Genomic DNA, 99,355 nt, shown 5'->3' on the forward strand with positions numbered 1-99,355 from the left:
GAAAGCCTGGGCCCTGGTCGGCCGGGCCTTGATCAGCAACACGGCAACGATCGCGAGTCCGATGCCCCAGGCGCCGAGGCCGATCGCAAGCCTGCGCCTCGACCGCGGAGACCGCGCCCGCTCCGCGCGCAGCCACCGGACTCCGGCGATGAGAGCCGGCCAGACGCCGATTGCGAAGAAGGCCATCAGGGTGCTCGGGTGGGCGAGCGCGAGCGCGGGAATGGTCGCGAGCAGCACGATCCAGCCCACGAGCGGCGCCGGGCGGGGACCCGCGCCGGTTCGGGTCACCATGACCAGCAGCGCCAGCGCCGCCGGCAGCAACGACACCGACAGCTCGTTGGGATAGAGGACGCCGAAGTCGATCATGAGGATCGGGAAGGCGGCCAGTCCGACCGAGAGGGCCGCTGCGGTGAGGGTCGCAGGAACCGAGGATCCGATGATCTGGCGTGTGAGGAAGATCGCCGAGATCGGCCAGACCACGGCCGCGAGGACGATGCTCGTCGCGTTCACCACCGTCGGGATCGAGGCACCGCTCAGCTGCGCGACGGTCGCCGCATAGGCGTGCCACAGGCTCGGGTAGAAGCCGGGGATGATCTGCTTTGTCGGAGCGATGAGACCCGTGTCGAGCACGTAACGGACCGCGTTGAGGTGATAAATGTCATCGAAAGTCTGCGAGATGGTGTCCGGTGCGCCGAAAACGGCCAACAACCGCGGAGTCAGGACGGCTGCCGCCACGCCCACCGCCACGAAGGGCGCCAGCGAACGAGGGCGCCACCATCGGGGCTCGGCGATGTCTTCGCCGAACAGCCCCAGACGGCGGAGCACGAGACGGACGACGACCGCGGCGCCTACGAGCACGATGACCGAGACGAGCCATGTCCAGACGGCCCACCGGAAAGGCAGCACGATCTGGACCAGGCTGAAGAGACCGATGCCGGCGAAGCTCAGCGGCGCCGCGGCCCCGAGCGCCGCGAATCCGCGCAGGCGGAGGATCCTCGCCGCGATGACGCCGGGAACGATCGCGACGACGAATGCCATGAGCACGGGAACGGTGATGTCGCCCCAGTTCATCTGGATCCCTTCTCGCGCACGATCGCCCTGATCAGACCGACGAGGCGGTGCCGACGATGATGCGCGGCGTCCCCGCCCAGAGCGCGGCGTCCGTCGCGGCGCGTCCGTCGACGAGCAGCTTCACTCCTGGAAGATCCGCGGGGGTGAGCGCACGATAGTCGGCGTGATCGGTCTGCAGCACCGCGAGATCCGTCGCGGCGCCCATCTCGTACGGCTCGAGCCCCAGGGCCCGCAGCTCGTCATCGCTGTACAGCGGATCGTGGACCCGGACGTCCGCCCCGCGTGCACTCAGCGCGGCCACGGTCGGGAACACTCCGGAGAACGCGGTCTCCTTGACGCCCCCGCGGTAGGCGGCGCCGAGCACGACCGCGGTGAGGCCGGACAGCGATCCGAGGACGCTCTCCGCCTGGGCGACCAGACGCTCGGGCATCGACGCGTTCAGCTGACGGGCGGTCCGGACGATGTCGGCGTCCGGGTCGGTCGACAGGTAGAGGCGCGGATACACCGGGATGCAATGCCCGCCGACCGCGATGCCGGGGCGGTGGATATGACTGTAGGGCTGCGAGTTGCAGGCCTCGATGACCTTGTAGACGTCGATCCCGTGCGCGGCGGCGAAGAGGCCGAACTGGTTGGCCAGACCGATGTTCACGTCGCGGTAGGTGGTCTCGGCGAGCTTCGCCATCTCCGAGGCCTCGGTCGTACCCAGATCCCAGACGCCGTTCGGACGGGGGAGGTCGGGCCGCTCGTCGAACTGCAGCACGGCCTCGTAGAACTCGCGAGCCAGCCGGGTCCCCTCCGCCGAGAGCGCGCCGATGAGCTTCGGGTACTTGCGCAGATCCGCGAACACGCGCCCCGTGAGCACCCGCTCCGGGGAGTAGACGACGTGGAAGTCGACGCCCTCATTCAGCCCGGACCCTTCTTCCAGCATCGGCGCGAAGCGCGTCCGCGTGGTCCCGACCGGCAGGGTGGTCTCGTAGGACACCAGGGTCCCCGGGGTGAGGTGCTGCGCGAGCGAGGTCGTCGCTGAATCCATGTATCGGAAGTCGGGCTCCCATGTGACGTCGTCCACGAACACCGGGGCGACGAGCACCACGGCGTCGGCCCCGGGGATGGCGTCTGCGTAGTCGGTCGTCGCGCGGAGACGCCCGGAGAGGATCAGTTCGGCGAGCTTCTCCTGAAGGTGCGCCTCCCCAGGGAACGGCTCGAGACCCGCGTTGATGGTGTCGACAGCCTTCTGATTGACATCGACGCCAACCACTTCGTGTCCGGAATCGGCGAACTGGACGGCGAGGGGAAGCCCGATCTTTCCCAGGGCTACGACGGCGATGCGCATGGGTTCAATGCTATCGGCCCTCGGCCGCGTGTCGCCGCAGCGCGTCCCCGGGCTGCCCACGCCCGGTGTTCTCCGGTCTCTCGGGCGGCCGCTGATACGCTTTGCCGTCGTGACCACGTCCGCTCCGCATGCCCCCGTTCGCCTGGACGCGGTGACCTCGCTGCGCTGGTGGGCCGCGCTGGCCGTGTTCGGCCACCACATCCTCAATCTCGTCCATGTTCCCGCCCCGCTGGAAGCGGCGATGGGCTTCGGGTACCTCGGCGTCAATTTCTTCTTCGTCCTCTCGGGCTTCGTCCTGATGTGGTCGTTGCGCCCCGGCGTCGATCGGCGGACGTTCTACTGGCGCCGGTTCGCACGGATCTACCCGCTGCACCTGCTCACGCTGCTCCTTGCGGTGCCCGTCTTCTATCGCTTCCACCCGCCCGTCGACCAGCCGTGGATCAAGCCGTTCGACCTGGGCGTGCTCGTACTCTCGCTGCTGCTGCTGCAGGGCTGGTCCCAGCTGCCGACGATCCTGTTCGCCGGCAACCCCGCCTCCTGGACGCTGACCTCGGAGGCCTTCTTCTACGCGATCTTCCCGTTCGCCGCCCCGACCTCGGCCCGGCGCAGCGCCCGCTGGGGCATCGGGATCGCCGTCATGCTCGGCGTCCTCCTGATCGTCATCCGGATGCTGATGCAGCTTCCGGGCACCGCATGGCTGAGCCTTGTGCCACGACCTTTCCTGCACGTTCCCGAGTTCCTGATGGGCGTCGCGCTCGCCGGGGCGATGCGGGCCGGCTGGCGGCCGCGTCTGCACCCCCTCGTCCCCGCCACCGCGATCGCACTGTGGATCGCGATGGGCGTGGTCGCCAGCACGTCGGCACCGGGATTGCGAGCCCTGATGTGGCCGTACAACCCCGAGGCGATCACGATCCTGTGCGCGTGGCTCATCGTCGCGACGGCATCGGCGGAGCTGCGCGGCTCGGCGAGGATCATGCGCTGGCGCCCGTTCGTCGCCCTCGGAGAGTGGTCGTTCGCTTTCTATCTCATCCACGCCACGATCATGTACGCGGTGCTCGAAGCGATCGGATTCCAGCAGGGCGACGGATGGATCGCGATCCTGTGGGCCGGCCTCGTCCTCGGGGCTTCGGTCATCGCCTCCTGGCTGCTGCACGCCTATGTGGAGCGTCCGGTGGAGAAGCGCCTCCGCTCGTGGCAGCAGGACCGTCGCACCCGGCGGACAGCGGCACTCACCAGCGGAGAGGACCGGCTGCCACAACGGCGGGAGTCAATCGACGACAGGGTCTAAGAACGCCGTCAGCGCAGGGCGGGTGAACGATCCGTCATGGACGAGGCGCACGAAGCTGCGGCCGGCCGCACCGGCCTCCCGGCGCTCGTCGGGGCTCTCGGCCAGGCGTTCCAGCACCCCGCGGAGGGTGTCCGGGTCCGCCTGCACGATCGGGAGCTCAAGACCCGTGACACTGCGGACATGAGCCCGCACCTGCTCATCGACGTTGCCCACGACGACGCGCCCCGCCGCCATCGCTTCACAGGCAGCGACTCCGTAGCTGCCGATCAGGAGCTGGTCCACGACGATGTCTGCATCGGCGATCCGTCCCGGCATCTCAGCGGAGGGGATCCCCTGAAGAGTGCGGTACTCGATCACTCCGCCGGCCTGCAGCTCGCGGGCGGCGGCCTCCACGTGCCTCGTCCCCTTCACCGGACCGGCGCTCGGCACATGCAGCACCACGGGGACCGCCGCATCGACACCTCTGGCGCTGTGCCAGCGCTCCGGATCGATCACGACCGGGAGCCAGTCTGCGCCGGGGACATCGAGCAGCAGGTCGGGGGTCGACACGTAGACAGGACCGGCGAAGGACCGCGCAACCTCCAGGTTCTCCGCGACCAGCCGCTCGAGGTCCTCTCGCTCGCGCGTCGACATCTCCTCGAACGGGGAATGCCGATTCCGGCGGCGATGAGCGGAAGGAAGCCGCACGTCCGTACCGTGGCAGACGAGTGCGACCCTGATGCCTGCGCGTGTCATCTCCGCGACCTCGGCAGTGATGGCGCGACCGCTCCCCCGCCCGAGGACGGAGGTGAACGATTCGATCATCACGTGGGTGAAGCTCGCGAGCGCCTCACGTTGTGAACGCCTCCACGACGGGGAGCCCAGGAACGTGCGGGCTGGCACGTGCCGGGTCGCGGGGAACCGGAAGGACCCCGGGAACTCCACGGCCAGGTTCTGCGCCTCGACGTCCTCGGACTGTGCGCTCGCCGCCCACGCCGAGCCCTGACCCGCATAGTTCATGGGGGCGATTAGCAGGCGCGCACGGCGCGTCGGATCGGCAGAGAGCGGCGGTACGGCGTCGGCGCCGGGGACCGTGCGATCCATGATCCAGGCGAAGGGGCCGCGTTCCGCGGCGACCGCGGCGTCGACCGCTCTGCGCACCGGAGCGGGCAGGGCACGACGAGCACGCATCATCCAGCGGGAGAGGCTCCGAGACATCTGCTTCCTTCTGCGGCACACGCGCAACACCGTCTGCGACCCTAGCACCGGGACGTGGGACCGCCCCGTCTCCGTCGCCTGCATAGACTTGTCATCGTGAAGATCATGAGCGTCGTCGGCGCCCGCCCGCAGTTCGTCAAGCTCGCCCCCATCGCCCGCGCGGCCGCAGCCGCCGGCGAAGAGCACATCATCGTTCATACAGGACAGCATTACGACCCGATGCTGTCCGACGTCTTCTTCCGCGACCTTGAGATCCCTGCGCCGGACGCGCACCTCGGTGTCGGCTCCGGATCGCACGGCGTGCAGACCGGCGCGATCCTCAGCCAGATGGACGGGGTACTGGAGCGTTTCCAGCCGGACGCGGTTCTCGTCTACGGAGACACGAACTCGACGCTCGCCGCAGCGGTCAGCGCGGTCAAGCTGCACTTCCCGGTCGCGCACCTCGAAGCCGGCCTGCGCTCGTTCAATCGCGCGATGCCCGAGGAGCACAACAGGGTGCTCACCGACCACGCCGCCGACCTCTGCCTCGCCCCGACGGCCGTGGCCATGGGGCACCTCTCCGATGAGGGCCTCGCGGCGCGCTCCGTCCTCGTCGGCGACGTGATGACCGACGTGCTGTACCAGGTCAGGGACGCCGTCGCCGCGCAGCCGAGCGCGCAGCCGATCATCGAGGACGTCGAGCCGGGCGCGTACCGCTTGGCCACAATCCATCGCGCCGAGAACACCGATGACCCGTCGCGGCTTCGCGAGATCGTCGATGCGCTCGCCGCGTCGCCGCTGCCCGTGATCCTGCTCGCCCACCCGCGCGTCCGAGCCAAGGCGGCTGAGCACGGCATCGCACTCGATGCCGGCTCGCTGCGGACCAGGGATCCGCTGGCGTACCCCGAGCTGATCGCCGCCGCCAATGACAGCGCCGGCATCGTCACCGACTCAGGAGGCCTGCAGAAGGAGGCCTTCCTCCTGCGGGTGCCCTGCACAACGGTGCGGCGAGAGACCGAATGGGTCGAGACGGTCGAGCTCGGGTGGAACGTTCTGGCGAACACCGCGGACGAGATCGCCGCGGCGCTGGCTCGTTCGACACCGGCAGCCACAGACGCGCAGCCCTACGGCGACGGCCACGCCGCATCGCGCGCCGTGGCAGCGATCACGGCCGCGTTCGGCGGCTAGATCGCTGCCTGCGATCCCACCAGCTCGGCGGCGACCTGGGCGGCCCGTGCGCGCCAGGTGTGCTCCTCGCGCACCTCGCGCACCCGGTCGCGCACCCGTTCGACCTCTGCCGGATCGGCAGCGAGGCGACCGAGCAGTGCGGCGAGGGCGTCCGCCTCGTAGGGCACGACCCATCCGACGCCGTTCTCCCGGACGAAGTCCGCGACCAGCGATCCCTCCGCGCTGATGATCGGCTTGCCGTGGCCCAGGTACTCGTACATCTTCATCGGCGCGGCGAACTCGCGGTACGCGATCGGCTCGAGGAAGAGCGAACCGAACTGCGCCCGGTCATAGAGCTCCTCGAGTCCGGCGCCGGAGCGATGCACGACCTCGACTGTCCCGTCGAGCAGGTCGACGTACTCGGCGGAGACCACCTCCCACTGCGACTGCGGGGTGCACACGATCAGATGCGCATCCGCTGCCGCGACTCCGCGCAAGCACTCGTGCAGGCGGTAATAGGTGCCCAGTCCTCCGACGAACAGCAGAGTCAGCGGCGCGGCCGGGGGCTCGGCCGTGTCGACGATGTCCGATGCCGGAGGCAGCGCCGCGGAGCGCGCCCGCAGGGCCTCCGGGACGTGCGCCGCCATCCGCAACGACGGCAGGAACAGCCGATCGAGTGCGGCGCGATAGCGACGGAGGTCCCAGCGGTAGAAGCTCCTCATCCCGAACGTCACCCACGGGCGCAGCCCGGCCGCATAGTCCGGGAACTGCCAATAGATGTCGCGGTAGAAGAGGCCGGTAGGGATGCCCCTGCGGCGGCAGAACCGCAGGAAGCTCAGGTCGAGAAGCGGATGAACGGGGAGGTGGTGCGGATCGGTCAGCGCCGTGGGCATCGTCGCGGACTCCGAGTAGAGGAAGGCGACCTCGAGACCGCCGCGGATGCGGCGTGCGACGTCTGCGATCGCGGTGCGACGCTCGGACGAGGTGCCCGTGATCTCGATGACCTCGTAGCCGATCTGCTCAAAGGCCTCGCGCATCCGCACGGGACGGATCGCACTCGCACTCCTGCCGCTGCGGTCCAGCGGGTACGGGGTGTGGAAGATCATGACAGGCGCTGAACTGGTCACGGGCGAAGTGCCTTCCCATAGGCGTCGATGTAGTTCGCGACGAACACGGACTGCCCGCAGTGGTCCAGCGCCAGGCGCCGGACGCCTTCGGGGTCGTAATCCGCAAGCCGGTCGCGCAGCCGGATCATGGCGGCGGCGAGGGCCGCACGGTCATCGATCGGCACGACGACCCCGTTCTCCGGAGTGATCGCGTTGCGCCCGGCCCACGTCGCGGTCGAGATGAGCGGCAGCCCCGTGGCCATCGCCTCCCACAGGACCGTACCGAACGCCTCGGCCTCACTGGGCAGCGCGAAGCAGTGGTAGCGCGCGAACTCGGCGGCGATCTGATCTCGGGGAACCGCCCCGACGAAATCCACCCGGTCCTGCACACCCTGCGCGCGGGCGAGCCGCTCGAGACCGGGGCGATGCGCGGAATCGCCCGCGATCCGCAGCCGCTCGGGGCCGTCCGGGAAGGCGGATGCGAACGCCTCGATCAGCAGGGAGACCCGTTTGCCGGGGTCGAGGTGCGAGACGTGCCCGACGGTGAAGGGGCCGCCCGGCAGGGGCCGCGGCTCGATGTGCTCGAACTGGGGCGAGAGCAGTCCGGGGAGATAGCGCCACCCCGCGGGGGCGGACAGACGGTACGCGGCATTCAGCTGCGGCACGAATCCCTGGGAGACGGCGATCAGCCCCCCGCTGCCCGTCGCGGCGCGCTCGGCCAGCCGGCGCATGCCCGGCTCCTCGAGACGATCCATCGATGAGGGCCGATGCTCCGTGACGACGTAGGGGATTCCCAAGGAGCGCGAGAGCGCATGAGCGGCGAGCCCCGCAGGGAACATCGCGTGGGCGTGCAGAACATCCGGGCGGCCGTGCTCCGCGATGTAGTGCTCGACCGTACGCCTCCACGCCCGGTTCCATCCGCGCTGGTTGATGGCATGCAGTCGGGGAAGAGCGACGATGATGTCCTTCCGGATCACCCTCACGCCGTTCTCTTCGGCGATGCGAATCCCCCGGGGCCGGCCGCGCCACACACTGGGCTGGTAGAGCGGCGTACCCCGGACGGCGGCGACGCCGACCTGATGCCCCTCAGCGATCAGCGCCTCCGCCTGCTCCGCGAAGAAGCTGCCGTTGAAGTCGCCTGGCGCCTGCGGATACCAGGACGGAATCATCAGAACGTGCACGTGCTCTCCTCCATACAGTCAGGCTATCCGCGCACCGCGTCGGTCCGCCCCGCATCGTAGCGRCGCGCGACCAAGGCGGCCAGAACGATGAGGAGAACCAGCATCAGGGCCATCGCGGCACCGAGCAGGTAGACCGCCAGCGCAAGATCGGACGGCCCCACGACCAGCAGGATTGCGAGGGGGATCACGGTGTAGACGATCGAGAACATCAGACTGAAGTGCTGACGTTCTGTCACGACGAAGATCGTCGAGATCGGGGAGGTGATCAGGTTCATGAAGAGCCAGGGGGTGAGCGCCTGAGCGTAGAGCCCCGCATCGGCCCACCGAGGTCCGAGCACGAAGGGGAAGATCCACGGCGAAAGCACGAAGACGAGCGCAAAAGGCACGATGCCGAAGATCGCCGAGCGCCGAATACTCGCGAACACGGCGTGCACCATCTCTCCCCGGGGGACGMCGGAGAGCCTCTGGAAGAAGACCTGGGCGAGGGCGCTGCCGATCAGAGCCGCGGGGATCTCCACCATCCGCCACGCCATCGAGAACTGCCCGAGCGCAGAGATCGAGAGCCCGGCGATCACCAGATTGATGCCATTCAGACGCACCGCATCGATAAGAGCCGTCGGAGCGTTCCACAGCGGCATGCGGTGGTACCTCGCGACGAGCTCGCGTCGCTCTGCCATGCGAGGGGCGGCATGCTCCTTGAGATCACGGGCTCGTCGTCGCAGCCCGAAGATGGAAATGATCTGGCCCAGAATCGTGCCGAGGATGAGCCCACCCGCGCCGAGGGGCCGAACGAATGCCAGCAGGAGCTGCGCGACGGCAGTCGATCCGCTCTGAAGCACGCGGTTTCGCGCCATGTCGCCGTAGCGGCTGTGTCGGTTCAGCCAATACGTGAGCGCGCTGATCTCCGCCAGGGTGAACGCCGACAGCCCCGTGAGCAGCAGCCAGGGGGCGGCCTGCGGGGCGTTGATCGCGTTGGCCAGCGGATGGGCGAAGGCCACGCAGACGACCGTCGTGAGGATACCGACGAAGAACGCGATCCAGGTGGCGGTGCTCTTCAGGACAGCGGCGTCCCGGGTCTCGCTCGGCAGCATCACCGCCATGTCGTAACGAAGCGTCGCGACCGCGCTGACAAGCGCGACGACGGATGTGAAGGCCGCGAGGATGCCGAAGTCGGCGGTCGTGTACAAGCGCGAGAGAACAGGCATGAGTGCCATCACCACGAGCTGCGCGGCGACCGTGCCGCTCATGAGCTGGAGAACTTGCGCGACGAGCTGATTGCGGCCTGCGAGTGCGCGCAGACGGGCGCCGAAAGAGCGCGGCTGCTCGGCGTCCTCGTTCACGGTCCCCTTCCCGGCTCCGCGAACGCAGAGCCACACCAGTCTACTGGCGGAGCGAATACCGCCGCCGGGAGTGGCGCCGACCCATCCGGACAATCGGCAAGAATGGAGTGATGCGACTGCTGCTCACCCGCCCTGGCTGGACCTCGTCGACGGCGGACGGCCGCACCACGCACGTGCTGCGTGGTCCCGGCGCGGCTCGCGCGGCCGTCGTCGTGCACGATGACGGGGGCGTCGACCTTCGACAGGACGCATTGCGCAGCTTCCCGATCTTCTATGCCGCGGCCCCCGGCGACCTGGTCGTGAGCGACGACGCGCAGACGATCGCGCGGGTGCTCGACGAGCTCGGCCCTGCTCCGCAGGCCGCGAAGGAGTTCAGGCATCTCGGCTTCGTGACCGGCGCCGAGACACTGCATCCCGGCATCTCCCAGGTGCAGGCCGGTGAAGTCGTGACGATCGCGCAGGGCGGTGTGGTCTCCTCCGAGTTCGAACGGGTGCTCGGCGCCACGGGCGAGGACGTCGCCCGTGCCGAGGACGCGGACGAGCGCTTCCACCAGGCCCTGCTCGATGCGTTCCGTCCACTGCTCGCGCGGCTGGACGGACGCCAGGTCGCCGTGCCGCTGAGCGGAGGCCTCGACTCCCGGCTGATCGCCGTCGTCCTCAAGGAACTCGGCTACGACAACCTCGTTCACTTCACCTACGGCATCGGACAGACGGCGGAGTCGCGGATCAGCGCGGAAGTCGCATCCTCCCTCGGCCAGCGCTGGATCTTCGTCCCATATGACGTCGACAGCATGCGTCGCGCCTGGGCGGAGCAAGGCGCCGCCGACTTCATCGTGTCCGGATACTCCGGCAGCGCACTGCCGCATTTCCAGGACTGGTATGCGGTACGCCATCTCCGCCGGGGCGGTCACGTCGACGAGGACGCGGTCTTCCTGCCGGGCCACACCGTCGTGGGCAACATGCACGACGAGGAGATCCTGGATCGACCCGAGGACGTCTCTCGCGATGAGATCACGAAGATCGTCATCGATCATCACGCTGTCCTCCAGCCTGACAGCCGCCGCGTTCTCTCCCGCGATCCGGCGTTCCTCCGGAAGTTCGACGCGCACCTCGACCTGATCGGCTACGACGGTTCGCCGGCCTCTCGTCTGGTGGCCATCGAGTCCTGGAACCTGCACGAGCGGCAGGCGAAGTACATCAACAACTCGATGCGCACGTATGAGCATTTCGGGTATGAGTGGGCCCTTCCCATGCTGGACGAGCCCGTGATGCGGGCCTGGGAGTCTCTCTCCCCCGCACTCCGACGCAATCGTCAATGGTACGAACGTTTCGTGGCGAAGCGCTACGCGGCGGCTTCCGGCACCGCTCTGCAGACCTTCGCGCCCACCTCCATCGATCTCGGGACACGAGAGCGGATGAAAGCGGTTCTGCGCACGCTGGGCCTTCTGACGATGGCGCAGCGGGTAGCGAGCGCCCGCGCCTACGCGGCGCATCCGATGGCCTTCCAGGCCTTCATCCCCGCGGGACGCGAGCGAGCGCTGACGCGGACGCTGTTGCGCGGCGGTGATCCCGTCGGGCTGTTCGCCGACCTCTTCCTCGCCGATGACTGGGCTCCGGCGCAGAGGCTCTTCGACGGAGCGACGACTCAGGCGGTATAGCGCCCCGCTCGCGGGATCCGGTGCAGCAGCACCGCCATGATCAGGCTCGGCACGGTGGTGTTCCGTCCCCCGGCCGAGACCGGGAGACGGAACCCATGACGTTCAGTTCTCCTGCGGCAGCCGGATCGAGTCTCCGCCGCGGGCCGATTCGAGGGCGGCCTCGACGACGGCGAGGGTCCGCTGGCCCTGCGCCATCGTGACCACATCGGTCTCCTTGCCAAGGACCGCGTCCCGGAAGGCTTCGTGCTCGACCCGCAGCGGCTCGCGCTTGGCGAACGCGTAGCGCGTGACATCGCCTTCGGACACTCCCCGGAATGAGGAGACGGACTCCCACTCGAGGGGGATCGTCCCGTTCGCGTAGAAGGTCAGGTCGCCCGTGGAGGTGTCGGCGACGAAGGCGCCCTTCTCTCCCGTGACGACCGTGAGACGCTCCTTCATCGGGCTCAGCCAGTTCACGATGTTGTTCACGATCACGCCGCTCGCCGTGCGACCCGTGATGGTGATCATGTCCTCGTGCTCGCGACCGCTCTTGAACGCGGTCTGCGCGAACAGGCGCTCGTACGGGGACTGCACGACCCACGCCGTGAGATCGACGTCGTGGGAGGCCAGATCCTTCGCGACCCCGACGTCCGCGATGCGGGAGGGGAAAGGACCCTGACGACGGGTCACGACCTGGTAGACCGCGCCCAGCTCGCCCGCCTCGATGCGGCGGCGCAACTCCTGCAGAGCCGGGTTGAACCGCTCGATGTGGCCGACGGCTCCGACGAGCCCCGCCTCGGCGAAGGCCGCGACCATGCGCTGGCCCGCCTCGAGGCTGTGCGCGATCGGCTTCTCGACCAGCGTGTGCACACCCGCTGCCGCGAGCTTGAGCGCCGCGTCCTCGTGGAAGCGCGTAGGCACCGCCACCACGGCGATGTCGATTCCCGCAGCGATGAGCGCATCGATGTCCGGCAGCACCATCAGGTCCCCCGCGACGCCGTGCGGATCTCCGCCGGGGTCCGCGATCGCGACGAGCTCCACCCCGTCGATCTCGCGCAGCACCCTGGCGTGGTGCCGGCCCATCATCCCGACGCCGAGCAGTCCAGCCCGCAACGTCATCAGGCGCCCGCCCCTGCGACGGTGTTCACCGCGGCGACGATCCGCTCCAGGTCGCTCTGCGACAGCGACGGGTGCACCGGCAGGGAGACGACTTCCTTCGCCGCACGCTCGGTCTCGGGAAGATCCAGACCCGGTGCGAAGTGCGCCAGGGACGGGAGGCGGTGATTCGGGATCGGGTAGTAGACGCCCGCTCCGACCTTGTGCTCCTCCTTCAGCGCCGCGACGAAACCGTCGCGGTCCTCGGGGACCCGGACCGTGTACTGGTGGTACACGTGCACAGCGCCGTCCGCGACCGGCGGGACGATGACGCCCTGCAGATTCGCGTCGAGGAACGCCGCATTGTCCTGTCGCGTCTTCGTCCACGCGTCGACCTTGGTGAGCTGGACGCGGCCGATCGCGGCGTGGATGTCCGTCATGCGGGCGTTGAACCCGATGACCTCATTCTCGTACTGGCGCTCCATGCCCTGATTGCGGAGAAGCTTGACCATGCGCGCGGTCTCGGCGGTGGCGGTCGTGACCATGCCGCCCTCACCGCTGGTCATGTTCTTCGTCGGGTACAGGCTGAACATCGCGAACTCGCCGAACGTGCCCACCGGGCGTCCGTCCAGCGACGCGCCGTGCGCCTGCGCCGCGTCCTCGTAGAGTGCGATCCCCTTCGCCGCGGCGAGTACCTCCAGCTCGCGCATGCGTGCCGGGTGCCCATAGAGGTGTACCGGAAGCACGCCCTTCGTCTTCGGCGTGATCGCGGCGGCGACCGCCTCGGGATCGAGTGTGAACGCGTCCGGTTCGATGTCGACGAACACCGGCGTCGCACCCGTCAGCGCGACCGAGTTGCCGGTCGCGGCGAACGTGAACGAGGGCACGATGACCTCGTCGCCAGGACCGACTCCGGCTGCAAGCAGTCCCAGGTGCAGGCCTGCCGTACCGGAGTTCACGGCGACGGCCGGACGTCCCTGCACGAAATGCGCCGAGAACTCGGCCTCGAAAGCGGCAACCTCGGGTCCCTGAGCGACCATGCCGCTGCGCAGCACCCGGTCGACGGCCTCACGCTCGTCATCACCGATGATCGGCTTGGCGGGGGGAATGAACTCACTCACGCGTTCTCCTTCTTCAAAATGCCATCCTGCTCGACATAACGGGCACCGCTCTGCGGGCAGATCCAGATTCCCGGCTCCTCGCCGGCGGTCAGCGGCACACCGGCCTCGCCGACCCAGCCCAAGCGCTTCGCGGGAACGCCCGCGACCAGCGCGTATGCGGGGACGTCCTTGACGACCACGGCCCCTGCGGCCACCGTCGCCCAGGCGCCGATCGTGACCGGGGCGACGCACGTCGCGCGCGCGCCGATCGCTGCACCCTTCTCGATCGTCACGCCGACCGGCTCCCAGTCATGCGCGCTCTTGATCGATCCGTCCGGGTTGATCGCCCGCGGGTACGTGTCGTTCGTCAGCACGACGGCGGGGCCGATGAACACGCCATCGCCGAGGCGCGCCGGTTCGTAGACCAGCGCGTAGTTCTGCACCTTGCAGTTGTCGCCCAGCACGACTCCGGTGCCGATATAGGCACCGCGGCCCACGATGCAGTTCTCACCGAGGTGCGCATCCTCGCGCACCTGTGCGAGGTGCCAGATCGAGGATCCGGCACCGATGACGGCGTCCGGGGACACATCGGCGGAATCGACGATGCGTACTTTGTCAGCGGTCATGCTTCCTGCTTTCCTGGGCATCCACGGCTTCCGCGGAGTCGGCAGCCAGTTTAGTGTCCGTCCGACCCCGGACCTGAGCGACCACATCGGCGACCCGGTCCGCGACTGCGCGCAACGAGACGTGGGCGCGCGCCCACGCCGCCCGGCCCTGCCGAGCGGACTCGGTCGATCCCGTCGCGAATTCCTGGAGCAGCTCGCGCATCGCCATCGCCACGGCGCTCTCCTCGAACTCGACAGCGTGCCCCAGGCCGGCGTCGCGCACGAGCGTGCTGCCGACCTCCGGACCCGCGAACAGCACCGGCGTGCCCACCGCCGCCGCCGCATACGTCTTCGTCGGCTTGGCGAAGTCGTAGCCGATGCCCGGCACGATGCTGACCAGGGAGGCGACGGCGCCGCGGATCCACGATGCCGACTCGGAGGGGCTGATCACTCCGCCGAAATCGACCCGCCCCGGGACGAGTTCCTCGGCCACCGCGCGCAGCTCGGCTTCGACGGCGCCCTGGCCGAAGAACTTCAGCCGCACCGCGGGGTCCTCCGCGGCGATCCTCGCAAAGGCCCGCACGAACACGTCGGGCCGCTGCCATTCGGACATCGTGCCGGTGTAGACGAAGTACGGAGCATCGGCGCCAGCCGTGGCCACGTCGGGCGAGAAGATGTCGGTGTCGATGCCGTTGCCCACGGTGGTGATGCGCTCCTCGGATGCGCCGAGGAGCACAAGACGCTCCGTGACCTCGGCGGAGACCGAGATGATCGCGCGGGAGCGCCGCAACACCGCCCGCTCCATCGCGCGCATGATCGATACCACGGGCCCCGGCGCTCCCATGGAGATGACACCGTCGGTCCAGACGTCGGCAGCGTAGTAGACGACGGGGCGCCGCTTGAGCCATGCTGCGACGCAGACCACCAGGCCGGTCGTCGGCGGCGATTCCGCCACCGCGACGTCGAATCGGGTCGCGAGCAGCCGGAACGCGAGCGGGATGTCGAAGCTCATGTACTGCACATAGCCGCGGACGTTGCCTCCCGCGTCGCGCAGGACCGGCACGCGTCGAACGTCCACGCCCTCGGCATCGGCGATCGAGGGCGCATGAGACGGCGGAATCGTCGTCAGCACGCGGACGTCGTCACCGCGCGAGGCGAGCACCTTCGCCAGCGCCCCGAGACGGAAGGCTCCTGCGCTGACCTCCGGCGGGAACAGGCGGGAGGCGATGACGGAACGCGTTCGCACGGTCACTCTGCGTCGCCCTTCTCCTCTGCCGGGGATCCGTCGTCGGCCGCCTCGCGCGCACGCTCGAGTCGTTCGATGCGCAGCTCGTTGAAGGCGGTCCTTTCGGCGACGGCGCGCATCTTCGCTTCGATCCTGGTCAGCTCGGCGCCGTACTGCAGGCTCACGAGGAAGAGCAGCCCGATCGCGATGAAGAAGACCAGGTTCGTGGGGATGCTGACACCCAGCAGCTGCGCCGCCCCGGTGAGGATCCGCGGGAACACGGCCACGATCAGAGCGAGGATCGCACCGACGAACCACCACACGGCATGACGCTCGCGCAGCGTTCCCCTCCGCGTCAACTCGATGATCGCGATCAGCGTGAGGAGCGCCGCGACGATCCCGAACACATAGGTCACCACGTTCACCGGGCCTCCTCGATCCTGGTGCGCGGACGCAGCATCGCCAGCAGGAATGCGACCCCGGCACGAAGCAGGTAGACCGCAGCCTTGACCGGGCTGTGCGACGGCTCCCCCGCCTGACGGCGCCGCATCTCGACCGGCATCTGCCGGATCACCAGACCGGCCCGCGCAGCGATCACCATCGCCTCGATCGTGTCGCCCAGGTATTCCGCGGGGTACTCGTCGGCGAAGATCGCGATGGCCCGCGGTCCGGCCGCCTTGAAACCGCTGGTGACGTCCGTCAGGCGCGTCTTCGCGACCCGACTCATCACGATTCCCAGCACGACCATCGCCCATCGTCGCGGCCCGCGCACCTCGTAGGAACCCTCGCCCGCGAAGCGCGCCCCCACCATCACATCGCTGTCCGCGAGACCGTCGATCAGGCCTCCGATCGCGGCGGCATCGTGCTGGCCGTCCGCGTCGACCTGCACCACCACGGCATAGCCGTGGGTCCGTGCGAAGCGGAAGCCGGCGCGCATCGCGCCGCCGACGCCGAGGTTGTAGGGCAGCGACAGCACCTCGGCCCCCGCTTCCCTGGCCCTCTCGCCGGTTCGGTCGGTGGATCCGTCGTCGACGACGAGACAGGTCGCCGTGGGGACGGCCGAGCAGACGTCGCGAACCACGGTCGCAACGGAGTCTTGTTCGTTCAGCGCCGGTATGACGACGAGAACGGGCAGGTCCGGTCGCATCAACATCAATCCTATCCAGTGCTCGGCGAGGCTCAGGGCGCGCACGCGGTGACGCGCCACAGGGACGCATCACCCTTCTTCGCCACCATCTCGAAACCGGGGGCGTCCGCGAATCCGGTCAGCCCCGGCATCCACCATCTTCCGGGAGCGACCTCGCCCGGACCGAAGTCGAGGACGTAGTCCACGCCCATGTCGTTCAGCGCGGCACAGACATCCGCGTCCGCGGCGGCGTCCACGAGGTGCTCGCGCAGCTCCTGGAAGGCGGGGTCCATGGGCATCATCCACGTACGCGGAATCACCGTCCGCCCGCTCAACGCGTACCCGTATGCGGCGCCGGCGGAGGGGTTGCCGAGCACGACGTCGTCGGGACCGACGTACTTCGGCAGAGAGGTGAGCAGGGCGCGCCCGTCCGAGGAGAGGAAGGACGTGCCGTCGTCCGCATAGTCATCGGCGCCGTTCGTCCGCTGCGCCACCGTCCAGACCACGGTCTCGGAGAGCACGATCGCCACGAGGAGCACGGCGAGGAGACGCCCGGCGGACGGTGCGCCACGACGAGAGCGCGAAAGGGCGCCGATCAGGGCATCCGCCCCGATCGCGGCGAGGGGGATCACGACGATCGGCAGGAGGGAGACGAAGCGGTACGGATCGCCGTACCAGGCGCTGAGCAGCCACGTGCGCATCGACGGATTGTTCATCGCCAGGGCGACGAACGCCAGCGCGGCGAGCCCGAGTGCGAACACGACCATCCAGCGCAGCGACGCGCGCCGGACCGCGATGACCAGCCCCACCATCGTCAGCGCGCTCAACGCGAAGGCCGCGGGCCCACCGATGGGACTGTTGATGAGGAGCTGCCCCAACGCCTGGTAGTTCGGATACAGGGCGCCCCATTGAACGCCCGATGTCTGCCGTCCCAGCAGGATCCACGCTCCGGCGGACGCACCGAGGGCGACGAGGCCGAGCAGTGCGTTCACGACACGCCGGCCCGTCGAGGCGGTCGACCACAACCGGAAGATCCATGACCATCCGAGGATCAGCGCGCCCAGCACCCAGACGAGCAGCACGGCCGGCTGGGCGAGAGCAACAGCGATCAGGCCCACCAGAGTCGCCACCGTCATGAGCAGGGCGGTGCGGATCCGCGTCGCGTGGACAGCGCCCGCACGACGCTCGCCGGCCAGGAGCAGCGCGATCACTCCGGGGACGATAGCGACGGCGAGCGCGTACGGATACAGCACGCCGAAGTCGAGCACCAACGATGGGAACGCGAACAGGCCAGGCGAGAACAGCGCCGCCAGAACCGTCGCGCGCACGCTTCCTCGTGTGATGACCCAGACGAGCGCCGCGATCGACGCGGTCCACACCGGTCCCGCGATGGTCAGCGACATGGCGTTCGCCGCGTGGACCACGTCGACACCTGTGAGCTGCTGGGCGAGCGACGTGACGCCGTGCCACGCTGACGGGTAGAACGAATGGGCGCCGAGCACGCCCGAGACCGTGAGGGAGGACGCAGAACCGGTCTCCTCGATCCAGCGCAGCGCGTTGAGGTGGAAGACGGCGTCATTCGACTGCGAGAGATTCTGCGGATCGCCGATCATCGCGGCGACGCGGGAGGCACCGAGCACCGCACCGGCGAGCAGCGCGAGCGGGAGTCCCGCCCTCAGCACCGTCGGCGTGGCAGGCAGCGTCGCAGGGCGCAGCAGCAAGCCGATCGCCCAGGCGACCGCCGCCAGGAGCAGGCAGCCCAGCCCCGCCGTCAGCGGCGACCAGCGCAGCCCGACCAGCTGCGCGGCGATCGCCGAAACCGCGACCGCCGCGACGCCTGCTGCAGGCGCGAAGCCCCAGAGCAGAGGTCCGCGCAGCCGCAGGCCTGCGCCGATCGCGAGACCCGGCACGAAGATCACCAGGGTTGCGACGAGGACGACCGGGAAGAACCCGATCCAGGCCATCACACCGGCTCCAGGTAGGTGAGCGCCTCGCCGACAGGACCGTCGAAGAGCATGTCACCGCGGGAGAGGACGACGCCCCTCGTGCACAGCTCGCGCACCATCTCGGCGTCGTGGCTGACCACCACGAGCGTCTTGCCCGCCGCGATCAGCTCTTCGAACTTGAGCCGGCACTTCTCGCGGAACGGGGCATCGCCGACCGAGAGGATCTCGTCCACGAGCAGGACGTCGAGCTCGACGTGGATGGCCACGGAGAACGCCAGCCGCATGAACATCCCCGACGAATAGTGCTTGACCTCCTGGTCGATGAACTCCTCGATCTCGCTGAACGCCACGATCTCGTCGTAGCGGGCCTCGATCTCCTTGCGCTTCATCCCGAGAATGGCGGCATTGAGGAAGACATTCTCGCGACCCGAGAGCTCCGGATGGAATCCCGCTCCGACCTCGATCAGACCAGCGACCCGCCCTCGCGTGAGCACCTGGCCCTCGTCCGGCTCCATGACGCCCGACATCAATTTCAGCAACGTCGACTTCCCCGAGCCGTTGAGCCCGAGGATCGCGACCGATTCGCCTTCGTTGATCACGAGATCAAGGCCCTTGAGTGCTTCGAAGCTCGAACTCGTCTTCCGGCGGCGGATCCAGGACACCAGAGTGTCCTTGAAGGAGAACGCGTGGTTGAGCGTGAACTTCTTGTGTACGGCCTTGATGATGACGCTCGGCCGCGGTGCAGTGGTGACGCTCATAGATCCTGCGCGAACCTTCCTTCGAGGCGCCGGAACACCAGCTGTCCGATGAACAGGGTGACGATCGCGATGAGGAACGTCCACAGGGTGTTGATCCCCAGCCCCGGAGGAATCGGGATCATGGGTTCGGCGACCGTGGGGCGCCAGAATGCGTAGTGGAACAGCTCCACACCTTGGGTGATGGGATTCAGCATGTAGATCTCGAGGACCCAGCGCGGCCAGCCGATCTCTCGGAGCGCCGTCTCGACCATGGTCCACGCGTACAGGACCGGGGATGCCCAGGTGGCAAGAAGAAGAAGCAGCTCGACGATGTTCTCAGCATCGCGGAAACGGACGTTGAGGGCTCCGAAGAACAGCCCGAGCCCGAGTGCGAACAGACTCACCAGCACGACCGCTGCGAGCATGGCGCCGACGGCGAGGAGCGAGGCCTGCCCGATCCAGCCGATCATGAGCACGACCACCGCGAGCAGCGCGAGCTGCGGAAGGAAGTGGACAAGAGCGACGATCACCGCGGAAACAGCGAACAGCTGCCGGGGCAGGAACACCTTGCGGATCAGCGGCGCGTTCCCGACGATCGACGTCGTCGCGTTCTTGAACGCCTCGGAGAACAGATTGATCACGATGATGCCGGAGAACAGATAGACCGCGTAGTTCGGCGTGCCGCGCTGCAGCTGCAGGAAGAGGCCCATGACGACCCAGAACACGAGGAACTGGGCCGCCGGCCGGACGTAGGACCAGGTCCAGCCGAGGAGTGAGTTGCGGTACCGCGTCGTTACTCCGGTGCGCACCAACAGCTGGAGGAGGTACCGCCAGCGCACCACGTCGCGGAGACCGTGGCTGCGCCCTGGGGCGTCGAACTCCGCCCTGGGCACGGTGACGAAGAGATCGGGTGTGGTGTTCACGAGGTCTTTCTGGGTCTCGGCATCGACGGAACCTTCCCAGTCTAGGTGAGCAGTCCTGCGGAACCGCCGAGGGACGGGCCCTCGGCGATCAGCCGAGCTGTGCGAATATCTGCCAACCCCACCCGATCAGCCGGGGGCTCCTCCACGTCGAGCCTCCGTTGCCCGGGTAGAGCCAGAGCTGACCGGTGGCGTCCGCGGCGAGGAGATCCGGCACGCCGTCGCCGTCGAAGTCGCCGGGAGAAACCAGGGTCGTCATGCCGTTCCATCCCTGCCCGACCTTCCGAGGGCTCCCCCATCCGCCGGAGCCGTCGATCGGATACACCCAGAGACTGCCGTCGCTGCGGCGCATGAGGAGGTCGGAGAGACCATCGCCATCCAGGTCCCCCGCGTTCAGCAGAGCGGTGGCGATGCCCCAGCCGGTGCCGATGGTGCTGGATCCGAGCCAGCCGCCGCGCCCGTCACCGCGGTAGAGCAACAGCTGGCCATTGGACGTGCGGGTGATGATGTCCCGGTTGCGGTCGCCGTCGAAGTCGACGCCGCCGACGATCATGTCGAGCCCGCCCCACCCCTGCCCGATCTGCCGAGGCGCTCCGTAGGTGCCATCGCCCTTACCGGTGTACAGCCAGAACGTGCCGTCCGTCTTGATCCGGCCCAGGTCGGCCAGCCCGTCGCCGGTGAAATCGCCCATCGTGATCAACCGGTCGCCTTTGGTCCAGCCGCTGGAGGCCGCGACGGTGCCCCGCCAGCCGCCGGCTCCGTTGCCCCGGTAGAGCGTGACGGCGCCGGCGGGCGTCAGCCCGACCACATCCCGGTTGCCGTCGCGGTCGACGTCTCCTGCTCCGGAGGTGGGCGTGAGCTGCCGCGATCCGGAGACCGCCGGACCGGCGCCGCTGAGCGCCACCATGGCGCCCCAGCCGTTGCCGGAGGTCGGCCCGTTCACGATCGCACCCCCGCCGGTTCCGTTGAACTGCGCGACGGCACCCGCGGAGGTCACGCTCAGAAGATCGGTCTTGCCGTCCCCCGTGACATCCCCCGCCTGGAAGATCGTCTTCATGGTGCCGAAGCCGACGCCTACTCTGCTGGGCGCGAGCCAGGTGCCGCCCGAGGCGCCGTAGTAGACGTAGACGGCGCCTGTCGCGTCCGCGGCGTAGAGATCCGGGACCCCGTTGCCGTCGACATCGGCACCGCCGGAGAGGGCTCGCATCGAAGACCAGCCGCTGCCGACCTGACGGGGCTTGCCGAAGTCGCCGGACTCCGTACCGGACCAGAGCCAGAGCAGCCCAGCCTGATCGACGGTGAAGACATCAGGGATGCCGTCGCCGTCGAAGTCGCCGGCGGCGGAGATCTGCTTGGCCGTGGACCAGTCGACCCCCAGCTTCCGAGGCGCCGCGAACGCACCGGATCCGTTACCGCGCAGCAGGAATGCGCCCGTCGGTGCGACGGCGATCAGGTCCCGATGGCCGTCACCGTCGAGGTCCCCGACCGCGAGCACTCGTGTCGTGCCGGCCACGGTGGAGAGACCGATCCGGCTCCCCCACGTCCCGTTCTTGTACGGGTAGGCGTAGATGCCTCCCACCGAGTCGGACGCGACCACGAAGCTGTCCTTGTCGAACGACGCGATCGTCGGCAACGTGATGTGCGTCGGACCGAACCAGTCCGTGAAGTAGTTGTAGAAGTTGCGGTTGCCGTACGCCGAGCAGGAGTTGCCGTTGCCGTATCCCGCCGCCATCGCGGCCGCATTGGGCTGATACGGCGTGTAGTAGTAGAGCGCCGATGTCGCCTTGTTCGCGATGTAGACCGAAGAGCTTCCGCACGCCCGGTTCGGGTTGTAGAGGATGTCCCAGGTGTTCCCCGGCGCGTAGTAGGTGAACCAGCGGCCCTCCATGTAGATCTGCATCTGCCGCGCGGCGCCGTAGATCTGCTGGAAGAAGCCGACGTAGGACGGATCGCACGGGGCATCGTCCGGGCACCCCTGGCCGAGGGCCGCGTTGTAGCGCCAGGCGCTCGGCCACACGTGCGTGACGAGGCCCTGCTCCTTCTGAAGCATCACGATGAGCACTTGGGGGTTGATGTGGCAGGACTGAGACACGCGAGAGATGATGCGGGCCGCCGACTCGTTGGGCTGCCCGGTGTAGCCAGAACAGTAGGCGTCCGCGGGACGATCCGAACTCGTCATGCGGAAGTCCTTGATGCACACGATCGGCTTGCCGTCCTCGTCGATGCCGCCCAGACAGGTCGGCACCTTGGCGTTGAAGAAGGCCTGGATCTGCGCCTCGGTCATCGTGGAGTTGTCCGTGAAGACCGCGTCGCTGATGATGTCACCGGCCGAGAACCCCGCGAGCGTCGCTTTCACAGGTCCGGCTCCGACCGGCGCGGCGACCGCGGAGACAACGGACTGGGGTGCGACGATCAGTGCGGCAGCGATCAAGGCGCTGACGACGAACCGGCAGATCCGGGATGTGATCTTCGCAGGTTCGGGATCAGACGACATGTAACCAGTGTGCCGGAAGCGCACTATTGATGCCACTGACACCGGTGGGGCCGCTGTGACAGGAGCGAGTCACGGAGCGCGACGCTCCCGCCCCCCCTGCTCTCAGCGCAGCTCAGCCCCGCTGCTGGAGCAACCCGAGCAGATACCGTCCGTAACCGCTCTTGACGAGCGGCTCGGCGCGGGCGCGCAGGTCATCGTCGCTGAGGAAGCCCATCCGCCACGCGACCTCCTCGGGCGCGCCGATGGAGAGCCCTTGACGCTTCTGCACCGTGCGGATGAAATCCGTCGCCTCGGCGAGCGAATCGAACGTTCCGGTGTCGAGCCAGGCGGTGCCGCGCGTGAGCAGCTGGACGTGGAGCTTGTCCCGACGCAGGTACTCGAGGTTGACGTCGGTGATCTCGAGTTCTCCTCGAGCCGAGGGGCGGAGCTGCTTCGCGATCTCGATCACGTCGTTGTCGTAGAAGTAGAGACCGGGCACGGCGTAGTTGCTCTTCGGCCGGGCCGGCTTCTCCTCGAGCGACACCACGCGTCCCGCGTCGTCGAAATCCACCACGCCGTAGGCGCTCGCGTCGTCGACCCAGTACCCGAAGACGACAGCTCCGTCGACGTCGGCGTACTGCCGCAGCTGCGTGCCCATCCCCTGCCCGTAGAAGATGTTGTCGCCGAGAACCAGGGCTGACGTGTCGGAACCGATGTGCTCCTCACCGAGGATGAAGGCCTGGGCGAGACCGTCCGGCGACGGTTGGGTCCGGTAGGTGATCGACACACCGAACCGTGATCCATCACCCAGCAGCCGATGGAATGCGGGCGCGTCGTCACCGGTGGTGATCACCAGGATGTCGCGGATGCCGGCGAGAATGAGTGTCGAGAGCGGGTAGTAGATCATCGGCTTGTCGTAGACGGGAACGAGCTGCTTCGACGCGCCGAGGGTGATCGGATGCAATCGCGACCCCGTGCCGCCGGCCAGGATGATTCCACGCATGCGGCAAGTCTCCTGGATCCGCCCGTCACGGGCAACGGGCGCGGCTCGGATCCCGGTAGCACTAGCCTGAGTCCATGCAGAGGCTGCTCGTCACCGGCGGCGCCGGCTTCATCGGTTCGAACTTCGTCCACCACGTCGTGGAGAACACCGGTCACCACGTCACCGTGCTGGACGCGCTCACCTACGCCGGCAACCGCGCCTCCCTCGACGGTCTCCCCGCCGACCGGGTGACTTTCGTGCACGGCGACATCACTGACGCAGAGCTCGTCGACTCGTTGTTCGCCGACGCCGACGCCGTCGTGCACTACGCCGCCGAGTCGCACAACGACAACTCGTTGCACAGCCCTCGTCCGTTCCTGGATACCAACATCGTCGGCACTTACACGCTGCTCGAAGCCGCCCGCACGCACGACCGCCGCTTCCATCACATCTCCACGGACGAGGTCTACGGCGACCTCGAACTCGACGACCCGGAGCGCTTCACCGAGAGCAGCCCGTACAACCCGTCGTCGCCGTACTCCTCGACCAAGGCCGGATCCGACCTGCTCGTGCGCGCCTGGGTGCGCTCGTTCGGCGTGCGCGCAACGATCTCGAACTGCTCGAACAACTACGGCCCCTACCAGCACGTGGAGAAGTTCATCCCGCGTCAGATCACGAACGTGATCCGCGGCATCCGGCCCAAGCTCTACGGCGCCGGCGAGAACGTGCGCGATTGGATCCACGTCGATGATCACTCCTCCGCGGTGCTGACCATCCTGGACAGGGGCCGGATCGGCGACACCTATCTCATCGGCGCCGACGGCGAGCGCGACAACAAGGACGTCGTCGAGCTGATCCTCGAGCAGATGGGGCAGCACCGCGACGCGTACGACCACGTGACCGACCGCGCCGGCCACGATCTGCGCTATGCGATCGACTCCACCAAGCTGCGCACCGAGCTCGGCTGGACGCCGCAGTATGCGGACTTCGAGTCGGGCCTCGCCGCCACCATCCAGTGGTACAGGGCCAACGAGTCGTGGTGGGCGCCGTCCAAGGACGCGACCGAGGCGTTCTACGCCGCCAAGGGGCAGTGATGACGGTCGAGTTCGGCAAGCAGCTCGCGGTCGTCGAGACCCCGATCCCGGGGATGATCGTCCTCGAGCTGCCGGTGCACCTCGACGCACGCGGGTGGTTCAAGGAGAACTGGCAGCGCGAGAAGATGACCGCGCTCGGTCTCGCGGACTTCGGTCCCGTGCAGCACAACATCTCGTTCAACGACGCCGTCGGAACGACCCGGGGCATTCACGCGGAGCCGTGGGACAAATGGGTCTCGGTCGCCACAGGACGCATCTTCGGCGCCTGGGTGGATCTGCGCGAGGGCGAGAGCTTCGGCACCGTCTTCACGATCGAGCTGGATCCCTCCCGCGCGATCTTCGTGCCGCGCGGCGTCGGGAACTCGTACCAGACCCTCGAACCCGGCACGGCGTACACGTATCTCGTGAACGACCACTGGTCGCCGGACGCGAGCTACTCGTTCCTCAACCTCGCCGATGAGACGGTTGCGATCGACTGGCCGATCCCGCTCGCCGACGTGGAGATCTCAGCGAAGGACAAGAACCATCCGCGGCTGGCGGATGTCACCCCCATCGCGCCGCGCAAGACTCTCGTGGTCGGCGCGAACGGACAGCTCGGCCTCGCGCTGCGCGCCGCGCTCGGAGACGCCGCGCACATCGAGTACGCGACACGCGCCGACCTCGACCTGGCAGATGCGGGACTCCGCACCGCGCGCCGCTGGCGCGACTACAGCACGATCATCAATGTCGGCGCCTACACGGCCGTCGACCTCGCGGAGACCGCCGACGGCCGCCGCGACGCGTGGGTCGCGAACGCCGAGGGCCCGGCTCGCCTCGCGCGCATCGCCGCCGAGAACGGCATCACCCTCGTGCACGTCTCGAGCGACTACGTCTTCGACGGCACGGCCGATCGCCCCTATCGAGAGGACGACGCCCTGGCACCGCTGGGGGTCTACGGGCAGACCAAGGCCGCCGGCGACGTCGCCGTCACGACCGCCCCTCGGCACTACATCCTGCGCACGTCGTGGGTCATCGGCGAGGGCAAGAATTTCGTGCGGACCATGGCGTCGCTCGCTGAGCGCGGCATCGACCCGAAGGTCGTGGACGATCAGACCGGTCGCCTCACATTCACGGGCGACATCGCCCGCGCGATCGTGCACCTGCTGGCTTCGGAGGCGCCGTTCGGCGTCTACAACGTCACCGGATCCGGTGAGCCGGCTACCTGGGCGGACATCGCGCGCGCGGTCTTCTCGGCGACCGGGCACGACCCGGCCCGGATCACCGGTGTGAGCACCGCGGAGTACTCTGCATCCGCGTCCTCGCCGCTGGCTCCTCGGCCGAGGTGGAGCGTTCTCGAACTGACGCGCATTGAAGCTCTGGGCTTCGCCGTGGACGATCACCTCGAATCGCTCAGGCGCTTCGTGACCGCGCCCCCGCCCTAGGGCTCGTCACAGCTCCGCGTGCAGCGCCCAGGCCCGCTCAGCAGTGCCGTTCCACGAGTAGGCTCGCGAGCGATCCGCGGCGAGCACCGACAGTCGTCGTGCGCCCTCACCCGCCGCATCCCGCAGGGCGTCGGTGAATCCCTCCGCCCCCACGAGCAACCCGCCCTCGGCGAGAACGTCGTGGTGCACTCCGCTCTCCGCCGCGATCACGGGAACGCCGAGCACGAGCGCCTCGACGAGCCGCCACGGCCAGACGAGGGCGGGGTCCGCCGCAGCGAAGGCGAGCGCACCGGCGAGCAGCGCTGCGCGGTCCTCCGCGTCCAGCCGCCCGAGCACATGCACGCGCGGCGCGGCGAGCCCCTCCGCCACGGCGGCTTCCGCGATCCCGGGCGCGGACCCCGTCACGGCATCCACCACGAACACGTCGGCGCCCCGGTCGACCGCGGCGGCGAACACCGCAGAAAGGGTCTCGGCCGTGCCCGTGGCGACGACGTACCTGTCCGGGGCGCCGAGCGCGATGCGCCGGTCGGCCGCGTCGAGCGGGATCGCGAAACCCGCCGGCGCGGCCCCCGGGATCACCCGGATGCGGTCCCCGAACCGGGCGAGGTCCGCGATCTGCTCGGCCATCGCGTGCGTGGGAACGACCACGGCATCGGCGTGCTTGACGGCGCGCTTGAGCATGCTGCGCTGCCACAGGACGCTCGCGCGAGACAGCTGCTCCGGGGCGGTCCACGCCCGCAGATCCCAGACCGTGGCGACGGTCTGGTCGTAGTCATTGGCCCTGTCGTGCTTCGCGAGCGGGGCGAAGAGGCTGGGCGCGTGGATCATGCCGCCACCGACGCCGGCGACCACCCCGAGCTGCCAGGCGGCGCCGAGCTCGCGGCGTGCGAGCGACAGACGGTGCAGCGAGTCCGCACCGTCGACCACGGGGTCGCCCCCGCCACCGGGCACGATCACCTCGACCGTGCACTTCTGCGGTGCGGTCGCGGCGAGCCCGAGGACCAGGGAACGCGCAGCCTCGGCCTGATCGGCGTCGACGATGTCGTTCACCTGATCAAGCACAACCCGCAACACAGCCATACCTCGACTCTATCCAGGCCGGGGCGCTCCCCAGCCCAGGCGCTCCAGACGGGTGCGGGGCTGGGCGAGCTGATTCCACTGAGCGTGACGTCAGCATCGACCCGCAGACGGCCAGTAGCATCGAAGCACCGTCCATGCCCAAGGAGCACACATGCGCGTACTCGTCACCGGCGGAGCCGGCTACATCGGATCCCATACCGTCCTCGCACTCCTCGAGCGCGGGGACGACGTGATCGTGGTCGACAACTTCGCGAACAGCTCGCCGGTCTCGCTCGAACGCGTCACACGCATCGCGGGACGCGCGCCCCGCGTGCACGAGCTGGACGTCGCCGATGCGGCCGCCCTCGATGCGGTGTTCGCCGAGGAGAAGCCGGAGGCCGTGATCCACTTCGCCGGGCTCAAGGCGGTCGGCGAGAGCGTCGCCGAGCCGCTGCGCTACTACTCCGAGAATCTCGGAACCACGTTCGCACTGCTCGCCGCCATGCAGCGGCACGACGTGCACACGCTCGTCTTCTCCTCCTCCGCGACCGTCTACGGCGACCACCAGCCCGTGCCCTACCGCGAAGAGGGCGGACTCCTGGACGCATCCAACCCGTACGGCCAGACCAAAGTGATGATCGAGCGGATCCTCGCCGATGCGGCACAGGCGGATCCTCGGTGGCGCATCGCGCTGCTGCGCTACTTCAACCCCATCGGCGCGCACGAGAGCGGACTGATCGGCGAGGATCCGCGCGGCATTCCCAACAACCTCGCACCCTACGTGGCGCAGGTCGCGGTCGGCCGTCTCGCCGAAGTCGGCGTCTTCGGTGATGACTACCCGACCGCCGACGGCACGGGCGAACGCGACTACATCCACGTCGTGGACCTGGCCGCAGGCCACGTCGCGGCGCTGGAGCACCTGCGCACCCATGAGGGCGTGCGGGCGTGGAATCTCGGCACCGGCCAGGGGACCTCGGTGCTCCAGCTCATCGCCGCGTTCGAGAAGGCCTCGGGACGGCCCATTCCGCGCCGCATCCAGCCCCGACGGGGTGGCGACCTCGCGCAGACTTGGGCGGACACCACGCGGGCGGAGTCCGAGCTCGGCTGGCGTGCGCAGCGCGACATCGTCGACATGGCCGCGGACACCTGGCGCTGGCAGTCCGCGAACCCGCAGGGCTACGACTCCGAATAGTCCGGATCCGCCGGGGCGTGACCCGCGAGACGGCGGGCCTGCACGGACCGCCGGGTCAGCTCGTCGGCTTCGGCGACGGCTCCGGATGCAGAGCGGCCTTCACCATCCCGTGGATCGCATTCCAGTCCGGCTCGAACTCGTCCACGCCGTTGGCGGGCGTGAGATCGATCGTGGTGAGCTTCTGCTGCTTGGCCTTCATCATGAGATCGAAGAACTCCGGCAGCTTGTCCTGGGGCAGGTCCGTGTCGACCGCCGACGTGCCAGCGGCGGCGATCTCGCTGAAGTGCGCGGCCACGTTCTGCGGCGTGAACTGCTTCAACAGGGCGTCCTGCAGCTCGCGCTGACGGCGCATCCGGTCGAAGTCGCTCGTCGTGTAGCGCGAACGCGCGTACCACTGCGCGGTGTCGCCGTTCATGTGCTGCTGTCCGGCCTCGATCCAGCCGGTCGCCCACTCCTCGGCGTTGTCCGGACCGCCCCACTCCGGAACGTTGCCCTCCGGCAGCCGCTCCTTGACGTCGATGTCCACACCGCCCAGCGCGTCGATGAGCTTCGCGAAGTCGTTCATGTCCAGGAACACGTAGTACGGGATCTTGATGCCGAGCACGCCCTCGGCCGCGTCCTTGGTCGCCTCGACCGCCGGGCTGGATCCGTGCTTCTTCGCGTCGGGATAGAGCGAGGGCCCGGTGTGGCAGACCTGGACGACGTTCGTGAGCTGGTTGATGCCGCTCCCCCAGCCGCAGTCCGGGTCGTCATGGGCCTGCAGGCCGTCCGGGTACAGGTCGTGCATCGGTCCGGGAGCGAACGGCACGTGCGGCATGTCGCGCGGAATGCCGAAGATCGTGGTCTTGCCGGTCTCGGCGTTCACCGACACCACCGAGATGCTGTCGTAGCGCATCGAGTCGCGCCCCAGGCCGCTGTCCGCGCCGAGCAGCAGCACGTTGTAGTAGCCGTCGCTGGGCGGCAGACTCGGGCCGCCGGAGCCGAACAGGGTGCTGACCGCGCTGCGGCTGGAGCCGATGACGTTCGCGGCGTAGGCGGCGCCGGAGCCGCACAGAGCCAGCACCAGCACCGCGACGAGCGGGATCGCGATCCTGGCGTAGTTCTTGGTGCGCACGAGCCGCACGATGCGCAGCGTGTCGAAGGTGAGCACGACCCACAGCACGGCGTAGGCGATGCAGAGGAGCTGGATCACGCTCAGCACGATCCAGCTCACCCAGCCCCCGCCGACGGTGAGCCAGAGCAGCGCCTGGTGCCAGAGCAGCGCGCCGAGGACTCCGAGCACGACCAGCGCCCACATCGTGAGCGTGGCGCCGAGGCCGAACCGGCCCAGCCTGCGGTTGCCCGCCAGCACCTGGGCGGATCCGGGGATCAGCACGTTGAGCACGACCAACCACCAGCCGCGGCGGGTCATCACGTCCGGAGACCCGAAGTCGGGGTCGCGCATCGGCCTCGTGCGGATCAGTCCTGCGCTCTGCGCGGAGACTCCGCCGGGCCGGGACATGACCTGGGTCACAGGCTGTCCTTCAGCCGCCGGTTCTTCTCCTCGACCTGCGCTTCGAGGTCGCGGGCGTAGGACTCGATGCGGTCGGCGAGGGCCGGATCCGCGATACCGAGGATGCGGGCGGCGAGGATGCCCGCATTGCGCGCGCCCCCGATCGAGACGGTCGCGACGGGGATGCCCGCGGGCATCTGCACGATCGACAGCAGCGAGTCCATGCCGTCGAGATAGGCGAGCGGGACGGGGACGCCGACCACGGGCAGCGCCGTCACCGAGGCGAGCATGCCCGGGAGGTGGGCCGCGCCCCCGGCGCCGGCGATGATCACCTTGAGCCCGCGCTCGCGCGCCTCGGTGCCGTAGCGATGCAGCTTCTCGGGCGTGCGGTGCGCGGAGACGACCTCGACCTCGTGCGGGATGCCGAACTCGGTCAGCGCTTCGGAGGCGGCGCTCATCACGCGCCAGTCGGAGTCGGATCCCATCACGACGCCGACGAGGGGCGCGGCGGATGCGTGCAGTGTCCCAGTCACCCGTACAGGCTAAGGGCGACTGCTGGGAGAACCCCGCTGCGCCGCGCCCTCGCTCGCGAGAACCCTGGCCGGCGTCGGCTCAGGCGAACGCGTCCGCAGCAGCCCTGGCCTCGGCCAGCACGGCATCGAGGTCGGATCCGCTCGCGTTCACGTGCCCGACCTTGCGGCCGGGACGCGGCGCTTTGCCGTAGGTGTGCACCTTGGCCTGCGGGCTCGCGGCGAGTGCGGCGGGAACGCGATCCAGCATTCCGGCATCCGCGGGGCCGCCGAGGATGTTGATCATGACGGACCAGTCCGCGTGCGGGGTGGTCTCACCCAGCGGCAGGTCGGCGACGGCGCGCAGGTGTTGCTCGAACTGCCCTGTCACGGCGCCGTCCTGGCTCCAGTGTCCGCTGTTGTGCGGTCGCATCGCGAGCTCGTTCACGAGGATCCGGCCGTCCTCGGTCTGGAACAGCTCGACCGCGAGCATGCCGGTGACGCCGAGTCCCTCGGCGATCTCCCGACCGATCCGGGCGGCCTCCGCGAGGTGCTCCGCATCCACGCCGGGCGCGGGGGCGATCACCTCGGCGCACACCCCGCCCTTCTGCACGGTCTCCACGACGGGGTACGACACGGACTCGCCGTTCGGACGTCGCGCGACCTGCTGCGCGAGTTCGCGCACGAACGGCACGAGCTCCTCGACGAGCAGGGCRTCTCCGTCGGCGAGCGTTGAGAACCAGTCCGCCGCCTCCTCGGCCGCGGACACCACGCGCACGCCCTTGCCGTCGTAGCCGCCGCGGGGCGTCTTCACGACGCCGCGACCGCCGTGCGCGTCCAGGAAGGCCTGCAGCTCACCGGCGTCGGCGACGCGCGCCCAGTCCGGCTGAGGAGCGCCGAGATCCGCGAGGCGGGCGCGCATGTCGAGCTTGTCCTGAGCGAAGCGCAGCGCATCGGGACCGGGGTGCACGGCCACGCCGTCGGCGACGAGGGCGCGCAGCACCTCCTGCGGCACGTGCTCGTGGTCGAAGGTGATCACGTCCACGTCCGCCGCGAACCGGCGCACGGTGTCGAGGTCGCGGTAGTCGCCCACCGCGGTGGCCGCCAGCTGCGCCGACATGCCCTCGTCCTCCGCCAGCACCCGGATGTCGATGCCCAGCTCGACCGCCGGAGCGATCATCATCCGGGCCAGCTGTCCGCCGCCGATCACACCCACACGCAACGCCATCGGATCTCCGTTCCTCGAACCCATTCTCCCGCAAGATCCACCCCCCTCTCGCCGCCCCTGCTCTCCCCTCACCCCTCCACTTTCGAGTCGTCCCCACCAGCGCACGCCATAGCCTCCGCTGGCGGGGACGACTCGAAAGTGGTGCGGGCGCAGGAGGGGGCGCGGGCGGGGAGCGCGGGGCGAAGAGAGGGTCAGGCGGTGTAGGGGTTCTGGGCGGCCTGGGCGTCGCGATGGGCGAGGATCTGTCCCACCTCGACCTGGTCCGCGAGGGTCTCCTGCACGAGAGCGACGTTCGGCACGTCGCGGATCCGCAGCGGCGCATCCACGCCGTTCGACAACAGCACGGTTCCTGCGCCGACCATCCGTTGCAGCGGGCCGCGGCGCACCGAGATCGTGTAGCCGCGGGCGTGCGACATCTCGATGCTGTTGCGGGATCCGACGCCGTCGCGCACGATCACTCGGCGCGTCGTGATCGTGACCCGCCGCGACAGCCACACGATGAACGGCACCACCACGAGCAGCAGCACCAGCGCACCGGCCGCCGCCCACAGCATCCAGTCCTTTGCCCAGCCCGCGATCGGGGCGGGGAGGTTGCCCGTGAAGTATCCGGTGGCCCCTGCCACGACGATGAGCACGAGCGCCGACCAGAACAGGTGCCGCGCGTGCGGGTGGAACCGGGCGATGAGGCGCTCCTCCGCGGGCACGCCGGGCGGCGGCGTCATCGGCCGCCCGCCCAGACCCACCGGTTGCGTCACGCGTCCATTGTGACCCGTGACGCCGACATCCGCACGGCCCTGCGCGGGTGTGTCCGGATGCGGATCTGCTCGAACCGGATGAGGGGCTCGCACCGACGGCGTCACACCACCAGGGCGATCGCGACGCCGTCCCAGCCCTTCACGCCGACGGTCTGCAGCGCCGTCGCGTCGAAGCGGGGATCCCGGCCGAGCATCTCGAGCGCTTCGCGCGTACCCACCACCATGGAATCGGCCGAGGCCGGGTCGACGATGTCGCCGTCGCGGCCGATGTTGTCCAGCACGACCACGGCGCCAGGGCGTCCGAGCCGCGCGGCCCAGTCCAGGTAGATCGTGTTCGACTCCTTGTCGGCGTCGACGAAGATCAGATCGAACGGCTCGTCGTCCTCGAGCGCGGGCAGCACCTCCGCCGCGCGCCCCACGCGGATCTCGACCCGCTCCCCCACTCCCGCGGCATCGATGCTCGCGCGCGCGACCGCGGCGTTGTCCGGCTCCGCCTCGATCGTCACGACATGGCCGCCGGCGCCCACCGCCCGCGCCATCCAGATCGTGGAGTAGCCGCCGAGCGTGCCGATCTCGAGCACTCGGCGGGCACCGGCGATCCGGGCGAGCAGGTTCAACAGCTTCCCGCTGACCGGCGCGACCTCGATCGCGGGCATCCCCGCCGCCTGCTGCGCGGCCAGAGCGGCCTCGAGCGCGGGGTCGTGCCCGACCAGGGTCTCGGACAGGTAGTGGTCGGCGGCACGCCAGTTCGCGGGGTTCGATTGGGCCATGCGCCCAGCTTCGCGCCTCACGCGACGGCGATCAAGACCGCTCCACGTCCGATCCGGGCGCCCAGGACGGATCCGCCTCCGCGGCCTGCGGGATCGCGACGGGCGAATCAGGGAACGGCGCGGGAAGTGTCCGCGGCCGGTCGGCGGCGAGCGCCGGCTGCCGGCGGAACTGCCCGGTGAGGATCAGGACGAGGATCACCGCTGCGCCGACGATCCAGCCCGCCACACCCAGCGGCAGGACGAGAGCCGGATCCGCCTGCGTGCCCGCGGCGAAGAACCACAGGTACATCGCGGCCGAGGCGTTGAGCGCGCCGTGCGCGAAGACCGCGGGCCACATCGAGGCGGAGCGCAGCCGGAGCCAGCCGAGCAGGACGCCCCACACCACGCACCCCCCGGTCATGAAGAGCACTCCGCTGAGGTCGGTGCGCCCGAAGTTGTAGCCGAGCAGGATGATCGGCGCGTGCCACAGCCCCCAGACCACCCCGCTGATCAGCAGCGATGCCCCGGTGCCGTAGCGGCGCAGCGCGGGCACGAGGAACCCGCGCCAGCCGAGTTCCTCGCCGAACGCCGCGATGGCGTTGACCGTGGCCGCGGCGACCGGGATGCTCGCCGCCTGTGCCGCGATCAGCACGCCCGCCGGCGGAAGCGGCGTACCCGGCGGCACCTTCGCCGCGAGCAGCTCGGTGAAGCCGGAGAAGCCCGCGAGATCGACGGTCAGCCAGCCGCAGAGCGCCGCGACCGCGGTCGAGGCCAGCACGAGCAGCGGAGGGACCAGCAGCCCGATCACCATCAGCCACACGACGCGCTTCACGGGACGCAGGGGCCAGAGGCCCAGGAACCGCAGCCGCTGCCCTTTCGAGATCGGCCGGAGCACGAGGAGCACGAGCACGACCGCGACGGCCGGCATGTACATCATCACCGTCATCAGCGGGAGGGCGTACGGCTCCCGCAGCCCATCGCCGAACCACAGCGGCAGCGCCACCAGCCACGCCAGTCCGCAGGCCAGCACGATGTAGGCGATGATCGCGCCGAGACCGATGCGCACGGGCGCATCCTGCTGCTGCCCCTGGGCGCCCTTCACGCCCGCCGTCCTGCTGTCGCCCTCATCCATCATTCGCTCCGATCGCCGTCCCGGTCGTCCGTCCCGTGCGCCTCATCCTCTCGTGCGCCCGGGGTGGGGCCCACCGCCATCGAGCCCCCGACCCCGGACGACCCCGCGCTGTCCAGGTAGGCCTGCAGCACGCCGGCGCCGACCGCCGCGCCGTCGACCGTGACGACCAGAGGGCGCTTGTCCCTGCGCTCGATCTCGATCGCGGGCCCCCGGCGCAGCACGATCCCGGTACGTCCGTCGAGCCCGAGCCGCCAGCCGAAGCCGCCGAACTCGCCGAACGGATTGCACTCCACAGCGCGCACCGAGACGACCTCGTCGAGCAGGACGTGCACGCGGGGGAAGCCGATCTGGGACCGCACCGAGAGTCCGTCGGGGCCCACGCGCACCCGGAACGACGCGGACGAGGCGAGCGCGCCGCCGATGAGCACCAGCGTGAGCACCGGCACCCACAACCGGTCGGTGAACCGGATCGCCATGAACGCCGTGAGACCGACGACCACCACAACGACCAGGGAGAGAAGGATCAGGGCGCGGCGGGACAGCGACGCGGTCGCCAGCCAGACCAGCCGCTCCCCGTTCGTGATCGCGGCGATATGGGCCGGCTGCAGCGGCGCGGCCGGAGCAGGGCGGATGTGCGGCTGCAGCAGCCAGCCGATCCCGATCAGCACGACGAAGGCGCCGAACCCCACCAGCATGAGGCCGCCGAGATCATCCGCCTGCGTCGCGTCGGTGATCCCCCGCTGCGTGCCGACCGCACCCAGGTTGATGACGGCGCTGAGCCCGGAGATGCCCAGGGCCATCCCGACGAGGAGCCTGGCGCCACCGCCCCAGTGGTCGCGCACGCCGATGACGGTCGCGATCGTGAGCACGGCGGGCAGCGCGAATCCGAGCAGGAGCGTCAGCCAGACGAACGTGACCGGCGGCCCGAAGCCGTCGACGCCCGCGGGGCCCCAGTGCGTCGCGGCACGCGAGGGCAGCTCGGGCAGCCAGGCCAGGACGAGTCCGAACACGACGGCGGAGAGCACCAGTGGCACCACGACCCCGAGGGTCAGGGCGATCAGCCGCGCTCGACGCAGGTCGCGAGCCGGAATGGCGGTCATGTCCGTCACGGCGGGAGCCGAACGAGCGTTCATAAGGGGATCCTCCTCAGTCCTGTGCGGCGATCAGCGCGGCGAGGGTCGCGGCGCTGACGCCCAGAGCGACGCCCCGACGGACGAGCGCCCCGATGTCGTCGGCGAGTTCGGCGAGTGGTGCGGCGGAGGCCGAGAGCACGGCGCCGCGCCCTCGGCGCAGGTCCACGAGCCCCTCGTCGCGCAGCTCCTGATAGGCCCGCAGCACGGTGTGCACGTTCACGGCGATGGCGTCGGACAGCTCGCGAGCGGCGGGGAGCCTGTCGCCGGGACGCAGGCGCCCCGCGAGCACCTCGGCCCGCACGGAGGCCGCGATCTGCGCGAACAGCGGCTGTGCGCTGTCGGGGTCGATACGGATCAGCATCGGACTCACCTCCTGTGCGCTTATTCTATGTCAACTAGATCAATTGTGGAAGAGGTCCAGTCGATTCCTCCCGGATGGCGGGCGACGGGAAGACTGGCCGCATGCGCGTCACTCCCCGCCGTCTGGCCGTCGGCATGAGCCTGTGGGTCCCGAACCTGTTCAGCGGCATCAGGGTGCGCGGCTTCAGCACCGACTGGACGCACGCGACGGTCGAGCTGCACGTGAACGTCTTCACCCGCAACTACGTGAAGACCGCGTTCGGCGGATCCATGCAGGCGATGACGGATCCGTACTTCTTCATGCTCGTCATGCATCAGTTGGGTCGCGACTACGTGGTGTGGGACACCCGGGGCGAGATCGAGTTCCTCACACCGGGCCGCGGCGTGCTCACCGCGCGCTTCGACGTGCCGGCGGAGCGGGTCGCCGATCTCCGGGCGCGCGCCGCCGGCGGCGCGAAGGTGCTCGAGTGGTTCGAGACGGAGATCACCGACCGCGCAGGCGTCGTCGTCGCGCGTGTGCGTCGCGAGGTGTACGTGCGGGAGAAGAAGCGGGTCACGGCGGCGAAGGCCTGACGCCGCGCGAGCGCCGTCGAGAGATCAGCCCCGCCCGCACCCGCAGGAGCCGCGCAGCACGAGCTCGACCGGCAGCTCGACGCCCCGGGCCGGGAGCGCAGGATCGGCGATGCGCTCGGCGAGGAGCTGGACGGCGACCCGGCCCAGCATGCCCATCGGCTGACGGACCGTGGTCAGCGCCGGGACGACGAAGCGACCGGCGTCGATTCCATCGAACCCGGTGACGATGACGTCGCCCGGCACGGAGAACCCCGCATCGCGGAGCGCCTCCATCGTTCCGAGGGCGGTCTGATCGCTGGCGCAGACGATGGCACGGGGCGGACTCGCGTCGGCGAGCATGCGTCCGACGGCGGTCCTGGCCGCCTCCCGTGAGCCGGTCTCCACGATCGCCGGTCCGCTGGGCGGCACACCGAGGCGCCGAAGCGCCCCGTCCCAGCCCTTCCGACGCGCCTCGTGCTCCGCACCGTCCTCCGGTCCGGCGTACCAGAAGTCGGAGACGCCGTGGTCGAGCACGAGGTGCTCCGCAACGGCGGCCATGCCCCCCTCGTCGTCCACCGTGATCGCGTCCGCCGACGCGTCGGCGGGCGAAGGCCGTCCGAGCAGCACGACCGCCTTGGTCCGCATGAGCCTTCCGAGCTCATCGGTMGGGATCGTCGCAGGAAGCACCACCACGCCGTCCACACGCCGTGAGACCTCCTCGAGGGCGAGCCCCGCATCGTCTCCGCGCTGCCATCCGACGACCAGCGGAAGTCCCCGCAGGGTGCACTCCAGCTCGACGCCGTGCAGCACTTCATCGGCGAAGAGCGGGAACAGCCGCGGGTTCAGCGCGTCATCGCGCACGCGCGCGACGGACCTTGCGCGTGCGCCGGCCCGGCCGAACTCCGGCATCGCGAGCTCATCGGGTTCGTGCCCGCTGAAGGAGTACAGGCCGATCGCGCCGGTCTGGCGTTCGGCGAGCGCGCGGGCGCTGCCGCTGGGCACGTAGTCCAGCCGCCGCACCGCGTCGCCGACGGCCTCCCGTGCCGCGTCACTCAGCTTCTCCGGTGCGCGGAAGAACCGGGAGACGGTCGCGGTGGACACGCCGGCAGCCTCTGCGACGTCGTAGACGTTGGCTGATCTGCTCATGCCCTGGCCTCCTCTGGCTCCGCCCAGCCTAGCGACGCGGCCCGAGTCCGACCGCAGCGCTCCCTCCCCTTGACGAACAGAAATGTACGCGCATACACTCAAGCGACCCACCGACAGGAGACGATGATGTCCTCTTCCACGCTCGACCCCGCCGTCCCCGAGCCCGGCGCCACCCTGCCGCTCGCGAGCGACGATATCCCCGGCGAACGTCAGCGCTGGTGGTTCTGGGTCTCGTTCACCCTGACCTGGCTGGCGACAGGGATCGCACAGGGCATCGCGAGCGTGGCCGTTCCGCAGCTGCTGAAGCAATGGGATCCCGCTCAGGCGACCGGCAACCTCAGCCTGATCCTCACCGTCGGCGGCGCGGCGATCCTGGTGACCACCCCGGTGTTCGGCCGCCTCAGCGACCGCTCGATGTCACGGCTCGGCATCAGACGCCCCTGGATCCTGGTGGGATCCCTCCTCGCGCTGGCCGGGTTCGCCGTGCAGGCGTTCGCCACGAGCATGCTCGCTCTGGCCATCGGCGTCATCCTCGTGCTGATCGGCATGGGGGCGGTGTCCATGACGGTGCACACGCTCTTCGCCGACCAGATCCGGCGGCGGATCCGCGCCATCATGTCGGCCGTCACCGGCGCCGCATCCACCATCGGCGTGCTGATCGGAGTCTCCCTCACCGGAGCGGTCGCCGGACTCGGTCAGGCCGGAATGTTCCTGATTCCCGGCGGGGCCTCCGTCCTGCTCTCGCTGACGCTGTTCTTCAGCCTGCGCGACATCCGGCGCACCGCACCGGCCGCCCCACTGCGCTGGGTGGACGCGTTCGGCACCTTCTGGCTCAGCCCGCGTCGCTTTCCCGACTTCGCGTGGGCATGGGCCTGCCGGTTCTTCATGACCGCATCGATCATCACCGTGACGAGCTATCTCTACCTGACGATCTCGAGCCGATTCGGGCTCGATGATCCCGCACAGATCGCCGCCGTCCAGACCCAGGCCACCGGGCTCTTCACGCTGATGAACCTGCTCACGGCGTTCGTGTTCGGGGTGATCTCGGATCGCACGGGCAGGCGTAAGCCCACGGTGGTGATCGGAGCGCTCCTGAGCGCCGCGGGACTGGTGCTGGCCATCGCGTTCGGCGACATCGGGTTCTTCCTGATCGGGATCGCGATCGTGGGCGCGGGCCAAGGCGCGTACATCGCCGCCGACGTGGCCCTCATGACGGAGTGCCTGCCCTCGATGGACGACGCCGGCAAGGACCTCGGCATCGTCGCCCTCGCCTATCTCCTGCCCGGTATCGTCGTGCCCGTGTTCGGATACTTCCTCACGAAGATCGGTTCGCCGTCCGGGGAGAACTTCGTCGCGCTCTACGTCGCGGCAGTGGTCATGGCGATCTTCGCCGCCGTGTCCGTCACGCGTGTCAAGGGAGTGAGATGACGACGAGGATCCGCCTCAATCGAGCGGCACGCGCCGAGTACCGACAGCTCTCGCGGGGGGCCGATGTTCCGCCGATCACCCACCCGCGCGGGCGCGTCACCCGTGGCATCCGCGTACCCGCGGCCGACGGATCGGCTCTGCTCACCGACCACTGGTCCGCCGACGACGCGAAGGACACCACCCTCCTCGTGCGCACCCCCTATGGTCGCGAGAATATGGAGGGGGTCGCGAGGTTCTTCGCCGAGCGCGGCCACCACGTCGTGGTGCAGAGCTGCCGCGGGACGTTCGGCTCGGAGGGCGTGTTCGCCCCGTTGCACGATGAAGCCGCCGACGGTCAAGCGACGCTCGCGTGGCTGCGGGCGCAGCCGTGGGCGACCGGCCGCGTGCTGTCCTGGGGAGGCAGCTATGTCGGTGTGACGCAGTGGGCGCTCTGCGACGGCCCGCTGCAGCCCGACGCGATGGGCATCGCCGTGTCCGCACGCCGCTTCGACGAAGCGATCCTGTATCGCGGCGGCGGGTTCTCGATGGACACCGTGATGGCATGGGCCTATGCGCTCGACCTGCAGGAGCGCGGCGCGATGAGCCGGCTCTGGGCGATGCTGCGCGCGCGCCGGCGGTTGGGAGACGCCGCGAACGCCGTGCCGCCGACCTCGGCCCCCGCCGTCGCACACGCAGGTCCCGCGCCGTTCGTCACCGACTGGCTCACGCACAGCGACGCGGGTGATGGGTGGTGGCGTCCGCTGCATTTCGCCGACGACCCGGCAAGGATCCCGCCGACGGTGCTTCTGGCCGGCTGGCAGGACCTCTTCCTCGAGGGCCAGCTCGAGGATCACCGCGCGCTCGTCGACGCCGACGTCCCCGTCCGGCTCATCGTCGGCGACTGGGGCCACGGCGGTCCGGAGATCCTGCGTCGCGGAGCGCACCAGGCGATCCGCGACTTCCACACTTCTCCCGCCTCCGGCCCTGCCGTGACGATCGAGGTCAGCGGGGGCGGCGGATGGCGCGACCTCGACGCCTGGCCTCCGGCGAGCGCTCCTCAGGTCTGGGAGGGACTCCCCGACGGATCACTCGCCGCACCCGGCGCGGAGGCCGGCTCGGCGCACGGCGCTGAGTCGGGGCGCTCTGCAGCGACATCCACGACGCTCACGTTCCGCTACGACCCCGCCGACCCCACGCCGGCCGCCGGCGGGCGCACCCTGAACCCGTTCCTCACGGGCAGACGTCGCCAGGACGCCCGCGAGCGTCGCGACGACGTGCTGACGTTCACCAGCACGCCGCTGCCCGACGACCTCGTCGTCATGGGGACCGTCGAGGTCGAACTCACGATGACCTCGACCCTGCCCCGATCGGATGTGTTCGTCCGGCTCTGCGACGTCGACGGCCGCGGCAGGTCGGTGGGGCTGACGGACGGCTACCTGCGCCGGAGTCCCGAGCACCCCGACCGGATGACGATCGCCCTCGCACCGCTCGCACATCGTTTCGCCGCGCGCCACCGCCTGCGTCTCCAGGTCTCCTCCGGCGCGCATCCCCTGCATCTGCGCAATCCCGGAACGGCGGATCCGGTGCGGGACTTCGGCCGCCTTCGCGGCAGTGAGCAGACCCTCGTCCTGGGCGGGGACCGACCGCTGCTGCTCCGGCTCCCCGTCGTCGCAGAGTGACCGGTCGGAACATCTCCGCCGCGGACGCTCGCGGGCATCGACGATGATGGGGGCATGCCTCTTGCGCGCCGCCTGACGCTCGCCGATGCCGTCGCGATCGGCCTCGGATCCATGATCGGCGCGGGGGTCTTCACCGTCTGGGGCCCCGCCGTGGGCGCCGCGGGGTCCGCTCTCCTGATCGCGCTGGTGCTGGCGGGGGTCGTGGCGTTCTGCAACGCCACCTCGTCCGCGCAGCTCGCGGCCGTGCATCCGGTGTCGGGCGGCACGTATGCGTACGGACGCGCGGAGCTGGGACCGTGGTGGGGCTTCACCGCCGGCTGGTGCTTCGTGATCGGCAAGCTCGCGAGCTGCGCCGCCATGGCGATGACGGTCGCCGCCTACGTCGCCCCGGCGGAATGGCAGACGCCCGTCGCGATCCTCGCCGTCGCAGCCCTCACCGCCGTCACCTGTGCCGGAGTGACCCGCACCGCCAGGGTCACTCAGGCGCTCGTCGCCGTGACGCTGCTCGGACTGGTCGTGGTCCTCGCCGCGGCAGGGGCCGCGCTGCCGGAGGCTACGCCGGCACCGCTCTCGTCCGGGTCGCCCTACGGCGTGCTCCAGGCGGCAGGACTGCTGTTCTTCGCCTTCGCGGGCTATGCGCGCATCGCGACCATGGGCGAGGAGGTGCGGGATCCGTCGCGCATCATCCCGCGGGCGATCGGCATCGCGCTCGTCGCCGCGCTCGCGATCTACGTGCTCGTCGGCTGCGCGGTCGTGTTGACGCTCGGCGGCGGCGCTGAGCGCTCCTCCGCACCCCTCGCCGACATCGTCTCGGCCGCCGGCTGGAGCGTCGCAGGTCCCGCGGTGCGGATCGCCGCCGCGACGGCCGCGACCGGGGCGCTGCTCGCGCTGCTCTCCGGGATCGGGCGCACCTCCCTCGCGATGGCCCGCGAGCGCGACCTCCCGCGCTTCCTCGCCGCCGTGGATCCCCGGCACCAGGTGCCTCGGCGCGCGCAGCTGGCCGCGGGGGCCGTCGTGGTGGCCGTGGTGCTCGTCGCCGACCTGCGGGGAGTGATCGGGTTCTCCTCGTTCGGCGTCCTGCTGTACTACTTCGTCGCGAACGCCGCCGCACTCCGGCAGGGAGGCGCCGCCCGGCGGTACCCGAGATGGCTGCAGGTGCTCGGCGCCGTCGGCTGCGTCGTCCTGGCCGCGTCGTTGCCGCTGCCCTCGGTGCTGATCGGAGCGGCCGTGGTGCTCGTCGGCGTCGCCTTCCGCGCGATCAGGCTGCGCCGGGACCGGCGTCGGCGCGATACGCCGACGGCGTGAAGCCGAGCACCGCGCGGAAGTCGTTCGCGAGGTGCGACTGATCCGCATAGCCGAGGTCGGCGGCGACGGTCGCCAGATCCGTGCCGGGATCGGAACGGATCCGCTCCGCCGCCTCCTGCAGACGACGGCGGCGGATCATCGCGGCGGGAGACAGCCCCACATGGCGGTGCGCCATGCGCTGCAGGGTGCGCACCGAGACCGCGAGTCGAGCCGCCGCCTGCTCGGGTGTGCGGACGGCAGGATCCGACATGAGCAGCTCTGCCATCGCGTTCGCGTGCCGTGCGGGAGCCGTGACCTCGCCCACGCGCTCGCGCAGCCACTCGCACAGCACCGCGACGGCCCTTTCCCGATGGCCGTCCCCCGAGGACATCGCCCGCGTGACCGCCTCCGGCAGTCCGGGCGCCAAGTACGCCTCCACCCGGTCGAGCAGGGCGGAGGGCGCTTCGGTCAGCGCCGCCACGGCGGCCGGCCGCAGCAGGGCGCCGACGGCCCACCCCCTGCCCCTCAGGTCTCGTGCGCTGGCGCGCGTCGTCGCACCGGACAGCACCGTGCCCCCTTCCTCGACGACGAGGTTCAGAGCGGGGAACGACACGAGGTCCTGCCGTGAAGAACGGCCGGGCTCGATGTCCCATTCGGGAATCCAGCACCACTCCACGATCTCGGCGGCATCGGCGGGCGGCGGGAGCCGATGGAACTGCGGCAGGCGCGCCGGATACAGCACCCCGCGCGTCGGATCGACCATTCCTCGAGCGTAGAAGGCGCCGCTGACATCGGCGCGACGCCGGGCTGCGGCGGGTCGCCGGAAGGTGGCGCGAATCTCCAAGAACCGCCCGCTCTGCACGCCTAGCCTCGGGGTCATGAGCGAAGACACCTCCACGACAGCAACCACCGGCGTCACCGGCGCGTACACGACGAACGGCCGCCCGAACTCGGCGACGTCCCTCACCCCTTTTCTGGCCATTCCCGATTCCCGATCCGCGATCGAGTTCTACCGGGAGATCTTCGGCGCACGCGTCGTCGAGATCACCGAGTTCGGCGGCGTGGTCGCCCACGCCGACCTCGACTTCGGTCTGGGCGTGCTGCAGCTGGGCGACCCCAACCCCGAGTACGGACTCATCGCAGCCCCCGGCGGCGACGCCGACTGCTATTCGATGGGCCTCTACGTGCCCGATGTCGACACGGTCGTCGAGCGCGCCGTCGCCGCGGGCGCCACGATCCGCGAGGCGCCGTCGACGTTCGTCTCGGGCGACCGCTATGCGAGCATCCGCGACCCGTTCGGTGTGCGCTGGTCGATCATGACGCGGGTCGAGGATCTCTCGGAGTCCGAGAGCACCGCCCGCATCGCCGAATGGGCCGCATCGTTCAGCGCATCGGAGAGCTGAGCACTCCTCCGACCGCACCCGCCGAGGCTTCCTCGGCCGCCGCCGTCACCGCGGGCAGCAGCGCCTCCGCGGTACGCCGGTAGCCGAGGGCGCTCGGGTGGAACCGGTCGAGGCTGAACATCTCCTCGGGCTCGTCGAAGAACATCGGCCCGACCGCGCGGCGCAGGTCGACCGCGGTGGCCCCCTGCTCGATCGCGGCCTGCGCTTGCGCGGCCGCCAACCGCCGCGACAGTCGCGAGGCGATCGAGCGCAGCGGCTGCGGGACGGCCCGCAGCGCCCCGAGGTCAGGACACGTGCCGACCACGACGCCGGCGCCCAGCGCGTGCAGCCAGCCGATCGCGTCCTCGAGGTGCTGCACCGACAGGGAGACCGGGATCCGGTGGGTCACATCGTTGCCGCCGACGACGATGACCGCGACGTGCGGCAGATAATCCGTCTGCAAGGAGGCGAGCTGGGCGTCCAGATCCGGCGACTCGGATCCGACGATCGCGACGGTCCGCAGTCGCACCGGTCGTCGCGTCCGCCGGGCGAGCCCCTTGGCGAGCCGCCCGCCCAGCGTGTCCTTGCGCCGCTCGGCACCGAGACCGGCCGCGAGCGAGTCGCCCAGCAGGAGTAGGTCGATCGGCTCCCCCGGCAACCGCGGCCGCCACACGCGGTCGGCGTCGAGCGCGTCCTCGCCGAGCGGCTTGCCGATGCGGCGCCGGGCGATGCGCGCCTGACGCCGCAGCGCCAGCGGCACGGCGACGGCGGATCCGGCGATCGCGAGCCCGGCAGCCCCGAGAAGCCCCACCGGGACGCCCCGGGAGCCGGCCCGACGGCGATCAGCAGCGTCCATACGCCGATCAGACCGCATCGACATGAACGGCGCGTGACCGGCCGTGGACGATTCGGCGCTCGGGGCACGCCCTCCCCGCGTCGCGTTTCGACGCGCGACACCTGCACGACCTCGCGACGGACGCACGACGGATCCGCGACCCTGATCGTGCATCCGTCGCAGCGTCGTGCAGACGTCGCATCGCCCGTGGCGAGGCTTCAGGAGAGCGGCTTGACCTCGAGCGCGTCGGAGGTCGCACCCGCACGCACGCTCGCGAACGCGGTGTAGCCGTCGGCCGCGGCACGCTCGAGCAGCGCCTTGAGGTTCTTCGTGCGCCGTTCCAGGCGCACCCTGGCGCCGCCGGCGATGAGCGCGGCCTTGTGCGCGACGAGCTCGGAGACGGGCACGTCGCCGTCGTGCACGAGCACCACGGCCCGCGCTGACGCATCATCGGCGGACTCMAGCAGGTCCACGATCCGCTCGAAGCCGATCGAGAAGCCGACCGCCGGCACGTGCTGCCCGAGGAACCGCCCGATCATGCCGTCGTAGCGTCCTCCGCCGCCGAGCGAATAGGACACCGAGGGGTGCGCCAGCTCCATGATCGTGCCCGTGTAGTAGCCCATGCCGCGCACGAGGAACGGGTCGAACTGCAGAGGGATGGGATCGATCCCCTCGGCGGCGGGGCGGGCCGCCGCGACGGCCTCGCCGAGACCGGCCAGGTGCGCCACCAGCTCGTCCGGGGCGTTCTCCGGAAGGGCCTTGCGGATCTGCCGCTCACCGTAGGGGTGGTACTCGAGGGTCTGCGGACGGTGCAGGAACGCCGCGAAGGCGTCGACCGCAGCACCCGTGGCCCCGCGCTCGCGCAGCTCCGCGACGATCCCGTCCGCGCCGATCTTGTCGAGCTTGTCGATCGTGATGAGCACGCCCGGACGCTCATCCTCTGCGAAGCCGAACGAGTCGAGCATCCAGTCCAGGGCGCGGCGGTCGTTCACGCGCACCAGGCCGCCGGTGAGCCCGAGTGCGTCGATCGTGTCGAGCGAGGCGACGATGAGCTCGGCCTCGGCGCGCGCCGAGTCGTCGCCGATGATGTCGATGTCGCATTGCACGAACTGGCGGTAGCGACCCTTCTGCGGCCGCTCGGCGCGCCAGACCGGCCCGATCTGGATCGAGCGGAACACCCCGGGCAGCTGCCCGCGGTTGGTCGCGTAGAAGCGCGCGAGCGGGACGGTCAGGTCGTAGCGCAGGCCCAGGTCGCTGAGCGCGGCGGGATCCTCCGCGGCCGCGCGGATGCCGTCCGCGTCGAGCCCCCGGCGGAGGATGTTGAAGGACAGCTTCTCGTTGTCGCCGCCGATCCCGGCGTGCAGCCGGTCGTACTCCTCGACGACGGGCGTCTCGATCTCGTCGAAGCCGTGCGCGCGGTAGCGCTCGCGGATGACGGAGAGCACGCGCTCACGACGCGCCTTGTCGGCGGGGAGGAAGTCGCGCATCCCGCGCGGAGGATTGACCGTTGCCACGGATCCATTCTTCCAGGTCCGTCAGACCGGCTCGGATCCCTCCGCGGCCCGCACCTCGTCCTCGAGGATTCTGATGCGCTGGCGCAGGGCGCGCTCGGCGTCCCAGCCGTGGGTGCGAGCCGCCACGACGAGGGTCAGCAGCTGATCGCCGAGCTCCGCCTCGGTGGGCGGGACGGGCTCCGCGGGGGGCGCCGGGGTGGGTCCGACGGTCGCCGGAGGCGCTTCCTCTCGGTCCTCGACGGCGGGATCCTCTGAGACCTCGACGCCCGCCTTCGCGGCGCGGCCGAGGATCTTCTGCGCGCGGGCGAGCGCGGGCATGCCCGGCGGGATGCCGTCCAGCACGCTGCGGCGCTCGTGCTTCTCCGCCGCCTTCGCGGCGTTCCAGTGCACGAGCACCTCCTCGGGCGTGCGTGCGATCGCGTCGCCGAACACGTGCGGGTGGCGCCGGGTCATCTTCTCGGTCAGGGTGCGCGCGACGTCGTCGATGTCGAACGGATCCTGCGGATCCTGCGCCGCGATCGCCGCGTGGAACAGCACCTGCCAGAGCAGGTCGCCGAGCTCCTCGCGCAGCTCAGCGCGGTCGTTCCGCTCGACGGCGTCGATGAGCTCGGCGGACTCCTCGACGAGGTACGGCACGAGTTCGCGGTGGGTCATCGCCTGCGACCACACGCAGCGCTCCCGCACCTGCCGCATGACCTCCGCAGCGGCCCGGAGCGGGTCCTCAGTGCGTCCCTGGTCCGTCGTGCCGTTCATCGAACCGCTCCTCTCGATCCGCCTGGGTCCGCACCTCGTCCGTGTGCGCGACCCAGAGGTCGTCATCGTCGCCGAATTCCTCGTCGGAGGCGCCAGCGGCACGGTGCACCTTGGCCCGCCACGACACCAGGGCGGCGCCGAGGACGAGTGAGACGATCGAACCGAGCAGCACCGCCAGGACCGCCTCGTCGCGGACCTCCGCCTGCGTCGCGAAGGCGAGGTTGGCCAGCAGCAGCGACACGGTGAACCCGATGCCGCCGAGTGCGCCGGCCGCGAGCAGATCGGGGAACCGGATCGTCGGCGGCGTGCCTCGCGGACGGATCCGCTGCGCCACGAGCCCGAACAGCGAGATGCCGAGGAGCTTGCCGACCGGCAGAGCAATGAGGATGCCGAAGAAGGCGGGCGACAGGGCCGACAGCGGCACTTGCGGGATCACCACGAAAGCCGCGACGAATGCGAACAGCGGCAGGACCAGACCGTTCACCCACGGCTCCAGCGTGTGCCTGGTGCGCTCCGACGCGCGCGGTGCCATCACGAGCCCGAGCATGACCCCGGCGATCGTCGCATGCACGCCGGAGAGGGCGAAGAGGGCCCATGCGACGATGCCGACAATGATCATGAGCGTCACGATGAGCGGGTCCAGACGCCGGCGCCGCTGCAGCGTCCGGCTCAGCACCGCGAACACGATCACGGCCACGATCCCCAGGCCCAGCCGCACCAGATCAAGGCCGTCGGCGAACAGCACGGCGATGAAGACGATCCCGACGATGTCGTCGAGGATCGCGAGGGCGAGCAGGAAGACGCGCACCGCCGACGGCAGACCGCGCCCGAACACCGCGAGCACGCCGAGCGCGAAGGCGATATCGGTCGCGGTCGGGATGGGCCAGCCCGTGACGCTGGGTCCGCCGCCCGCGATCACCAGGTACACCGCGATCGGGACCAGGATGCCGCCGGCCGCGGCGATCGCGGGCTGGACAGCCGCACGCGGGCTGTTCAGTTCGCCGCGGGTGAGCTCGAACTGCAGTTCCAAGGCGACGACGAAGAAGAAGATCGCGAGGATCCCGTCGGAGATCCAGTGCTCGACCGAGAGGTCGAGTCCCGTGCCGGGCACGGCGAGGTGCGCGTCGAGGATCCCGGCGACCGCATCATGCGAAGGCAGGTTGGCCAGCAGGAGTCCGAGCCCTGCGGCCAGGAGCAGCAGGATCGCGGGGAACTGGGCGGATCGGAGAAGGCGAGTCGTGCGGCTCATCCCTCCCACCGTATCGCGCGGACAGGCGCTGCAACGAGGCGGAGCGCCCGAGATGGCCTGCCTCTCGCCGCGGAACGTCACGCGTTCGTCGCGCGCACAGCATCGGTTTACGCTCGAACCGTGACCCCCGACACAACCCATACTGAAGCCATCCGCATCGTCGGCCGGTTCGAGGCAGGGCGTGAGCTGCCCGAGGCGATGCGCGCCGACGTGCGCATGCTCGGCGCATTGCTCGGCCAGGTGCTGCGCGAATCCGGCGGCGACGACCTGTTCGACGACGTCGAACGCCTGCGCCAGGCCACGATCGAGGCCTACACCGACGAGTCCGCCGAGGCCTTCGACCGCGCGACCCGCATCGCCGAGGAGTTCACGGTGCAGCGCGCCGACGAGGTGGCCAGGGCCTTCACCGCCTACTTCCACCTCGTGAACCTCGCCGAGGAGCACCAGCGCGTGCGCGTGCTCCGCGAGCGCGGTGACGACCCCACCTCCACCGACACGGTCGCCGGCGCCTTCGCGCAGCTGAGCGCCGAGGTCGGCGAGGACGAGGCCCGCCGCCGGCTGGGCGCGCTGCGATTCCATCCCGTGTTCACGGCTCACCCCACCGAGGCCCGCCGTCGCGCTGTCTCCTCGAGCATCCGGCGCCTCGCCGAGCTGCTGAGCGCGCACGACGCCGCAGCCGAGGGCGGCCCGGAAGCGCACCGCGCTCGCCGGCGCATGCTGGAAGAGGTCGACACCCTCTGGCGCACCGCCCCGCTGCGCGCGCAGAAGCCGGCCCCGACCGACGAGGTGCGCACGGTCATGAGCGTCTTCGACGAGACGCTGTTCGCGACCGTCCCGCACGTGTACCGCCGCATCGACGATGTGCTGCGCGGCGAGGAGTCCGGATCCTCCGCCCCCATCGTGCCCGCCTTCGTGCGCATCGGCACCTGGGTCGGCGGCGACCGCGACGGCAACCCGTTCGTGACCGCCGCGGTGACCCGCGAGGCTGCGGCCATCGCGTCCGACCACGTCCTGCGCGGCCTCGAGCGCGCGCTGGAGCGGATCGGACGCACCCTGACGCTGGATGCCGAGGGCACGCCGCCCTCCGCCGAGGCGACCGCGCTGTGGGACGCGCTGCAGGCCTCCCACCCCGATGTCGCCGGCGAGGTCGCCACGCGCTCCCCTTCGGAGCCGCACCGGCGGATCCTGTTGCTGCTCGCCCATCGTGTCGCGACCACCCGCCGCGGCGACGACGGCGGATACACGGATCCCGAGCAGCTGCTCGCCGACCTGCGCACGGTGCAGTCGTCGCTCGAGGCCGCCGGCGCCCGCCGGCACGCGTTCGGCGGCGTGCAGCACCTCATCTGGCAGGTGCAGACCTACGGCTTCCACCTCGCCGAGCTGGAGGTGCGCCAGCACTCGCAGGTGCACGCCCGCGCGCTGGCCGAGCTCGATGAGGCTGCGCATCGGACGGACGCCGAGCCCGCCGACGCGCAGCGAGAGGGATCCGGATCCCTCAGCGCAGAGACCGAGGAGGTCCTGGCCGTCTTCCGCGCCGTCCGGGAGATCCAGCGCACCTACGGTCCCCGCGCCGCGGGTCGCTACGTCGTCTCGTTCACGCGCTCGGCCCAGGACCTCGCGAACGTGCACCGACTCGCGCAGTACGCGTGCGCCGGCGACGGGCCCGTGCTCGACGTGGTGCCCCTGTTCGAGACGTTCGCCGACCTGCAGGCGGCGCCGGCGATCCTCGCCGAGATCGTCACCCACCCGGCCTTCGCGGCCCGGCTGGCCGAGACGGGTCGGCGCCTCGAGGTCATGCTCGGCTACTCCGACTCCTCGAAGGACGTCGGCCCCGTCGCCGCGAACCTCGCCCTGTACGAGGCGCAGGCCGAGATCGCCGCCTGGGCGCAGCGCGAGGGCATCGAGCTCACCCTGTTCCATGGCCGCGGCGGCGCCCTCGGGCGCGGCGGCGGCCCTGCGAACTCGGCGATCCTCGCCCAGCCGCCGCACTCCGTGGACGGCCGGTTCAAGCTGACAGAGCAGGGCGAGGTCATCTTCGCGCGCTACGGCGAGCCCGCGATCGCGATGCGGCACATCGACCAGGTGACGGCGGCGACGCTGCTCGCCTCCTCTCCCGGGGTCGAGCAGCGCAACAGCGCCGCCGCGGAGCGGTTCGCGGAGGTCGCCGCGACCATGGATCGCGCCTCCCGCGATCGCTTCTTCTCGCTCGTGAAGGCGGAGGGCTTCGCGCCCTGGTTCGCCACCGTGACCCCAATGGAGGAGGTCGGGCTGCTCGCGCTCGGCTCGCGCCCGGCCCGCCGCGGGCTGTCGGTCGAATCCCTCGAGGACCTGAGGGCGATCCCGTGGGTGTTCGCCTGGACGCAGGCGCGGATCAACCTGGCCGGCTGGTTCGGCCTCGGCACGGCTCTCGAAGCCGTCGGCGACGAAGAGCTGCTGCGCACGGCGTACCGGGAGTGGCCGCTGCTGCGCACGATGGTCGACAACGTGGCGATGAGCCTCGCGAAGACGGATCCGCGCATCGCCCGCCGCTACCTCGGCCTCGGCGATCGCGACGACCTCGCCGGGCTCGTGCTCGAGGAGATGGACCTCACCCGCTCCTGGGTGATCCGGCTCACCGGAGGCGAGCGTCTGCTGGAGAACAAGCCGATCCTGCAGCGTGCGGTCGCGATGCGGAGCCCCTACGTGGACGCGCTCTCGCTGCTCCAGCTGCGGGCTCTGCGCGGCCTCCGCGATGCCGACGAGTCGGCTCCGGCGCCGGATCCCGAGCTGCAGCGCCTGCTGCTGCTCTCCGTCAGCGGGGTAGCCGCCGGTCTGCAGAACACGGGCTGATCAGCCATTCTCGCTGCCGCCGTCGCACGGCGCAGGGCGCGCCGTGGTGCGGGTTAGAGTGAGAGCTCTGCCGCATCCGGCACGTCGCGCACGACACGATCGACAGCGCTCGCCCTTGTCTCTTCGTCAGAAAGCATCCCCCGCGTGACCCAGACCACCACTGTCGACTTCCATCCGCTCTCCGACCTCGCCCAGCCCGTCTTCGACGGCGTCCGCGCGCTGAACCCGAACGAGCCGGAGTTCCACCAGGCCGTGCACGAAGTGCTGCATTCGATCGGCCCCGTCCTGGAGCGCCACCCCGAATACGTCGACGCGGGGGTGCTGGAGCGCCTCGTCGAGCCGGAGCGCCAGGTGATCTTCCGGGTGCCGTGGGTCGACGACAACGGCAAGCTGCAGGTGAACCGCGGCTACCGCGTGCAGTACTCCTCCGTGCTCGGTCCGTACAAGGGCGGTCTGCGCTTCCACCCCTCGGTGAACATCTCGATCATCAAGTTCCTCGGCTTCGAGCAGATCTTCAAGAACGCGCTCACCGGCCAGGGCATCGGCGGCGGCAAGGGCGGCTCGAACTTCGACCCGCACGGCCGCAGCGACGCCGAGATCATGCGGTTCTGCCAGTCCTTCATGAACGAGCTGTACCGCCATCTCGGCGAGCACACCGACGTCCCCGCGGGAGACATCGGTGTAGGCGGCCGCGAGATCGGCTACCTGTTCGGCCAGTACCGTAAGATCACCAACCGCCACGAGTCCGGCATGTTCACGGGCAAGGGCATCGGCTGGGGCGGGGCGCAGGTGCGCACAGAGGCCACCGGCTACGGCGCGGTGTTCTTCGCCCAGGAGATGCTGGCCGTGCACGGCGAGTCCCTCGATGGCAAGCGCGTGGGGGTCTCCGGATCCGGCAACGTCGCGATCTACGCGATCCAGAAGGCCACGCAGCTGGGCGCCGTGGCCGTGACCGCCTCGGACTCCTCCGGGTACGTCGTGGACGACGCCGGCATCGATGTGGACCTGCTGCGCCGGATCAAGGAGGTCGAGCGCGGCCGCATCGTCGAGTACGCGAAGCGCCGCCCCGGCGCGCGCTTCGTCGAGGGCGGATCCGTCTGGGAGGTCCCCGTGGACATCGCGGTTCCCTCCGCCACGCAGAACGAGCTGGACGGCGAGGGCGCTGCGGCCCTGATCGCGAACGACGTGCGCGCCGTCTCCGAGGGCGCCAACATGCCGAGCACCCCCGAGGCCGTCGCGGCCTTCCAGGACGCGGGCGTGCTGTTCGCCCCCGGCAAGGCCGCGAACGCCGGCGGCGTGGCCACCTCCGCGCTGGAGATGAGTCAGAACGCGGCGCGGCAGCGCTGGGGCTTCGACGACAGCGAGCAGAAGCTGCGCGACATCATGGCCGACATCCACCACGCGGCGTTCGAGGCCGCCGAGCGCTACGGCGTTCCGGGCGACTACGTCGCCGGGGCGAACATCGCCGGCTTCGAGCGGGTCGCGAACGCCATGCTCGCGCAGGGCGTCATCTGATCCCGCGCCCTGAACGTTGAAGCGCCGGTCCGCCCTCGAGCGGGCCGGCGCTTCGCGCGTCGGTGCGGTCAGTGCCCCGCCGTGGGGGCGCGATCGAGATCGTCGGCGAGGCGCGGGCGCTCGGCGGCGCCCACCCCCGTACCACTCGCCGCCCAGGATCCCAGCGTCCGCAGCGCGTCGGCCGTCCTCTCGTCGGCGGCCGTGTACGTCACGAGCATGAGCGCCTGCTCGTCGGGAAGGGCGAGCGTCTCGTAGTCGAGCGAGAGGCGCCCGACCTCGGGGTGATCGACGAGCTTGCTGCCGTGAGTCTTCACGACCACCTCCTGCCGCGCCCAGGCGCGCACGAACTCGTCGCTTCCGATCGTGAGTTCGCCGATCAGCGCGGCGATCTCCCTGGCATCCGGAAGCAGCCCCGCCATACGGCGCAGATGCGCCGCCGTCTCGCGGGCGACCTTGTCCCATTCGGGGTAATAGGCGCGGGAGGTCGGATCCAGGAAGACATGGCGGGCCATGTTGCGCGGCCCTTCGGGGAGCGCGATCAGCGCTTCGCCGAGCAGGTTCACGGCGAGCACGTCCATCGCGGGTCCCAGCACGAACGCCGGCACCTGCGGCATCGCGTCGAGCAGCGCCCGCACTCCGGGGCGGGCGGCGGGGGCGGCGGACGGTCGAGCCGCCCGGAGCGGGGCCGCGGGACGGGCGAGCACCCGGAGATGGTCGCTCTCGACATCGTCCAGGCTCAGCACACGGGAGATCGCGTCCAGCACCTGGTCGGATGCCGCCCGTGCCCTCCCCTGCTCCAGACGCACGTAGTAGTCGGGACTGATCCCCGCCAGCAGCGCGACCTCCTCGCGCCGCAGGCCCGGCACGCGTCGCTGGCCGCCGGCGGGCAGGCCGCGCTCCTCGGGCGCGACCCGTTCGCGCTTCGCGCGGAGGAACTCGCCGATCTCCGATGTCATGGTCTCAGTATCGCCGCTGCGCGCTCCCGGAAGGTGGCCCTGACAGACCCAGGTTCATCGGGACGTTCCCGCCGGCGGGCGCTCTGCGCAGGCTGGTGCTCATGAACACTTCTTCCACTCCCTCGCTCCCCCTTTCCGGACGCATCGCCCTCGTCACCGGAGCCGGCAGCGGCATGGGCGCGGCGATCGCCGCGCATCTCGCCGCTCTCGGCGCCTCGGTCGCGGCCCTCGGGCGCCGGGAGGACCGTCTCACAGCCCTCGCGGCCGCCTCCGCCGACTCCGCGTCTGCAGGGCGGATCCTGGCCGTCCCCGCGGACATCACCTCCGACTCGGAGGTCGCCGCCGCCGTCGAGCGGATCCATCGCGAGTTCGGTCCGATCGACGTCCTGGTCAACTCCGCCGGCGTGATGCTGCCCAATCCCCTCGCCGACGGGCGCACCGATGAGTGGGACCGCATGATCGACACGAACCTCAGCGGGCTGCTCCGCGTCACCCGGGCCGTGCTTCCCGACCTGCTGGAGGCGGAAGGGCGCGGATCGCGGGACATCGTCAACATCTCCTCGATCGCGGCTCACGTGACGTTCCCCGACTACGCGGTGTACGCCGCGACGAAGGCGGCGGTGACCGCTCTGTCCGCCATGCAGCGCACCGAGGTGGCGCGCCACGGCGTGCGCGTGACGAACATCGAACCGGGACTCACCCAGACCGAGCTCGGCACGCACATCGGCAACGAGCGCCTGAGCGCAGAGCTCGCCTCGATGTTCGACGCGATCGAGGCGATCTCGGCCGATGACATCGCCGACCTCGTGGACTTCGTGGTGACCCGCCCGGCCAACGTCAACCTGCGCCAGGTGGTGATCCTGCCCACCCAGCAGGCGTGACGCGGGGTCGGAGATCATCGGAGCGAGGTGAGGGGACGGCTTCCGCGTGGAGGCCGTCCCCTCACCAGCCCCCGGTGAGCGCTCGGTCCACCGCCGCGAGGACCAGGTCGGCGCTCTGCGCCGTCAGGCACAGCGGCGGCTTGATCTTCAGCACGTTGGAGCGTTCCGAGGTGGTCTGCACGATCACGCCCAGCTCGCGGAGCCGTTCGCAGATCGCCGCGGCCTCGGCGGCCGCCGGTTCCATGCTCTCCCGATCGCGGACCAGCTCCACGCCGAGGTACAGCCCCTCGCCGTGCACAGGACCGATCAGCGGATGACGTGCGGCGAGCGCGCGGAAGCCTTCGGCCAGACGCGCTCCTACGATCCTGGCGTTCTCCTGCAGGCCCTCCTCCGCCATCGCGTCGAGCACCGCGAGGCCGACCCGGCAGCTGAGCGGGTTCCCGCCTGCGGATGAGAAGAACTGCCCCTGCGCGGCGAGCGCGTCGGCCACGCGCTGCGATGTGATCACCCCGCCGATCGGGTATCCGTTTCCCATCGGCTTCGCGATCGTGATGATGTCCGGCACGACGCCGGACTGCTCGAAGCCCCAGAACGAGGAACCCATCCGTCCGAATCCGACCTGCACCTCGTCGGCGATGCACAGCCCGCCGGCGGCGCGCACGCGCGCATAGGCCTCCGCCAGGTACCCATCGGGCAGCATCACGCCACCGGCGTTCCCGAGCACCGACTCGCAGATGAAGCCCGCCACCGGACGCCCCTCGGCGGCGAGTCGGTCGAGATCGGCTCCCAGATCGGCGGCGTACCGCGGTCCCGTCCCCTCACCGCGATAGGTGCCGCGGAAGCGGTTGGGGACATCGGCCACGTGCACCCAGTCCGGGCGCGTGGCCAGGGCGTCGGGGTTGTCGTAGGCGCTCGTGGTGACGGCATCGCTCGCCATGGTCCAGCCGTGGTACGCCTCGCGCAGGGAGACGAGCGTCCTGCGCCCGGTGGCCGCCTGCGCGAGCCGGAGTGCGAGATCGACCGCCTCGGATCCGCTGTTCACGAGCAGCACCGTGTCCAGCCCGCTGCCCTCGGGCAGCAGCGCGAGAAGCCGCTCGCTGTACTCCGCGAGCTCGCGGTACAGGAACCGGGAATTGGTGTTCAGGATGCGGATCTGCCGGTTCACCGCGTCGGCGACGCGCGGGTGCCCGTGCCCGAGCCCTGTCACGTTGTTGACCATGTCGACGTACGCCCGGCCCGTGGTGTCCACCAGGTGGTGCCGCCAGCCCCGCTCGATCTGCGGAGGGCGTTCGTAGTAGCGTTCCTGGGCGCTCGCGAAGATGCGGGCCCGCCGTGCGAGCTCGTCCGCCGCATCGTCGGACTGGCTCAGCGCTGGCAGTCCGAGGATCCCTGCCGGATCGGTCGAGAGCCGGCGCCAGGTCGGGACGCGGTCGGACTCCACGAGGGGTGCGTCGTCGGCCTCGCCCACGAGCGCATCCGTGCCGTCCGCGATGACCGTGACGACCAGAGTGCGCCGCCCTGCGCTCTCCGGAACCCACCCGATGCGGTCCCCGTGCGCCACCTCGGCGCCGTTCTCCGACGACGACTGCGCGCCGCGGATCTCGCACCGCCAGCCGTCCGCCGTCGTGATCAGAGTGATCCCGTCCGGTGATGCCATGATCTCGCCGTCGACCGGGGCCGCGAGCGCCAGCCGGGGGCCGGCGGGCAGATGGATCGCAGTGCCGATCGGCCAGGTCGCGGCCGCATCCGTCGTGTCGAGCGTCGTCCGCGTGAGCCGGTACACGCCGTAGGGCATGACCGCGGCCGCGGCCCCCTCTGCGAGGGCGCCGCGGATGAGCGCATCCTCCGCGTCGGGCGCGAGCCAGGCGCCCGACGCGAGCGCCTCGGACTCCGTACCCGGATCCAGGACGACGACCTCGCCACCGAGCTCGGGCAGGAGAGACAGCAGCGGAGCCGCGCCCTGCACCGCAGAAGGCTGCGCCAGCTCGGGCGGGAAGTCCAGCACCGCGAGCACCTGCTCGACAGCCTCGACGAGCGGCACGGCGGTCGCGGCGTCGAAGATCGCCTGCTCCCCCGCGATCCGCTCCCTGGCGTAGGCGTTGTCACCGTCGATCTCCAACTGCCGCCAGCCGCTCGCGACGAGAAGCCCGGCGCGCAGCGCGATGAGCGGCCAGACCGCACGCGCCTCCGCCTCGCTCAACGGCGCTTCGGCGTGGAAGGCGGCGATGGTCTCGAGCACGCGCAGCGGGCGCTCCGGCTCATGATGCAGCATCGACGACGCGCACACGGCGAGCTCGGCCACGCGCCAGCCCAGGGCGAGATCGCCGAGGTCGAGCACGGTGCGGGGGTGCAGCCGGGAGTCCGCGCCGCGCACGCCCATGACGTTGTCGTCCGTGAGGTCGCCGTGGATCGGCTGCACGGGGAGTTCCCCGGCGACGTCCCGCAGCACTCGACCCGCCTCGGCGATCGCTGCGGACACCCTCCGCTGCAGCGCCGGGTCCGCAATCGAGGGCAGCAGCCCGCGCGCCTCGTCCGCCGCCACGCGCATGTCCCACATCTGCGGACGGTCAAGACCCGGGTGATCCAGCGCGGCGAGCGCGTTCACGGAGGCAGCGGCGAGGGATCCGAACTCCCGCAGCACGACCGGCGCGAAGTAGCCGGCATCGACCATCGCCTCGCCCTCGGCGAAGGCGCTGCGTCGTACCGCGAAGCCGCGCCAGCGCTGCGTCAGGGCGCCATCCAGACCCGGCAGCGCCGCGGGCACCTGCACGCCGGCGGCGCGGTACGCGTCGAGGGCGGCGTGCTGAGCGTCCCTGGCGCTGTCAGGGAAGGCGGGGTTGTCGATCCGGAGCACACTGCGGGTTCCGTCGGACTCGGTCAGGAGGAAGTTGCGGTCCTGATTGCTGCCGAGCTCGGACGCCGTGACGACGATGCCCCAGAGCTCGTGTGCGATGAGGATGGCGTCGGATGTAGTGACGTCGGGGCGCACGAGTCCCCCTGTGTGTTCTTGCACGGCGATTCCTTCGTTCGGAGCGGGAGCAGGGATCGGGGGGGGTCAGAGCGCGTGGTCGTCGGCGTGGCGCGCAAGCGAGCGCGCGTAGCGCTCCGTGAGCTGGACCATGAGGTCGGGGGTCGAGCGGTCGACGCCGAAGACGTAGCCGGGGAAGTCGAGCTCGTGCTGCGCCTCCCAGATCTCCTCATGCCGCTCGGGCGAGAGTATGCGTACGGGGTCGCCGACCGCGACCCAGCCGATCGGCACGACGGTCTCGGGCGGCAGGGTCGTGCGCAGATGCACGACGGCGTTGATGCGCACCTCGCTGCGTTCCCCGATCACGGCGCCGTTGAAGATCCGGGTGCCCGTGGCGAGGAAGACCTCCTCCGCGATCGTCGCCCCCGAGATGCTCGCCATCGGCCCCACCAGCACGTGGTCGCCGATGTGCACGGGGTTCGCCGCGGTGGCGCGGATGAGCGCGTTCTCCATCACGATCACGTGCTCGCCGAGCGTGATCGGGCCGCCCTCCGCCGTGATCACGGCGCCGTGCAGCACTTGGCAGTTCTCCCCGATGGTGACGTCGCCGGAGATCACGGCCGACGGTGCCACGACCGCGGTGTCGTGGATGCGGGGCCGAGCCCCGAGGTGCTCGTAGATCATGCCGCCAGACTAGCGGCGGTCGTCAGCTCCTGCCGCGGTTGCCGCGGATCAGGCCGACCACGAGCGTCGCGAGGAACAGCACGATCCCCAGGACGGCCAACCAGACCAGGCCCTTGACGACGAAGCCGAGGATCGAGAGCCCCAGCCACACGATGAGCAGGATGATCAGAAGGGTCCACATGGCTCCAGCGTGCGCTGAGGGATCCGCCCGGTCCACCCCGTTGACCCGCGCGCCACGGTGCGCTAAAGGCTGGACGCTGAGTCGTCAGCCCCCGACGGGCGGCAGCAAGCCCTTCGCGGCGGCCATCGTGCGCGCCACGAGCAGCGCGGGGTCCAGGATCTCGCCCTCGGCGAGGAGGCGGTCGAGCTCCGCGAGCGGCATGCGCACGCTGCGCACCTGCTCCGCCGCATCGTCCGTCGCGGCATGCCCGCGCCGCACCGCCGTGGCGAAGAATAGGTGCGTCTTCCAGACGCTGCGCCCGGGGTTCATCGCGAAGACGTGCAGCGGCGTGAGCTCGTCGGCGATGAGCCCCAGCTCCTCCTCGAGTTCGCGCCGGGCCGCGGCCTCGGGCGACTCGGTCGACGTCCCCGCGCCGCCGGGCAGATCGAGGATCCAGCGGTCGATCGGGTAGCGGTACTGCCGCGCCAGCACGACGTCGCCTCCGAGCACCACGAGTACGGCCACGGAGTACGGCGCGCTGCGATCGACCTCGTATACCGTGCGCGCGCCGTCGGGGAGCTCGACCTCGTCGGCGTCGATCCGCACGCGCCCGCGGTGCACCTCGCGCGTGGAGAGCCAGCGCCACCGCGGCTCTTCGACGCTCATCCGGCGGCGCCCGTCGATGCGGCCGCGGCGACGGGCGCCGCGGGGGCCGGCTCGGGGAACAGCGCCGTCAGCAGCTGGCTCACCCACTCGAGAGGTTCGGCCCGATCGGCGCCGGGCATCGGCACCACGACCGCCTCGCCCCCGCCGACGAGCTTGGCCTGCGGATACAGACGCTGCAGGCGCACCTTCATCGAGTCCTCGAACCGAGCGGGAGCGACCCGGAGGTTCGACCCCATCGCCACCACGTCGGTGAGGCCGGCGCGCGCGGCACGACGCCGCAGCCGGGCGATCGCGACGAGGCCCTCCACCTCGGCCGGCGGTGCGCCGTACCGGTCCGTGAGCTCCTCCACCACGCGGTCGATCGCATCGTCGGTCGCGGTCGCGGTCGCCGCGCTGGACAGCTTCTGATAGGCCTCCAGGCGCAGCCGCTCGCTGTCGATGTAGGAGTCGGGGATCCTCGCGTCCACGGGCAGCTCGAGACGCAGCTCGGCACCGGTCTCGGTCTCCTCGCCGCGGAACGTCGCGACGGCCTCGCCGATCATGCGCAGGTACAGGTCGAAGCCGACGCCGGCGATGTGGCCGGCCTGCTCCGCGCCCAGAAGGTTGCCGGCGCCGCGCAGCTCGAGGTCCTTGAGAGCGACCTGCATGCCGGATCCGAGGTCGTTGTTCACCGCAATCGTCTGCAGCCGGTCGGCCGCCGTCTCGCTCAGCGGCTTCATCTCGTCGTAGAGGAAGTACGCATAGGCGCGCTCCCTGCCGCGCCCCACGCGCCCGCGCAGCTGGTGCAGCTGGCTCAGGCCGTAGCGGTCGGCACGGTCGATGATGATCGTGTTGGCGTTCGAGATGTCAAGGCCGGTCTCGATGATGGTCGTCGAGACCAGCACATCGAACTTGCGCTCCCAGAAGTCGTCGACGACCTGCTCGAGCTGGTGCTCGCCCATCTGGCCGTGCGCGACGGCGATCCGCGCCTCCGGCACGAGCTCGGCGAGCTCGCTCGCGACGCGCTGGATCGATTGCACGCGGTTGTGCACGTAGAAGATCTGCCCCTCGCGGAGGATCTCGCGGCGGATCGCCGCGGCGACCTGCTTGTCGCTCTTCGGCCCGACGAACGAGAGGATCGGATGCCGGTCCTCCGGCGGGGTCTGCAGGGTCGACATCTCGCGGATGCCGGTGACCGCCATCTCGAGCGTGCGCGGGATCGGAGTGGCGCTCATGGCGAGGATGTCGACGTTGGTCTTCATCTTCTTGAGCGCGTCCTTGTGCTCGACGCCGAAGCGCTGCTCCTCGTCGACGATCATGAGGCCCAGATCCTTGAACATGACCTGATCGGTGAGGATCCGGTGGGTGCCGATCACCATGTCGACGGATCCCTCCAGCAGGCCGTCGAGCGTGAGCCGGGCCTCCTTGTCCGTCTGGAAGCGCGAGAGCGGTCGCACCTTGACCGGGAAGCCCGCGAAGCGCTCCGTGAACGTCTCGATGTGCTGCTTGACGAGCAGGGTCGTCGGCACGAGCATGGCGACCTGCTTGCCGTCCTGGATCGCCTTGAACGCGGCCCGGACGGCGACCTCGGTCTTGCCGAAGCCCACATCACCGGAGAGCAGCCGGTCCATCGGGATGGGCCGCTCCATGTCGGCCTTGATCTCGTCGATGGTCTGCAGCTGATCCGGGGTCTCCGCGAACGGGAAGGCCTCCTCCAGCTCGCGCTGCCAGGGCGTGTCCTTCCCGAAGGCGTAGCCCTTCGCCGCCATCCTCGCCGAGTACAGCTTCACGAGCTCGACCGCGATGTCGCGCACGGCCTTGCGCGCCTTGCCCTTCGCGGCGGCCCAGTCGCTGCCGCCCATCTTGGACAGCGTCGGCGCCTCGCCGCCGACGTACTTCGAGAGCAGGTCGAGCTGATCGGTGGGCACGTACAGCTTGTCGCCCGGGTAGCCGCGCTTGGCCGGGGCGTACTCGAGCAGCAGGTAGTCCCGGGTCGTCTTCACGGCGTTCCGTCCGCCCGAGGAAACCTCGCGCTGGGTCATCTCCACGAAGCGCGCGATGCCGTGCGTCTGATGCACGACGAAGTCGCCCGCCTTCAGCTGCATCGGATCCACGACGTTCTTGCGCCGCGAGGCGAGCTTCTTCACGACGCGGGTGTCGCCGCCGATCGTGCGACCGTAGAACTCGTTCTCGGTCAGCACCGCGATCTTCGCGGCGGTGATCTGGAAGCCCGATTCGATGGCGCCCGTGACGAGCGTCGCGACTCCGGCGTCGGGCACGTCAGGAAGGCCGTCGACCACCCGGGCCGCCACACCGCGGTCGGCGAGCACGTCGCGAGCGCGATCGACGAGACCGGGTCCCGATGCGACGAGCACGACCCGCCACCCCTCGGCGACGCGGCCAGCGGTGAACTCGATCGCGCCGTCGACGTTGCCGTGGAACGACGGGATGGGCGCGGCGCTCACGCCATCGGCCCCCTGGTCGTACGCCGCGTCCTCGGAGCCGGCGTCGAAGGCGCTCAGCCGCCACCACACTCCGCCCCGCTCGTGCACGGCCGTCCGCAGCTCTGCGACCGAGAGGAAATCGCCGGTCTGCAGGTCGATCGGCGCCGAGGCGCCGGCGGTCGCAGCGCTCCACGCGGCGTCGAGGAACTCGCGGTTCGTCTCGCCGAGGCTCGCCGCGCGGGCGCCGGAACGCTCCGGATCCACGAGCGCGACGGCGGCGTTCTCGGGGAGGTAGTCCGTCAGCGGCACGACAGGGCCCGCGACGACGGGCAGGAGCGACTCCATGCCCTCGACCGGGATCCCCTCCGCCATCTTCTGGAGCATGCCGGCGATACCGGGGAAGGCGTCGACGAGGGCGCCGGCGCGCTCTCTGACCTCGGCGGTCAGCAGCAGCTCGCGGCTGGCCGGCAGTGAGACCCCGGAGGGCGCGGCCGGAAGAGAGCGCTGATCCGCGACGGAGAAGAGGCGGATCTGATCCACCTCGTCGCCGAAGAACTCGACCCGGGAGGGGTGCTCGGCGGTGGGCGGGAAGACATCGAGGATGCCGCCGCGCACGGCGAACTCCCCACGGCGGGAGACCATGTCGACCCGGGAATACGCGCGTTCGACGAGCGAGGCCGCCACACCGTCGAGGTCGTACCCGCGGCCCCCGACCGTGAGCTCGAGCGGCTCGACGTCACCGAGCCCGGCGGCGACGGGCTGGAGCGCCGCACGCACCGAGGCGACGACGACGAGCGGCCGCTCCCCCGACCAGACCCGCATCCGGCGCAGCACCTCGAGACGCCGTCCGACGGTGTCGGGGCTGGGGCTGAGCCGCTCGTGCGGGAGCGTCTCCCACGCGGGGAAGGACAGGATCTCCGCATCGGGACGGTAGGAGCCGAGTGCGGCGGCGAGCGACTCGGCGCGCCGTCCGGTCGGAGCGATGACGAGCAGCGCCGCGGGCCTCCCCGCCGCGGACCGGCGCTCCAGGAGCCCCGCGAGCATGGGCGCGTCCATTCCGGCGCTCGCCAGCAGGTCGGCGTCGGTCTGCGCCCAGCTCAGGGCGTCCCTGAAACCGGACGCCTCCTCTTCCAGAGCGCGGATGATCCCCTGCACAGTCACCGGAAGAGTCTATGCGCCACCGCCGACACGGCGCCCGGGTGGGGTCGAGCAACGCGGGCCCGTCGCCCATCGTCATCGGACGCCGCGGCCTACCGCGGAGCTCAGCCGGGTGGTGCGAGGGTTCCGGTGAGAGCGTGGCGGGTTCGTCGGGGGTCGCCGCCTCGGGTGCGGGGGCGGTGCCAGGTGCTGTGGGGGTCCCACCAGTGGGGTCCGTGGATTTCGGGGACGCCGTGGTTCATCCGGATCTGCGATCCGGAGGTGTCGAGGGTGCGGTGGTGGTGCCAGCAGAGGGCGACGCCGTTGCTGGTGTGGGTGGGTCCGCCGTCGGCCCATTCGGTGACGTGGTGGATCTCGCACCAGGTTGCGGGCACGTGGCAGCCGGGGATCAGGCATTCTCGGTCGCGGAGGATGATCGCGCGGCGTTGGACGGCGTTGAAGATGCGGGCGGTGGTGCCGATCGAGACGATCTGCCCGTGTTCGTCGAACAGGACCCGTTGGATCCCGCCCGCACAGGCCGTGTGCCGCGCGACGGTGAGCGGCACGTCGTCGTGGCTGCCCTCCAGGAACGCCCGCCCGCGACCGGAGGCGTAGTCGTCCGCGGTGACGGACACGACCAGGGTCGGTGCGGCACCGCCGAGCTCGGGGAATCCGCCGGACGCGGCGGCGACGTTCAGGATCATCGCGAGCGCGTCGTGACGCTTCTGCGCCGGTGTGCGCTCATCCGCCGGATCCGGAAGCGCTGCAGGATCCGCCGTGTTCGCCGGATCCGCTACACGATCCGCACCATCCGCCGGATCCGCAGCCTCATCGCCGTCGCCAGCCCCAGCGCGCGCTCCACCGTCTGCGGGTGCGAAGGTGACCCCGCTCGCGGTGACCGGAGGCGCGTCGTCTGCGGCCGGATTGCCCACAGCGTCGAAGAGCCGCTGCAACTGGGCGGCGACCTCGGGCAGCAGCCCGCCGGAGACCGGGTGCAGGCCATCCCGGAGGGCGCCGATCCGCAGCGACCGGTTGCGTTCCCCGGCCCGATCCTCGGGCTCCGCACCGTCCGGATCGAGCCGCAGCATCAGGGCGCGGGAGAGGTCGGCCAGTTCGTCTGTGGACGGGGCGGGCCCGGGGCGCCCGTGCTCGTCGGGCAGATCTTCACCCCGTGCGGTGCCCGCGAGGAGAGCATCGACCGCGTCCCGCTCGTCGGGACCGATCCGGTTGCCGGACCGTTCCACCGGGCCGATCGCGGCAAGCAGCCCCGGCACCGAGACGACCCCCTCACGCAACGCTCGAGCCAACTCCGGGTACGCGGCCGGGCCGAGCTCACCGCGGGACAGGATCATCTCCCGATGCGTGGCCCGCGCCGCGAGCACGAACCTCCGTGCCGTGCCCGCATCGACCCGCAGCGCCCGCCGCAGCAGCTCGGTCACGTCCCGGCACCCCACCGCGGGCGACACCCGCTCCTCAGCGAGACGCCGATCCCGGTCCGCGACCTGCCCGGTCACTACCGTCAGCACCGCATCCAACCGGCGCCGCACGGATCCGCCCGCGGTCATCGCCGACAACAGATCTGCCGCGTCGGCCCTGTCCAACCCGGCACCCATCTCGACCGACGCGCACAGCTCCGACAGGAGGCTGTCCACCTGCCGCAGGAGCTCGGTCGGGGTAGATGTCATGCCTTTATTCAACCCGGGGACACCGACATTCGAACTCCCAGATCAGACGGAGTTTCCGAACTGTGCAGAACCTCTCCGCAACGCCACCTGTGGAGGACAAAACAATCCTCCTCACGCACGCCATGCACCAGCCGCCGCCCACCCGCGCCGCTCCCCGCACGCCGCTTCACCGCACGTCGTCCGCCGAGCCTAGGATGAACGCGTGACCGATCCGCAACAGTCCAGCCCCGTTCCGCCGCCCACCGCGCCGGGATATCCGGCGCCGTCGGTCGCTCCGCCCGGATACCAGCAGCAGCCCGGTGCGCCCGTCTACCAGGCACCGCCCGGAGCCTTCTCCGGCCCCGCGGGCGGCTACACCACCCCGTACGCCCCGACGGCCCCGCCGGCAGGCGGCTCCGGGCTCGGCCGTATGGCGCTGCTGCTCGCACTCCTCGCCACCGTGGTGCTCACGATCGTGGGCGCCGTGCTGGCCTGGCAGGTCGGCCATGGCATCGGCTCCTCGACCGACCTCACGAACCTCGAGAACAGGGTCTCCTCGGACGACCTGTCCATCCTCACCCCCGTGCGCGACCTCGTGCTGTGGGTCGAGATCACGTCGTGGACGGCGACCGCGCTCGGGATCTGGGCACTCGTGCAGGGCATCGTCGCGATCGCCAAGCGGCGCGGACGCGGGCCCGGCATCGCCGCCGTCATCATCGCCGCGCTCGGACCGTTCGTCTACGCGCTCGTGGGCTACATCGCCTTCATCATCGCGCTGGGTCTCGCGGCGACACAGCGCTGACCCGCGAAACAAGGCTTGCGCGCGAAACACCGCGCGGATCCCGCCGGCGAAGAAGGACAGGCGCCGGTCACCGCGGCGCGTGATGCTTCTGCTGCGCCGCGAGCAGTCCGTCCTCGACCAGCAGCTCCACGGCGTCCGCCGCGTCCGAGATGAGGATCGGGAGGTTCGGACGCTCGGTCGCGCCGAACGGGGAGAGCACCCAGTCGGCCGGATCCTGACGCCCCGGAGGGCGGCCGATCCCCACCCGCACACGCGGGAAATCGGGCGTGGTCAGCACACGCGCGACGTCTCGGATGCCATTGTGTCCGCCGTGCCCCCCGCCGACCTTGAGCTTGATCGTGTCGAAGGGGATGTCGAGCTCATCGTGCACGAGCACGATCCGGTCCGGATCCACCGAGTAGAACCGGGCGAGCGCGCCGACCGGAGCTCCCGAGACGTTCATGAAGCTGTTCGGCTTGGCGAGCACGAGCTTGTCGCCGCCCGGGCGCACCCAGGTCTCCACGACCCTGGCCCCGCCTTTGTGCTCGCGGAAGGTCTCCCCGCGACGGGCCGCGAGCTCGTCGACGACCATCTGCCCGACGTTGTGCCGGGTCGCCGCATACTTCGCCCCCGGGTTGCCGAGGCCGACAACCAGCCATGTCTGCGCCATGGATCCATCCTCTCGGAATTCGCGGCCTGCCAGGAACCCGTCCTGGGACGACGAAGGGGGCGCGATCGGATCGCGCCCCCTCGGTCAGAAATTCGAACCGCGGATCACTCCGCAGCGGCGCCCTCGGACGAGGCGGCCTCAGCGGTCTCGTCCTCGGACTCGGCCGCAGCCTGCGCCGAGACGGCGACGATGAGCAGCTCGGGGTCGGCGGCCAGGGTGACGCCCTTGGGAAGCTTGACGTCGGCGGCGGTGATGTGCGCGCCGTCCTCGAGACCCTCGACCGAGACCTCGACGTTCTCCGGGATGTGCGTGGCCTCGGCCTCGACGGCGAGGTGGGTGTTCTCCAGCTGCACGATGGTGCCCGCGAACGCCTCGCCCACCACGACGACGGGAAGCTCGATGGAGACCTTCTCGCCCTTCTTCACGACCAGGAGGTCGATGTGCTCGATGATCTGGTGCACCGGGTCCTTCTGCACGTCCTTGACCAGGGCGAGCTCGGCACGACCCTCGATGTCGAGGGTGAGCAGCGCGTTGGCGCGGCGGATGAGCAGGCCGACCTGGTGGCCGGGCAGGGCGACGTGCACCGGGTCGGTGCCGTGGCCGTAGATGACGGCGGGGATCTGGCCGGCGGCGCGGAGGCGACGGGCGAAGCCCTTGCCGAAGCTGGTGCGGAGCTCCGCGACGACCTTGTTGTCTTCAGTCATGATGTTCTCCTTGTTCACACGCGGCACAGGGGCTGCGCGGTGGTCTGAGTGCGTCGTCTCGACATGACGGAAGGAGAGCCAGAGCTCGCCGCGTCGATCACGGATGTGCGCGCACGCGCGCCATCCCTCGCCGAGGACCCCACCATGTTACCCGAGTTCGCCGTGCGCCACTGACGGTAGGCTGTACGGCATGACCGATGGTGCATTCCTCTCCGAAGCGCTGGCCTGGCTGATCGGCCTCATGACGATCGGCGCCGCCGTGCTCTGCTTCGGCGCGCTGTTCTCGCTCGGCCGCTCCGGCTACCGCAAGGACTGACGAGCCCCGTACGAAGAACCGCGCCGCCCCCTCTGGACGACGCGGTTCTTCTCGTGTGAGCAGGCCCTTCGACAGGCTCAGGGACGGTTCACCCCACGCCGAGGTAGGCCTCCTTCACGGCCGGATCGGCGAGCAGCTCCTTGCCGGTTCCGGTGCGGGTGATCGCCCCGGTCTCGAGCACGAACGCGCGGTGCGCTCTGGCGAGGGCCTGGTTCGCGTTCTGCTCCACCAGCAGCACGGTCGTGCCCTGCGCGTTGATCTCCGTGATGATCTTGAAGATCTGCCGGATAAACTGCGGAGCGAGTCCCATGGAGGGCTCGTCCAGCAGCAGCACACGGGGCTGCGACATCAGCGCACGGCCGATCGCGAGCATCTGCTGTTCGCCGCCGGACATCGTGCCGCCGAGCTGCTTCTTGCGCTCGTCGAGCCGCGGGAACAGCGAGAACACGCGCTCGTAGGACTCCGCGACGCCCGACTTGCTCTTCAGTCCGAACGTGCCCATGTCGAGGTTCTCCAGCACCGTCATGCCGGGGAAGATCCCCCGACCCTCCGGCGCCTGCGAGATGCCCTTGACCACCCGCAGGTGCGCCTTCATCTTGGTGATGTCCTGGCCGTCGAACGTGATGGATCCGCTCGACGGCTGGAGCAGCCCCGAGATCGTGCGCATCGTCGTCGTCTTGCCCGCACCGTTCGCGCCAATCAGAGTGACGATCTCTCCCTCATCGACCGAGAAGGAGATGTCGTGGATCGCCTTGATCCTTCCGTAGTGGACCGCGACGTCCTTGAGTTCAAGCAGCGTCATCTTCGGGCACTCCCAGGTAGGCGGCGATCACACGCGGATCGTTGCGGATGGCGGCAGGCAGGTCGTCGGCGATCTTGCGACCGAACTCCAGCACCACGATGCGGTCGGTGACGCCCATCACGAGCTTCATGTCGTGCTCGATGAGCAGCACCGTGTAGCCCTCGTCCCGGATGGATCGGATGAGCGCCATCAGATCCTCCTTCTCGGCCGGGTTGAAGCCGGCGGCCGGCTCGTCCAGGCAGAGCAGCTTCGGATCCGTCGCGAGCGCGCGGGCGATCTCGAGGCGCCGCTGGGATCCGTAGGACAGATCCCTCGAGCGCTTCTGCGCGTGCTGGGCGATGCCGACGAAGTCCAGGAGCGCCATCGCCCTGTCGACCGAGCTCCTCTCTTCGCGGATGTGCCGCGGGGAGCGGATCAGCGCGCCCGGCACCGAGGTGCGGTGCCGGGCGTCGAGGCCCACCACCACGTTCTCGAGCGCCGTCATCTCGCCGAACAGCCGGATGTTCTGGAACGTGCGCGCCAGGCCCATCCGCGTGATCTGGTGCTGCTTGCGGCCCTTCACCGACGTCCCCTCCAGCAGCACATCGCCGCTGGTCGGGCGGTACACGCCGGTCATCGCGTTGAAGCACGTCGTCTTGCCCGCACCGTTCGGTCCGATGAGACCGAGGATCTCACCGCGCCTGATGTCGAACGTCACGTCGTCGAGGGCGGTGAGGCCGCCGAACTTGATCGTGAGGTTCTTCACTTCGACGAGCCTCTCGCCGACGGCGACCTCGATCTCGCGCTCGGACTCCGCACCCTCGACGAGCGGCGGGGCCTCGCCCGGCACGATGTCGGGTTCTGCGCCGGCTTCGGGCAGCGCCTCCGCGGCGGATGCGGCGCCGGTCACGGGCTCCTCCGGAGTCGCGTCGGCCCTGTTGTCGTTCTCGTCGGTCACGACGCTCCTCCTTCCGTGCGCGGCATGGGTGCTCCCGGCGGTTCCGCACCTCTCGGTGTCTTGGGTGGCGCCACCCATTCGATCGCCCTGCGCGAATATGCCATGAGCCGCATCTTCGCCGGGATGAGACCCTGCGAGCGGTAGATCATCAGGATCACCAGGGCGACGCCGAAGATCAGGTACTTGTAGTCGGCGACGGCCGTGAACCGCAGCGGGATGTACGCCACGATCGCACCACCCAGGATCGCGCCGACCTTGTTGCCCGTGCCGCCGAGGACGACGGCCGCGAGGAACAGGATCGAGGTCTGCACGTCGAACTTCTGGTTGTTGACGAAGCCGACCTGACCGGCGAAGAGCGCACCGGAGAGACCCCCGACGCTCGCGCCGATCGCGAACGCCCACACCTTGTACTTGAAGGTCGGGACGCCCATGGTCTCCGCCGCATCCTCGTCCTCGCGGATCGCGACCAGGGCGCGCCCGACGCGCGAGCGCTCCAGGTTGCCCGCCAGCAGCAGGATGATGATGAGGATCGTCACGGTCAGCCAGTACCACGGGGTGCCGTTCGAATTCGCGAAGATCGGGATCCCGTTCGGCCCGTCCCCCGGCGGGCGGCCGACGTTCTGGAAGCCGACCTGACCCTTCATCGCCGGGATGATGGTCGCCAGGATCCGGACGATCTCACCGAATCCGAGCGTCACGATCGCCAGGTAGTCGCCACGGAGACGCAGCGTGGGCACGCCCAGCACGACTCCGAAGACCATCGCGATCACCATGGCCAGCGGAAGCGTCCACAGGTATGGGATCTTCAGGTACGGCGAGTCGGGGCTGGTGAACATCGCCGCCGTGTACGAGCCGACGGCGAAGAAGGCCACGTACCCGAGGTCGAGCAGGCCCGTGTAGCCGACCACGACGTTCAGGCCGACCGCGACGAGCGCGTACACGGCCATGGCGAACAGGGCGAGGGGCCAGTCGTTGCCTGGCGCCGTACTGATCGGGAAGAAGTTCAGATACGGCATCGCGTAGGCGATCGCGACGACGATCAGCATCCACCCCCACTGCGCGGGGCGGGACAGCGCGTTCCAGCGTTCGCGCAGTCCGCGGAACGGTCCGCGGCGTACGGTCGCGACCGTCTCGGTCTCGATCGTCTCGCGGGCCGACTCCGCCGTGGGCAGCGGGCGGGGTCCGTCGGATGAGGTGCTCATGCCCTGCTCCTTCCGAGAGTGGTGCCCAGGATGCCGGTCGGTCGGACCAGCAGGACGAGGACGAGGATCACGAAGGCCACGACGTCCGCCCACTGCGCGTCTCCGAGCAGGATCTGACCGTAGTTGCCGACGACGCCCAGCAGGATGCCGCCGAGCAGCGCGCCACGGACGTTGCCGATGCCGCCGAGGACGGCGGCCGCGAACGCCTTGACGCCGAGGATGAACCCGCCGTTGTAGATGACGCCGGAGGGCACCAGCATCACGTAGAACAGCGCGGCGGCTCCGGCCAGCAGACCGCCGATGATGAACGTGATCACGATGGTGCGCTCCTTCGAGACGCCCATCAGAGTCGCGGTGTCGGGATCCTGCGCCACCGCGCGGATCCCGCGTCCCGTCCGGCTGCGGCGGATGAACATGTCCGTACCGACCATCAGCAGCACCGCCGAGACGACGATGATGATCTGCTGGTTCGTGATGATCGTGCCGAACACATCGAACACCGGCGTCGCGATGAACATGGTCACCGCAGGCTGCGCGTTCGCCCCGCCGATGAACGGCAGGAAGATCAGGTACTGGATCGCGAACGAGACGCCGATCGCGGTGATCAGGAACGCCAGTCGCGGCGCGTTCCGTTTACGCAACGGTCTGTAGGCGACCCGTTCGACGATGAACGCGGTGCCCGCGGAGAACACCATGCCGACCACGAGCGCGAGCAGCAGATCCATGATGATCGCCGCTGGTCCGATCGTCGGGGCGCTGGGACCGAAGCCGAGCATCGTCAGGGTGATCACGACGCCGTAGGCGCCGACGATGAACACTTCCGAATGGGCGAAGTTGATCAGGCTCAGGACGCCGTAGACGAGGGTGTAGCCGACGGCGATCAGGCCATAGACGGCACCGAAGGTGAGGCCGTCGAAGGTGGCGCTCCAGAAGTTCTGGAGCAGTGAGTTGATATCGAAATTGATCCAGGACGAGTCCATGTGCACCACGGACTGAGCGACGAGATCGAGCATTCAGTTTTCGCTTCCACAGAGGGCGCGCGGTCGCGCCGGGAAAGAGCAGGGGCAGGGGATCCCGCGGCACGGAGGACCTCCGTGCCGCGGGATCCTTCGGTCACTGACCGATCGGACCGATGTAGGCGATCTTGCCGCTGTCGACCTTGTAGCCGTACACGGCGGGCGCCTGCAGCTCTCCTGTGGAGTCCCACTTGTAGTGCTTGCTCAGACCGTCCTTGTCGTAGTTCTTGACCCAGTCCTTGAGGTCGGCGCGGCTGACCTTGCCCGCGTCGATGCCGCTCAGCAGCACGGTGGCCGCGTCGTAGCCCTCGATGGAGTACGTGCCGGGCTCGGCGTTCGAGGCCGCCTTGTACTGGCTCTCGAAGTCCTTCAGCAGCTCGCCCGGGATGCAGGGGCAGGTGAAGAAGGCGTTCTTCGACGCGTCGCCGGCCAGCTTGATGAACTGGTCGTCCTTCACGCCATCGGGGCCGACGAAGGCGCCGGTGTAGCCCTTGGCGACCAGCTGCTGGTCGAACGGCGCGGCCTCAGCGTAGTAGCCGGCGTAGTACACGGCGTCGGGCTTCGCGGTCATGATCTTGGCGATCACAGCCGAGAAGTCCTTCTGGCCGGTGGTGACCTTGTCGCCGCCGGTCTTGGCGGAGCCGAGGGCCTCGCCGGTGGCGTTGGCCAGGCCGATGCCGTAGTCGGAGTCGTCCTGCACCAGGTAGACCTTCTTGGCCTTCAGGGTGTCGGTGACGAACTTCGCGGCGGCCGGGCCTTGCTGCGAGTCGTTGCCGAGGCCGCGGAAGAACGTGGTCCAGCCGTTCTTGGTCAGGCCGGGGTTCGTCGCGGACGGGGTGATGTGCACCAGCCCCTGCTGCTCGAAGATGTTGCCCGTGGCCTTCGACTCGCCGGAGAACGGCAGGCCGATGACGCCGACGATGTCCGCCTCGCTGACCGCCTGGGTGACAGGGCCGGTGGCCTTGTTCGGGTCGCCCTCGGTGTCGAACTCCTTGAGGCCGATCTGGCAGCCCGGGTTCGCCTTGTTGTGCTGGTCGATCGCGAGCTTCACCCCGTTGACGATGTTGATGCCGAGCTGGGCGTTCGGGCCGGTCTCGGCGCCGATGTAGCCGAGGTTGAGGTTCGAGCACGTCGCCTTGCCGTCACCGGCGGGCAGAACCGCGTTCTTCGGGGTGTCGACCGACGACACGGTGGGGACGTCGATCTTGCTGCTGCTGCCGGTCGTCGACGACGCGCCACCGGCCTGATTCGCGCAGCCCGCGAGCAGCAGTAGTGCGGCTGCAGCTGCGACCCCCGCGACGACTTTCTTTCGGATCATTTTGTGATTGCCTTCCGATTCGGGTCATCGAGCGTCCCTTGCGAAACGTCGATGTCTTCAAGGTGTGGCGAGCGTACCTCTATGTACGCGTTCCGCGCACGACATTAGTCCGACGGCGTCCAGTTTTCGCGCGATAACGCGACACGGCTACCCGGATCGTTACACGCCGGACACGCGACCGTCATCCGCCCGCAAACCGAGGACTGGCCAGAGGTCGTCGCCGAGCACGGGGACGACGTCGCCGAGGCCGACGCCGCGGTCCGCGGCGACGCACAGCCCTGAGTCCTGCCCCAACAGCGATACCCTGAATCCATCCCCCACCGGACACACGAGGAGATCACCGTGCCCACTGCCGCTGCCAATATCGGAGTCGTCGGACTCGCCGTCATGGGTTCGAATCTGGCCCGCAACCTCGCGAGCCGCGAGGGCAACACCGTGGCGATCTTCAACCGCAGCTACGAGAAGACGCAGGGCGTCCTGGACGCGCACCCCGAGGCAGGGTTCGTCCCCGCCGCGACATACCAGGAGTTCTCGGACGCGCTGCAGAAGCCGCGCACCGCGATCATCATGGTCAAGGCCGGCGCCGGCACCGACGCTGTGATCGACGAGCTCGTGAAGGTGTTCGAGCCGGGTGACATCATCGTCGACGGCGGCAACGCGTACTTCCCCGACACGATCCGCCGGGAGAAGGCCGTGCGCTCCACGGGCATCAACTTCGTCGGCGCCGGCATCTCCGGCGGCGAGGAGGGGGCGCTCACCGGCCCCTCGATCATGCCGGGCGGATCCGACGAGTCCTGGGTGACGCTGGGCCCGATCCTGCGCTCGATCGCCGCGATCGCCGAGGGCGAGCCCTGCGTGACCCACGTGGGCCACGACGGCGCCGGCCACTTCGTGAAGATGGTGCACAACGGCATCGAGTACGCCGACATGCAGCTCATCGCCGAGGCCTACGACCTGATCCGCCGCGGCACGGGCAAGGCCCCGGCCGAGATCGCCGAGATCTTCGCCGAGTGGAACAAGGGCGAGCTGGAGTCGTACCTCATCGAGATCACCGCCGAGGTGCTCCGTCAGGTTGACGCCTCCACCGGCGCGCCACTCGTGGACGTCATCCTCGACCAGGCCGGCGCCAAGGGCACCGGCGCCTGGACCGTGCAGACCGCGCTCTCGCTCGGCGTCCCGGTCTCCGGCATCGCCGAGGCCACCTTCGCCCGCTCGCTGAGCTCGCACCCCAAGCAGCGCGCCGTCGCCACGGCCCTTCCCGGACCGTCCGAGCCGTTCACGGTCGCGGACCACGACGCCTTCATCGAGGACGTGCGCCTCGCGCTGTACGCGTCGAAGATCGTGGCGTACTCGCAGGGCTTTGACGAGATCCGCGCGGGCGCCGCCGAGTACGGCTGGAACATCGACCTCGGCGCGATCTCGAAGATCTGGCGCGGCGGTTGCATCATCCGCGCGCAGTTCCTGAACCGCATCGCCGACGCCTACGCTGCGACCCCGGACCTGCCCGTCCTGATGACCGCTCCGTACTTCGCCGAGGCGATCGGCCGCGCCCAGGCCGCCTGGCGCCGCGTCGTCGTGGCCGCCGCGCAAGCCGGCATCCCGGCCCCCGCGTTCTCCTCGTCGCTGTCCTACTACGACGGGATCCGCGCCGACCGCCTCCCCGCCGCCCTCGTTCAGGGCCAGCGCGACTTCTTCGGTGCGCACACCTACAAGCGCATCGACAAGCCCGGCACCTTCCACACCCAGTGGTCCGGCGACCGCACCGAGATCGAAGCCGTCGACACCCACTGACGCGGGTTCCTACCTGCGAGTCGTCCCCGTCAGCGCACCCCAAAGCCACGAGATCTCCGGACGGCGTCGCCGCATCGCCGAGGAGCGGTCCCCCGACGCCGACGGCGAACGCGCCGGCCTCGAGGTAGTCCCGCACCGTCCCGACCGACACTCCACCGACGGGGATGATCCGCGCGTGCGGCAGCGGCTCGCGGACGGCACGGAGGAACCCGGGGCCGAGCCCAGACGCCGGGAACAGCTTCACCGCTGCGGCGCCAAGATCCAGACCGCGCTGGATCTCCGTGGGCGAGTAGACGCCGGGGAGCACGCCGATCCCCTCCCCGATCGCGTACTCGACGGACTCGCTCAGCGTCGGYGTCACCATGAACTGCGCGCCGGCCGAAACCGCCCTGTCGACATCCGCGCGGGTGAGGACCGTACCCGCACCGATCATCGCGTCGGCCGGGGCGTCATGGACGACCTGTGCGATCGCCTCCTCGGCTCCGTCGAGAGTGAGCGCGATCTCCAGCGTCAGGACCCCCGCCTCCAGCAGCGTCCGCGCCGCCGCGACCGTGGCATCGATGTCGGTGCCGCGGAGGATCGCGATGAGCCTGCTCGCGCCGAGCCGCTCCTGCAGACGCCCGTTGTCCACGATGCTCACGAGTCGCTCCTGCCGGCCGATGCGTCGCGGGGAGCGCCGAGCGGGACCGCTCCGCGCCACGGCAGCGCAGGAGAACCGCCGACCTCGACCTGCACGCCCAGAATTGCGCCGTCCGCCGCGGAGGGACCCTGCAGCCCGATGCTCGCGGTCGTGATCACCAGCAGGTCCTCGACGAGAGCGACCGCGGTCGGCCTCGTCGCGGGGAGCGCGATCGTCTCGTCGAGCGCTCCCTCGGGTGAGTAGCGGCGCACCTCCCCCGCATCCCACACCGCGACCCAGAGCATCCCCTCGCTGTCGATCGCCATGCCGTCGGGGTTCCCACCGCCGACGGCGCACACGGTCCGCCGTCGTGACAGCCGCCCGTCGGGCGCCACGTCGAACGCCTCGATGCTGCGGTGCGGAAGCGTGTCGATGTAGTACATCGTCGACCCCGTGCTGTCGAAGACGAGTCCGTTGGACACGGTGACGCCGGCGAGGCGTTCGACCGCGACCCCGTCCTCGTCGATGCTCCACAGCGCGCTGTGCGGCGCCCTCGGCATCGACTGGCTGCCCACCCAGAAGCGCCCGGACGGATCGCAGGCGCCGTCGTTCATGTAGTCGCCGGGCCGGGCGAGATCCGAGACGACGTGAGCGATGCCGCCGTCATCGCTCACATGGACCACCGCGCGATCGACCGCGACGAGCCATCCCGCCCCCGCCTCGACGAGAGGCGCCGGCGCACCGATCTTCGCCCCGACGACGACGGATGCGGCCGGCACCAGCCGTCCATCCTCCATGCGCCCGCGATGGAAGCGGCCTGTCGCCATGTCGATCCAGGCGAGGCTGCCGTCCCTGCCATCCCAGCGCGGCGATTCGGCCTGGACGTATCTTTCGTCGGAGATGATCTCGACGGTTCGTGAGCGCGACATCCGTGCCCTCTTTCACTGGTAGGCGATAACCGTTATGTGGCAGACTATCTCACAATATGCATACCACTTGCGAGAAATGTGATCCGATGATGAAGCGGGGAACCAGCCGATGACGACCACCCTCCACGGCTTGATGCCGATCCTGGCAACGCCGTTCGATGAGACGGGCGCACTCGACCGCGCCGGACTTCGCCGGCTGGTCGAGTTCGAACTCGCCTCCGGCGTCGACGGCGTGGCCGTCTTCGGGATGGCGAGCGAGGGCTTCGCGCTGACGACCCGGGAACGGCGCACAATCCTCGAGGACGTCGTCTCGGTGGTGGACGGACGCGTACCCGTCGTCGCCGGGGTCAACGGCACCTCGACAGCGACGTCGATCGAGCAGGCCCTCCTCGCGGAGGAAGGCGGCGCCGACGCACTCATGGTGCTTCCGCCGTTCATGGTGAAGCCCGCGGCGAGCACGCTCGTGGAGTTCTACGGCGACGTCGCCGGATCCACCTCCCTCTCGGTCATGGTGCAGGACGCCCCCGGCGTCACCGGAGTGACGATGACGCCGTCGCTCATCGCCGACCTCGCCCGTCTCGAGGGTGTCGACTCCGTCAAGGTCGAGGCACCCCCGACGGCGCCCAAGGTCGGGGCCGTCGTCGATGCGCTCCACGGGTCGGACTTCGCGGTGCTCGGCGGCCAGAACGCCCAGTTCTGCCTGGAGGAGTACGCGCGCGGCGCCGTCGGCACGATGCCCGCGTGCGAGTTCCCCGACCTGCTCGGCCCCGTGCTGGCCGACTTCGTCGCGGGGCGCGTCGAAGAGGCACGCGCGGGCTTCCGTCGTATGCTCCCTCTCGTGCTGATCGGACTGCAGGGCGGCATCGCGTGGGCGGTGCACAAGGAGGTCCTCGTGGCGCGCGGCATCATCGAGCACGCCACCGTGCGCTACCCGGCGGCCCGTCTCGATGCGGGCAGCCGTGCGGCGGTGCACCTCGTTCTGGAGGAGCTCGCATTGCCTCCCCTGCCGACCGCGGTGCGCGTGTGACCAGCCGTGTGCTGCTGATCGGCGGCGGATCCGACATCGGCATCGCGATCGCGCGCGCGTTCGCGGAGCGCGGCGACGCCGTCGTCGGAGTCGGGCTGGAAGCGACCGTCGATCCGGCTTTCGCGAGCTATCTCGTCGCCGACTGCAGCCGCGCCGAGGGCGCGGACCGAGCCGTCTCCGACGCCGCGACGGCCCTCGGCGGCATTGACGTCGTCGTTCTCGCGGCGGCGCGCATGCCGATCGGCCGCGCCGAAGCGACGAGCGACGAGGACTGGCACGGGGCGCTGGGCGCGACACTCGACTCGGCGTTCTTCGTCGCCCGTGCCGCGCTGCCGCTGCTCGCGCCCGGCTCGTCGATCGTCGCGGTCACCTCGGTCAACGCCACGCTCGCGGCGCCGGCCCTGCCTGCGTACGCCGCCGCCAAGGCCGGCGTCGAGGCCCTCATGCGGCAGCTCGCGCTGGACTACGGACCGCGTGGGATCCGCGTGAACGCGGTGCAGCCCGGGAGCATCTCCGCCGACGACACCGGCGAGACCGAAGGCTACCCGCTGGGCAGGATCGGGCGCCCGGAGGAGGTCGCGTCCGTCGTCGCCTTCCTCGCCTCGGAGGGAGCGTCCTTCATCACCGGCGCGACGATCCCGGTCGATGGGGGGCTCTCCATGTCCTCCCCGGCCTCGTGGCTGAAGCCGGTATTGCGCGACCGCTGGCTCTGACGCCGTCTCGATCGAACACGAAAGCCGCGCCGGAGATCCTCCGGCGCGGCCTTCGTGTTCGAGGTTCAGGAGTTGGAGTCGAGCAGCCCCTGGATTTCCTTCTTCAGGGCGTTGAGACCGGCCTGCACGTCCACCTGGCCGGCGAGGATGGTCGCGACGCCGCCGCCGATCGCCGCGTCGATCTGCGCCGTCACGGCGACGCGATCCCAGGCTGCGGCTCGCGCGTGCTCCGACACCTGGGTGCGGAACGTCCCCTGGAACTTGTCCGCGGCGAGGGCGGGGATCTTGTCCGCGACGCTCTTCGCGGCCGGCGCCACGGCGGAGCGCTCGTACAGCGCCGTCGCCGCCGAGACATTGGTCGCCGCGTACTTGATGAACTCGCGACTGGTGACCTCCCCCTCACCGGCCGTCGCGAACAGGCCGCTGCCCCAGGCGCGGTTGTAGGACTTCTTGCCGTCCACGGTGGGGCGCGAGATCGCGCTGACGTTGTCGATGATGTTCTGCGCGGCGCCGTTCTTCTTCAAGAAGGTCGGGACGAGCGGCGCGTCGTCATAGACGGCCGCCCGCCCGCTGGCGAACAGGATGCGGGCGTCGCTGCGCGCGACGTTGGTCTGCGTGAGTCCCGCATCCATGAGGGACTTGTACCAGGTGATGGCCTTGACGCTCGCCGCGTCACCGATCGTGCACTTCAGATCGTCCGTGACGACCTCGCTCCCGAAGCCCCACATCCAGTGCACGGCATCCTTCAGGTCCGGGTTCTTGGTGACCGCCGCATACGGGATCAGCGAGGAGTCCTGAGCCTTGATCTTCTCGAGCGCCGTCGCGAACTGCTCGACGGTCATGCCGGACTTGATGCCGACGCTCTTGGCGATCTCGCCGTTCGTGGCGATGCCGATGCCCGATGCGGTCAGGGGCAGCACGAGCAGCTTGCCGTCCTTCGTGTAGGAGTCGAGGACGCCCTGAGGGATCCCGAGGCCCTTGGCCAGGTCGGTCAGGTCGGCCAGCAGGTCCATCGGCGTGAGCACCTGCCATCCGCCCGACTGCCCGACGCCCAGGAGCTTGCCGGAGCGGCCCGTGAGCGCCAGCTGGGTGGCGGCCTGATCGTACGGATAGATCACCGGTGCGACGCTCACCTTCGCGTCCTTGGAGAATCCGTCGATGATCCCCTGCCACGCGGGCTTCAGCGCCTCCTCGCCGAGCGAGTTGCCGTAGAAGTTGATGGTCTTCGCCTTGGTCGCGGCGTTCGCCGTGGCACCGGGGGGCGTCGCGGCCGGGGTGGCGCAGCCGGCGAGCGCGAGGACGCCGAAAGCGGCCAGGGCGGTGCCGCCGCCGAGGAAGGCGCGACGACTCAACTGCGAGTTCGGGATGTTCATGGGCACAGCTCCTTCAGGGACAGGTCGGGAATCGAGGTGTTCGGGGACAAGCGGCTAGCCCTTCACCGCACCGGCCGCGAGGCCGGAGACGAAGTAGCGCTGGAGGACGACGAAGATGATGACGAGCGGGAGCGAGGTGATCAGAGAGGCGGCCATGAGCGCCGGCCAATCCGCCGTGCCCTCGTGGATGAACGCCTGCGTGAGCCCGGCCGGCAGCGTCTGCTTGTCGGGACCCGCGAGCGTGAGYGCGAACAGGAGGTCGCTCCACCCGCGCATGAAGGCGAACATCGCTGCGGTGATGAGCCCCGGCACGACGAGCGGGAAGACGATCCGGAACACGGTGGCCGTCCGGGAGAGCCCGTCGACCTTCGCGGCCTCCAGGATGTCGTCCGGAAGGCCGTCCATGATCCCCTTGAGCAGGAAGACGGTGAGCGGCAGCGTGAACGTCGTGAACGAGAGGATCAGGGCCGCATAGGTGTACAGCAGGCCCGCGGAGCTCAGCATCAGGTACAGCGAGATGAGCAGCAGCGCACCGGGGATCAGCTGACCGATGAGGAACATGAACATGATCGCGTTGCGTCCGCGGTAGCGGAACTTCGAGAGCGAGTAGGCCATCAGCCCGCCGACGAGCACGGCCAGCAGCGCGGTGCCGCTGGACACGATGACGCTGTTGCCGAGGTTCTTCAGAAGGGCGTCGTTCTGGAAGAAGCCGACGAAGTTCTCGATCGTCGGATCGACCGGGAAGAACGGCCGGTTCTGGGCGAAGACGTCCTCCTTCTTGGTGAACGCGGTCGCCGTGAGCCAGTACACCGGCAGCAGGCCGAAAAGACCGAGCAGAATGAGGGCCAGACGCCCTGGGACGGACAGATGGGGGCGGATGATCCCCTCGCCGACGTCGCGGTTGCGGCGCATCATTTCTCCAGTCGTCGGTTGAGGAGCAGATATCCGCTCGAGATGATCGCGAGCAGGACGAGCCAGAGCGCCCCCATCGCGGAGGCCTTGCCGAGCTCGTAGCTGCCGAAGGCGAGGTGGTAGAGGCTCACGGCGAGCGTCGTGGTCGAGTTCCCCGGACCCCCGCCGGTCATGACGAAGATCGTGTCGAAGTTGCCGAAGTTGTAGATGAACTCGAGCACGGCGACGAGCGTGACGGGGCCCGCGATGTGCGGCAGCGAGATGTACCGGAAGCGCTGAGCGCGGGTCGCACCGTCGATCGTCGCGGCCTCGATCTGCTCGCTGGGCAGCGTCTGCAGCACCGCGAGCGCGACCACCATGATCCAGGGGAAGGAGTGCCAGGTCTTCGCGATGATCACCGCGGACATCGCTCCCACGGGGTTGCCGAGCATGCTGATCTCGGGCAGGCCCAGGATCGTCAGGATGTGGTTCACGACGCCATAGCTGTCGTTGAAGATCCACGCCCAGAGGAAGGACACGACCACGCCGGGCAGCAGCCACGGCAGCATCAGCGCGCCGCGCAGGACGGTGCGTCCGCGCATCCGGGAGTTCAGCAGCATCGCCAGAGCGACGCCGAGGAACAGGGGGAAGACCGTGGAGAGCGAGGCGAACACGAGCGTCGTCCCGAGTCGCGCCACGAACTCGTCCCAGATCAGCGCGTAGTTGTCGAAGCCGACGAACGTGCGCTCCGGACGCAGCAGAGACTGGTCGTAGAGGCTGGTGCCGATGCTCGAGACGAGCGGGAAGATCGCGATCACGAGGAACAGCAGGACCGCAGGAAGTGCGATCATGAAACCGAAGGTGCGGTCCTTCGCGCCCAGCGTGGAGCGGCGTCCCGAGCGCGGCGAGGGGACCTGCTCGCGGATCTCTGGCCGCTCGAGGGTGGCTTGTGGCATGGCATTCACTTTCCGGGTGGGGTGGGCCCTTCGGGCCCCTGCACGCCGTCGTCGCAGTCGTCGACGATGACGTGCAGTCAGTCAACCACAATGCGGATGCGAAATCCACAAGATGCATAAGACACCCACATTTGCCTTGCCTGGCATCAACAGTCTCATTAGGATGACTGGCAACGGTTCCGCAGACGCGGCGGCCGCGGGGAGGAGAAGGCGCAATGGCATCGGAATCGGTGGGTGGCACCCAGACCGTGGAACGGGCGATGTCACTACTCGCCTGCTTCACCGAGGAGTCGGGTGAGCTGCGGGTCTCCGAGCTCTGCACGCTGACCGGACTCGGGCAGTCCACGGTCTCCCGCATGATGTCGGCGCTCGACCGGATGCGCTTCGTCGTCCAGGACGGTCGCACCGGCCTGTACCGGCTCGGGCCGGCGGCGGTCGCGCTCGGTACGATCGCCCTCAACGGCTCGCCGATCTTCCGCGCCTCGAGGCAGATCGCGCAGAACCTCGCCCGCCGGATCGAGATCGGCGTGAACGTCGCCGAGCTCAGCGGCTTCACCTTCACCTACCTCTGCAACTTCGAGGGCGCGCTCGCCCCGAAGTCGTTCGCGATGGCGGGACGCACCGGCCCGCTGCATGCCACCGGCCTCGGTAAGGCCCTGCTCTCGGGAATGACGTCCGAGAAGGTCGACGAGTACTTCGAGCACTCCCCTCAGCGCTTCACACCGCACACGATCGTCGACCGCGACGCCATGCAGGTCGCCCTCGACGAGAGCCGCAGCCGCGGATACGCGACCGAGATCGAGGAGCTCGCCTTCGGACGCGCGTGCATCGCCGCACCGATCCACAATCGGGCGGGAGAGATCGTCGCGGCGCTCTCGGCGAGCGGGCCGCTCTCCGTGCTCGACCTGCACGCCCCGCACCAGGAGCTCGCGCTGCAGCTCATCGAGGCGGCGGACGAGATCTCGGTGGCGCTCGGGTACAGCCCCTCCCGCTCCGCGAGCGCCTTCGCCGCCCTCTGACCCACCGCCGCGATCCGTTCGCGGCGCCCAGAAGCTCATCGCCGCGGCACACGCCGTCGGCTTCTTCCCCCACCACTGTCTTCGGAGACCCCTGTGAAGATCACGCGCGTCCAGACGTTCCCCCTCTTCCTCTCGCGAGAGGATGCGGCCGACTCCTATGCGGGCGACACGGGCGTGGCCCATCGCGGCTACGTCATCCGACCGCCGTGGCGGAGCCTGTACTCCCCCGGCTACGAGTCGCTCCTCGTCAAGATCGAGACGGACGAGGGGCTCGTCGGATGGGGCGAGGCTCTCGCCCCCGTCGCCCCCGAGGTCGTCGCCGCAGTGGTCGATCATCTGCTCGCCCCGCTCATCCTCGGCGAGGATCCGCGATCCGTGCGGACGCTCTGGCACAGGATGACCGAGTCCATGCGCGAGCGGGGGCATCTCACCGGCCACCAGGCGGATGCCATGGCGGCGGTCGACATCGCGCTCTGGGATCTGTGGGGACACGCGACCGGCCTCTCCGTCTCCGAACTCGCCGGCGGCCGCTTCGCGGAGATCCTGCCGACCTACGTCTCCGGAATACGCGGGAACGACGATGCGGAGCGCGTCGACAAGGCGGCGGCCTTCGTCGAGGCGGGCGTGCGGCGGATCAAGCTGCACCTCGGCACCGACATCCGCACCGACCTCGCCACGTATGACGCGATCCGCGCCGTGCATCCGGATCTCGATCTCGCGCTCGACGCGCACTGGACCTACCGGCTCGGCGAGGCGAAGGCGCTGGGACGAGAGCTGGATGACCGCAGAGCCTGGTTCTTCGAGGCGCCCCTGGCGCCCGAGGACGTCGAGGGCCACCGCGATCTCGCGGCGACCCTCGCCACGCCGATCGCGATCGGCGAGGCGATGCGCAGCCGTTTCGAGTTCACCGACTGGCTCGCCCGCAGGGCCGTCGGCCTGACCCAGCCCGACATCGGCCGCACGGGCATCACCGAGGGGCTCGCCATCGCCGCGGTCGCCGATGCATTCCATGCGCAGGTCGCGCCGCACCATTCCGCCGCGTTCGGCATCGCCATGGCCGCGGGTGTGCACGTCGCGGCGAGCGCCACCTCATTGCTCGCCTTCGAGTACCAGCCGTTCACGCTGCCCGTCGCCAACCTCATCCTGACCACCCCGCTCGAGGTGCGACCCGATGGAGGATTCCTCGTCCCCGCAGGCCCTGGACTCGGCGTCACGGTGGATGAGGCGGCCGTCGCCCAGTTCGTCCGGCGCTGACCGCACGGCGCCACCAGGAAGGGGTGGACCGGAGCCGCGCTCCGGTCCACCCCTTTTCGTCAATCCCCGACCCGCACGAACTGCGCGGCGCTGACCCGGTGGATGTTCGTGCTGCGGACCTCCAGCCGCACGACGCCGGGAGCACCGGCGTCGTAGCGGAACGTGCCGAGCGCACGCCACGCGGTCGCACCCTGGGTCTGGTCCACGATCACCTCGCTGCTGCCGCCCTGGTGCTCGACGACGTACGCCGCGGACGTGGTCGTCGTGGGATTCGTCGGATACCAGACCGAGACGCGGTAGAGACCCGGCTGAGGAAGCTCCGCCTTCCAGGTCACGGTGCTTCCCACGGAATCGGAGTCGCTGTACCGCGTGCGCGTCCCGTTCCAGCCGGTGAGCCCGCTCGGGTACCACCGTCCGGTCTCGAGGTATCCGGGCCAGGGCGACTGGGTGTGCACGATCACGCCTTCGTCGGCCATCCTCACCAGGACTCCTCGGCGCAGGGTCTGATCCAGCCGCGCCTCGAATCTCGTGCTCGAACCAGGAGCGACGGTCGCCCCTGCCGTCACGGTCCAGGTATGCGTCAGATCGGAGCGCGGCGGCACGACGACCGCCGCATCGCGCTGATCGATGGTCCACCCTGTGGCGCCGTAGAGCGCCAAAGTGCCCTGGAGCGGCGTCACGCCGGTGTTGATCACCAGGGCCGTCAGCTTCACGGTCGCCCCTGGCCCGCTCGCGACCTCGGTGTCGGTCACCAGGGACACGAGCCGGCGCCGATCGATCACCTCGATCGACGCGGGCCTCAGCGTGACGGGCGTCGCGCCCGGCATCGACAGCGATCCCGCGACCTGGACCTCGCCGAGGGCGGCGGAGGACGCGATCACCACAGCGGACTCCACGCGGACGGTCGCGTGCGCGGGGACGGTGATCGGCGGCACCGTGCCTTCCAGCTGCCACCCGCTCGGCAGGGTCAGCCCGACGCTGCCGGCAACCTGCTCGGCCGTGCCGTTGCGCACCTCGATGATCAGCGGGACCCTGTCGCCGGCCGTGCCCGTGGCCTGCGCGACCACGTCGCCCGACACCTCCGAGCCGGAGCCTCCGAGCCGTGCGGGCAGGCGCAGCGTGACCTCGGCCGTGGTCGTCCCTCCGGCCGAGACCGTATAGGCGAACGTCTTCGCCGGATCGTCCACCGGGATCGTCCATTCGTAGGGATAGCCCTTGGCCGGCGCCTGCTGTGCGGCCTGCCCGCCGATCCGGTAGGAGAGGGTCGCCTGCTGCTCGGTGTCGATCTGCACATAGGCGTCGTATCCCTGCCCGCCGGGCCGCACCAGCAGCATCCCTCGGACGAGCCCGTAGTCGGTCGCCGGATCGGAGTCGACCTCGCGGAAGCTGTCCGGTCCGTGGTCGGCGATGTCGTCGGACGGCAGCTCCGGCCGCTGTACCGCCACGTTCCGGACGACCAGCGCGAGCAGGCCGCGCCCTGGCACGGTGACGGTGACCCGGCCGTCGACCGCGGCCTGCGAGGAGCGGCTGCCATCCGCCGCGACCACTTCGACCACGGGAGCGGCGGAGCGCGGCACTCCGGTCAGATCGCTGACCAGGTCCACCACGACCTGCTGGGCATCGGACGCCGAGTTCGTGAGGCTGAGGTAGAGCGCGCTGTTGCCGACGCCGGCGATCCAGTTGATCAGCGGGTTGTCCAGCGCGATCAGGCCCGCGGGGAAGTAGGGCCACACCCCCGTCTCGCCGAAGAACGAGCCGGGCGCGTGGCCGTAGGCGAAGAACTTGAAGTACGCGAAATCCGCCTCGAAGACGTGCGGGAACTCGATGCTGCCCGAGCTGCGGTAGAAGCTCTCGCTGATCAGGTAGTCCATGGCCAGGCCGAGCTGCGCCGGCGCATGGTGGAAGTAGTACCCGGTGATCCCGACCGGACCGCTCGTGGCGAAGTCCGGTTTCATGTGCGCGACCTGGAACTGCCGGCCGTAGTAGCCGGGATAGGTCGTGAACCTGCCGATCACCATGTTGTGCGCGACGTCGGCGAGCAACGGGTCCCCGGCGCGGTGAGCCAGCCGCAGCAGCGCTCCGGCCCAGCACGGGTTGAAGACGTACCCGCCGCCGGGATCGGTCACGGCGCTCACCCCGAGCTTGAACGACGAGAGCGCCTCGAAGGTGAGACCCGAGGGCGAGACGTACCAGGCCGGAACCGTCTCGGTCGCCACGCCCGTGACCGGGTACGGCGGCAGCGATGAGCGGGACTCCCAGTCGTACTGCTGCGTGATCACGTGACCCACCGGAACGGTGACGGTCTCATCCGGCACCGGCCGCACGGCGGTCTGCGTGATGAACCGCTGCACCTCGCGGTGGGCGCCCTCCAGGAAGACCGCCTCCCCCGTCACCTCGAACAGCTCGAGCAGGTCGACCCAGTACTTGGAGAAGCTGTAAGCGAACCCGCCGGGCGGCTGGCCGTTGCCGCGGTACGGCGTGAGGATCTGCTCCTGCACGTAACGGCGGCCGATCAGGCTCGCCTCCGCCAGATACGCCGGATCCCCGGTGGCCCGGTAGGTCGCGAGCGGGACGGCGAAGGGCGCACGGCTCTGCCCCACGACTCCGGACTTCGTGGCCTGCACGGCGAGCCGCTGGATCCCGGCGTTGCGTCCATGGGTGAGCTGGTAGAGCGCCGTCAGGTTCACCGCGTCGGTCGGGATGCGGCCGAGCCGGTACTGCGTCTTGTCGTTGTAGACCGGGCTGCCGATCACCGGCGAGTGCCCGATCCCCTTGCGCGAGACCTGATACTCGATCAGCGGTCGGGCGCGCCGGTCGTACAGGGGGCCGCCGGTCTTGCCGGTGAGGTAGTGCGCGGAGAGCACCACGCCGCTCGCGGCGGTGCGGACCGCGTCCTCGTTCTCCACATCGACGAAGCCCTTGGCGCGGTTCCACCACCCCGAGAAGGACGGGATGTAGTCGACGGAATCGTCCCCGGCGGGCTCGACGGCGATCAGCTCGGCCATCGCGTGCACGGCATCGGTCAGTGATCGCTCGTAGATGTTGTGCCGATAGGCCGTCATCCCGTATTCGCCGCGGCACAGCTGGGTGTAAGCGGCGTACAGGGCCCCTGCCTGCGCGGCCACGCCGAAAGCGAAGCCGCGCTCCTCCCCCGCCGCCATCGCCGTGCGGAGGCCGGGCTGCGGCGAGTACATGCAGGGCACGAGGTCGAGGCTGTCGTTGCGCAGGCTCATGCCGTACGGCTGGCGGTCCGACATGAGCTGCCGCTCGTGCACGAACTCCGCGACCTCGGACGGCAGGTAGACACCGGAGGTGACCGGGATGCCGCCCACGGCGTATTGCGTGAGCGCCATCGGGGCGAAGAGCTCCCACGCCCCGAGCGGGGCGGAGCCGTCGAGGACGGACAGCGCGTGCTGGTACGACCCGCACAGCACCTCGTCGAGATCGTCGAGCGACCGGGCGTCCTGGCTCTGGTAGCCGACGATGTAGTCCCCGGCGTTCTTCGCCGTCAGCACGTGATGGGCCTCCGGGTTATCGCCCTCCAGACGCCAGCGCACGACGAGGTCGACGTCGTCGGTGCTGGTGCGCAGTTCGATCGCCTGCGGGCTGAGGACCTGGAACGAGGTGAAGCCCAGCCAGCTCGGTGCCAGCGGGCCGTAGAGCTCCGGCGCACTGCCGGACGGCAGCGCCCCCTTCAGCACCACCCACTGCTCATCGAACCGGTGCCCGGAGTCCGTCACCGCGAGCCATCCGCCGTCATGCGCGACCTCGAGATCGCGCACGATCGTCGCCCCTCCGTCCCACGTGGCCTGGAAGAAGGTCATCCGGTGGTTCGTCCCGACCAGCTGCGCCACCTGCGTCATCGCCAGGTTCGGCTTGTCCAGCCGACGCAGCGCGTCCGCGTAGGCGCCGCTCGCCGTGGGGAGCTCGGTGGCCGCGGCCGACGAACCTCCGGCGGTCTGCGCGCCGAGGACCGGCGGGAGCACGCCCGCGATCACCAGCATGCGCAGCACGGATCGCCGACTCCACTGCAGGGAGCCCTCGTCATCTCTCTTCTCTGAAAGCATGATGCATATATTGCATTTCATATGCGATGATGTCAATGGATCCCCCGCGAGGCGCGGATGCCGTCTGCGCGGCAGTATCGAGGAGGAACGCAACCGGTGAGGAGTCAGTCGTTGCACGGCGGAACACCCGAAGAACTGACCGAGTACTCGCTCGGAGCACTGCTCACGCCGACCCCGGATCAGCCGGAACCGGACGACTTCGACCGGTTCTGGCAGTCGACCTTCGAGGAGTTCGGCACCGGTGCCGTCGCGTGGCAGACCGTGCGGGAGCTGGACGCCACGCCGACCCATCGCGTGRCCGAGATCCGCTTCGAGTCCTCCGCGGACGAGCCGGCCGCCGCGTTCGTCATGGAGCCCCACGCGACGACGGCCGTACGTCGCGGACTCGTGGTCGGGCACGGTTACGGGGGTCGCACGGGCCCCGACGCCGACCGCGTGCCCGCGGACACGGTCGCGGTCTTCCCCTGTGCACCGGGGACCAACACGGAGGCGCCCAGCCGCTTCCCCGCGCTCCCTGCGGAGCACGTGCTGGCGGGCATCGCGCATCGAGACACCTACTCGCTGCGCTTCGCCGCCGCGGACATCTGGCGTGCGGCGACCGTGCTGCTGGACATGGCCCCGCCCGCCGCGGACGCCCTCGACTTCAGCGGCAGCAGCTTCGGCGGCGGGATCGGAGCGATGGCGCTTCCCTGGGATGCGCGCTTCCGCCGTGCGGCGCTGGATGTCCCCAGCTTCGGCGCGCACGCGATCCGGCTCACCCGGCGCTGCACGGGGAGCGGAGAGGCCGTCCGGACCCATCTCCGCACGCACCCCGAGGCGCGTGACACGCTCGACTACCATGACGCGGCGACCGCGGCCCGTCGCCTTCGCGTCCCGGTGCACGTCGGAGCCGCGGTGCTCGACCCCGCGGTCGATCCACGCGGCCAGTTCGCGGTGTACCACGCGCTCGCCGGGCCACGACGCCTGACGGTGCGGGCCAACGGCCACATCGACGCGCCGGAGGGCCGGCTGGCCGACGCGCTGGCCCTGCAGGCGGCCATCGACTTCCTGGCTCTCCCCGAGGACCGCCTGCGCGACGCGCCCCACGCCGCCCCCGCCTGAGCCCCTCCCTCTGCCGCTCAAGACGCTCCCACCAGCGAGTCGTCCCCGTCAGCGGGCCCTCTGGGGTGCGCTGGCGGGGACGACTCGCAGATGGAGGGTCACACCTCGGTCAGGCTGCCGTTCTTGAGCCGCAGCCGACGGTGCGCGCGCTTCGCCACCGCCGAGTCGTGCGTGACCACGATCAGGGTCAGCCCCTCCGCGCAGAGCGACTCGAGCAGCACGAGGATCTCGTCCCGCATCTCCTCGTCGAGGTTGCCGGTGGGCTCGTCGGCGAGCAGCACGCGCGGCTTCTTCACGATCGCCCTGGCGATCGCGACCCGCTGCTGCTGGCCGCCGCTCAGTTCGCCCGGCAGATGGTCGCCGCGGTCGGCGAGACCCACGTGCGCGAGCGACTCTTCCACACGGGCGCGGCGCTCCTCGGCCGGAAGCTTCAGCGGCACCAACGCCATCGCCACGTTCTCCCTCGCGGTGAGCGTGGGGATGAGGTTGAAGCCCTGGAACACGAATCCGATCTCCTCGGCGCGCAACCGGCCGAGCTCCCGGTTCGATGCGGTGGACAGCTCGGTGCCGCCCAGCACGAGGGATCCGCCGGAGGGGCGGTCCAGGGCTCCGAGCAGCTGCAGCAGCGTGGACTTCCCTCCCCCCGTAGGGCCCTGGATGGTGACGAACTCGCCCGCTCTGATCTCGGCGGTCGCGCCGGTCAGCGCGGTGACCGTGCGCCCCTTCGTCCGGTAGGTGCGCGTGACGTCGGTCAGCCGGTACAGGGCCTGCGGCTCGGTCTCGATGATGCTCATGATGTCGTCTCTCCTGTTCGGGGTACGGATGTCAGGCGGCGGACCGCAGCGCTTCGGCGGGGCTCAGCCTGGCCGCCCGCCATCCGCCGATCGCTCCTGCGATGAGGCCGCCGAGGATCGCAAGCCCCACGGCCGCGACGAGGATCGTCACGCTGAGGGGCGCATGCAGCACGACCGCCTGCGCCGCCTGACCGACGCCCCGGAACGCTCCCCCGCCTCCGCCGCCCTGGAATGCTCCGCCCGCGGCTCCCGCACCGGCTTGTCCGGTTCCCGCACCCCCCGCGCCTCCGCCGCGCGTGAAGCCGGCGGCCGACGCGCCGGAGATCGTGGGCTGGACGAGGTTCACGACGAGGATTCCGACGAGGCCGAGCGCGAGTCCTGCCGCTCCCCCGATGAGCCCCTGGACGAGCGATTCGCCGGCCACCTGGCGGACGATCCGCCCATTGGACCAGCCGATCGCCTTGAGCGTGCCGAACTCCCGAGTGCGGCGGGCGACGCCGGAGAGTGTGAACAGCACCGCGAGGAGCACAGCGACCGCGAGCACGATGATGGACAGCCACGTGCCCAGGCCCTCGATCATCCCGGCCGCGCTCGCGAGGGATCCGGAGACGGTGGAGGCGAGATCAGCCTGCGAGCTCACGGTCGCGGTCGGAAGCGCCTTGACGAGCGCGGTCTGCACGGATGAGATATCGGCCGCTGAGGCCGCCTTCACATAGACGGTGGACACGACGTCGCCCGTGCCGGCGATCTTCTGCGCGGTGTCGAGCGGCAGGTACACGTTCGCGGCGGTGTCGGCGGAGTCGGACGACGAGGTGACGATCCCGACGATCTTGACCGTGGATCCGCCCACATCGATCGTGCCGCCGACGCTCAGGCTCTTCGAGGTGGCGTACGTGCTGTCCGCCAGGGCGACCAGTTGCCCCACATCGGCGGCGGCGAGCGCGCGTCCCGAGGAGACCTTCACCGACGACAGCGGCCCCACCGTCGTGCCCGCAGAGGGGTCGACCCCGAGCACCGAGAACGAATTGAGGCCGAACTTGCCGCCGCCGAACCGCGGCCGTTCGCCCGTGCCCTGGCCTTCGCCGGACTGGCCCGTGCCGGACTGCCCGGTGCCGGTGCCGCCTTGCGCCCCCTGCTGGGCGATCTGTCCGTCGAACGTGAGGTTGGTGAGGCTCAGCGCCCCCGTGGCCGCGGCGACGTTCCCGGTACTCGAGATCGTCTTCACCCCGGCCGCGTCGATCGTGCCCCGCGCCGGAGAGGCGCGCAGCACCGAGGTGTTCAGGGTGGTGCTGCCGTTGCTCGCGGTGGCGCCGCCGCCTGCGCCGAAGTCGAAGCGCTGCCCGGTGTCGCTGCCGCGCTGGGCCGGAGCGCCCGTGACGGTGAGGTCGGTGCCCACGCCGTAGACCCGCGCGAGGGCCTGCGTCTGCGCATCGCGCACGCCCGCCGCCAGCGCGTTGACGACGATCACCAGGGCGATCGCTATCGCGAGGCCCACGGCGACGATCACCGTCTGCTTCTTCCGTCCGGCCAGTTCCCGGCGCAGATACGTCCCGTACATGCTTCTCCTTCGGTCACGCTCGTGCTGGTGACGCTAGAAGTCGGTTCTGGGGCGCGATGATGGCGTTGCTATGCGCGCGCTAAGCACGTCGGGATCCCGAGCCGCCGAGAACGAGGGGCGCTCGACCGCGCAGGACAGGCCTGCGCTCCGCGAAAGAACGGAAATCTCAAAGCTCATAGACCGTTCATAGGAAACTGAGGAGAATAGATCCCATGAACGATCACGCCACTGAGCTGCGTCGCCCCGATGGCTCTCCCCTGCGGATCCTCGCGGTCGACGACGAGCCGATGCTCACCGACCTCCTCGCCATGGCCCTGCGGATGGAGGGATGGGAGGTGCGCACCGCCGGATCAGGACTCGAAGCACTGCAGGTCGCCCGCGACTTCGGCCCCGACGCCCTGGTCCTCGACGTCATGATGCCCGACCTGGACGGGCTCGGCGTCCTGAAGCGCCTGCGAGAGCAGGGCAACATGGTGCCCGTCGTGTTCCTCACCGCCAAGGATGCGGTGAGCGACCGGATCGCGGGCCTCACCGCCGGCGGCGACGACTACGTCACCAAGCCGTTCAGCCTGGAGGAGGTCATCGCGCGGCTGCGCGCCGTGATCCGCCGCTCCGGCGGCGCGACCACCGATGCCAGCGACTCGATCCTGCAGGTCGGCGACCTCACCCTCAACGAGGACAGCCACGAGGTGGTCCGCGCGGGCGACGAGATCGAGCTGACCGCGACGGAGTTCGAGCTGCTGCGCTTCCTCATGCGCAACGAGCGCCGCGTGCTGTCCAAGGCGCAGATCCTGGACCGCGTCTGGAGCTACGACTTCGGCGGCCGTTCGAGCGTCGTCGAGCTGTACATCTCCTACCTGCGCAAGAAGCTCGACGCCGGGCGCGAGGTGGCGCTGATCCACACCGTTCGCGGGGTCGGCTACATGATCAAGGCGCCGCAGCAGTAAGGCTGCCGCACCGAGCACGAAGAAGGCATGCCCTCGATGAATCCGTTCCGCACCCGCCCCAGGGGCCCGCTGTCCCTGCAGACACGGCTGATGGCGGCGGTGACCGGATTCGTGTCGCTCATCCTGGTGGTGATCGCGATCGCGACGAGCGTCGTGCTCGGCAACGTGCTCAACGGGCGCCTGCAGGACGAGCTGACTGCCGCCGCGAAAGGCATCGTGCCCATGGCCAACCAGCACGCGATGTTCGGGCACGTCCCCGCCGCGACCGACCTCGTCGTCGGGCAGACCGGCGTGCAGAACGGCGTCCTGGTGATGGTGGTCGAGCCGTCGGGCACCGCGACGGGCACCTTCGTCAGCGGAGGCGTCGCCCAGCCGCTCTCCCCGCTGCAGATGCAGCAGGTGGTGGCCGCGCTGAGCGACAAGAAGGCGGAGGTGGAGCTCGCAGGTCTCGGCCCGTACCAGCTCGTGCACCAGAGCATCCAGCGCGCGGACTCCCCGCAGTTCCAGCTGATCACCGGGCTCCCCCGCGCGTCCACCGAGGCGCAGATCACCACGCTGTTCTCCATGATCGCGCTCACCACGATCGGCGGGCTGATCCTGCTCGCGCTGTCCACGGCCATCACGATCAGGGTCGCCCTGCGCCCGCTCCGCGAGGTCGCCGCGACGGCGAACAGGGTCGCCAACCAGCCGCTGGACCGCGGCGACGTGTCGATCACGGAGCGCGTGCCCGCCGCCGAGGCGGATCCGCGCACCGAGACCGGACTCGTCGGATCCGCGCTGAACACCCTGCTCGATCACGTCGACGCCTCGCTCGCGGTGCGTCAGCGCAACGAGGACCGGATGCGGCAGTTCGTCGCCGATGCGAGCCACGAGCTGCGCACGCCGCTGTCCTCGATCCGCGGCTATTCGGAGCTGTCGCTGCGTGCGCTGTCGCGCTCCGATGCGCCGGAGGATCCGGCCACCGCCTCCGCACACACCGCCCTGGAGCGGATCCAGGCGCAGTCGCTGCGGATGACCAGCCTGGTCGAGGACCTGCTGCTGCTCGCGCGCCTGGAGGAGGGCAGGGAGCTCACGCTCTCCACCGTCGACCTGTCCCGGCTGGCGATCGAGGGCATCGAGGACGCCCGCCCGACCGCACCGGATCACGAGTGGGCGATCGACGTGCCGGAGGAGCCGGTCGAGCTCGTCGGCGACACCGGACGGCTGCAGCAGGTCGTCACGAACCTGCTCGCCAACGCCCGCACGCACACGCCGGCCGGCACGCACATCGCGATCGAGGTGGCCGAGGAGGGATCCGAGGTCGTGCTCCGGGTTCGCGATGACGGACCAGGGATCGACCCCGCGGTGCGCGATGAGCTGTTCAGCCGGTTCGCGCGGGGCGATCGCTCCCGCAACAGGGCGACCGGCGGGTCGGGCCTCGGCCTGTCGATCACCAAGGCGATCGTCGACGGCCACGGCGGCACGATCTCCGTGCAGAGCGAGCCGGGAGCGACGCTGTTCACGGTCCGCCTGCCGAAGGTCCCGCAGACGGTGGCCGGCACCGCCCCGACGCGCCCCGCCGGCACCGCGTCCACGGGACCTGCCGGCGCCGCTTCCACGCGTCGCGCCGGCGCCGATGCCCGCCGTCCGGATCACGCCGAGCGTCCGGCACCGCGGCCCCGGGACGAGAACGCGCAGCGCCGGACCGAGAACCGCGAAGACGCGGGCAGTCACCAGCTCGGCCGCAGTCTCGGCGGGCGCTGAGCAGACCTCGTCGCCGATACCCGGGGACGACCTGTTCAGTAGCCCGCGAAGGCGTCCGTCGTCACGCGCCGCGCACCGCGCAGTGCGGGGGCGAGTTCCGCGATGAGCCGCGGCGGACCGGAGATGTAGACGCGCCGCCGATCCAGGTCCGGCACCAGCGCGTGCAGCATCGCGGCGTCCAGCCGTGCGCCGCCCGCCCATTCCGCGCCCGTGGGCAGCTCCGCGGGGCGGTCGGGGGTGACGACCACGATCCGTGCACCGGACCCGCCGAGCTCGCGCAGGTACGCGCACTCCTCGGCCGAGGAGGCCACGAGCACGAGCACGGCGTCCGCCGCTTCGTGCGCACCGAGCTGCGCCACGAACGGCGTCACCCCGATCCCGGCGGCGATCAGCAGCACGGGCGCCTCCCGGGCGGGAAGCACGAAGTCGCCCCAGACCCCCGTCGCGGTGAGCACGTCGTCGGGCTGCACCGCGCCGAGCGCACGCTTGTAGCTCGACCCGCGCTCGAACTCGCGATAGGCGACGCGCACGAACGGCAGCTCCGCGGGCGTGGACACGATGCTGGACTCGCGGCGGGTGCCCCGGCTGTCGGGACGGCGGTGCGGCACCTGCAGCTCCAGGTATTGCCCCGGCACGAACCGGAACGGGCGCCGCACCCGGAAGGTGAGCTCGTGCACGGTCGGGGTGACGGGACGGCGGCGTACGAGCGAGAGCCTGATGCCCGCACGGGCGACGAGCACGGCCGCGAGGAGGTTTCCGACCAGCAGCGCCCGCTCCTGTCCGAGCGTGATGATCCCGAGGCTGATCGGCCAGCCGGCGAGCGCTCCCACGACCGCCGCGACGAGCAGCTGCTGCCACCGTCGGGACGGCATGGTCAGCGGCTCCGACAGCATGAAGGCGCCGAGGAACAGCACCGGCGACTGCAGCAGCACCGAGGTGAGCAGCGCCCCCGGCTCCACCGCGAGCCCTGCCGCGGCCGACTGCACCGAGAACCGCACGATCGACACGACGGCGTACACGATGACGAACAGCAGGACGACGCGGATCCGCTCGGTGCGCCAGAGCACGAACAGGCCCAGCACGATCACGGGGATCGCCATCGCCGGAGTGCCGACCCACCAGGCGGAGAACCCGAGGCCGGTGATCGTGAGCACGGTCGCGCCGACGGCGGCGGGATTGAGCAGGTGCCGCCCGCGCCACACGAGTGCGTACTTGGAGGCTGCCGCGACCACGCCCGCGAGCGCGATGCCGCCGATCTGGTCGGGATTCGCGCCCGGCTGCACCACGAACAGCAGGATGAGGGCCGTGATCAGCGAGGACTCGATGCGCCGCGGGACGTGCAGCAGCGCCTGGGCGACCGCATCCGTGCAGAGCGTCGCGAGCATCAGCACCGCCACCGTGGCGAGGATGTCCAGCGGCGTGGACGAGATCGCACCGACGGCCGAGAGGATCGCCGCGATCGCGGCGAGCGCGAGCAGGGCGTACAACGTGAGCCGGTACATCGACAGGCGCCCGAGCTGCGCGACCACGCGCTGCCGAGCGCCGATCAGCGTCGCGATCATGCGAACACCTCCATCCGGGTCCCTGTCGACCACTCGACCGCGCCATCCGTGGTCATCCGCACCCATTCCACACCGAACCGGGCCGCGAACGCGGCACCGCCGTCGAAGAACATCGCCGTGGCGGCCGCATCCGCGACCATCGCCTCCGTGCCGATCGCCCAGGTGGCCGCGATCGTGCGCACCGGCTCCCCCGTCCGCGCGTCCAGCACGTGGTGCAGCCCGCCGCGCTCCCCCGGCCATGCACGCCGGTTCACGGCCGATCCGCAGAGCGCGGCATCCGCCACCGTGGCGACGCCGATCGCGCGCGTCGCGTCGAACGGGTGCTCCAGCCCCACCCGGATCGGCGCCCCGCTCAGGCGCAGGTCGCCGCCGGCGTCGACCAGGCGCTCGACATGCCCCAGGGATCCGAGCAGGTCATGCACGACATCGACGAGGCGGCCCTTGCCGATCGCGCCCACATCGATGAGGGCCGGCGTGTGGAGCGCGAGGGCTCCGTCGTCCCAGGCGAGCTGGTCGGTCCAGTCGGCCGGCGCCGGACTCGCACCCCGATCGCGGAACGAGTACTGCGCGTCGTAGCCGAGCGCGGACAGACTGTCGCCGATGAGCGGCTGCACCGCGCCGCCGGTGGCGAGCGAGAGCTCCCGGTACAGCTCGAGCATGGCCACCGCATCCGGTGGCGTCGGCACCTCCTGCGGCTCCTCTGCGAGAGCCGTGACGAGCGAGTCGGCGCGGAACCGGGACCAGGTGTGGTCGAAGTCGTCGATCACATCGTGTACCGCGTCGCGTTCGCCCTCAGGAAGCGGGCCGGCCGTGCCGATCTCCCACACGGTGCCGATCGCCTCGAATCGCCACACCTCCATCAGCGCGCGCCTCCGGCCCGCGGTCGCCGCGGAGAGCGGAGAGGGTGCACGGACACGACGCGTCGCGGGCGGGGACCCACCCTAGCCCGCGGCTTCGGTGCGGATGGTGGCCAGCGCCTGGTTGAAGCCCTTGCTGGTCAGCGAGGATCCCGAGACGCGACTGACGGAGATCTCGTCGAGCTTCTTGCCGACCACCTGGGCGGAGATCCCGCCGATGAACTGCGCCTGGTAGTGCTTCGTCTCCGATGCCTGCGGGTCGCCGGTCACGTCGACCTTCGTGACGGTGTCGTCGGAGAGGGTGATCGAGACGGAGATCTTCTCGACGGTCTCCGGCGTCTGGTATGAGCCGTCGGCGGAGTAGGTGCCGTCCTTGTAGGTCGAACCGGCCCCGCTCGAAGAGCCGGCGCCCGTAGACGACGGCGACGCGTCCGCGCTCGTCTGCGGCGCAGGCGTTCCGGTCGTGGTCTCGGCGGACGACGACTCGGCCGCGCATCCCGCGAGCAGTAGTGTTCCGGCGATGCCGACGAGAGCGGATCCTTGACGGACCGAGGGCGAGAGCTTCATGGTTCCAGCTTCCGCAACCCTCCTGTGCGTCACCTTTGAGATGACGCGGTGCGTCGTGAACACGGGGTCAACCTGCAGGACGGCGCGGTCGCGGAGACGCGAGAGGCCGACCGGCGGGAGCCGGTCGGCCTCTCGGCGCGTATCAGGGGAAGCGCTGGTCAGGCCGCGCCGTCGAACATGCTCGTGACGGATCCGTCCTCGAACACCTGCTTGATCGCGGTGGCCAGCAGCGGAGCGATCGGCAGGATCAGCAGGCCGGGGAAGCGGCGCGACTCCGAGAGCGGGATCGTGTCGGTGACGACCACCTCGTCGATCGAGGAGTCCTGGAGCCGCTCGCTCGCCGGATCCGAGAAGATCGCGTGAGTCGCCGCAACGATCACCTTGCGGGCGCCGTTGGCCTTGAGCGCCTGCGCGGCCTTCACGATCGTCCCGCCGGTGTCGATCATGTCGTCGACCAGCAAGCAGGTGCGACCGTCCACCGCGCCGACGATCTCGTGCACGGAGACCTGGTTGGCGACCTTCGGGTCGCGGCGCTTGTGGATGATCGCGAGCGGCGCATCCAGGCTGTCCGACCAGGTGTCGGCGACGCGCACCCGGCCCATGTCCGGCGACACGATCGTGAGCGTCTCGCGGTCCTCGGCGCTCAGGGTCCGCACGAAGTGCTCCAGCAGCACGGGCTTCGCGAACAGGTGGTCGACGGGGCCGTCGAAGAAGCCCTGGATCTGCGCGGCGTGCAGGTCGACGCTCATCACGCGATCGGCGCCGGCGGTCTTCAGCAGGTCGGCGACGAGACGAGCGCTGATCGGCTCGCGGCCGCGGCCCTTCTTGTCCTGCCGGGAGTAGGGATAGTAGGGGGCGACGACGGTGATCCGCTTGGCCGAGGCCCGCTTGGCCGCGTCGAGCATGATGAGCAGCTCCATCAGCCACTCGTTCACCCCGGTGCCGAAGGACTGCACGATGAACAGATCGCAACCACGGATCGAGACCTCGAAGCGCGCGTAGAGCTCGCCCGACGCGAACGTGCGGTGCTCGACCGGGGCCAGCTCGGTGCCGAGCGCCTCCGCGACCGCGGCCGTCAGCGCGGGGTGCGACCGGCCGCTCGCGACGRCGAGTCGCTTCTTGGTCTTGGCGACGATGCCGGGCGCGATGTCATTGTCGCGATCCAGCTCGACCGTCGTGTTCTTCTTGCGCCCCATCGGACCCGCCTATTCCGCTGAATCTGCACGCACCGCAGCGTCCGCCGCGGCCGTGCCTGCTCTGTTCTTCTCGACCCACCCTGCGATGTTCCGCTGGGGTGCGACACTCATCGCGAGAGCACCGGCGGGGACGTCCTTGCGGACGAYGGCTCCGGCGCCGGTCTTCGCGCCGGGACCCAGCCTAACGGGCGCGACGAGCACCGTGTGCGAGCCGGTGTGCACCTCGTCCCCGATCTCGGTGTGGTGCTTGTTCACGTCGTCGTAGTTCGCCGTGATGGTGCCCGCGCCGAGGTTCACGCCGCGACCGACGGTCGCGTCGCCGACGTAGGAGAGATGGGGGACCTTGGAGTCGTCGCCGATCTGCGCGTTCTTGGTCTCGACGTACGCGCCGATCTTGCCGTCCGCGCCGAGCGTGGTGCCCGCGCGCAGGTACGAGAACGGGCCGACGGTCGCGCGGGCGCCGATCACGGCGAGCGTGGCCTCGGAGCGGCGGACCGTCGCGTCCTCGCCGACCTCGGTGCTGACGAGTGTCGTGTCGGGGCCGACGATCGCACCGCTCGCGACGGTGCTCGCCCGCAGGACGTGCGTGTTCGGCAGGATCGTGACGTCGGGCGCGAGCGTCACGTCGTCGTCGATCCAGGTGGTCGCAGGATCCTGGATCGTGACGCCCTCGCGCTGCCAGCGACGCACGATACGGTCGTTCAGGGTGCGTGCGGCCTCGGCGAGCTGGATCCGGTCGTTGATGCCGAACGTCGCGGCGGTGTCAGCGGCGATGGAGACGGCGACCTTCTCATCGGCGGCGCGCAGCAGGCCGATCACCGTGGTCAGGTACATCTCGCCCTGCGCGTTGTCCGTGGTGACCTTCGCGAGTTCCGCGCGCAGCAGGTCCGCACGGAAGACGTAAACGCCCGCGTTGATCTCGCGCGTGGCCTTCTCGGCCTCGTCCGCGTCCTTCTGCTCGACGATGCGGGCCACATCCCCTGACGCGTCGCGGATGATGCGGCCGTATCCGTTCGGGTCGTCGACGATCGCGCTCAGCACGGTCGCGGCGGCCGCAGCGGCGCGGTGCCCGTCGACGAGGTCCTGCAGCGTCTCCGCCTCGAGCAGCGGCACGTCGCCGGAGAGCACCAGCACGTCGCCGTCGAAGCCCTCGGGCAGCGCATCCAGCGCCACCTGCACTGCGCGGCCGGTGCCCGGGACGTCGTCCTGATCGACGATGACAGCCTCAGGGTGCTCGGCGGCGAGAGCGGCGACCACCTGGTCGCGCTCGTGGCGCACCACGACCTCGACCGTGTCGGCGCCCAGCTGCGCGGCTGTCGCCAGCACGTGGCCGACGAGGGTGCGGCCGGCGATCGGGTGCAGCACCTTGGGGAGGCGGGACTTCATGCGCGTCCCCTGACCTGCGGCCAGGACGACGATGGCGAGTGCGTTCTGCGTCATGCTCCGCCGCCAGGATTCGAACCTGGACCCCACAGCTCCAAAGGCTGGGGTGCTGCCGTTACACCACGGCGGACCGCGCCCGCCGTGTGCAGCGGTCACGCCTCAAGTCTGCCATGCGCGGCCTGTGTGATCGGGCCGGAACAGCGTTGCAACGTCCCCGCAACACGAGCGGGGCACGGTGGCAGCATGACGATCCTGATCGACCGCGTCTCCGCATCGCCCCCCGAGCTGGAGGCGTTCCTGGGCGCGCACCTCCTGGATATGCAGCCGACGGCGCCGGCGGAGAGCAGGCACGCGCTGGACATGACGAGGCTGCTCGCGCCGAGCGTGCGACTGTTCGCGGCGACGGCGGACGGCGACCTCGCGGGGACCGGCGCGCTGGCCGCCCTGGAACCGGGGCACGAGGAGCTGAAGTCGATGCGGACGGCGCCGGCGATGCGCGGCCGGGGCGTGGCGTCCGCGATGCTCGCCGCGCTCCTGGACGATGCCCGCAGCCGCGACGTCGAGCGGATCTCGCTGGAGACGGGGGCCTCGGACTTCTTCTGGCCCGCGCATCGGCTGTATGCGAAGGCCGRCTTCGACGAGTGCGAGCCGTTCGGATCGTACGTCGAGGATCCGCACAGCCTGTTCCTCACGATGCGGCTGACCACCTGAGCCGTCCCGTCGCACGGGCCGGCGCGCTCCGGCGCGCCCAGGATAATGAACGGATGAGCATCGGAGCGGATCACGCCGGCGACGAGGTCGACCGGATCGTCGCAGCGTGGAACACGCAGCGGCCGGACCTCGATTTCTCACCCCTCGAAGTGCTGTCCCGCGTGGACCGGCTCTCCCGGCTGCTGGACAGGGCCCGCCGCGACGTGTTCCGCCGCAGCGACCTCGAGCCGTGGGAGTGGGACGTGCTGTCCGCCTTGCGCCGAGCAGGAGCCCCGTTCCAGCTCAGCCCGAAGCAGCTGCTGCAGCAGACCTTCGTCTCTAGCGGGACCATGACGAACCGGATCGACCGGCTCGTGGGACGCCGCCTGGTGCGGCGGGAGGCGGATCCCGGCGACGGCCGCAGCGTGCAGGTGACCCTGACCGACGACGGCAGGGTGCGCGTGGACGCCGCGATCACGCGGCTCGTCGACGCCGAGGCGACGCTGCTCTCGGCACTCTCCCGCAGCGATCGCGAGCGCCTCGCCGTGCTGCTGCGCAAGCTCAGCCTGAGCGTCGACGTCTGACTGCTCCCGTCACGTGGCATAGGCCCTGGCGGATCCGGTCGCGCGCGCCGGCCGGCCGGGTCCGCCCGGCTCGCTCACCCCCGGGGATCGACGAGGACGACGACCTTGCCGGTCACGCGGCCGGTCTCGACGCGCTCCTGGGCGGCCGCGAGATCCGTCAGGTCGTACTCGGAGTCCAGCTGCACCGTGAGCCCTCCCGCGTCGGCGAGCGCCGCGATCTCCGCCAGGTGCGCACCGTCCGCCGCCACCAGGATCCGCTGCACGGGGTCGGCGCCCCACGCCCGGAGCTCGGCTTCCTGATCCGCGGTGAGCCCGGTGATCGTGATCACGGCGGTCCCCTCGGCGATCGAGCCGAGCGGCGGGAGCGCGTCGGAGACCGTGACGATGACGGCGTCCACGGGAGCGACCCCGGCGAGCGCGTCCTGGTCACGGTAGTCGATCACCTCGTCGGCGCCCCAGGCCGCGACCTTCGCGTGCTTCTGCGGGCTCGCGGTCGCGGTCACGTGCGCGCCGCGCGCCTTGGCGAGCTGCACGGCGAAATGGCCCACGCCGCCCGCCCCTCCGAGTACGAGCACACGGGCGCCGCCCGTGCCGATCGCGGCGGCGTCGAGCGCCTGCCAGGCGGTCAGCGCCGCGAGCGGCGCCGCGCCCGCCTGAGCGGGGCTCCACGCG

At 70.1% G+C, this 99,355-nt stretch carries 86 protein-coding genes, 1 tRNA gene and 1 pseudogene (1 of these 88 only partly in view); 26 read left to right on the forward strand and 62 right to left on the reverse strand.

Going from position 1 to position 99,355, the window contains the following annotated elements; translation table 11 throughout:
- Together AC1DG4_RS06305 and AC1DG4_RS06310 are read right to left on the reverse strand one after the other, a co-directional pair.
- A protein-coding gene (locus tag AC1DG4_RS06305; protein ID WP_477379536.1) for a DUF6541 family protein crosses the window boundary here: on the reverse strand, positions 1–1,071 show its 5' portion. 873 nt of this gene lie to the left of the window's left edge; 1,071 of the gene's 1,944 nt are visible here — the first part of the coding sequence; the start codon lies at positions 1,069–1,071; its stop codon lies beyond the left edge, outside the window.
- Positions 1,072–1,102: 31 nt separating this feature from the next.
- Positions 1,103–2,404, reverse strand: a complete 1,302-nt coding sequence (locus AC1DG4_RS06310) for a nucleotide sugar dehydrogenase (RefSeq protein WP_477379538.1) — start codon at positions 2,402–2,404, stop codon at positions 1,103–1,105.
- A 109-nt stretch (positions 2,405–2,513) separates the two neighbouring features.
- Between AC1DG4_RS06310 and AC1DG4_RS06315 the strand changes: the two genes are divergently transcribed.
- Positions 2,514–3,692 carry an acyltransferase family protein gene (locus AC1DG4_RS06315; protein ID WP_477379540.1) on the forward strand — a complete coding sequence of 393 codons (1,179 nt, stop codon included), beginning with the start codon at positions 2,514–2,516 and terminating at the stop codon, positions 3,690–3,692.
- Here AC1DG4_RS06315 and AC1DG4_RS06320 read toward each other — a convergent pair.
- Positions 3,672–4,889, reverse strand: a complete 1,218-nt coding sequence (locus AC1DG4_RS06320) for a glycosyltransferase family protein (RefSeq protein ID WP_477379542.1) — start codon at positions 4,887–4,889, stop codon at positions 3,672–3,674. The two genes, AC1DG4_RS06315 and AC1DG4_RS06320, sit on opposite strands and share 21 nt — an antisense overlap.
- Before the next feature lie 96 nt (positions 4,890–4,985).
- On the opposite strand from AC1DG4_RS06320, the gene wecB reads away from it, so the two are divergent.
- The gene (gene wecB, locus AC1DG4_RS06325) at positions 4,986–6,056 is read left to right on the forward strand and encodes a non-hydrolyzing UDP-N-acetylglucosamine 2-epimerase (protein ID WP_477379544.1); all 1,071 of its coding nucleotides are present in this window, start codon (positions 4,986–4,988) and stop codon (positions 6,054–6,056) included.
- Here the strand turns inward: wecB and AC1DG4_RS06330 are convergent.
- The 3 genes from AC1DG4_RS06330 to AC1DG4_RS06340 are packed head-to-tail and all read right to left on the reverse strand — an operon-like array spanning position 6,053 to position 9,662.
- Positions 6,053–7,162: a glycosyltransferase family protein gene (locus tag AC1DG4_RS06330; protein ID WP_477379546.1), complete on the reverse strand. Its 1,110-nt coding sequence runs from the start codon at positions 7,160–7,162 to the stop codon at positions 6,053–6,055. The genes wecB and AC1DG4_RS06330 overlap by 4 nt on opposite strands.
- Positions 7,159–8,322 (reverse strand): glycosyltransferase, encoded by a 1,164-nt coding sequence (locus AC1DG4_RS06335; protein ID WP_477379548.1) that lies wholly within the window; start codon positions 8,320–8,322, stop codon positions 7,159–7,161. Before AC1DG4_RS06335 ends, AC1DG4_RS06330 begins: the two co-directional genes overlap by 4 nt.
- A 23-nt stretch (positions 8,323–8,345) precedes the next feature.
- Entirely contained in the window at positions 8,346–9,662 is a 1,317-nt protein-coding gene (locus AC1DG4_RS06340) for an oligosaccharide flippase family protein (RefSeq protein ID WP_477421134.1), read from the reverse strand.
- Between the two features lie 110 nt (positions 9,663–9,772).
- On the opposite strand from AC1DG4_RS06340, the gene AC1DG4_RS06345 reads away from it, so the two are divergent.
- Entirely contained in the window at positions 9,773–11,320 is a 1,548-nt protein-coding gene (locus AC1DG4_RS06345) for an asparagine synthase-related protein (protein ID WP_477379552.1), read from the forward strand.
- Between the two features lie 102 nt (positions 11,321–11,422).
- Here the strand turns inward: AC1DG4_RS06345 and AC1DG4_RS06350 are convergent, their stop codons facing one another.
- The 11 genes from AC1DG4_RS06350 to rfbA form a co-directional block, all read right to left on the reverse strand.
- The gene (locus AC1DG4_RS06350; RefSeq protein ID WP_477380390.1) at positions 11,423–12,421 is read right to left on the reverse strand and encodes a Gfo/Idh/MocA family oxidoreductase; all 999 of its coding nucleotides are present in this window, start codon (positions 12,419–12,421) and stop codon (positions 11,423–11,425) included.
- Positions 12,418–13,515, reverse strand: coding sequence for a DegT/DnrJ/EryC1/StrS family aminotransferase (locus AC1DG4_RS06355; protein WP_477379554.1), 1,098 nt, complete (start codon positions 13,513–13,515; stop codon positions 12,418–12,420). The genes AC1DG4_RS06350 and AC1DG4_RS06355 overlap by 4 nt, the downstream gene beginning before the upstream one ends.
- Positions 13,512–14,120: an acyltransferase gene (locus tag AC1DG4_RS06360; protein ID WP_477379556.1), complete on the reverse strand. Its 609-nt coding sequence runs from the start codon at positions 14,118–14,120 to the stop codon at positions 13,512–13,514. The genes AC1DG4_RS06355 and AC1DG4_RS06360 overlap by 4 nt, the downstream gene beginning before the upstream one ends.
- On the reverse strand, positions 14,110–15,351 hold the full coding sequence (locus AC1DG4_RS06365; protein WP_477379558.1) for a glycosyltransferase family 4 protein: 1,242 nt from the start codon (positions 15,349–15,351) through the stop codon (positions 14,110–14,112). The genes AC1DG4_RS06360 and AC1DG4_RS06365 overlap by 11 nt, the downstream gene beginning before the upstream one ends.
- The gene (locus tag AC1DG4_RS06370; protein WP_477379560.1) at positions 15,348–15,749 is read right to left on the reverse strand and encodes a DUF2304 family protein; all 402 of its coding nucleotides are present in this window, start codon (positions 15,747–15,749) and stop codon (positions 15,348–15,350) included. Before AC1DG4_RS06370 ends, AC1DG4_RS06365 begins: the two co-directional genes overlap by 4 nt.
- Positions 15,746–16,471, reverse strand: coding sequence for a glycosyltransferase family 2 protein (locus AC1DG4_RS06375; protein WP_477379562.1), 726 nt, complete (start codon positions 16,469–16,471; stop codon positions 15,746–15,748). Before AC1DG4_RS06375 ends, AC1DG4_RS06370 begins: the two co-directional genes overlap by 4 nt.
- A gap of 32 nt (positions 16,472–16,503) precedes the next feature.
- Complete coding sequence (locus AC1DG4_RS06380) at positions 16,504–18,414, reverse strand: DUF6541 family protein (RefSeq protein ID WP_477379564.1); 1,911 nt, start codon at positions 18,412–18,414, stop codon at positions 16,504–16,506.
- The gene (locus AC1DG4_RS06385; RefSeq protein WP_477379566.1) at positions 18,414–19,154 is read right to left on the reverse strand and encodes an ABC transporter ATP-binding protein; all 741 of its coding nucleotides are present in this window, start codon (positions 19,152–19,154) and stop codon (positions 18,414–18,416) included. The genes AC1DG4_RS06380 and AC1DG4_RS06385 overlap by 1 nt, the downstream gene beginning before the upstream one ends.
- Complete coding sequence (locus AC1DG4_RS06390) at positions 19,151–20,056, reverse strand: ABC transporter permease (protein ID WP_477379568.1); 906 nt, start codon at positions 20,054–20,056, stop codon at positions 19,151–19,153. The genes AC1DG4_RS06385 and AC1DG4_RS06390 overlap by 4 nt, the downstream gene beginning before the upstream one ends.
- 88 nt (positions 20,057–20,144) lie before the next feature.
- Positions 20,145–22,547, reverse strand: coding sequence for an FG-GAP repeat domain-containing protein (locus AC1DG4_RS06395; RefSeq protein WP_477379570.1), 2,403 nt, complete (start codon positions 22,545–22,547; stop codon positions 20,145–20,147).
- A 112-nt stretch (positions 22,548–22,659) separates the two neighbouring features.
- Positions 22,660–23,529, reverse strand: a complete 870-nt coding sequence (gene rfbA / locus AC1DG4_RS06400) for a glucose-1-phosphate thymidylyltransferase RfbA (protein WP_477379572.1) — start codon at positions 23,527–23,529, stop codon at positions 22,660–22,662.
- Positions 23,530–23,603: 74 nt separating this feature from the next.
- On the opposite strand from rfbA, the gene rfbB reads away from it, so the two are divergent.
- Positions 23,604–24,602, forward strand: a complete 999-nt coding sequence (gene rfbB, locus AC1DG4_RS06405; RefSeq protein WP_477379574.1) for a dTDP-glucose 4,6-dehydratase — start codon at positions 23,604–23,606, stop codon at positions 24,600–24,602.
- Entirely contained in the window at positions 24,602–26,023 is a 1,422-nt protein-coding gene (locus tag AC1DG4_RS06410) for a sugar nucleotide-binding protein (protein WP_477379576.1), read from the forward strand. Before rfbB ends, AC1DG4_RS06410 begins: the two co-directional genes overlap by 1 nt.
- A 6-nt stretch (positions 26,024–26,029) precedes the next feature.
- On the opposite strand, the gene AC1DG4_RS06415 is transcribed toward AC1DG4_RS06410, so the two are convergent.
- Entirely contained in the window at positions 26,030–27,103 is a 1,074-nt protein-coding gene (locus tag AC1DG4_RS06415) for a glycosyltransferase family protein (protein WP_477379578.1), read from the reverse strand.
- A 151-nt stretch (positions 27,104–27,254) separates the two neighbouring features.
- Here AC1DG4_RS06415 and galE point away from each other — a divergent pair, with 151 nt between their 5' ends.
- Positions 27,255–28,274, forward strand: a complete 1,020-nt coding sequence (gene galE / locus AC1DG4_RS06420) for a UDP-glucose 4-epimerase GalE (protein ID WP_477379580.1) — start codon at positions 27,255–27,257, stop codon at positions 28,272–28,274.
- Between the two features lie 55 nt (positions 28,275–28,329).
- On the opposite strand, the gene AC1DG4_RS06425 is transcribed toward galE, so the two are convergent.
- The 8 genes from AC1DG4_RS06425 to AC1DG4_RS06460 all read right to left on the reverse strand — a co-directional run bounded on the left by AC1DG4_RS06425 (position 28,330) and on the right by AC1DG4_RS06460 (position 35,633).
- Positions 28,330–29,787 carry an LCP family protein gene (locus tag AC1DG4_RS06425; RefSeq protein WP_477379582.1) on the reverse strand — a complete coding sequence of 486 codons (1,458 nt, stop codon included), beginning with the start codon at positions 29,785–29,787 and terminating at the stop codon, positions 28,330–28,332.
- Complete coding sequence (gene purE, locus AC1DG4_RS06430; RefSeq protein WP_477380392.1) at positions 29,784–30,251, reverse strand: 5-(carboxyamino)imidazole ribonucleotide mutase; 468 nt, start codon at positions 30,249–30,251, stop codon at positions 29,784–29,786. The genes AC1DG4_RS06425 and purE overlap by 4 nt, the downstream gene beginning before the upstream one ends.
- Positions 30,252–30,378: 127 nt before the next feature.
- Positions 30,379–31,503: a 5-(carboxyamino)imidazole ribonucleotide synthase gene (locus AC1DG4_RS06435; RefSeq protein WP_477379584.1), complete on the reverse strand. Its 1,125-nt coding sequence runs from the start codon at positions 31,501–31,503 to the stop codon at positions 30,379–30,381.
- Between the two features lie 191 nt (positions 31,504–31,694).
- Entirely contained in the window at positions 31,695–32,258 is a 564-nt protein-coding gene (locus AC1DG4_RS06440) for a PH domain-containing protein (RefSeq protein WP_477379585.1), read from the reverse strand.
- Between the two features lie 101 nt (positions 32,259–32,359).
- Complete coding sequence (locus AC1DG4_RS06445) at positions 32,360–33,028, reverse strand: O-methyltransferase (protein ID WP_477379587.1); 669 nt, start codon at positions 33,026–33,028, stop codon at positions 32,360–32,362.
- A gap of 31 nt (positions 33,029–33,059) precedes the next feature.
- A complete protein-coding gene (locus AC1DG4_RS06450) occupies positions 33,060–34,139 on the reverse strand; it encodes a lysostaphin resistance A-like protein (protein WP_477379589.1) in 1,080 nt (359 codons plus the stop codon).
- Positions 34,139–35,272, reverse strand: a complete 1,134-nt coding sequence (locus tag AC1DG4_RS06455) for a DUF1648 domain-containing protein (RefSeq protein WP_477379591.1) — start codon at positions 35,270–35,272, stop codon at positions 34,139–34,141. The genes AC1DG4_RS06450 and AC1DG4_RS06455 overlap by 1 nt, the downstream gene beginning before the upstream one ends.
- Before the next feature lie 13 nt (positions 35,273–35,285).
- Positions 35,286–35,633, reverse strand: coding sequence for a GntR family transcriptional regulator (locus AC1DG4_RS06460; protein WP_477379593.1), 348 nt, complete (start codon positions 35,631–35,633; stop codon positions 35,286–35,288).
- Between the two features lie 101 nt (positions 35,634–35,734).
- On the opposite strand from AC1DG4_RS06460, the gene AC1DG4_RS06465 reads away from it, so the two are divergent.
- Positions 35,735–36,205, forward strand: a complete 471-nt coding sequence (locus AC1DG4_RS06465; protein ID WP_477379595.1) for a DUF4442 domain-containing protein — start codon at positions 35,735–35,737, stop codon at positions 36,203–36,205.
- A 24-nt stretch (positions 36,206–36,229) separates the two neighbouring features.
- On the opposite strand, the gene AC1DG4_RS06470 is transcribed toward AC1DG4_RS06465, so the two are convergent.
- Positions 36,230–37,330: a LacI family DNA-binding transcriptional regulator gene (locus tag AC1DG4_RS06470; RefSeq protein WP_477379597.1), complete on the reverse strand. Its 1,101-nt coding sequence runs from the start codon at positions 37,328–37,330 to the stop codon at positions 36,230–36,232.
- A gap of 126 nt (positions 37,331–37,456) precedes the next feature.
- Between AC1DG4_RS06470 and AC1DG4_RS06475 the strand changes: the two genes are divergently transcribed.
- The 3 genes from AC1DG4_RS06475 to AC1DG4_RS06485 are packed head-to-tail and all read left to right on the forward strand — an operon-like array spanning position 37,457 to position 41,721.
- The gene (locus tag AC1DG4_RS06475) at positions 37,457–38,758 is read left to right on the forward strand and encodes an MFS transporter (RefSeq protein ID WP_477379599.1); all 1,302 of its coding nucleotides are present in this window, start codon (positions 37,457–37,459) and stop codon (positions 38,756–38,758) included.
- Positions 38,755–40,416, forward strand: coding sequence for a CocE/NonD family hydrolase (locus AC1DG4_RS06480; protein WP_477379601.1), 1,662 nt, complete (start codon positions 38,755–38,757; stop codon positions 40,414–40,416). Before AC1DG4_RS06475 ends, AC1DG4_RS06480 begins: the two co-directional genes overlap by 4 nt.
- A gap of 54 nt (positions 40,417–40,470) precedes the next feature.
- Positions 40,471–41,721, forward strand: a complete 1,251-nt coding sequence (locus tag AC1DG4_RS06485) for an APC family permease (protein ID WP_477379603.1) — start codon at positions 40,471–40,473, stop codon at positions 41,719–41,721.
- Here AC1DG4_RS06485 and AC1DG4_RS06490 read toward each other — a convergent pair.
- Complete coding sequence (locus AC1DG4_RS06490; protein WP_477420507.1) at positions 41,675–42,463, reverse strand: AraC family transcriptional regulator; 789 nt, start codon at positions 42,461–42,463, stop codon at positions 41,675–41,677. The genes AC1DG4_RS06485 and AC1DG4_RS06490 overlap by 47 nt on opposite strands.
- A 115-nt stretch (positions 42,464–42,578) precedes the next feature.
- On the opposite strand from AC1DG4_RS06490, the gene AC1DG4_RS06495 reads away from it, so the two are divergent.
- Positions 42,579–43,103 carry a VOC family protein gene (locus AC1DG4_RS06495; protein WP_477379607.1) on the forward strand — a complete coding sequence of 175 codons (525 nt, stop codon included), beginning with the start codon at positions 42,579–42,581 and terminating at the stop codon, positions 43,101–43,103.
- Here AC1DG4_RS06495 and AC1DG4_RS06500 read toward each other — a convergent pair.
- The 4 genes from AC1DG4_RS06500 to nhaA form a co-directional block, all read right to left on the reverse strand.
- Positions 43,084–43,938 carry an SGNH/GDSL hydrolase family protein gene (locus AC1DG4_RS06500; protein ID WP_477379609.1) on the reverse strand — a complete coding sequence of 285 codons (855 nt, stop codon included), beginning with the start codon at positions 43,936–43,938 and terminating at the stop codon, positions 43,084–43,086. The two genes, AC1DG4_RS06495 and AC1DG4_RS06500, sit on opposite strands and share 20 nt — an antisense overlap.
- 197 nt (positions 43,939–44,135) lie before the next feature.
- Positions 44,136–45,404: a histidine--tRNA ligase gene (locus AC1DG4_RS06505; RefSeq protein WP_477380394.1), complete on the reverse strand. Its 1,269-nt coding sequence runs from the start codon at positions 45,402–45,404 to the stop codon at positions 44,136–44,138.
- 48 nt (positions 45,405–45,452) lie between these two features.
- Entirely contained in the window at positions 45,453–46,184 is a 732-nt protein-coding gene (locus tag AC1DG4_RS06510) for a nucleoside triphosphate pyrophosphohydrolase (protein WP_477379611.1), read from the reverse strand.
- Positions 46,153–47,433, reverse strand: coding sequence for a Na+/H+ antiporter NhaA (gene nhaA / locus AC1DG4_RS06515; RefSeq protein ID WP_477379613.1), 1,281 nt, complete (start codon positions 47,431–47,433; stop codon positions 46,153–46,155). The genes AC1DG4_RS06510 and nhaA overlap by 32 nt, the downstream gene beginning before the upstream one ends.
- Positions 47,434–47,631: 198 nt before the next feature.
- Between nhaA and AC1DG4_RS06520 the strand changes: the two genes are divergently transcribed.
- Complete coding sequence (locus tag AC1DG4_RS06520; protein WP_477380396.1) at positions 47,632–50,262, forward strand: phosphoenolpyruvate carboxylase; 2,631 nt, start codon at positions 47,632–47,634, stop codon at positions 50,260–50,262.
- Between the two features lie 144 nt (positions 50,263–50,406).
- On the forward strand, positions 50,407–51,777 hold the full coding sequence (gene gdhA, locus AC1DG4_RS06525) for an NADP-specific glutamate dehydrogenase (protein ID WP_477420509.1): 1,371 nt from the start codon (positions 50,407–50,409) through the stop codon (positions 51,775–51,777).
- A gap of 68 nt (positions 51,778–51,845) precedes the next feature.
- Here gdhA and AC1DG4_RS06530 read toward each other — a convergent pair whose 3' ends face one another.
- Complete coding sequence (locus AC1DG4_RS06530) at positions 51,846–52,733, reverse strand: helix-turn-helix domain-containing protein (RefSeq protein ID WP_477379617.1); 888 nt, start codon at positions 52,731–52,733, stop codon at positions 51,846–51,848.
- 101 nt (positions 52,734–52,834) lie between these two features.
- On the opposite strand from AC1DG4_RS06530, the gene AC1DG4_RS06535 reads away from it, so the two are divergent.
- On the forward strand, positions 52,835–53,614 hold the full coding sequence (locus AC1DG4_RS06535; protein ID WP_477379619.1) for an SDR family oxidoreductase: 780 nt from the start codon (positions 52,835–52,837) through the stop codon (positions 53,612–53,614).
- Positions 53,615–53,675: 61 nt separating this feature from the next.
- Here the strand turns inward: AC1DG4_RS06535 and AC1DG4_RS06540 are convergent, their stop codons facing one another.
- The 6 genes from AC1DG4_RS06540 to AC1DG4_RS06565 form a co-directional block, all read right to left on the reverse strand.
- Positions 53,676–56,627 (reverse strand): aminotransferase, encoded by a 2,952-nt coding sequence (locus AC1DG4_RS06540; protein ID WP_477379621.1) that lies wholly within the window; start codon positions 56,625–56,627, stop codon positions 53,676–53,678.
- Positions 56,628–56,669: 42 nt separating this feature from the next.
- Positions 56,670–57,266 (reverse strand): gamma carbonic anhydrase family protein, encoded by a 597-nt coding sequence (locus tag AC1DG4_RS06545; protein WP_292715730.1) that lies wholly within the window; start codon positions 57,264–57,266, stop codon positions 56,670–56,672.
- A 22-nt stretch (positions 57,267–57,288) separates the two neighbouring features.
- Positions 57,289–57,447, reverse strand: coding sequence for a hypothetical protein (locus tag AC1DG4_RS06550; protein ID WP_477379623.1), 159 nt, complete (start codon positions 57,445–57,447; stop codon positions 57,289–57,291).
- A gap of 84 nt (positions 57,448–57,531) precedes the next feature.
- Complete coding sequence (locus AC1DG4_RS06555) at positions 57,532–58,092, reverse strand: NUDIX domain-containing protein (RefSeq protein WP_477379625.1); 561 nt, start codon at positions 58,090–58,092, stop codon at positions 57,532–57,534.
- Entirely contained in the window at positions 58,089–61,676 is a 3,588-nt protein-coding gene (gene mfd / locus AC1DG4_RS06560) for a transcription-repair coupling factor (protein WP_477379627.1), read from the reverse strand. The genes AC1DG4_RS06555 and mfd overlap by 4 nt, the downstream gene beginning before the upstream one ends.
- Positions 61,677–61,777: 101 nt before the next feature.
- Positions 61,778–63,337: an HNH endonuclease signature motif containing protein gene (locus tag AC1DG4_RS06565; protein ID WP_477379629.1), complete on the reverse strand. Its 1,560-nt coding sequence runs from the start codon at positions 63,335–63,337 to the stop codon at positions 61,778–61,780.
- A gap of 202 nt (positions 63,338–63,539) precedes the next feature.
- Between AC1DG4_RS06565 and AC1DG4_RS06570 the strand changes: the two genes are divergently transcribed.
- Positions 63,540–64,118 carry a hypothetical protein gene (locus AC1DG4_RS06570; RefSeq protein WP_477379631.1) on the forward strand — a complete coding sequence of 193 codons (579 nt, stop codon included), beginning with the start codon at positions 63,540–63,542 and terminating at the stop codon, positions 64,116–64,118.
- 67 nt (positions 64,119–64,185) lie between these two features.
- Here the strand turns inward: AC1DG4_RS06570 and pth are convergent, their stop codons facing one another.
- The gene (pth, locus tag AC1DG4_RS06575) at positions 64,186–64,767 is read right to left on the reverse strand and encodes an aminoacyl-tRNA hydrolase (protein WP_477379633.1); all 582 of its coding nucleotides are present in this window, start codon (positions 64,765–64,767) and stop codon (positions 64,186–64,188) included.
- A gap of 104 nt (positions 64,768–64,871) precedes the next feature.
- Positions 64,872–65,471, reverse strand: a complete 600-nt coding sequence (locus AC1DG4_RS06580) for a 50S ribosomal protein L25/general stress protein Ctc (RefSeq protein ID WP_477379635.1) — start codon at positions 65,469–65,471, stop codon at positions 64,872–64,874.
- Between the two features lie 190 nt (positions 65,472–65,661).
- Here AC1DG4_RS06580 and AC1DG4_RS06585 point away from each other — a divergent pair, with 190 nt between their 5' ends.
- Positions 65,662–65,787 (forward strand): hypothetical protein, encoded by a 126-nt coding sequence (locus AC1DG4_RS06585; RefSeq protein WP_477379636.1) that lies wholly within the window; start codon positions 65,662–65,664, stop codon positions 65,785–65,787.
- A gap of 88 nt (positions 65,788–65,875) precedes the next feature.
- Here AC1DG4_RS06585 and AC1DG4_RS06590 read toward each other — a convergent pair whose 3' ends face one another.
- The 6 genes from AC1DG4_RS06590 to AC1DG4_RS06615 form a co-directional block, all read right to left on the reverse strand.
- Entirely contained in the window at positions 65,876–66,589 is a 714-nt protein-coding gene (locus tag AC1DG4_RS06590; protein ID WP_477379638.1) for an ABC transporter ATP-binding protein, read from the reverse strand.
- On the reverse strand, positions 66,576–67,478 hold the full coding sequence (locus tag AC1DG4_RS06595; RefSeq protein ID WP_477380398.1) for an ABC transporter ATP-binding protein: 903 nt from the start codon (positions 67,476–67,478) through the stop codon (positions 66,576–66,578). Before AC1DG4_RS06595 ends, AC1DG4_RS06590 begins: the two co-directional genes overlap by 14 nt.
- 44 nt (positions 67,479–67,522) lie before the next feature.
- Complete coding sequence (locus AC1DG4_RS06600) at positions 67,523–68,728, reverse strand: branched-chain amino acid ABC transporter permease (protein ID WP_477379640.1); 1,206 nt, start codon at positions 68,726–68,728, stop codon at positions 67,523–67,525.
- The gene (locus tag AC1DG4_RS06605) at positions 68,725–69,741 is read right to left on the reverse strand and encodes a branched-chain amino acid ABC transporter permease (RefSeq protein ID WP_477379642.1); all 1,017 of its coding nucleotides are present in this window, start codon (positions 69,739–69,741) and stop codon (positions 68,725–68,727) included. Before AC1DG4_RS06605 ends, AC1DG4_RS06600 begins: the two co-directional genes overlap by 4 nt.
- Before the next feature lie 100 nt (positions 69,742–69,841).
- Positions 69,842–71,062: a branched-chain amino acid ABC transporter substrate-binding protein gene (locus tag AC1DG4_RS06610; protein WP_477379644.1), complete on the reverse strand. Its 1,221-nt coding sequence runs from the start codon at positions 71,060–71,062 to the stop codon at positions 69,842–69,844.
- 159 nt (positions 71,063–71,221) lie between these two features.
- Positions 71,222–71,356 (reverse strand): hypothetical protein, encoded by a 135-nt coding sequence (locus AC1DG4_RS06615; protein ID WP_477379646.1) that lies wholly within the window; start codon positions 71,354–71,356, stop codon positions 71,222–71,224.
- Between the two features lie 48 nt (positions 71,357–71,404).
- Between AC1DG4_RS06615 and gndA the strand changes: the two genes are divergently transcribed.
- Complete coding sequence (gene gndA, locus AC1DG4_RS06620) at positions 71,405–72,853, forward strand: NADP-dependent phosphogluconate dehydrogenase (protein WP_477379648.1); 1,449 nt, start codon at positions 71,405–71,407, stop codon at positions 72,851–72,853.
- Positions 72,854–72,935: 82 nt separating this feature from the next.
- Here gndA and AC1DG4_RS06625 read toward each other — a convergent pair.
- Both AC1DG4_RS06625 and AC1DG4_RS06630 read right to left on the reverse strand, forming a co-directional pair.
- A pseudogene (locus tag AC1DG4_RS06625) lies at positions 72,936–73,553 on the reverse strand (bifunctional 4-hydroxy-2-oxoglutarate aldolase/2-dehydro-3-deoxy-phosphogluconate aldolase); the annotation flags it as partial.
- Positions 73,490–74,401, reverse strand: a complete 912-nt coding sequence (locus AC1DG4_RS06630) for an SMP-30/gluconolactonase/LRE family protein (protein ID WP_477379651.1) — start codon at positions 74,399–74,401, stop codon at positions 73,490–73,492. The pseudogene AC1DG4_RS06625 and the gene AC1DG4_RS06630, both read right to left, overlap by 64 nt.
- 109 nt (positions 74,402–74,510) lie before the next feature.
- Here AC1DG4_RS06630 and AC1DG4_RS06635 point away from each other — a divergent pair, with 109 nt between their 5' ends.
- Together AC1DG4_RS06635 and AC1DG4_RS06640 are read left to right on the forward strand one after the other, a co-directional pair.
- Positions 74,511–75,428, forward strand: coding sequence for a dihydrodipicolinate synthase family protein (locus tag AC1DG4_RS06635; RefSeq protein WP_477379653.1), 918 nt, complete (start codon positions 74,511–74,513; stop codon positions 75,426–75,428).
- Entirely contained in the window at positions 75,425–76,141 is a 717-nt protein-coding gene (locus tag AC1DG4_RS06640) for an SDR family NAD(P)-dependent oxidoreductase (RefSeq protein WP_477379655.1), read from the forward strand. The genes AC1DG4_RS06635 and AC1DG4_RS06640 overlap by 4 nt, the downstream gene beginning before the upstream one ends.
- A gap of 65 nt (positions 76,142–76,206) precedes the next feature.
- Here the strand turns inward: AC1DG4_RS06640 and AC1DG4_RS06645 are convergent, their stop codons facing one another.
- The 3 genes from AC1DG4_RS06645 to AC1DG4_RS06655 are packed head-to-tail and all read right to left on the reverse strand — an operon-like array spanning position 76,207 to position 79,361.
- The gene (locus AC1DG4_RS06645; protein WP_477379657.1) at positions 76,207–77,514 is read right to left on the reverse strand and encodes an ABC transporter substrate-binding protein; all 1,308 of its coding nucleotides are present in this window, start codon (positions 77,512–77,514) and stop codon (positions 76,207–76,209) included.
- A gap of 54 nt (positions 77,515–77,568) precedes the next feature.
- The gene (locus AC1DG4_RS06650) at positions 77,569–78,429 is read right to left on the reverse strand and encodes a carbohydrate ABC transporter permease (protein ID WP_477379659.1); all 861 of its coding nucleotides are present in this window, start codon (positions 78,427–78,429) and stop codon (positions 77,569–77,571) included.
- Positions 78,426–79,361 (reverse strand): carbohydrate ABC transporter permease, encoded by a 936-nt coding sequence (locus tag AC1DG4_RS06655; protein ID WP_477379661.1) that lies wholly within the window; start codon positions 79,359–79,361, stop codon positions 78,426–78,428. The genes AC1DG4_RS06650 and AC1DG4_RS06655 overlap by 4 nt, the downstream gene beginning before the upstream one ends.
- Positions 79,362–79,576: 215 nt before the next feature.
- Between AC1DG4_RS06655 and AC1DG4_RS06660 the strand changes: the two genes are divergently transcribed.
- The gene (locus AC1DG4_RS06660; RefSeq protein WP_477379663.1) at positions 79,577–80,380 is read left to right on the forward strand and encodes an IclR family transcriptional regulator; all 804 of its coding nucleotides are present in this window, start codon (positions 79,577–79,579) and stop codon (positions 80,378–80,380) included.
- Between the two features lie 93 nt (positions 80,381–80,473).
- Positions 80,474–81,634, forward strand: coding sequence for a mandelate racemase/muconate lactonizing enzyme family protein (locus AC1DG4_RS06665; protein WP_477379665.1), 1,161 nt, complete (start codon positions 80,474–80,476; stop codon positions 81,632–81,634).
- Positions 81,635–81,693: 59 nt separating this feature from the next.
- On the opposite strand, the gene AC1DG4_RS06670 is transcribed toward AC1DG4_RS06665, so the two are convergent.
- On the reverse strand, positions 81,694–85,701 hold the full coding sequence (locus AC1DG4_RS06670) for a golvesin C-terminal-like domain-containing protein (RefSeq protein ID WP_477379667.1): 4,008 nt from the start codon (positions 85,699–85,701) through the stop codon (positions 81,694–81,696).
- Between the two features lie 111 nt (positions 85,702–85,812).
- Between AC1DG4_RS06670 and AC1DG4_RS06675 the strand changes: the two genes are divergently transcribed.
- Entirely contained in the window at positions 85,813–86,802 is a 990-nt protein-coding gene (locus tag AC1DG4_RS06675; protein ID WP_477421135.1) for an acetylxylan esterase, read from the forward strand.
- A gap of 98 nt (positions 86,803–86,900) precedes the next feature.
- Here the strand turns inward: AC1DG4_RS06675 and AC1DG4_RS06680 are convergent, their stop codons facing one another.
- Positions 86,901–87,596 (reverse strand): ABC transporter ATP-binding protein, encoded by a 696-nt coding sequence (locus tag AC1DG4_RS06680; RefSeq protein ID WP_477379671.1) that lies wholly within the window; start codon positions 87,594–87,596, stop codon positions 86,901–86,903.
- Positions 87,597–87,627: 31 nt separating this feature from the next.
- Positions 87,628–89,154, reverse strand: coding sequence for an ABC transporter permease (locus tag AC1DG4_RS06685; protein WP_477379673.1), 1,527 nt, complete (start codon positions 89,152–89,154; stop codon positions 87,628–87,630).
- Positions 89,155–89,366: 212 nt separating this feature from the next.
- Here AC1DG4_RS06685 and AC1DG4_RS06690 point away from each other — a divergent pair, with 212 nt between their 5' ends.
- Both AC1DG4_RS06690 and AC1DG4_RS06695 read left to right on the forward strand, forming a co-directional pair.
- On the forward strand, positions 89,367–90,101 hold the full coding sequence (locus tag AC1DG4_RS06690; RefSeq protein ID WP_477379675.1) for a response regulator transcription factor: 735 nt from the start codon (positions 89,367–89,369) through the stop codon (positions 90,099–90,101).
- Positions 90,102–90,128: 27 nt separating this feature from the next.
- Positions 90,129–91,844 carry a sensor histidine kinase gene (locus tag AC1DG4_RS06695; protein WP_477379677.1) on the forward strand — a complete coding sequence of 572 codons (1,716 nt, stop codon included), beginning with the start codon at positions 90,129–90,131 and terminating at the stop codon, positions 91,842–91,844.
- Between the two features lie 35 nt (positions 91,845–91,879).
- On the opposite strand, the gene AC1DG4_RS06700 is transcribed toward AC1DG4_RS06695, so the two are convergent.
- The 6 genes from AC1DG4_RS06700 to AC1DG4_RS06725 form a co-directional block, all read right to left on the reverse strand.
- Positions 91,880–93,406, reverse strand: coding sequence for an FAD-dependent oxidoreductase (locus AC1DG4_RS06700; protein WP_477379679.1), 1,527 nt, complete (start codon positions 93,404–93,406; stop codon positions 91,880–91,882).
- On the reverse strand, positions 93,403–94,266 hold the full coding sequence (locus AC1DG4_RS06705) for an FAD:protein FMN transferase (protein ID WP_477379681.1): 864 nt from the start codon (positions 94,264–94,266) through the stop codon (positions 93,403–93,405). The genes AC1DG4_RS06700 and AC1DG4_RS06705 overlap by 4 nt, the downstream gene beginning before the upstream one ends.
- 81 nt (positions 94,267–94,347) lie before the next feature.
- Complete coding sequence (locus tag AC1DG4_RS06710) at positions 94,348–94,830, reverse strand: FMN-binding protein (protein WP_477379683.1); 483 nt, start codon at positions 94,828–94,830, stop codon at positions 94,348–94,350.
- A gap of 158 nt (positions 94,831–94,988) precedes the next feature.
- Positions 94,989–96,026, reverse strand: coding sequence for a ribose-phosphate diphosphokinase (locus AC1DG4_RS06715; RefSeq protein ID WP_477421136.1), 1,038 nt, complete (start codon positions 96,024–96,026; stop codon positions 94,989–94,991).
- Between the two features lie 9 nt (positions 96,027–96,035).
- The gene (gene glmU / locus AC1DG4_RS06720; protein WP_477421137.1) at positions 96,036–97,466 is read right to left on the reverse strand and encodes a bifunctional UDP-N-acetylglucosamine diphosphorylase/glucosamine-1-phosphate N-acetyltransferase GlmU; all 1,431 of its coding nucleotides are present in this window, start codon (positions 97,464–97,466) and stop codon (positions 96,036–96,038) included.
- A 1-nt stretch (position 97,467) separates the two neighbouring features.
- Positions 97,468–97,539: transfer RNA gene (locus AC1DG4_RS06725), tRNA-Gln, on the reverse strand.
- Positions 97,540–97,652: 113 nt separating this feature from the next.
- On the opposite strand from AC1DG4_RS06725, the gene AC1DG4_RS06730 reads away from it, so the two are divergent.
- Together AC1DG4_RS06730 and AC1DG4_RS06735 are read left to right on the forward strand one after the other, a co-directional pair.
- Positions 97,653–98,120: a GNAT family N-acetyltransferase gene (locus AC1DG4_RS06730; RefSeq protein ID WP_477421138.1), complete on the forward strand. Its 468-nt coding sequence runs from the start codon at positions 97,653–97,655 to the stop codon at positions 98,118–98,120.
- Between the two features lie 53 nt (positions 98,121–98,173).
- On the forward strand, positions 98,174–98,683 hold the full coding sequence (locus AC1DG4_RS06735; RefSeq protein WP_477379690.1) for a MarR family winged helix-turn-helix transcriptional regulator: 510 nt from the start codon (positions 98,174–98,176) through the stop codon (positions 98,681–98,683).
- Between the two features lie 74 nt (positions 98,684–98,757).
- Here AC1DG4_RS06735 and AC1DG4_RS06740 read toward each other — a convergent pair.
- On the reverse strand, positions 98,758–99,355 hold a 598-nt coding region (locus tag AC1DG4_RS06740; RefSeq protein ID WP_477421139.1), incomplete at its 5' end, for a zinc-binding dehydrogenase.

The sequence above is a fragment of the Microbacterium sp. 05N427 genome (assembly GCF_056397105.1).

Bases quoted from the DNA above. Each gene is read 5' to 3' on its own strand.
- AC1DG4_RS06555 (WP_477379625.1), bottom strand. From the start codon at position 58,092: ATGAGCGTCGAAGAGCCGCGGTGGCGCTGGCTCTCCACGCGCGAGGTG.
- AC1DG4_RS06310 (WP_477379538.1), bottom strand. From the start codon at position 2,404: ATGCGCATCGCCGTCGTAGCCCTGGGAAAGATCGGGCTTCCCCTCGCC.
- AC1DG4_RS06685 (WP_477379673.1), bottom strand. From the start codon at position 89,154: ATGTACGGGACGTATCTGCGCCGGGAACTGGCCGGACGGAAGAAGCAG.
- AC1DG4_RS06580 (WP_477379635.1), bottom strand. From the start codon at position 65,471: ATGACTGAAGACAACAAGGTCGTCGCGGAGCTCCGCACCAGCTTCGGC.
- AC1DG4_RS06410 (WP_477379576.1), top strand. From the start codon at position 24,602: ATGACGGTCGAGTTCGGCAAGCAGCTCGCGGTCGTCGAGACCCCGATC.
- AC1DG4_RS06530 (WP_477379617.1), bottom strand. From the start codon at position 52,733: ATGACATCGGAGATCGGCGAGTTCCTCCGCGCGAAGCGCGAACGGGTC.
- AC1DG4_RS06680 (WP_477379671.1), bottom strand. From the start codon at position 87,596: ATGAGCATCATCGAGACCGAGCCGCAGGCCCTGTACCGGCTGACCGAC.
- purE (WP_477380392.1), bottom strand. From the start codon at position 30,251: ATGGGATCCGACTCCGACTGGCGCGTGATGAGCGCCGCCTCCGAAGCG.
- rfbA (WP_477379572.1), bottom strand. From the start codon at position 23,529: ATGCGTGGAATCATCCTGGCCGGCGGCACGGGGTCGCGATTGCATCCG.
- AC1DG4_RS06690 (WP_477379675.1), top strand. From the start codon at position 89,367: ATGAACGATCACGCCACTGAGCTGCGTCGCCCCGATGGCTCTCCCCTG.
- AC1DG4_RS06660 (WP_477379663.1), top strand. From the start codon at position 79,577: ATGGCATCGGAATCGGTGGGTGGCACCCAGACCGTGGAACGGGCGATG.
- AC1DG4_RS06565 (WP_477379629.1), bottom strand. From the start codon at position 63,337: ATGACATCTACCCCGACCGAGCTCCTGCGGCAGGTGGACAGCCTCCTG.
- AC1DG4_RS06610 (WP_477379644.1), bottom strand. From the start codon at position 71,062: ATGATCCGAAAGAAAGTCGTCGCGGGGGTCGCAGCTGCAGCCGCACTA.
- AC1DG4_RS06710 (WP_477379683.1), bottom strand. From the start codon at position 94,830: ATGAAGCTCTCGCCCTCGGTCCGTCAAGGATCCGCTCTCGTCGGCATC.
- AC1DG4_RS06460 (WP_477379593.1), bottom strand. From the start codon at position 35,633: ATGCTGATCCGTATCGACCCCGACAGCGCACAGCCGCTGTTCGCGCAG.
- AC1DG4_RS06360 (WP_477379556.1), bottom strand. From the start codon at position 14,120: ATGACCGCTGACAAAGTACGCATCGTCGATTCCGCCGATGTGTCCCCG.
- AC1DG4_RS06320 (WP_477379542.1), bottom strand. From the start codon at position 4,889: ATGTCTCGGAGCCTCTCCCGCTGGATGATGCGTGCTCGTCGTGCCCTG.
- AC1DG4_RS06415 (WP_477379578.1), bottom strand. From the start codon at position 27,103: ATGGCTGTGTTGCGGGTTGTGCTTGATCAGGTGAACGACATCGTCGAC.
- AC1DG4_RS06375 (WP_477379562.1), bottom strand. From the start codon at position 16,471: ATGCGACCGGACCTGCCCGTTCTCGTCGTCATACCGGCGCTGAACGAA.
- AC1DG4_RS06445 (WP_477379587.1), bottom strand. From the start codon at position 33,028: ATGGCCCAATCGAACCCCGCGAACTGGCGTGCCGCCGACCACTACCTG.
- AC1DG4_RS06695 (WP_477379677.1), top strand. From the start codon at position 90,129: ATGCCCTCGATGAATCCGTTCCGCACCCGCCCCAGGGGCCCGCTGTCC.
- AC1DG4_RS06635 (WP_477379653.1), top strand. From the start codon at position 74,511: ATGACGACCACCCTCCACGGCTTGATGCCGATCCTGGCAACGCCGTTC.
- AC1DG4_RS06465 (WP_477379595.1), top strand. From the start codon at position 35,735: ATGCGCGTCACTCCCCGCCGTCTGGCCGTCGGCATGAGCCTGTGGGTC.
- AC1DG4_RS06735 (WP_477379690.1), top strand. From the start codon at position 98,174: ATGAGCATCGGAGCGGATCACGCCGGCGACGAGGTCGACCGGATCGTC.
- AC1DG4_RS06605 (WP_477379642.1), bottom strand. From the start codon at position 69,741: ATGCTCGATCTCGTCGCTCAGTCCGTGGTGCACATGGACTCGTCCTGG.
- AC1DG4_RS06590 (WP_477379638.1), bottom strand. From the start codon at position 66,589: ATGACGCTGCTTGAACTCAAGGACGTCGCGGTCCACTACGGAAGGATC.
- AC1DG4_RS06455 (WP_477379591.1), bottom strand. From the start codon at position 35,272: ATGAACGCTCGTTCGGCTCCCGCCGTGACGGACATGACCGCCATTCCG.
- AC1DG4_RS06600 (WP_477379640.1), bottom strand. From the start codon at position 68,728: ATGAGCACCTCATCCGACGGACCCCGCCCGCTGCCCACGGCGGAGTCG.
- AC1DG4_RS06480 (WP_477379601.1), top strand. From the start codon at position 38,755: ATGACGACGAGGATCCGCCTCAATCGAGCGGCACGCGCCGAGTACCGA.
- AC1DG4_RS06495 (WP_477379607.1), top strand. From the start codon at position 42,579: ATGAGCGAAGACACCTCCACGACAGCAACCACCGGCGTCACCGGCGCG.
- AC1DG4_RS06535 (WP_477379619.1), top strand. From the start codon at position 52,835: ATGAACACTTCTTCCACTCCCTCGCTCCCCCTTTCCGGACGCATCGCC.
- AC1DG4_RS06490 (WP_477420507.1), bottom strand. From the start codon at position 42,463: ATGGTCGATCCGACGCGCGGGGTGCTGTATCCGGCGCGCCTGCCGCAG.
- nhaA (WP_477379613.1), bottom strand. From the start codon at position 47,433: ATGAGCCGCACGACTCGCCTTCTCCGATCCGCCCAGTTCCCCGCGATC.
- AC1DG4_RS06385 (WP_477379566.1), bottom strand. From the start codon at position 19,154: ATGAGCGTCACCACTGCACCGCGGCCGAGCGTCATCATCAAGGCCGTA.
- AC1DG4_RS06485 (WP_477379603.1), top strand. From the start codon at position 40,471: ATGCCTCTTGCGCGCCGCCTGACGCTCGCCGATGCCGTCGCGATCGGC.
- AC1DG4_RS06450 (WP_477379589.1), bottom strand. From the start codon at position 34,139: ATGGATGAGGGCGACAGCAGGACGGCGGGCGTGAAGGGCGCCCAGGGG.
- AC1DG4_RS06700 (WP_477379679.1), bottom strand. From the start codon at position 93,406: ATGATCGCGACGCTGATCGGCGCTCGGCAGCGCGTGGTCGCGCAGCTC.
- AC1DG4_RS06550 (WP_477379623.1), bottom strand. From the start codon at position 57,447: ATGTGGACCCTTCTGATCATCCTGCTCATCGTGTGGCTGGGGCTCTCG.
- AC1DG4_RS06380 (WP_477379564.1), bottom strand. From the start codon at position 18,414: ATGGCCTGGATCGGGTTCTTCCCGGTCGTCCTCGTCGCAACCCTGGTG.
- AC1DG4_RS06655 (WP_477379661.1), bottom strand. From the start codon at position 79,361: ATGCCACAAGCCACCCTCGAGCGGCCAGAGATCCGCGAGCAGGTCCCC.
- AC1DG4_RS06585 (WP_477379636.1), top strand. From the start codon at position 65,662: ATGACCGATGGTGCATTCCTCTCCGAAGCGCTGGCCTGGCTGATCGGC.
- AC1DG4_RS06395 (WP_477379570.1), bottom strand. From the start codon at position 22,547: ATGTCGTCTGATCCCGAACCTGCGAAGATCACATCCCGGATCTGCCGG.
- AC1DG4_RS06630 (WP_477379651.1), bottom strand. From the start codon at position 74,401: ATGTCGCGCTCACGAACCGTCGAGATCATCTCCGACGAAAGATACGTC.
- AC1DG4_RS06475 (WP_477379599.1), top strand. From the start codon at position 37,457: ATGTCCTCTTCCACGCTCGACCCCGCCGTCCCCGAGCCCGGCGCCACC.
- rfbB (WP_477379574.1), top strand. From the start codon at position 23,604: ATGCAGAGGCTGCTCGTCACCGGCGGCGCCGGCTTCATCGGTTCGAAC.
- AC1DG4_RS06645 (WP_477379657.1), bottom strand. From the start codon at position 77,514: ATGAACATCCCGAACTCGCAGTTGAGTCGTCGCGCCTTCCTCGGCGGC.
- AC1DG4_RS06520 (WP_477380396.1), top strand. From the start codon at position 47,632: ATGCGCGCCGACGTGCGCATGCTCGGCGCATTGCTCGGCCAGGTGCTG.
- galE (WP_477379580.1), top strand. From the start codon at position 27,255: ATGCGCGTACTCGTCACCGGCGGAGCCGGCTACATCGGATCCCATACC.
- AC1DG4_RS06670 (WP_477379667.1), bottom strand. From the start codon at position 85,701: ATGCTTTCAGAGAAGAGAGATGACGAGGGCTCCCTGCAGTGGAGTCGG.
- AC1DG4_RS06705 (WP_477379681.1), bottom strand. From the start codon at position 94,266: ATGGAGGTGTGGCGATTCGAGGCGATCGGCACCGTGTGGGAGATCGGC.
- pth (WP_477379633.1), bottom strand. From the start codon at position 64,767: ATGGCGCAGACATGGCTGGTTGTCGGCCTCGGCAACCCGGGGGCGAAG.
- AC1DG4_RS06500 (WP_477379609.1), bottom strand. From the start codon at position 43,938: ATGGACGCTGCTGATCGCCGTCGGGCCGGCTCCCGGGGCGTCCCGGTG.
- AC1DG4_RS06510 (WP_477379611.1), bottom strand. From the start codon at position 46,184: ATGAACGGCACGACGGACCAGGGACGCACTGAGGACCCGCTCCGGGCC.
- AC1DG4_RS06545 (WP_292715730.1), bottom strand. From the start codon at position 57,266: ATGATCTACGAGCACCTCGGGGCTCGGCCCCGCATCCACGACACCGCG.
- AC1DG4_RS06345 (WP_477379552.1), top strand. From the start codon at position 9,773: ATGCGACTGCTGCTCACCCGCCCTGGCTGGACCTCGTCGACGGCGGAC.